This is a genomic window from Micromonospora sp. WMMC264 (assembly GCF_027497275.1).
Taxonomy (GTDB): Bacteria; Actinomycetota; Actinomycetes; order Mycobacteriales; family Micromonosporaceae; genus Micromonospora; species Micromonospora chalcea.
Genome location: NZ_CP114907.1, coordinates 6,462,799 through 6,574,136, shown reverse-complemented (window position 1 = coordinate 6,574,136; position 111,338 = coordinate 6,462,799). Strand labels below are relative to the sequence as shown.

Annotated in this window: 117 protein-coding genes, 4 tRNA genes and 2 pseudogenes (2 of these 123 only partly in view); 19 read left to right on the top strand and 104 right to left on the bottom strand. The window is 71.8% G+C overall.

Annotated features, from left to right (window positions below):
- Positions 1-543 carry the 5' portion of a methyltransferase gene (locus tag O7542_RS29490; protein ID WP_064446615.1) on the bottom strand. It extends 63 nt beyond the left edge of the window, so 543 of the gene's 606 nt are visible here — the first part of the coding sequence; the start codon lies at positions 541-543; its stop codon lies off the left edge, out of view.
- Between the two features lie 125 nt (positions 544-668).
- Between O7542_RS29490 and O7542_RS29485 the strand changes: the two genes are divergently transcribed.
- Positions 669-1,880 (top strand): hypothetical protein, encoded by a 1,212-nt coding sequence (locus tag O7542_RS29485; RefSeq protein WP_240925837.1) that lies wholly within the window; start codon positions 669-671, stop codon positions 1,878-1,880.
- 7 nt (positions 1,881-1,887) lie between these two features.
- Here O7542_RS29485 and truA read toward each other — a convergent pair whose 3' ends face one another.
- The 58 genes from truA to O7542_RS29195 all read right to left on the bottom strand — a co-directional run bounded on the left by truA (position 1,888) and on the right by O7542_RS29195 (position 47,239).
- Positions 1,888-2,721 carry a tRNA pseudouridine(38-40) synthase TruA gene (gene truA, locus O7542_RS29480; RefSeq protein ID WP_281605491.1) on the bottom strand — a complete coding sequence of 278 codons (834 nt, stop codon included), beginning with the start codon at positions 2,719-2,721 and terminating at the stop codon, positions 1,888-1,890.
- Positions 2,722-2,791: 70 nt separating this feature from the next.
- Positions 2,792-3,352 carry a 50S ribosomal protein L17 gene (rplQ, locus tag O7542_RS29475; RefSeq protein WP_281605490.1) on the bottom strand — a complete coding sequence of 187 codons (561 nt, stop codon included), beginning with the start codon at positions 3,350-3,352 and terminating at the stop codon, positions 2,792-2,794.
- 34 nt (positions 3,353-3,386) lie between these two features.
- On the bottom strand, positions 3,387-4,409 hold the full coding sequence (locus O7542_RS29470; RefSeq protein ID WP_007073009.1) for a DNA-directed RNA polymerase subunit alpha: 1,023 nt from the start codon (positions 4,407-4,409) through the stop codon (positions 3,387-3,389).
- A 95-nt stretch (positions 4,410-4,504) separates the two neighbouring features.
- Positions 4,505-5,131, bottom strand: coding sequence for a 30S ribosomal protein S4 (rpsD, locus tag O7542_RS29465; protein WP_018784565.1), 627 nt, complete (start codon positions 5,129-5,131; stop codon positions 4,505-4,507).
- A gap of 14 nt (positions 5,132-5,145) precedes the next feature.
- Positions 5,146-5,553, bottom strand: a complete 408-nt coding sequence (rpsK, locus tag O7542_RS29460) for a 30S ribosomal protein S11 (protein ID WP_013288613.1) — start codon at positions 5,551-5,553, stop codon at positions 5,146-5,148.
- 18 nt (positions 5,554-5,571) lie between these two features.
- Positions 5,572-5,952, bottom strand: coding sequence for a 30S ribosomal protein S13 (gene rpsM, locus O7542_RS29455; RefSeq protein ID WP_013288614.1), 381 nt, complete (start codon positions 5,950-5,952; stop codon positions 5,572-5,574).
- Between the two features lie 207 nt (positions 5,953-6,159).
- On the bottom strand, positions 6,160-6,273 hold the full coding sequence (gene rpmJ, locus O7542_RS29450; RefSeq protein ID WP_012184307.1) for a 50S ribosomal protein L36: 114 nt from the start codon (positions 6,271-6,273) through the stop codon (positions 6,160-6,162).
- Between the two features lie 92 nt (positions 6,274-6,365).
- Entirely contained in the window at positions 6,366-6,587 is a 222-nt protein-coding gene (gene infA / locus O7542_RS29445; RefSeq protein WP_007073013.1) for a translation initiation factor IF-1, read from the bottom strand.
- A gap of 232 nt (positions 6,588-6,819) precedes the next feature.
- Complete coding sequence (locus tag O7542_RS29440; RefSeq protein ID WP_043330929.1) at positions 6,820-7,338, bottom strand: DUF1707 domain-containing protein; 519 nt, start codon at positions 7,336-7,338, stop codon at positions 6,820-6,822.
- Between the two features lie 83 nt (positions 7,339-7,421).
- On the bottom strand, positions 7,422-8,276 hold the full coding sequence (gene map / locus O7542_RS29435) for a type I methionyl aminopeptidase (protein WP_030501602.1): 855 nt from the start codon (positions 8,274-8,276) through the stop codon (positions 7,422-7,424).
- Positions 8,277-8,373: 97 nt separating this feature from the next.
- A complete protein-coding gene (locus O7542_RS29430) occupies positions 8,374-9,027 on the bottom strand; it encodes an adenylate kinase (RefSeq protein WP_030501603.1) in 654 nt (217 codons plus the stop codon).
- Entirely contained in the window at positions 9,028-10,356 is a 1,329-nt protein-coding gene (gene secY / locus O7542_RS29425) for a preprotein translocase subunit SecY (RefSeq protein ID WP_043328244.1), read from the bottom strand. It lies immediately after the preceding gene.
- Between the two features lie 238 nt (positions 10,357-10,594).
- Positions 10,595-11,038 (bottom strand): 50S ribosomal protein L15, encoded by a 444-nt coding sequence (gene rplO / locus O7542_RS29420; RefSeq protein WP_018784561.1) that lies wholly within the window; start codon positions 11,036-11,038, stop codon positions 10,595-10,597.
- Positions 11,038-11,220: a 50S ribosomal protein L30 gene (gene rpmD, locus O7542_RS29415; protein WP_013473693.1), complete on the bottom strand. Its 183-nt coding sequence runs from the start codon at positions 11,218-11,220 to the stop codon at positions 11,038-11,040. Before rpmD ends, rplO begins: the two co-directional genes overlap by 1 nt.
- Positions 11,220-11,834: a 30S ribosomal protein S5 gene (gene rpsE / locus O7542_RS29410; protein ID WP_013288621.1), complete on the bottom strand. Its 615-nt coding sequence runs from the start codon at positions 11,832-11,834 to the stop codon at positions 11,220-11,222. The genes rpmD and rpsE overlap by 1 nt, the downstream gene beginning before the upstream one ends.
- A 33-nt stretch (positions 11,835-11,867) precedes the next feature.
- The gene (rplR, locus tag O7542_RS29405) at positions 11,868-12,257 is read right to left on the bottom strand and encodes a 50S ribosomal protein L18 (RefSeq protein WP_030501605.1); all 390 of its coding nucleotides are present in this window, start codon (positions 12,255-12,257) and stop codon (positions 11,868-11,870) included.
- Positions 12,258-12,324: 67 nt separating this feature from the next.
- Entirely contained in the window at positions 12,325-12,867 is a 543-nt protein-coding gene (rplF, locus tag O7542_RS29400; RefSeq protein WP_013288623.1) for a 50S ribosomal protein L6, read from the bottom strand.
- Positions 12,868-12,883: 16 nt separating this feature from the next.
- Positions 12,884-13,291 (bottom strand): 30S ribosomal protein S8, encoded by a 408-nt coding sequence (gene rpsH / locus O7542_RS29395; RefSeq protein ID WP_013288624.1) that lies wholly within the window; start codon positions 13,289-13,291, stop codon positions 12,884-12,886.
- A 98-nt stretch (positions 13,292-13,389) separates the two neighbouring features.
- Positions 13,390-13,575: a type Z 30S ribosomal protein S14 gene (locus O7542_RS29390; protein ID WP_007073023.1), complete on the bottom strand. Its 186-nt coding sequence runs from the start codon at positions 13,573-13,575 to the stop codon at positions 13,390-13,392.
- A gap of 1 nt (position 13,576) precedes the next feature.
- Positions 13,577-14,146: a 50S ribosomal protein L5 gene (gene rplE / locus O7542_RS29385; protein ID WP_018784556.1), complete on the bottom strand. Its 570-nt coding sequence runs from the start codon at positions 14,144-14,146 to the stop codon at positions 13,577-13,579.
- Complete coding sequence (gene rplX, locus O7542_RS29380) at positions 14,146-14,466, bottom strand: 50S ribosomal protein L24 (RefSeq protein WP_013288626.1); 321 nt, start codon at positions 14,464-14,466, stop codon at positions 14,146-14,148. Before rplX ends, rplE begins: the two co-directional genes overlap by 1 nt.
- The gene (gene rplN / locus O7542_RS29375; protein ID WP_007073026.1) at positions 14,463-14,831 is read right to left on the bottom strand and encodes a 50S ribosomal protein L14; all 369 of its coding nucleotides are present in this window, start codon (positions 14,829-14,831) and stop codon (positions 14,463-14,465) included. The genes rplX and rplN overlap by 4 nt, the downstream gene beginning before the upstream one ends.
- A 98-nt stretch (positions 14,832-14,929) precedes the next feature.
- Positions 14,930-15,205 (bottom strand): 30S ribosomal protein S17, encoded by a 276-nt coding sequence (gene rpsQ / locus O7542_RS29370; RefSeq protein ID WP_030501606.1) that lies wholly within the window; start codon positions 15,203-15,205, stop codon positions 14,930-14,932.
- On the bottom strand, positions 15,202-15,438 hold the full coding sequence (rpmC, locus tag O7542_RS29365; protein WP_013288628.1) for a 50S ribosomal protein L29: 237 nt from the start codon (positions 15,436-15,438) through the stop codon (positions 15,202-15,204). The genes rpsQ and rpmC overlap by 4 nt, the downstream gene beginning before the upstream one ends.
- The gene (gene rplP, locus O7542_RS29360) at positions 15,438-15,863 is read right to left on the bottom strand and encodes a 50S ribosomal protein L16 (protein ID WP_007465292.1); all 426 of its coding nucleotides are present in this window, start codon (positions 15,861-15,863) and stop codon (positions 15,438-15,440) included. Before rplP ends, rpmC begins: the two co-directional genes overlap by 1 nt.
- A 3-nt stretch (positions 15,864-15,866) precedes the next feature.
- Entirely contained in the window at positions 15,867-16,754 is an 888-nt protein-coding gene (rpsC, locus tag O7542_RS29355) for a 30S ribosomal protein S3 (RefSeq protein ID WP_013473694.1), read from the bottom strand.
- Positions 16,754-17,203, bottom strand: a complete 450-nt coding sequence (gene rplV, locus O7542_RS29350; protein ID WP_018784552.1) for a 50S ribosomal protein L22 — start codon at positions 17,201-17,203, stop codon at positions 16,754-16,756. Before rplV ends, rpsC begins: the two co-directional genes overlap by 1 nt.
- A gap of 40 nt (positions 17,204-17,243) precedes the next feature.
- Positions 17,244-17,525 (bottom strand): 30S ribosomal protein S19, encoded by a 282-nt coding sequence (rpsS, locus tag O7542_RS29345; protein ID WP_007073032.1) that lies wholly within the window; start codon positions 17,523-17,525, stop codon positions 17,244-17,246.
- Positions 17,526-17,537: 12 nt separating this feature from the next.
- Complete coding sequence (gene rplB / locus O7542_RS29340) at positions 17,538-18,377, bottom strand: 50S ribosomal protein L2 (protein WP_013288631.1); 840 nt, start codon at positions 18,375-18,377, stop codon at positions 17,538-17,540.
- 12 nt (positions 18,378-18,389) lie between these two features.
- Positions 18,390-18,692 carry a 50S ribosomal protein L23 gene (gene rplW / locus O7542_RS29335; RefSeq protein WP_013288632.1) on the bottom strand — a complete coding sequence of 101 codons (303 nt, stop codon included), beginning with the start codon at positions 18,690-18,692 and terminating at the stop codon, positions 18,390-18,392.
- Positions 18,689-19,354 (bottom strand): 50S ribosomal protein L4, encoded by a 666-nt coding sequence (gene rplD / locus O7542_RS29330; RefSeq protein WP_013288633.1) that lies wholly within the window; start codon positions 19,352-19,354, stop codon positions 18,689-18,691. Before rplD ends, rplW begins: the two co-directional genes overlap by 4 nt.
- Positions 19,351-20,016 carry a 50S ribosomal protein L3 gene (rplC, locus tag O7542_RS29325; RefSeq protein ID WP_030501609.1) on the bottom strand — a complete coding sequence of 222 codons (666 nt, stop codon included), beginning with the start codon at positions 20,014-20,016 and terminating at the stop codon, positions 19,351-19,353. The genes rplD and rplC overlap by 4 nt, the downstream gene beginning before the upstream one ends.
- An 11-nt stretch (positions 20,017-20,027) precedes the next feature.
- Positions 20,028-20,336, bottom strand: coding sequence for a 30S ribosomal protein S10 (gene rpsJ, locus O7542_RS29320; RefSeq protein ID WP_007073037.1), 309 nt, complete (start codon positions 20,334-20,336; stop codon positions 20,028-20,030).
- A gap of 355 nt (positions 20,337-20,691) precedes the next feature.
- The gene (tuf, locus tag O7542_RS29315) at positions 20,692-21,885 is read right to left on the bottom strand and encodes an elongation factor Tu (protein WP_013288635.1); all 1,194 of its coding nucleotides are present in this window, start codon (positions 21,883-21,885) and stop codon (positions 20,692-20,694) included.
- Positions 21,886-22,108: 223 nt separating this feature from the next.
- Positions 22,109-24,205, bottom strand: coding sequence for an elongation factor G (gene fusA / locus O7542_RS29310; protein WP_030501610.1), 2,097 nt, complete (start codon positions 24,203-24,205; stop codon positions 22,109-22,111).
- 75 nt (positions 24,206-24,280) lie between these two features.
- Positions 24,281-24,751, bottom strand: coding sequence for a 30S ribosomal protein S7 (gene rpsG / locus O7542_RS29305; RefSeq protein ID WP_013288637.1), 471 nt, complete (start codon positions 24,749-24,751; stop codon positions 24,281-24,283).
- Position 24,752: 1 nt separating this feature from the next.
- Positions 24,753-25,127, bottom strand: a complete 375-nt coding sequence (gene rpsL / locus O7542_RS29300; protein WP_007465318.1) for a 30S ribosomal protein S12 — start codon at positions 25,125-25,127, stop codon at positions 24,753-24,755.
- 502 nt (positions 25,128-25,629) lie between these two features.
- The gene (locus O7542_RS29295; protein WP_176722859.1) at positions 25,630-26,001 is read right to left on the bottom strand and encodes a hypothetical protein; all 372 of its coding nucleotides are present in this window, start codon (positions 25,999-26,001) and stop codon (positions 25,630-25,632) included.
- Between the two features lie 331 nt (positions 26,002-26,332).
- The gene (locus O7542_RS29290; RefSeq protein ID WP_281605489.1) at positions 26,333-26,701 is read right to left on the bottom strand and encodes a hypothetical protein; all 369 of its coding nucleotides are present in this window, start codon (positions 26,699-26,701) and stop codon (positions 26,333-26,335) included.
- A gap of 101 nt (positions 26,702-26,802) precedes the next feature.
- On the bottom strand, positions 26,803-30,690 hold the full coding sequence (locus O7542_RS29285; protein WP_043328234.1) for a DNA-directed RNA polymerase subunit beta': 3,888 nt from the start codon (positions 30,688-30,690) through the stop codon (positions 26,803-26,805).
- Between the two features lie 120 nt (positions 30,691-30,810).
- Entirely contained in the window at positions 30,811-34,242 is a 3,432-nt protein-coding gene (locus O7542_RS29280; RefSeq protein ID WP_030501613.1) for a DNA-directed RNA polymerase subunit beta, read from the bottom strand.
- 572 nt (positions 34,243-34,814) lie between these two features.
- Positions 34,815-35,204 (bottom strand): 50S ribosomal protein L7/L12, encoded by a 390-nt coding sequence (gene rplL / locus O7542_RS29275; protein WP_043328232.1) that lies wholly within the window; start codon positions 35,202-35,204, stop codon positions 34,815-34,817.
- Between the two features lie 54 nt (positions 35,205-35,258).
- The gene (rplJ, locus tag O7542_RS29270; RefSeq protein ID WP_013288643.1) at positions 35,259-35,807 is read right to left on the bottom strand and encodes a 50S ribosomal protein L10; all 549 of its coding nucleotides are present in this window, start codon (positions 35,805-35,807) and stop codon (positions 35,259-35,261) included.
- 316 nt (positions 35,808-36,123) lie between these two features.
- On the bottom strand, positions 36,124-36,813 hold the full coding sequence (locus O7542_RS29265; RefSeq protein WP_187692538.1) for a hypothetical protein: 690 nt from the start codon (positions 36,811-36,813) through the stop codon (positions 36,124-36,126).
- Positions 36,810-37,700 carry an ABC transporter ATP-binding protein gene (locus O7542_RS29260; RefSeq protein ID WP_281605488.1) on the bottom strand — a complete coding sequence of 297 codons (891 nt, stop codon included), beginning with the start codon at positions 37,698-37,700 and terminating at the stop codon, positions 36,810-36,812. Before O7542_RS29260 ends, O7542_RS29265 begins: the two co-directional genes overlap by 4 nt.
- Before the next feature lie 83 nt (positions 37,701-37,783).
- Complete coding sequence (gene rplA, locus O7542_RS29255; RefSeq protein ID WP_030501617.1) at positions 37,784-38,500, bottom strand: 50S ribosomal protein L1; 717 nt, start codon at positions 38,498-38,500, stop codon at positions 37,784-37,786.
- A gap of 88 nt (positions 38,501-38,588) precedes the next feature.
- On the bottom strand, positions 38,589-39,020 hold the full coding sequence (gene rplK / locus O7542_RS29250) for a 50S ribosomal protein L11 (RefSeq protein WP_013288647.1): 432 nt from the start codon (positions 39,018-39,020) through the stop codon (positions 38,589-38,591).
- A 187-nt stretch (positions 39,021-39,207) separates the two neighbouring features.
- Positions 39,208-39,930 carry a transcription termination/antitermination protein NusG gene (nusG, locus tag O7542_RS29245; protein WP_030501618.1) on the bottom strand — a complete coding sequence of 241 codons (723 nt, stop codon included), beginning with the start codon at positions 39,928-39,930 and terminating at the stop codon, positions 39,208-39,210.
- A gap of 35 nt (positions 39,931-39,965) precedes the next feature.
- The gene (gene secE, locus O7542_RS29240; RefSeq protein WP_030501619.1) at positions 39,966-40,373 is read right to left on the bottom strand and encodes a preprotein translocase subunit SecE; all 408 of its coding nucleotides are present in this window, start codon (positions 40,371-40,373) and stop codon (positions 39,966-39,968) included.
- Between the two features lie 214 nt (positions 40,374-40,587).
- A tRNA-Trp gene (locus tag O7542_RS29235) sits at positions 40,588-40,660 on the bottom strand.
- Positions 40,661-40,787: 127 nt separating this feature from the next.
- On the bottom strand, positions 40,788-41,180 hold the full coding sequence (locus tag O7542_RS29230) for a MaoC family dehydratase (protein WP_030501620.1): 393 nt from the start codon (positions 41,178-41,180) through the stop codon (positions 40,788-40,790).
- A gap of 4 nt (positions 41,181-41,184) precedes the next feature.
- Positions 41,185-41,631 (bottom strand): MaoC family dehydratase N-terminal domain-containing protein, encoded by a 447-nt coding sequence (locus O7542_RS29225; RefSeq protein ID WP_030501621.1) that lies wholly within the window; start codon positions 41,629-41,631, stop codon positions 41,185-41,187.
- Positions 41,632-41,750: 119 nt separating this feature from the next.
- Positions 41,751-41,918 (bottom strand): 50S ribosomal protein L33, encoded by a 168-nt coding sequence (gene rpmG, locus O7542_RS29220; RefSeq protein WP_013288652.1) that lies wholly within the window; start codon positions 41,916-41,918, stop codon positions 41,751-41,753.
- 129 nt (positions 41,919-42,047) lie between these two features.
- Positions 42,048-42,120, bottom strand: a tRNA-Met gene (locus O7542_RS29215).
- Positions 42,121-42,145: 25 nt separating this feature from the next.
- A tRNA-Thr gene (locus O7542_RS29210) sits at positions 42,146-42,218 on the bottom strand.
- A 96-nt stretch (positions 42,219-42,314) separates the two neighbouring features.
- Positions 42,315-44,843 (bottom strand): EAL domain-containing protein, encoded by a 2,529-nt coding sequence (locus O7542_RS29205; RefSeq protein ID WP_030501622.1) that lies wholly within the window; start codon positions 44,841-44,843, stop codon positions 42,315-42,317.
- Between the two features lie 672 nt (positions 44,844-45,515).
- Complete coding sequence (locus O7542_RS29200) at positions 45,516-46,760, bottom strand: DNA methyltransferase (RefSeq protein ID WP_281605487.1); 1,245 nt, start codon at positions 46,758-46,760, stop codon at positions 45,516-45,518.
- A 320-nt stretch (positions 46,761-47,080) separates the two neighbouring features.
- Positions 47,081-47,239, bottom strand: coding sequence for a hypothetical protein (locus O7542_RS29195; protein ID WP_166456966.1), 159 nt, complete (start codon positions 47,237-47,239; stop codon positions 47,081-47,083).
- Positions 47,240-47,436: 197 nt separating this feature from the next.
- On the opposite strand from O7542_RS29195, the gene O7542_RS29190 reads away from it, so the two are divergent.
- Positions 47,437-48,039: a hypothetical protein gene (locus tag O7542_RS29190; protein ID WP_281605486.1), complete on the top strand. Its 603-nt coding sequence runs from the start codon at positions 47,437-47,439 to the stop codon at positions 48,037-48,039.
- Positions 48,040-48,192: 153 nt separating this feature from the next.
- Here the strand turns inward: O7542_RS29190 and O7542_RS29185 are convergent.
- A tRNA-Tyr gene (locus tag O7542_RS29185) sits at positions 48,193-48,276 on the bottom strand.
- A gap of 147 nt (positions 48,277-48,423) precedes the next feature.
- On the opposite strand from O7542_RS29185, the gene O7542_RS29180 reads away from it, so the two are divergent.
- Entirely contained in the window at positions 48,424-48,918 is a 495-nt protein-coding gene (locus O7542_RS29180) for a YajQ family cyclic di-GMP-binding protein (RefSeq protein ID WP_064446624.1), read from the top strand.
- A gap of 285 nt (positions 48,919-49,203) precedes the next feature.
- On the opposite strand, the gene O7542_RS29175 is transcribed toward O7542_RS29180, so the two are convergent.
- Together O7542_RS29175 and O7542_RS29170 are read right to left on the bottom strand one after the other, a co-directional pair.
- Entirely contained in the window at positions 49,204-49,983 is a 780-nt protein-coding gene (locus O7542_RS29175; protein WP_210869511.1) for a hypothetical protein, read from the bottom strand.
- A gap of 16 nt (positions 49,984-49,999) precedes the next feature.
- Positions 50,000-50,524 carry an RNA polymerase sigma factor gene (locus tag O7542_RS29170; protein WP_043328223.1) on the bottom strand — a complete coding sequence of 175 codons (525 nt, stop codon included), beginning with the start codon at positions 50,522-50,524 and terminating at the stop codon, positions 50,000-50,002.
- Between the two features lie 125 nt (positions 50,525-50,649).
- Here O7542_RS29170 and O7542_RS29165 point away from each other — a divergent pair.
- Positions 50,650-51,909, top strand: a pseudogene (locus O7542_RS29165) (MFS transporter); the annotation flags it as partial.
- A gap of 53 nt (positions 51,910-51,962) precedes the next feature.
- Here the strand turns inward: O7542_RS29165 and O7542_RS29160 are convergent.
- The 9 genes from O7542_RS29160 to O7542_RS29120 form a co-directional block, all read right to left on the bottom strand.
- The gene (locus O7542_RS29160) at positions 51,963-53,222 is read right to left on the bottom strand and encodes an MFS transporter (RefSeq protein WP_069088041.1); all 1,260 of its coding nucleotides are present in this window, start codon (positions 53,220-53,222) and stop codon (positions 51,963-51,965) included.
- Positions 53,223-53,361: 139 nt separating this feature from the next.
- Positions 53,362-54,240, bottom strand: a complete 879-nt coding sequence (gene htpX / locus O7542_RS29155; RefSeq protein ID WP_064446626.1) for a zinc metalloprotease HtpX — start codon at positions 54,238-54,240, stop codon at positions 53,362-53,364.
- A 149-nt stretch (positions 54,241-54,389) separates the two neighbouring features.
- Entirely contained in the window at positions 54,390-55,856 is a 1,467-nt protein-coding gene (locus O7542_RS29150; RefSeq protein ID WP_281605485.1) for a proton-conducting transporter membrane subunit, read from the bottom strand.
- Positions 55,853-57,358, bottom strand: a complete 1,506-nt coding sequence (locus O7542_RS29145) for an NADH-quinone oxidoreductase subunit M (protein ID WP_210871702.1) — start codon at positions 57,356-57,358, stop codon at positions 55,853-55,855. Before O7542_RS29145 ends, O7542_RS29150 begins: the two co-directional genes overlap by 4 nt.
- The gene (locus O7542_RS29140) at positions 57,355-59,280 is read right to left on the bottom strand and encodes an NADH-quinone oxidoreductase subunit L (protein ID WP_166456990.1); all 1,926 of its coding nucleotides are present in this window, start codon (positions 59,278-59,280) and stop codon (positions 57,355-57,357) included. Before O7542_RS29140 ends, O7542_RS29145 begins: the two co-directional genes overlap by 4 nt.
- Positions 59,277-59,630 (bottom strand): NADH-quinone oxidoreductase subunit NuoK, encoded by a 354-nt coding sequence (nuoK, locus tag O7542_RS29135; RefSeq protein WP_166456991.1) that lies wholly within the window; start codon positions 59,628-59,630, stop codon positions 59,277-59,279. Before nuoK ends, O7542_RS29140 begins: the two co-directional genes overlap by 4 nt.
- Positions 59,627-60,151 (bottom strand): NADH-quinone oxidoreductase subunit J, encoded by a 525-nt coding sequence (locus O7542_RS29130; protein WP_064446630.1) that lies wholly within the window; start codon positions 60,149-60,151, stop codon positions 59,627-59,629. The genes nuoK and O7542_RS29130 overlap by 4 nt, the downstream gene beginning before the upstream one ends.
- Positions 60,148-60,738: an NADH-quinone oxidoreductase subunit I gene (locus tag O7542_RS29125; protein WP_051611348.1), complete on the bottom strand. Its 591-nt coding sequence runs from the start codon at positions 60,736-60,738 to the stop codon at positions 60,148-60,150. The genes O7542_RS29130 and O7542_RS29125 overlap by 4 nt, the downstream gene beginning before the upstream one ends.
- 73 nt (positions 60,739-60,811) lie before the next feature.
- Positions 60,812-61,234 (bottom strand): ester cyclase, encoded by a 423-nt coding sequence (locus tag O7542_RS29120; RefSeq protein ID WP_043328205.1) that lies wholly within the window; start codon positions 61,232-61,234, stop codon positions 60,812-60,814.
- Positions 61,235-61,329: 95 nt separating this feature from the next.
- On the opposite strand from O7542_RS29120, the gene O7542_RS29115 reads away from it, so the two are divergent.
- The gene (locus tag O7542_RS29115) at positions 61,330-62,376 is read left to right on the top strand and encodes a glutathione S-transferase C-terminal domain-containing protein (RefSeq protein WP_281605484.1); all 1,047 of its coding nucleotides are present in this window, start codon (positions 61,330-61,332) and stop codon (positions 62,374-62,376) included.
- Between the two features lie 153 nt (positions 62,377-62,529).
- Here O7542_RS29115 and nuoH read toward each other — a convergent pair whose 3' ends face one another.
- The gene (nuoH, locus tag O7542_RS29110) at positions 62,530-63,492 is read right to left on the bottom strand and encodes an NADH-quinone oxidoreductase subunit NuoH (protein WP_064446633.1); all 963 of its coding nucleotides are present in this window, start codon (positions 63,490-63,492) and stop codon (positions 62,530-62,532) included.
- Positions 63,492-64,301, bottom strand: coding sequence for an NADH-quinone oxidoreductase subunit C (locus O7542_RS29105; RefSeq protein WP_064446634.1), 810 nt, complete (start codon positions 64,299-64,301; stop codon positions 63,492-63,494). Before O7542_RS29105 ends, nuoH begins: the two co-directional genes overlap by 1 nt.
- A 102-nt stretch (positions 64,302-64,403) precedes the next feature.
- Between O7542_RS29105 and O7542_RS29100 the strand changes: the two genes are divergently transcribed.
- A complete protein-coding gene (locus O7542_RS29100; protein WP_281605483.1) occupies positions 64,404-65,450 on the top strand; it encodes a glucose 1-dehydrogenase in 1,047 nt (348 codons plus the stop codon).
- Positions 65,451-65,481: 31 nt separating this feature from the next.
- On the opposite strand, the gene O7542_RS29095 is transcribed toward O7542_RS29100, so the two are convergent.
- Both O7542_RS29095 and O7542_RS29090 read right to left on the bottom strand, forming a co-directional pair.
- The gene (locus tag O7542_RS29095; protein WP_043328199.1) at positions 65,482-66,798 is read right to left on the bottom strand and encodes a DUF2252 domain-containing protein; all 1,317 of its coding nucleotides are present in this window, start codon (positions 66,796-66,798) and stop codon (positions 65,482-65,484) included.
- 36 nt (positions 66,799-66,834) lie between these two features.
- Positions 66,835-67,395, bottom strand: coding sequence for an NADH-quinone oxidoreductase subunit B (locus tag O7542_RS29090; protein ID WP_043328197.1), 561 nt, complete (start codon positions 67,393-67,395; stop codon positions 66,835-66,837).
- 169 nt (positions 67,396-67,564) lie between these two features.
- Between O7542_RS29090 and O7542_RS29085 the strand changes: the two genes are divergently transcribed.
- Positions 67,565-68,494 carry a hypothetical protein gene (locus O7542_RS29085; RefSeq protein ID WP_281605482.1) on the top strand — a complete coding sequence of 310 codons (930 nt, stop codon included), beginning with the start codon at positions 67,565-67,567 and terminating at the stop codon, positions 68,492-68,494.
- A 48-nt stretch (positions 68,495-68,542) separates the two neighbouring features.
- On the opposite strand, the gene O7542_RS29080 is transcribed toward O7542_RS29085, so the two are convergent.
- Both O7542_RS29080 and O7542_RS29075 read right to left on the bottom strand, forming a co-directional pair.
- Positions 68,543-70,021 carry an aminotransferase class V-fold PLP-dependent enzyme gene (locus O7542_RS29080; protein WP_209963335.1) on the bottom strand — a complete coding sequence of 493 codons (1,479 nt, stop codon included), beginning with the start codon at positions 70,019-70,021 and terminating at the stop codon, positions 68,543-68,545.
- Positions 70,022-70,049: 28 nt separating this feature from the next.
- Positions 70,050-71,417 carry an MFS transporter gene (locus O7542_RS29075; RefSeq protein ID WP_064446637.1) on the bottom strand — a complete coding sequence of 456 codons (1,368 nt, stop codon included), beginning with the start codon at positions 71,415-71,417 and terminating at the stop codon, positions 70,050-70,052.
- Between the two features lie 123 nt (positions 71,418-71,540).
- On the opposite strand from O7542_RS29075, the gene O7542_RS29070 reads away from it, so the two are divergent.
- Positions 71,541-71,897: a hypothetical protein gene (locus O7542_RS29070; protein WP_043328193.1), complete on the top strand. Its 357-nt coding sequence runs from the start codon at positions 71,541-71,543 to the stop codon at positions 71,895-71,897.
- A complete protein-coding gene (locus O7542_RS29065) occupies positions 71,897-72,553 on the top strand; it encodes a nucleotidyl transferase AbiEii/AbiGii toxin family protein (protein ID WP_043328191.1) in 657 nt (218 codons plus the stop codon). The genes O7542_RS29070 and O7542_RS29065 overlap by 1 nt, the downstream gene beginning before the upstream one ends.
- A gap of 58 nt (positions 72,554-72,611) precedes the next feature.
- Here the strand turns inward: O7542_RS29065 and O7542_RS29060 are convergent, their stop codons facing one another.
- On the bottom strand, positions 72,612-72,923 hold the full coding sequence (locus O7542_RS29060) for an MGMT family protein (RefSeq protein WP_043328189.1): 312 nt from the start codon (positions 72,921-72,923) through the stop codon (positions 72,612-72,614).
- 13 nt (positions 72,924-72,936) lie between these two features.
- On the opposite strand from O7542_RS29060, the gene proB reads away from it, so the two are divergent.
- Positions 72,937-74,094 carry a glutamate 5-kinase gene (gene proB / locus O7542_RS29055; protein ID WP_051611346.1) on the top strand — a complete coding sequence of 386 codons (1,158 nt, stop codon included), beginning with the start codon at positions 72,937-72,939 and terminating at the stop codon, positions 74,092-74,094.
- A gap of 74 nt (positions 74,095-74,168) precedes the next feature.
- Positions 74,169-75,410, top strand: a complete 1,242-nt coding sequence (locus tag O7542_RS29050) for a glutamate-5-semialdehyde dehydrogenase (RefSeq protein ID WP_064446638.1) — start codon at positions 74,169-74,171, stop codon at positions 75,408-75,410.
- Between the two features lie 921 nt (positions 75,411-76,331).
- On the opposite strand, the pseudogene O7542_RS30565 reads toward O7542_RS29050, so the two are convergent.
- From O7542_RS30565 to O7542_RS30560, 6 genes and pseudogenes are all read right to left on the bottom strand, one after another.
- Positions 76,332-77,162: pseudogene (locus O7542_RS30565) on the bottom strand (hypothetical protein); the annotation flags it as partial.
- Between the two features lie 169 nt (positions 77,163-77,331).
- Positions 77,332-78,579: an adenylyltransferase/sulfurtransferase MoeZ gene (moeZ, locus tag O7542_RS29040; protein ID WP_176722780.1), complete on the bottom strand. Its 1,248-nt coding sequence runs from the start codon at positions 78,577-78,579 to the stop codon at positions 77,332-77,334.
- Between the two features lie 41 nt (positions 78,580-78,620).
- Positions 78,621-79,466 (bottom strand): DUF3152 domain-containing protein, encoded by an 846-nt coding sequence (locus tag O7542_RS29035; protein ID WP_104115501.1) that lies wholly within the window; start codon positions 79,464-79,466, stop codon positions 78,621-78,623.
- Positions 79,467-79,544: 78 nt separating this feature from the next.
- On the bottom strand, positions 79,545-80,402 hold the full coding sequence (locus tag O7542_RS29030; RefSeq protein ID WP_281605480.1) for a DUF3152 domain-containing protein: 858 nt from the start codon (positions 80,400-80,402) through the stop codon (positions 79,545-79,547).
- A gap of 5 nt (positions 80,403-80,407) precedes the next feature.
- Positions 80,408-81,403: an alpha/beta hydrolase gene (locus O7542_RS29025; RefSeq protein ID WP_281605479.1), complete on the bottom strand. Its 996-nt coding sequence runs from the start codon at positions 81,401-81,403 to the stop codon at positions 80,408-80,410.
- A gap of 39 nt (positions 81,404-81,442) precedes the next feature.
- Entirely contained in the window at positions 81,443-84,535 is a 3,093-nt protein-coding gene (locus O7542_RS30560) for a hypothetical protein (RefSeq protein WP_348651585.1), read from the bottom strand.
- 149 nt (positions 84,536-84,684) lie between these two features.
- On the opposite strand from O7542_RS30560, the gene O7542_RS29015 reads away from it, so the two are divergent.
- Both O7542_RS29015 and O7542_RS29010 read left to right on the top strand, forming a co-directional pair.
- Positions 84,685-85,323, top strand: coding sequence for a TetR/AcrR family transcriptional regulator (locus O7542_RS29015; RefSeq protein ID WP_030502929.1), 639 nt, complete (start codon positions 84,685-84,687; stop codon positions 85,321-85,323).
- Between the two features lie 65 nt (positions 85,324-85,388).
- The gene (locus O7542_RS29010; RefSeq protein ID WP_030502928.1) at positions 85,389-85,616 is read left to right on the top strand and encodes a DUF3107 domain-containing protein; all 228 of its coding nucleotides are present in this window, start codon (positions 85,389-85,391) and stop codon (positions 85,614-85,616) included.
- A gap of 45 nt (positions 85,617-85,661) precedes the next feature.
- Here the strand turns inward: O7542_RS29010 and O7542_RS29005 are convergent, their stop codons facing one another.
- Positions 85,662-86,348, bottom strand: coding sequence for a ferritin-like fold-containing protein (locus O7542_RS29005; RefSeq protein WP_274476850.1), 687 nt, complete (start codon positions 86,346-86,348; stop codon positions 85,662-85,664).
- Positions 86,349-86,633: 285 nt separating this feature from the next.
- On the opposite strand from O7542_RS29005, the gene O7542_RS29000 reads away from it, so the two are divergent.
- Positions 86,634-88,292: a DEAD/DEAH box helicase gene (locus O7542_RS29000; RefSeq protein ID WP_043328172.1), complete on the top strand. Its 1,659-nt coding sequence runs from the start codon at positions 86,634-86,636 to the stop codon at positions 88,290-88,292.
- Between the two features lie 179 nt (positions 88,293-88,471).
- Complete coding sequence (locus O7542_RS28995) at positions 88,472-89,620, top strand: SAM-dependent methyltransferase (protein WP_043328170.1); 1,149 nt, start codon at positions 88,472-88,474, stop codon at positions 89,618-89,620.
- Positions 89,621-89,628: 8 nt separating this feature from the next.
- On the opposite strand, the gene O7542_RS28990 is transcribed toward O7542_RS28995, so the two are convergent.
- Positions 89,629-90,057 (bottom strand): hypothetical protein, encoded by a 429-nt coding sequence (locus tag O7542_RS28990; protein WP_113973475.1) that lies wholly within the window; start codon positions 90,055-90,057, stop codon positions 89,629-89,631.
- A 192-nt stretch (positions 90,058-90,249) separates the two neighbouring features.
- Here O7542_RS28990 and O7542_RS28985 point away from each other — a divergent pair, with 192 nt between their 5' ends.
- Positions 90,250-90,669 carry a helix-turn-helix transcriptional regulator gene (locus O7542_RS28985; RefSeq protein ID WP_043328166.1) on the top strand — a complete coding sequence of 140 codons (420 nt, stop codon included), beginning with the start codon at positions 90,250-90,252 and terminating at the stop codon, positions 90,667-90,669.
- A gap of 8 nt (positions 90,670-90,677) precedes the next feature.
- Here the strand turns inward: O7542_RS28985 and O7542_RS28980 are convergent, their stop codons facing one another.
- From O7542_RS28980 to O7542_RS28930, 11 genes are all read right to left on the bottom strand, one after another.
- Positions 90,678-91,712, bottom strand: a complete 1,035-nt coding sequence (locus O7542_RS28980) for a hypothetical protein (RefSeq protein WP_281605478.1) — start codon at positions 91,710-91,712, stop codon at positions 90,678-90,680.
- Positions 91,705-91,935: a heavy metal-associated domain-containing protein gene (locus O7542_RS28975; protein ID WP_043328162.1), complete on the bottom strand. Its 231-nt coding sequence runs from the start codon at positions 91,933-91,935 to the stop codon at positions 91,705-91,707. The genes O7542_RS28980 and O7542_RS28975 overlap by 8 nt, the downstream gene beginning before the upstream one ends.
- A gap of 123 nt (positions 91,936-92,058) precedes the next feature.
- A complete protein-coding gene (locus O7542_RS28970; RefSeq protein ID WP_281605477.1) occupies positions 92,059-94,179 on the bottom strand; it encodes a RecQ family ATP-dependent DNA helicase in 2,121 nt (706 codons plus the stop codon).
- Positions 94,180-94,226: 47 nt separating this feature from the next.
- A complete protein-coding gene (locus O7542_RS28965; protein ID WP_281605476.1) occupies positions 94,227-94,976 on the bottom strand; it encodes an SDR family oxidoreductase in 750 nt (249 codons plus the stop codon).
- 118 nt (positions 94,977-95,094) lie between these two features.
- Positions 95,095-96,204 carry a branched-chain amino acid ABC transporter permease gene (locus O7542_RS28960; RefSeq protein ID WP_281605475.1) on the bottom strand — a complete coding sequence of 370 codons (1,110 nt, stop codon included), beginning with the start codon at positions 96,202-96,204 and terminating at the stop codon, positions 95,095-95,097.
- Positions 96,201-97,091 carry a branched-chain amino acid ABC transporter permease gene (locus tag O7542_RS28955; protein WP_043328154.1) on the bottom strand — a complete coding sequence of 297 codons (891 nt, stop codon included), beginning with the start codon at positions 97,089-97,091 and terminating at the stop codon, positions 96,201-96,203. The genes O7542_RS28960 and O7542_RS28955 overlap by 4 nt, the downstream gene beginning before the upstream one ends.
- A complete protein-coding gene (locus O7542_RS28950) occupies positions 97,088-97,822 on the bottom strand; it encodes an ABC transporter ATP-binding protein (protein ID WP_281605474.1) in 735 nt (244 codons plus the stop codon). Before O7542_RS28950 ends, O7542_RS28955 begins: the two co-directional genes overlap by 4 nt.
- Complete coding sequence (locus O7542_RS28945; protein WP_043328151.1) at positions 97,822-98,565, bottom strand: ABC transporter ATP-binding protein; 744 nt, start codon at positions 98,563-98,565, stop codon at positions 97,822-97,824. Before O7542_RS28945 ends, O7542_RS28950 begins: the two co-directional genes overlap by 1 nt.
- Before the next feature lie 3 nt (positions 98,566-98,568).
- Complete coding sequence (locus O7542_RS28940) at positions 98,569-99,774, bottom strand: substrate-binding domain-containing protein (protein WP_043328150.1); 1,206 nt, start codon at positions 99,772-99,774, stop codon at positions 98,569-98,571.
- A 214-nt stretch (positions 99,775-99,988) separates the two neighbouring features.
- Complete coding sequence (locus O7542_RS28935) at positions 99,989-100,234, bottom strand: hypothetical protein (protein ID WP_069088016.1); 246 nt, start codon at positions 100,232-100,234, stop codon at positions 99,989-99,991.
- The gene (locus O7542_RS28930; RefSeq protein ID WP_064446650.1) at positions 100,231-100,533 is read right to left on the bottom strand and encodes a DivIVA domain-containing protein; all 303 of its coding nucleotides are present in this window, start codon (positions 100,531-100,533) and stop codon (positions 100,231-100,233) included. The genes O7542_RS28935 and O7542_RS28930 overlap by 4 nt, the downstream gene beginning before the upstream one ends.
- A gap of 283 nt (positions 100,534-100,816) precedes the next feature.
- Here O7542_RS28930 and O7542_RS28925 point away from each other — a divergent pair, with 283 nt between their 5' ends.
- A complete protein-coding gene (locus O7542_RS28925; protein ID WP_069088015.1) occupies positions 100,817-101,044 on the top strand; it encodes a winged helix-turn-helix domain-containing protein in 228 nt (75 codons plus the stop codon).
- Between the two features lie 265 nt (positions 101,045-101,309).
- Here O7542_RS28925 and O7542_RS28920 read toward each other — a convergent pair whose 3' ends face one another.
- A complete protein-coding gene (locus O7542_RS28920) occupies positions 101,310-102,428 on the bottom strand; it encodes a glycerophosphodiester phosphodiesterase (protein WP_064446651.1) in 1,119 nt (372 codons plus the stop codon).
- Between the two features lie 106 nt (positions 102,429-102,534).
- On the opposite strand from O7542_RS28920, the gene O7542_RS28915 reads away from it, so the two are divergent.
- Positions 102,535-103,869: a potassium transporter TrkG gene (locus O7542_RS28915; RefSeq protein ID WP_210871012.1), complete on the top strand. Its 1,335-nt coding sequence runs from the start codon at positions 102,535-102,537 to the stop codon at positions 103,867-103,869.
- Positions 103,859-104,527 carry a TrkA family potassium uptake protein gene (locus tag O7542_RS28910; RefSeq protein WP_064446653.1) on the top strand — a complete coding sequence of 223 codons (669 nt, stop codon included), beginning with the start codon at positions 103,859-103,861 and terminating at the stop codon, positions 104,525-104,527. Before O7542_RS28915 ends, O7542_RS28910 begins: the two co-directional genes overlap by 11 nt.
- Before the next feature lie 62 nt (positions 104,528-104,589).
- Here O7542_RS28910 and O7542_RS28905 read toward each other — a convergent pair whose 3' ends face one another.
- The 6 genes from O7542_RS28905 to O7542_RS28880 form a co-directional block, all read right to left on the bottom strand.
- Positions 104,590-106,212, bottom strand: coding sequence for a serine/threonine-protein kinase (locus O7542_RS28905; RefSeq protein ID WP_281605473.1), 1,623 nt, complete (start codon positions 106,210-106,212; stop codon positions 104,590-104,592).
- A gap of 71 nt (positions 106,213-106,283) precedes the next feature.
- Positions 106,284-107,816 (bottom strand): fused MFS/spermidine synthase, encoded by a 1,533-nt coding sequence (locus O7542_RS28900; RefSeq protein ID WP_176722783.1) that lies wholly within the window; start codon positions 107,814-107,816, stop codon positions 106,284-106,286.
- Between the two features lie 60 nt (positions 107,817-107,876).
- Positions 107,877-108,914, bottom strand: coding sequence for a hypothetical protein (locus tag O7542_RS28895; RefSeq protein ID WP_281605472.1), 1,038 nt, complete (start codon positions 108,912-108,914; stop codon positions 107,877-107,879).
- Between the two features lie 184 nt (positions 108,915-109,098).
- A complete protein-coding gene (locus O7542_RS28890) occupies positions 109,099-109,908 on the bottom strand; it encodes an inositol monophosphatase family protein (protein ID WP_064446657.1) in 810 nt (269 codons plus the stop codon).
- Positions 109,901-110,353, bottom strand: coding sequence for a response regulator (locus O7542_RS28885; protein ID WP_043328130.1), 453 nt, complete (start codon positions 110,351-110,353; stop codon positions 109,901-109,903). Before O7542_RS28885 ends, O7542_RS28890 begins: the two co-directional genes overlap by 8 nt.
- Positions 110,350-111,338, bottom strand: the 3' portion of a protein-coding gene (locus O7542_RS28880) for a sensor histidine kinase (protein WP_064446848.1). The gene runs 739 nt beyond the window's last position; 989 of the gene's 1,728 nt are visible here — the last part of the coding sequence; its start codon lies off the right edge, out of view; its stop codon occupies positions 110,350-110,352. The genes O7542_RS28885 and O7542_RS28880 overlap by 4 nt, the downstream gene beginning before the upstream one ends.

Here is a 111,338-nt window from a genome sequence, read left to right as displayed (position 1 = left end):
CTGCTCGACCAGCCAGCGGTGCAGCGAGTCGCCGCCGAGGTGCCGGGCGACGACGAGCCAGGCCACGCCGTCCGGGGCGAGCCGGGGCAGCCAGCGCAGCAGCAGGCCGTGCAGTTCCGGTTTGCCGATGTGGATGGGCGGGTTGGACCAGATCTGGGTGAAGGTGACATCGTCCGGCAGCTCGTCGGGCGCGACGGCGCGTACCCGGTCGGCGGCGCCGACCCTTGCCGCGTTGGCGGTGGTGAGGGCGCGGGCCCGCTCGTTGACGTCCACGGCCCAGACGGTGGCCTCCGGCGCGACAGTGGCGAGGACGCAGGTGATCGGGCCGAAGCCGCAGCCGATGTCGAGCAGCGCGCCGGTGACGTCGGCGGCCGGCAGGTCGGCCTTGCGCAGCAGCACGGCGGTGCCGGGGTCGAGCCGGTCGGCGGAGAAGACGCCACCGGCCGAGCCGAGCGTGTAGTCGCGCCCGGCGACTGTGAACTCGACCTCGCGCGGGCGGGCCGGGCCCGAGGGCTCAGCGGTGAAGTAGTGGTCGCCGGTCACGCAGGCATTCTCGCACCGGGCCGGGGCGGTTCCGGCAACGGTGTCAGAGGCGGAGCCGGACGCCACTCCGCCAGATTTTCCCGATATTACCCCTGAAAGGGACAATCAGTCCTACTCTATGCCACATGGTGTACCGGTACGAGTCCGATGAGGACGCCTTCCTGGAGTACCCGAAGCCCGGGTCGGCCCCGCACGGGCCCGCAGCCACGACGCCGCCGCCCGCGGGTCCGTCACGCTCCCGGTTCCCCACGCCGTCGCTGCCCCCGCCGCCGCGCCCGCAACCGGCGCTACCGCCGGCCGGCGCGGCCGGGCAGGACGACCCCGACGGGCAGGCGGTGGCGGACGACACCCGCGCACCCGTTCCGGCGCCACCGGCCCCGGCGCCGACACCGGGACGGCCCGCGCCACCACGGGAGCCGTCCCCGGTGCCGCAGCCCGCGCCACCCATGCCCGCGCCCGTACCGGCGGCGACGAACCGGCCGACAGTGCCGATCCCCGCCAACCCGACCGCCCGCGCCGGCGACGTCTCCGAACTGCCCCGGGCCCGGCGCGCCGACCGCCGCAACGGCGGCAGCCGGTTCTGGCAGGCGCTCGTCGGTGGCGCCGCCGTACTGCTGCTGCTCTCGCTCACCGGGCTCGCCGTCGCGGCGCTGCTGGACGAGCGGACGGCCACGCCGTCCGCCGGCCAGCCGACCCCGCAGCCGAGCGAGTCGAGCACCCCGGCCGGCGGCACCGACCTGGACTCCCGGGACACCGACCAGGCGACGCTCACCGCCAAGGAGGTCTTCCCGACCAAGGACCTGGTGCTCACCGACGGGAAGCCGGCGTACCGGGTGCTCAAGACCCAGGCCAGTACGAAGTGTCAGGTCGCGGCCACCGGCGAGATCGCCGACCTGCTGGTCCGGCTCGGCTGCAACCAGGTCGTGCGGGGCACGCTCCGCTCCCCCGACGGCGACCACCTGATCACCGCCGGTCTGTTCAACCTCACCGACGTGGCCACCGCCCAGCGGGTACGCGACCGCATCCGGCCGCTGCTCGACGCGCGCCAGGGACGGTTCCGTGGCATGGCGGCGGGCGACGACACCGAGGTGGTGGAGAAGGCCGCGGCCCGGGTCGCCTGGCAGGTACGCGGACACTACGTCGCCTACTGCCTGGTCACGCGCGCCGACGGGGAACGCATCCCCAGCGACGACGCAGCCGCCCGCGAGATCATGTACGACATGGTCGAGCTGCACCTCAACCGGGCTGTGCTGGACCGTCGTGCGGCGGCCGGAACGGCCGGGCAGCCCGACGCGGAGTCGGCCGGGGACAGCGCCGGTCAGCGGGGCACCGACTGACCTCCGGTCAGCCCTCGGCCACCGGCACCCGCAACCGGCGGGTCAGATCGGCGCGGCGGGCGTACTCGGCCGGGTCGGCCGGGTAGCCCACAGCGACCAGGGCGAGGCCGTGCGCGGGCGCCACAGTCACCTCGCTGGAGCGCTCACGCCGGGTCAGCAGGCCGGCCGGCCACTGCACCGACCGCCGCCCGTCCCCGGCCACCAGCATCGCCCCGACCAGGCTGCGCACCATGTTCTGGCAGAACGCGTCGGCCTGCACGGTGGCGACCAGGATCCCGTCCGGGTCGCGCCGCCAGTCCAGCCGGGTCACCTCGCGCAGCGTGGTGGCGTTCTCCTTGCGCCGGCAGTACGCGGCGAAGTCGTGCTCGCCCACCAGCCCGGCCGCGGCGGCGTTCAGCGCCGCCAGGTCCAGCGGCTTCGGCCAGGCCAGGGTGTCCCGGCGGCGCAGCGGCTCGGCGCCCCACGGGGCGTCGGTGACCCGGTACTCGTACCGCCGGAACGTGGCCGAGAAGCGGGCGTCGAAGTCGGCCGGCACCTCGGTCATGGCGCGTACCCGCACATCCGGCGGGAGGAGCCGGGCCAGCCGGCGCAGCAGCCGCCCCTCGTGCTCCCGCCACACCGCGGCGGGCAGGTCGAGGTGGCAGACCTGCCCGGTGGCGTGCACCCCGGCGTCGGTACGCCCGGCCACCGTCAGGCCGGTCGCCGTGCCCGCGCCGAGCACCAGGTCCAGCGTCTGCATGAGCACGCCGGCCACGGTGCGCCGGGTCGGCTGGGGCGCCCAGCCGGAGAAGTCCGTGCCGTCGTACGAGACGTCCAGCCGCAGCCGGATCCGCTCGTCCACCTCGTACCTCCTGTCGACGGCGACGGGCCCGGCACCCCCGAGGGGATGCCGGGCCCGGTCGAGCCTGATCTCAGGCCTTGTCGTTCTCGGTGGCCTCGTCGCTGTCCTCACGGGCGGCGGCGGTGTCACCCGACGCGGAGACCGGGGCCTCGGCGTCCTGGTCGCCCTCGCTGGAGCGCGGCTTCTCCTCGGCCGGGGCCAGGGCCTCGACCTTGTCCTGCTGCGCGGCCTTGCGGGCGGAGGTCTTCTTGTTCGCCTTCGGCTCGGCGACCTGAAGCTCCTCCACCAGCTCGATGATCGCCATCGGAGCGGCGTCACCCTTGCGCGGACCGGTCTTCACGATCCGGGTGTAGCCACCGTTGCGGTTGGCGTACCGGGGCGCGATCTGGTCGAACAGGGCGTAGACCACGTCCTTGTCCTTGACGACGCCCAGCACCCGGCGACGCGAGGCGAGGTCGCCGCGCTTGGCCTTGGTGATGAGCTGCTCGGCCAGCGGACGCAGCCGCCGGGCCTTCGTCTCGGTGGTCTGGATCTTGCCGTGCTGGAACAGCGCGGTGGCCAGGTTGGCCAGCATCAGCCGCTCGTGCGCGGGGCTGCCGCCGAGGCGGGGGCCCTTGGTGGGCGTGGGCATGCTTGGTGCTCCTCAGGTGTGGCGGCAGCGCGGACTAGAGCTGCTCGGTCTCGCGGTAGTCGTCGGTGTCGTAGTCCGCCTCACCGAAGGCGTCCACGACGTGCGCCGGGTCGAAGTTCGGAGCCGAGTCCTTCAGCCCCAGGCCCATCCCGGCGAGCTTCATCTTGACCTCGTCGATCGACTTCTGGCCGAAGTTGCGGATGTCGAGAAGGTCGGCCTCGGTACGCCCGATGAGCTCACCAACGGAGTTGATGCCCTCGCGCTTGAGGCAGTTGTAGGAGCGGACGGTCAGGTCCAGCTCCTCGATCGGCAGGGCCAGGTCGGCCGCCAACTGGGCGTCCTGCGGGGACGGCCCGATGTCGATGCCCTCAGCGGTCTCATCCAGCTCACGGGCGAGCCCGAACAGCTCCACCAGCGTCGAGCCGGCCGAGGCCAGCGCGGTACGCGGGCCCATCGACGGCTTGGTCTCGACGTCGATGATCAGCCGGTCGAAGTCGGTCCGCTGCTCGACACGGGTCGCCTCGACCCGGTACGTCACCTTGAGCACCGGCGAGTAGATCGAGTCGACCGGGATCCGGCCGATCTCGGCGCCCGCCTGCTTGTTCTGCGCCGCGGTGACGTAGCCGCGACCCCGCTCGACGGTCAGCTCCATGTCGAGCCGGCCCTTGCCGTTGAGGGTGGCGAGCTTCAGGTCCGGGTTGTGCACCGAGACACCGGCCGGGGGCTGGATGTCACCGGCGGTCACGTCGCCCGGGCCCTGCTTGCGCAGGTACATGCTGACCGGCTCGTCGTGCTCGGAGCTGACGCACAGCTCCTTGATGTTCATGACGAGCTCGACCACGTCCTCCTTGACCCCGGGGATCGTGGTGAACTCGTGCAGCACACCGTCGATCTTGATCGAGGTGACCGCCGCACCGGGGATGGAGGACAGCAGCGTACGCCGCAGCGAGTTGCCCAGCGTGTAGCCGAAGCCGGGCTCCAGCGGCTCGATGGTGAACCGGGAGCGGGTCTCGTTGATCGACTCTTCGGAGAGAGACGGTCGCTGGCTGATGAGCATCTTTTCTCTTCTCTTCCGGGGCGCCCGCTATTTGACGCCCACGACACAACTGTTCCGGTGGCCCGCCCCGGAGGACGGGCCACCGCAACGAGCCCTTACTTGGAGTAGAGCTCGACGATCAGCTGCTCCTGGACCTGGGTGTCGATCACCTGGCGGGCCGGGAGCGAGTGCACGAGGATCTTCAGCTGGCTCGGGATCGCCTCCAGCCACGCCGGAACGGTCCGCGAGCCGGCCTCACCCTGCGCCACGAGGAACGGGGTGAGCTCCTTGCTCTTGGCACGCACCTCGACGATGTCGTGCTCCTTGACGCGGTACGACGGGATGTCGACCTTCTTGCCGTTCACCGTGAAGTGGCCGTGCTTGACCAGCTGGCGGGCCATGTCCCGGGACTTGGCGTAGCCGGCCCGGTAGACCACGTTGTCCAGCCGCGACTCGAGGATCTGCAGCAGGACCTCGCCGGTCTTGGCCTCCTTGCTCACGGCCTCTTCGTAGTAGCCGCGGAACTGCTTCTCCAGCACGCCGTAGACACGACGGGCCTTCTGCTTCTCACGAAGCTGGAGCAGGTACTCCGTCTCCTTCGTGCGGCCGCGGCCGTGCTGCCCGGGCGGGAACGGCCGGGACTCGAACGGGCACTTCGGGCCATCGCACTTGCTGCCCTTGAGGAACAGCTTCATCTTCTCCCGCCGGCAACGGCGGCAGTCAGCACCGGTGTAACGAGCCATCTCTCTCTAACCTCTCAGACCCGGCGACGCTTCGGCGGACGGCACCCGTTGTGCGGCTGCGGCGTGACGTCGGAGATCTGCCCGACCTCGAGGCCCACTGCCTGCAGCGAACGGATGGCGGTCTCCCGGCCGGAGCCGGGGCCCTTGACGAACACGTCGACCTTGCGCATGCCGTGCTCCATCGCGCGGCGCGCGGCGGCCTCGGCGGCAAGCTGCGCGGCGAACGGAGTCGACTTGCGGGAGCCCTTGAAGCCGACCTGGCCGGAGGAGGCCCAGGAGATGACCGCACCGGTCGGGTCCGTGATGGACACGATGGTGTTGTTGAAGGTGCTCTTGATGTGCGCCTGCCCGTGGGCGACGTTCTTGCGTTCCTTGCGCCGGACCTTCTTGACGGCGGCTCCGGCACGAGCCTTCGGTGGCATAAGTCTGTGCGCTCCTAGTTACTTCTTGCCGGGCTTCTTCTTGCCGGCCACGGTCCGCTTCGGGCCCTTCCGGGTCCGCGCGTTGGTCTTGGTGCGCTGGCCACGCACGGGCAGACCGCGGCGGTGCCGGATACCGGCGTAGCAGCCGATCTCGACCTTGCGGCGGATGTCAGCGGCGACCTCGCGGCGCAGGTCGCCTTCAACCTTGTAGTTGCCCTCGATGTGGTTCCGGAGCTCGACGAGCTCCTCGTCCGTGAGGTCCCGAACGCGCTTGTCCGGCGAGATGCCGGTCGCGGCGAGCGTCTCCAGGGCGCGGGTGCGACCGACCCCGAAGATGTAGGTGAGCGCGATCTCCATCCGCTTCTCGCGGGGGAGATCCACGCCGACTAGACGTGCCATGTGCGGGCGTACTCCTCGTGATGTTGTGGCGGAGGTGTGGACCCGTCCCACCCCGCTACCCGACCGTCCCTGTCCTTCCGGCGAACGCCGGCGACCGGGACGGGTCGCTGCCCGAGCGGGCCCCGGCCTCCGACCGGGGGTCAACCACGAGGGGGTACGCGCTGCGCGCCCGACCGCGGCTGGGACGAGTTGGTGATGTGTGGGGCGTCAGCCCTGGCGCTGCTTGTGGCGCGGGTCGGTGCAGATGACCATGACCCGGCCGTGCCGGCGGATCACCCGGCACTTGTTGCAGATCCTCTTGACGCTCGGCTTGACCTTCACGGTTGCCTTACTTCCCATCTGGCCCGGAGGCGCGACGCAGCGCGACCCGGACGTCGAAGACGGACACGGGAACGTCCCGGCCGCCGTCAGGCTTACTTGTAGCGGTAGACGATGCGCCCGCGGGTCAGGTCGTACGGCGAGAGTTCGACGACGACCCGGTCCTCCGGCAGGATGCGGATGTAGTGCTGCCGCATCTTGCCGCTGATGTGAGCCAGCACCTTGTGACCGTTCGCGAGCTCCACCCGGAACATGGCGTTCGGCAGGGGCTCGATGACCCGACCCTCGATCTCGATGGCTCCGTCTTTTTTCGGCATGTCCTCCGCTGTCCTGACGTCGGTTACTCCGGACGGCCCACAACGTCTTACACGGGAGAACTGACCAAGATCAGGAAACCCGCGCCAGCCGCGGCTCCGACTCCCACCGAAGCGCAGGGTGGGCATGGCGGAGTGGACGCTGTGCGCCGATCTGAAAGTGTACGCCGACCCGCGCGCGCTCGCCAAACCGACCGGCGGGACCGTCACCCGCAGGGCGTGAATATGACGCAGCTCACGTCTCCGGCAGCTCCCGCTTCGCCCGGCGGCGCGCCTCCCGCTCGACCTGCTTGCGCCGCCGGCGCTCCGCGTCCTTCTCCGGCGCGCCGTGCGCCAGCCCCTGGATCGTCTGGTAGAGCACCACGGCGCCCCACGGGCCGAGCACCCAGATCGGCCAGTAGTCGTCGAACTCGCCCTCACCCAGCTGGGAGACGAACCAGATCGCGGTGAGGATCAGGGCCACCTTCAGCCAGGGCCCCCACACCCCCAGCAGCCAGACGCTGCGCGTGCTCACGGCCGCCTGGTCCCGATCAACCGCCGGGCTCTTCCCGGCCGTGCGCGGAGCCGGCAGCGAAGTCTCCGCCGGCCGGGAACCGGGCAGGTCGGTCAGCAGCTCGTCCAGCTCGCCGTAGGTCTTCGCCCCGTACGCCCGGCGCAGCCGCTCGTCGTACTCGTTCAGGTCGAGCCGGCCCTCGTTCAGCGCCGCCCGGAGACGATCCGCGGTGGCCTCCCGGTCCGCGTCGGCCGCCCGCATCCGGTTGCGCTCATCCATGGGAGCAAGCATGTCATCCGGCCGCCAGGCCCGCAGCACGGCGCCCGGGACGGGCGTGCGCCCGCTCAGACCGCCGGAGAGTCGACAGACGTCTGCCGGGCGGTCACCAGGTCGCCCAGGCGACCCCGTCCGCCGTCCTCGGCGGTCAGCACCCACACGCCGTCGTCCAGCAGCGCCATCGAGTGCTCCACGTGCACCGCCATGGAGCCGTCCCGGGTCACCACGGTCCAGCCGTCGGCCAGCTCGACCGTACGCGGCGAACCCATGGTGATCATCGGCTCGATGGCGAGCGCCAGGCCCGGCACCAGACGCGGCCCCTTGCCGGGGCGCCCGTGGTTGAGCACGTGCGGGTCCTGGTGCATCTCGGTGCCGATGCCGTGACCGCCGTAGCCGTCGACGATGCCGTACCGGCCGCCCTTGCGGACCGCGCTCTCGACCGCGTGGGAGATGTCGGTGAGCCGGCCCTTGCCCGAGGCCGCCCCGCGCGCCGCCGCCGCGATCCCGGCCCACATCGCGTCCTCGGCCACCGCCGTCATCCTCAGCAGCGCCGGGTCGACCTCGCCGACCGGCACCGTGACGGCCGCGTCGCCGTGCCAGCCGTCCAGCACCGCGCCGCAGTCGATCGAGATCAGGTCACCCTCGCGCAGCACCTGCTGCGGCGACGGGATGGCGTGCACCACCTGCTGGTTGACCGAGGAGCAGATCGACGCCGGGAAGCCGTGGTAGCCCTTGAAGGACGGCACCGCGCCGGCCTCGCGGATCGTCGACTCGGCGATCGCGTCCAGGTCTGCCGTCGACACGCCCGGCGCCACCGCTTCCCGCATCCGGCGCAGGGCACGGGCGACGACCAGACCGGCGGCCCGCATCAGCTCGATCTGCTCGGGGGTCTTCAGCTGGATGTCCAGCTGGTGACGGCGCATGGTGGTGGTTACCTTTCGTCGCGCGTACGCGGAGCAGCGGGGCACGTCGCACGTACCCCGCTGTTCGCACTCTATCCGCCGGGTGGCGGGTGGGACCTCAGCCGCCGTACGAGCGCAGCGCGTCGATGGCGCGGACGGTGACGTCCTCCACCGGACCGGTCGCGTCGATGCCGACCAGCTTGCCCTGGGCGCCGTAGTAGTCGACCAGCGGCGCGGTCTTCTCGGCGTACTCGCGCAGCCGGGCGGCGATGGTCTCCGGCTTGTCGTCGTCCCGCTGGAACAGCTCCGCGCCGCAGCGGTCGCAGATGCCCTCCCGGCTGGTCGCGTCGAACTCGACGTGCCAGATCTTGCCGCAGCCCCGGCAGGTGCGCCGGCCGGACAGCCGCCGGATCACCTCGTCGTCGTCGACGACCAGTTCCAGGACCAGGTCCAGCGCGGTGCCGAGGTCGGCGAGGAGCTTGTCCAGCGCGGCGGCCTGCGGCGTGGTCCGCGGGAAGCCGTCGAGCAGGAAGCCCTCGCTCGCGTCCGGCTCGGCGAGCCGGTCACGCACCATGTTGATGGTGACCTCGTCCGGGACCAGCTTGCCGGCGTCCATGTACCGCTTGGCCTCGACTCCCAGGGGCGTGCCCTGGGAGACGTTCGCCCGGAAGATGTCACCGGTCGAGATCTTCGGCACCGAGAGGTGAGCGGCGATGAACTCCGCCTGTGTGCCTTTGCCCGCGCCCGGCGGGCCAACCAGAACGAGTCGCATCTACCGCAGGAACCCTTCGTAGTTCCGCTGCATGAGTTGGCTTTCGATCTGCTTCACGGTCTCCAGACCGACGCCAACCATGATCAGCACAGCGGTGCCGCCGAACGGGAAGTTCTGGAACTGCTGGTTGTCCAGCCAGATGAAGAAGAAGTTCGGCAGGATCGCGACGATGCCCAGGTAGAGCGCGCCCGGCAGGGTGATCCGGCTGAGGATGAAGTCGAGGTACTCGGCGGTCGGCTTGCCGGGGCGGATACCCGGCACGAAGCCGCCGTACTTCTTCATGTTGTCCGCGACCTCGGTCGGGTTGAACGTGATCGACACGTAGAAGTACGTGAAGAAGATGATCAGCAGGAAGTAGATCGCGATGTGCTCCGGCGCGCTCGCCTTCACGATGTGGTTCTGGATCCACGCCTGGACCTTGCCCGGGTCGTTCTGATCGAAGAACTGGAGCGCGAGCTGCGGCAGGTAGAGCAGCGACGAGGCGAAGATGACCGGGATGACGCCGGCCTGGTTCACCTTCAGCGGGATGTAGGTCGAGGTGCCGCCGTACATCCGCCGGCCGATCATGCGCTTGGCGTACTGCACCGGGATGCGGCGCTGCGCCTGCTCGATGAACGTGACAGCGGTGATGACCACCAGCACCAGGGCGATGACGAGGAGGAACATCCCCCAGCCCTTGGTGGTCTTGATCTTCCAGCCCTCACTGGGGAGCCGGGCCGCGATCGAGGTGAAGATCAGCACGGACATGCCGTTGCCGACGCCCCGGTCGGTGATCAGCTCGCCGAGCCACATCACCACGCCGGTGCCGGCGGTCATGGTCATGACCAGGATCGTCAGCGTCAGCCAGTCCGGGATGCCGGTGCCGCGGGGCACGATCGGGAACTGGTCGCACTGGTTGTTGAACAGCTGCCCGGAGCGGGCCAGCGCCACGAACGCCGAGGCCTGCAGAACGCCCAGACCCAGCGTCAGGTAGCGGGTGTACTGCGTGATCTTGGCCTGCCCGGCCTGGCCCTCCTTGCGGAGCTGCTCCAGGCGCGGGATCACCACCGTCAGCAGCTGCAGGATGATCGACGCGGTGATGTAGGGCATGATGCCCAGCGCGAAGACCGAGAGCTGGAGCAGCGCGCCACCGGAGAAGAGATCCAGCAGGTTGAGCACGCCGGTGCTGCCACCCTGGATGGTGTCGAGACACTTCTGCACGTTGCCGTACGAGACGCCTGGGCTGGGCATCGTGGCGCCCAGCCGGTAGACCGCGATGATGCCTACTGTGAACAGCAGCTTCTTGCGCAGGTCAGGCGTACGGAACGCACTGAGAAAGGCGGACAGCAACTTCTTCCTCCTGCGCGACGCGGGCCGCCGGTGACGAATCCTGGCGGGGCGGGGTGGTGTGGCCGGGCGGCGTGCCCGGATTCCATGGCTGGGAACGGACTCTAACAGTCCGATCCCCCTCCGGGCAGATGTGCCCGGCTACATAAAACGAATCCGATGTTACCCGGCGCACACGTGGCCGGTAGACCATGGCGCCCGCCCAGTTGCGAACAACTGAGCGGGCGCCATGAACATCGCCTTACAGCTCGGTGACCGAGCCACCGGCGGCGGTGATCTTCTCCTTGGCCGACGCGCTGAACGCGTGCGCCGAGACCTGGAGAGACACGCCACCGAGGTCGCCGGTGCCGAGCACCTTGACCGGGTGACCCTTGCGGACCGCGCCGGCCTCGACCAGCTCGACCGGGCCGACCTGGCCGCCGTTCGGGAACAGCTCGGCCAGCCGGTCCAGGTTGACCACCTGGAACACGACCTTGAACTTGTTCTTGAAGCCCTTCATCTTCGGCAGGCGCATGTGGATGGGCATCTGCCCACCCTCGAACGCCGGCGAGATGTTCTTCCGGGCCTTCGAACCCTTGGTACCGCGACCGGCGGTCTTGCCCTTCGAGCCCTCACCGCGACCCACGCGGGTCTTGTCGGTCTTGGCACCCGGAGCCGGACGCAGGTGGTGCACCTTGATCGTCATTACTCGACCTCCTCGACCTTCACGAGGTGGTTGACCGTGAAGATCATGCCGCGGATCTCCGGCCGGTCCTCCTTGACCACCACGTCGTTGATCCGCTTGAGACCGAGCGAACGCAGCGAGTCACGCTGGTTCTTCTTGGTCCCGATCTCGGACCGGACCTGGGTGACCTTCAGGCGTGCCATCAGGACGCCACCCCCGCCCGCGACGCCAGCATGGCGGCCGGCGCGACGTCCTCGACCGGCAGACCACGACGGGCCGCGACCTGCTCCGGGGACTCGAGCCCCTTCAGGGCCGCCACCGTGGCGTGCACGATGTTGATCGGGTTGGACGAGCCGAGGCTCTTGGAGAGCACGTCGTGGATGCCCGCGCACTCCAGCACGGCACGCACCGGACCACCGGCGATGACACCCGTACCGGCGGAGGCCGGCTTGAGCAGCACCACACCGGCCGCGTCCTCGCCCGTGACCGGGTGCGGGATCGACTGACCGATCCGCGGCACCTTGAAGAAGTGCTTCTTGGCCTCCTCGACACCCTTGGCGATCGCCGCGGGCACCTCCTTGGCCTTTCCGTAGCCCACACCGACGGTGCCGTCGCCGTCGCCCACGATCACCAGGGCGGTGAAGCTGAAGCGACGACCACCCTTCACGACCTTGGCGACGCGGTTGATCGCGACGACCCGCTCGAGGTGCGGGGTCTTCTCGACGGGCGCGTTTCCGCGGCCGCCCTCACGGCGGTTGTCGCGGCGACCACCCTCGTTGCCACCGGACCCGCCGCCACGGCGCTGTTGACCTGGCATCAGCAGCCTTCCTTCTCTCTCGTGACGGGGTTTCTAGAACTCGAGCCCGGCTTCGCGGGCGGCGTCGGCAAGCGCGGCGACACGCCCCGCGTACCGGTTGCCACCGCGGTCGAAGACGACCTTCGAGACGCCGGCGGCCTTGGCGCGCTCGGCGAGCAGGGCGCCGACCTTGCCGGCCAGGGCGCTCTTGTCGCCCTCGGCGCCGCGCAGCGAGGCGTCCATGGTCGAGGCCGACGCCAGGGTGTGACCCTTGGTGTCGTCCACGACCTGGGCCACCATGTGCCGCAGGGAGCGGGTGACGACGAGGCGGGGACGCTCGGCGGTGCCGCTGACGTTCTTGCGGACCCGGAAGTGCCGACGCGCACGCCCGACGGCACGCTTGGCGGCGACGCCGCGGCGGCGCTTGAGCAGCGTGGCGCTCACTTCTTACCTGCCTTTCTCACGGCCTCACGGCCGGCGGACGACCTCGCCCGGGTGTTGATGGCCGCGGTCACTTCTTGCCCGCCTTACCAGCCTTGCGGCGGATGACCTCGCCCTGGTACTTCACGCCCTTGCCCTTGTAGGGCTCCGGCGGGCGGATCTTCCGGATGTTGGCGGCGACCTCACCGACCTGCTGCTTGTCGATGCCGGCCACGTGGAACAGCGTCGGCTTCTCGACCGTGAAGGTGATGCCCTCCGGCGCCGGCACGAGGACCGGGTGCGAGAACCCGAGCGCGAACTCCAGGTCCTTGCCCTTGGCGGTCACGCGGTAACCGGTGCCGGCGATCTCCAGGCTCTTGCGGTAGCCCTCGGTCACGCCGACGATCATGTTGGCCACCAGCGTCCGGCTCAGGCCGTGCAGCTCCTTGGCCTTGCGCTCGTCGTTGGGCCGGTTGACGTGCAGCTCGCCGTCCTCGCCCCGCTCCGCCGTGATCGGCTCGGCCAGCACGTGGCTCAGTTCGCCCTTGGGGCCCTTGACCTTGACGGTCCGGCCGTCGATCGTGATGTCGACGCCGGCAGGCACCGGGATCGACTTACGTCCAATACGCGACATTTCTACCTGTCTCCCGTTACCAGACGAAGGCGAGGACTTCCCCGCCAACGCTCCGCTTGCGGGCCTGCCGGTCGGTGAGCAGCCCCTGGGACGTCGAAATGATCGCCACGCCCAGCCCGCCGAGCACCCGCGGGAGCCCGTCCGACTTGGCGTACACCCGGAGACCGGGCTTGGACACGCGCTTGATGCCGGCCAGGCTCCGCTCGCGGTTCTGGCCGTACTTCAGCTCGACGACCAGTCGCTTGCCGACGGCGCCCTCCTCGGGCTCCTCGACCGACCAGGTGGCGATGTAACCCTCGGCCTTGAGGACCTCGGCGATGTTCGCCTTGATCTTCGAGTAGGGCATCGTCACCCGGTCGTGGTACGCCTGGTTGGCGTTACGCAGACGCGTGAGCATGTCTGCGATCGGGTCGGTCATCGTCATGAAAACTCGTCAACCTTTCTCGCCGGGGTTCCCCGGGCCAGGCCCGGGGCCTACGGCGAAGAGACAGTTCAGCTGACGCGCCGGAGCGCGCCGGGCTATTACCAGGAAGCCTTGGACACGCCGGGCAGCTCACCGCGGTGGGCCATCTCCCGGATGCACACCCGGCAGAGACCGAACTTGCGGTAGACCGCCTTCGGACGCCCGCACCGCTGGCAGCGGGTGTACGCGCGAACCGAGAACTTCGGCTTCGCGGCCGCCTTGAGGATCAGCGCCTTCTTGGCCATCTCAGTTCTCCTTGAACGGGAAGCCCAGGAGCTTGAGCAGCGCCCGGCCCTCGTCGTCGGTCGTGGCGGTCGTGACCACCGTGATGTCCATGCCCCGCTGGCGATCGATCTTGTCCTGATCGATCTCGTGGAACACCGACTGCTCGGTCAGGCCGAACGTGTAGTTGCCGTGCCCGTCGAGCTTGCGCCCGTCCAGGCCGCGGAAGTCGCGGATACGCGGCAGCGCGATCGAGAGCAGCCGGTCCAGGAACTCCCACATCCGGTCGCCGCGGAGGGTGACCTTCGCGCCGATCGGCATGCCCTCGCGGAGCTTGAACTGCGCGATGGACTTGGTGGCCCGCCGGACCTGCGGCTTCTGGCCGGTGATGGTGGCCAGGTCGCGAACGGCCCCGTCGATCAGCTTGGCGTCGCGAGCAGCCTCGCCGACACCCATGTTGACGACGATCTTGACCAGCCGCGGCACCTGCATCGGGTTGGCGAACTCGAACTGCTTCTGCAGCTCGGCCACCACCTCGTTGCGGTACCGCTCCTTGAGGCGCGGCAGGGTCTTGGTTTCGGTAGCCGTGGTCATCAGAGGTCCTTACCGGTGCTACGCGCGATGCGGACCTTCTGGCCGTTGTCGTCGATCCGGTAGCCGACGCGGGTCGGCTTGCCGTCGGAGTCCAGGACCATCACGTTCGAGACGTGGATCGGGGCCTCCTGGGTGACGATGCCACCGGTCTTGGCGCCACGCTGGGTGGTGCTGATACGGGTGTGCTTCTTGACCCGGTTCACGCCCTCGACCAGGACCTTGTCCTGCCGCGGGTAGGCCGCGATGACCTTGCCCTTGGCACCCTTGTCCTTGCCGGCGATGACGACGACCGTGTCGCCCTTCTTGACCTTCACGGTCACAACACCTCCGGCGCGAGAGAGATGATCTTCATGAACCGCTTGTCCCGCAGCTCCCGGCCGACCGGGCCGAAGATACGGGTACCGCGCGGGTCCCCACCGTCCTTGATGATGACGGCGGCGTTCTCGTCGAAGCGGATGTACGACCCGTCCGGCCGCCGCTTCTCCTTGGCGGTCCGAACGACGACAGCCTTGACGACGTCGCCCTTCTTCACACCGGCACCGGGGATCGCGTCCTTGACGGTCGCCACGATGACGTCGCCGATGCTCGCGTAGCGCCGACCGGAGCCGCCGAGCACCCGGATGCACAGGATCTCCCGGGCACCCGTGTTGTCGGCGACGCGCAGTCGCGACTCCTGCTGAATCACGTCTATCTCCTATGTCTGCCGGTTCTCCGGCCGCTCGGGGCGGCCGGAGCCTGGCGGAACCTGCGCCCGACCGAGACCCGGCCGAGCTCGAGCCTTCGCTACTTGGCCTTCTCGAGGATCTCCACGAGCCGCCAGCGCTTGGTGGCGGACAGCGGCCGGGTCTCCATGATCAGGACCCGGTCGCCGATGCCGGCCGAGTTCTGCTCGTCGTGCACCTTCAGCTTGCTCGTACGGCGCATGATCTTGCCGTACAGCGCGTGCTTGACGCGGTCCTCGACCTCGACCACGACGGTCTTGTCCATCTTGTCGCTGACCACGAGGCCCTCGCGAACCTTGCGGCGGGCCCGCGCGGGGGCGGTGGTGTTCTCACTCATGATGCAGTCACCTCAGTCGGCGCGGCCGAGAGACCCAGCTCACGCTCACGCATGATCGTGTAGATCCGGGCGATCTCCCGACGGATGACCTGCAGCCGCCGGTTGTTGTCCAGCTGCCCGGTTGCGGCCTGCACGCGGAGGTTGAACAGCTCCGCCTTAGCCTCGCGCAACTTCGTGACCAGCTCCTCCTCGGAGAGCTCACGCAGCTCGGAGGGCTTGACGCCCGCTGCCATCAGGATTCACCCACTTCGCGCGTAACAATGCGGCACTTCATCGGGAGCTTGTGGATCGCGCGACGCATCGCCTCTCGCGCGATCTGCTCGTTGGGGAAGGACATCTCGAAGAGGACCCGCCCCGGCTTCACGTTGGCGACCCACCACTCGGGCGAACCCTTACCGGAACCCATCCGGGTCTCGGCCGGCTTCTTGGTGAGGGCCTGGTCCGGGAAGATCGTGATCCAGACCTTGCCGCCACGCTTGATGTGACGGGTCATCGCGATACGCGCCGACTCGATCTGGCGGTTGGTCACGTACGCCGGCTCGAGAGCCTGGATCCCGAACTCGCCGAACACCACCCGGTTACCACCCTTGGACGCGCCGCTGCGGTCCGGGTGGTGCGGCTTGCGGAAGCCCTTCGGGGGCTTGCGCGGCATCAGCATCTGTCAGCCCTCCTGCTGCGTTTCTGCCGGCTGGTTACCGACCGGAGCCGAGGCGGCTGCGGCGACAGCACTGCTGTCGACCGGCTCACCGGCCGGCGTCTCCGCCTGCTGCGCGATGGTGGTCGCGGCAGCCCGGCCGGCCTCGGTGCCACCGGCGGTCGTACCGGACGAGCCCGAGCGGCCACGGCGCGGCCGGTCCGGCCGGTCGCCACGGTCGCGGCGCGGGCCGCGCGACGGGGCGGCCTCGGCCGGGGCCTCGCGGCCCGGGACGGCGTCGCCCTTGTAGATCCAGACCTTCACGCCGATCCGGCCGAAGGTGGTACGGGCCTCGAAGAAGCCGTACTCGATGTTGGCCCGCAGCGTGTGCAGCGGAACCCGGCCCTCGCGGTAGAACTCGGTCCGGCTCATCTCGGCGCCGCCGAGACGGCCCGAGACCTGAACCCGGATGCCCTTGCAGGCGGGGTTCTTCATCGCGGACTGCATCGCCTTGCGCATGGCCCGACGGAAGCTGACCCGGCTGGACAGCTGCTCGGCAACGCCCTGGGCGACCAGCTGCGCGTCCGACTCGGGGTTCTTGACCTCGATGATGTTCAGCTGGACCTGCTTGCCGGTGAGCTTCTCCAGCTCGCCGCGGATCCGGTCGGCCTCCGCACCCTTACGGCCGATGACGATGCCCGGCCGGGCGGTGTGGATGTCGACGCGGACCCGGTCCCGGGTGCGCTCGATGTCGACCTTGGAGATGCCGGCGCGCTCGAGGCCCTTGGACATCATGCGGCGGATCTTGACGTCCTCGCCGATGTAGTCCTTGTAGAGCTTGTCCGCGAACCAGCGGGACTTCCAGTCGGTCGAGATGCCGAGCCGGAACCCGGTCGGGTGAACCTTCTGACCCATTACTCGGCACCCTCCGTCGTGCTCTGCTCCTCGGCGGCCGGCTTGGCCGGAGCGGCCTTCTTCGCCGACTTCTTCGGCGCGGCCGGCGCGACCGCCTCGACCGCCACGGTGATGTGGCAGGTGCGCTTGCGGATCCGGTACGCCCGGCCCTGCGCACGCGGCCGGAACCGCTTCATGGTCGGGCCCTCGTCGACGAACGCCTCACTGACGAGCAGCGCGTCGGGGTCCAGCCGCTCGTTGTTCTCCGCGTTGGCGATCGCGCTCGCGAGCACCTTGTACACCTGCTCGCTCGCAGCCTGCGGCGCGAACTGCAGCACCGTGAGCGCCTCCTTCGCGGGCAGGCCGCGGACGAGGTTGACCACCCGGCGCGCCTTCATCGGCGAGATGCGCACGTGCCGCGCAACCGCCCGCGCGCCCGGAAGCACCGGAGCGTCGCCCTTTCCTGGCATCGCTGTAACCCCTTGTTCCTCTATCCGTATGCCCGCGGCGTCAGCGCCGGCGGCTCTTCCGGTCGTCCTTCTCGTGACCCTTGAACGTGCGGGTCAGCGCGAACTCGCCGAGCTTGTGCCCGACCATGGCCTCGGTCACGAAGACCGGGACGTGCTTGCGTCCGTCGTGCACGGCGATCGTGTGACCCAGCATCTCCGGGATGATCGTCGAGCGGCGCGACCAGGTCTTGATCACGTTCTTCGAGCCCTTGTCGTTCTGCGTCTCCACCTTCTTGAGCAGGTGGTCGTCGACGAACGGGCCCTTCTTCAGGCTGCGAGGCATGTCTTATCTCCCTCAGCCGCGCTTACGCGTGGCGTAGCGGCGGCGGACGATCAGCCGGTCGCTCGGCTGGCCCTTACGACGGGTGCGGCCCTCGGGCTTACCCTGCGGGTTGACCGGGTGGCGACCACCGGAGGTCTTACCCTCACCACCACCGTGCGGGTGGTCGACCGGGTTCATCGCGACACCACGGACGGTCGGGCGCTTGCCCTTCCACCGCATACGGCCGGCCTTACCCCAGTTGATGTTCGACTGGTCGGCGTTGCCGATCTCGCCGATGCTGGCGCGGCAGCGCACGTCCACACGCCGGATCTCACCGGACGGCATACGCAGGGTCGCGTACGCGCCCTCACGGCCGAGCAGCTGGATGCCGACGCCGGCCGAGCGGGCCAGCTTGGCGCCGCCGCCCGGACGCAGCTCCACGTTGTGGATGGTGGTACCGACCGGGATGTTGCGCAGCGGCAGGTTGTTGCCCGGCTTGATGTCGGCGCCCGGACCGGACTCGACGCGGTCGCCCTGCTTCAGGTCCTTCGGCGCGATGATGTAGCGCTTCTCGCCGTCGGCGTAGTGCAGCAGCGCGATGCGCGCGGTGCGGTTCGGGTCGTACTCGATGTGGGCGACCTTCGCCGGCACGCCGTCCTTGTCGACCCGCTTGAAGTCGATCAGACGGTACTGGCGCTTGTGACCGCCGCCGTGGTGCCGCGTGGTGATCCGGCCGTGGGCGTTGCGTCCGCCCTTCTTCGGCAGCGGAGCCAGCAGCGACTTCTCGGGCGTCGACCGGGTGATCTCGGCGAAGTCGGCAACGCTCGAGCCACGCCGGCCCGGCGTCGTCGGCTTGTACTTACGGATAGCCATTGTCTACACCCCTCAGCTGACCGGGCCGCCGAAGGCCTCGATACGGTCACCGTCAGCCAGCTTCACCATCGCGCGCTTGGTGTCCTTGCGCTTGCCGAACCCGGTACGGGTCCGCTTGCGCTTGCCCTCGCGGTTGAGCGTGTTGACCGTCAGGACGCGGACGTTGAAGATCTGCTGGATAGCGATCTTGATCTCGGTCTTGTTGGCGTCCGGGTGCACCAGGAAGGTGTACCAGTTGCGGTTCAGCTCGCTGTAGCTCTTCTCCGAGACGACCGGCGCGACGATGACGTCACGCGGATCGGCGATCGTGCTCACTTGCCATCCTCCTCGGTGGTCTCGGCGGGAACGCCCAGGAACTCGTCCAGGGCCTCCTTGGTGAAGACCACGTCGTCGGCCACCAGCACGTCGTAGGTGTTGAGCTGGCCGGCCTCGATCAGGTGCACCCGGCTGTCCCGCGCGTTGCGCAGGTTCCGCAGCGACACCCAGTTCAGCTCGTCGGTGCTGCTCAGCACGACCAGGACCCGACGGGCCTGGGTCAGCTTGGTCAGCGTGGCCAGGGCCGCCTTGGTGGACGGCTTCTCGCCCGAGACGAACGCCTCGACGACGTGCACCTGGCCGGCGCGGGCCCGGTCGGAGAGGGCGCCACGCAGGGCGGCGGCCTTCATCTTCTTCGGGGTGCGCTGGCTGTAGTCGCGCGGCACCGGGCCGTGGACCACGCCACCGCCGGCGAACTGCGGCGCGCGGGTCGAGCCCTGGCGGGCACGACCGGTGCCCTTCTGCTTGTACGGCTTCTTGCCTCCACCGGAGACCTCGCCGCGGGTCTTCGTCTTGTGCGTGCCCTGGCGGGCCGCCGCGAGCTGGGCCACCACGACCTGGTGCATCAGGGCGATGTTGGCCTGCGCGTCGAAGATGTCGGCCGGCAGCTCCACGGAGCCGCTCTTGGCGCCTTCGACGTTGATCACGTCAACGGTGGTCACTTGGCCGCACCGCCCTTCTTCACCTTCGCCTTGGCCGCGGTGCGGACCAGGACCAGCGCGCCCTTCGGGCCAGGGATGGCGCCGCGGACGAGCAGGAGGTTGTTCTCGGTGTCGACCGCCTGGACGGTCAGGTTCTGGACGGTGTAGCGCACGCCACCCATCCGGCCCGCCATCCGGGTGCCCTTGAAGACGCGACCCGGGGTCGCGCAGGCGCCGATCGAGCCGGGCGAGCGGTGCTTGCGCTCGACACCGTGGCTCGCGCGCAGACCGTGGAAGCCGTGCCGCTTCATCGGGCCGGCGTAGCCCTTGCCCTTGGTCTTGCCGGTCACGTCGATCACGGCGCCGGCCGGGAACTCCTCGACCGTGACCTCCTGGCCGGGCGCGTAGTCCGCGGCGTCGGAGGTGCGCAGCTCGACGATGTGCCGGCGCGGCGCGACGTCCGCCTTGGCGTAGTGCCCGGCGATCGGCTTCTTGACCTTGCGCGGGTCGATGACCCCGTACGCCAGCTGGACCGCGGAGTAGCCGTCCTTGTCGGCGCTACGAACCTGGCTCACGACGCACGGGCCGGCCTGAACCACGGTCACGGGCACAACCTTGTTGTTGTCCCAGACCTGGGTCATGCCGAGCTTGGCGCCCAGGATCCCCTTGACTTGCCTGTCCATTTGTCCGGTCCCTACAGCTTGATCTCGATGTCGACGCCAGCCGGCAGGTCGAGGCGCATGAGCGAGTCGACCGTCTTCGGGGTCGGGTCGATGATGTCGATCAGACGCTTGTGCGTACGCATCTCGAAGTGCTCGCGCGAGTCCTTGTACTTGTGCGGCGAGCGGATGACGCAGAAACGGTTGATCTCCGTGGGCAGCGGCACCGGGCCAGCGACCTGCGCCCCGGTACGCGTCACCGTCTCGACGATCTTCCGAGCCGAGGAGTCGACGACCTCGTGGTCATAGGCCTTGAGCCGGATGCGGATCTTCTGTCCCGCCATGGTGGCTTCTGTTCCTTCTCTCGATGCCGCTGTGTTGCGGGCGCCTGTACCGGCTGGCACAGGCCCACTTCCGCCGACCCCCGCGGTCGGGCGTGTCGCGCCCGTGGGCCAGGCTCCGCCCCGGGACTCCGGAGCGATTCTCTGACCACGCGGTGGGTCATGGCGCCGATCGCGGGGGCCGCGACCTGGACGCCGCGCGAGGGTGGTTGACCGCCGATGGCGATCAACCACCCTACGCGAGACAGTCTGACTCCCGGAGGTCCAGCGTTAACCGGACGCAGGCGACCGACTGTCGTTACGCAACCTGACTAGTATGCCGCACGACCGGCGGCGACGCTAATCGGGGTTACCCAGCTCACTTGATGATCTTGGTGACGCGACCCGCGCCGACCGTACGACCACCCTCGCGGATCGCGAACTTCAGGTTCTCCTCCATGGCGATGGGCTGGATCAGCTTCACCGTCATCGAGGTGTTGTCGCCCGGCATGACCATCTCGGTGCCCTCGGGCAGCGTGACGACGCCGGTGACGTCCGTGGTCCGGAAGTAGAACTGCGGGCGGTAGTTCTGGAAGAACGGGGTGTGCCGGCCGCCCTCCTCCTTGGAGAGGATGTAGACCGTCGCCTCGAACTCCGTGTGCGGGGTCGTGGTGCCCGGCTTGATGACGACCATGCCGCGCTCGACGTCCTCGCGCTTGATGCCGCGCAGCAGCAGACCGACGTTCTCACCCGCGCGGGCCTCGTCGAGCAGCTTGCGGAACATCTCGATGCCGGTGCAGGTGGTCTTCATCGACTTCTCACGGATGCCGACGATCTCCACCTCCTCGTTCGGCTTGAGGATGCCGCGCTCGGCGCGACCGGTCACCACGGTGCCGCGACCGGTGATCGTGAAGACGTCCTCGATGGGCATGAGGAACGGCTTCTCGGTCTCGCGCTCCGGCTGCGGGATCGCGGTGTCCACGGCGTTCATCAGGTCCAGGAGCTTCCCGGTCCACTCCGGGTCACCCTCCAGGGCCTTCAGCGCCGAGACCCGGACGACCGGCAGGTCGTCACCCGGGTACTCCTGCGAGGAGAGCAGCTCACGGACCTCGAGCTCGACGAGCTCCAGGAGCTCCTCGTCGTCGACCATGTCGCTCTTGTTGAGCGCCACGACGATGTACGGCACACCGACCTGACGGGCCAGCAGCACGTGCTCGCGGGTCTGCGGCATCGGGCCGTCGGTCGCCGCCACCACCAGGATCGCGCCGTCCATCTGCGCGGCACCGGTGATCATGTTCTTGATGTAGTCGGCGTGACCGGGGCAGTCGACGTGCGCGTAGTGACGCGCCTCGGTCTGGTACTCGACGTGCGCGATGGAGATCGTGATGCCGCGGGCCTTCTCCTCCGGCGCCTTGTCGATCTCGTCGAACGGCGTGTACGGGTTCAGGTCCGGGTACTGGTCGTGCAGGACCTTGGTGATGGCCGCCGTCAGCGTCGTCTTACCGTGGTCGATGTGACCAATGGTGCCGATGTTGACGTGCGGCTTAGTCCGCTCGAACTTCGCCTTCGCCACTGGTGTCCTCCTGTGGACTTTCTTGGTTCGTTCGCCCCGGCGCGCCGTTCGGCGCTTAGGACTCTGTCGACAGCCTTTCCGGCCGGAAGGCCGGAGAGCTTTTGTGGGTTCTGCGGCGATGAAGCCTACAGGCCCGGTCTCACGCAATCCGATCGAGGTGGCCGCGGGCGGGAGAACCCTCCCGCGACCGCCCTCGTGTCATCGGATCAGCCGAGGGTGAGTGTCACTCACCCGTCGCCTTGGCGATGATCTCCTTGGCCACCGAGTTCGGAACCTCGGCGTAGGAGTCGAACTGCATGCTGTAGCTAGCCCGGCCCTGGGTCTTCGACCGCAGGTCGCCGACGTAGCCGAACATCTCCGACAGCGGCACCAGGGCCCGGACGACGCGAGCGCCGCTGCGCTCCTCCATCGCCTGGATGATGCCACGCCGGGAGTTGAGGTCGCCGATGACGTCACCCATGTTCTCCTCAGGAGTGGTGACTTCAACGGCCATCATCGGCTCGAGGAGAGCGGGGTCGGCCTTGCGAGCCGCCTCCTTCATCGCCATCGAGCCGGCGATCTTGAACGCCATTTCCGACGAGTCGACCTCGTGGTACTGGCCGTCCACCAGGGTGAGCTTGACGCCCACCAGGGGGAAGCCGGCGAGGATGCCGTACTGCATGGCGTCCTGCGCGCCCGCGTCCACCGAGGGGATGAACTCCCGGGGGATGCGGCCACCGGTCACGGCGTTGGCGAACTCGTAGGTCGGGGCCTCGTTGCCGAGCGGCAGCGGCTCCACGCTGATGATCACGCGGGCGTACTGGCCGGAGCCACCGGTCTGCTTCTTGTGGGTGTACTCGACCTTCTCCACCGCGCGGCGGATGGTCTCGCGGTACGCCACCTGCGGCTTACCGATGTTCGCCTCGACGTTGAACTCGCGGCGCATCCGGTCGACCAGGATGTCCAGGTGCAGCTCGCCCATGCCGGAGATGACCGTCTGACCGGTCTGGTCGTCCAGCTTGACGCGGAAGGTCGGGTCCTCCTCGGCCAGCCGCTGGATGGCGGTGCTGAGCTTCTCCTGGTCGGCCTTGGTCTTCGGCTCGATGGCCACCTCGATGACCGGCTCCGGGAAGGTCATCGACTCCAGGATGACCGGGTTCGCCGGGTCGCACAGGGTGTCACCGGTGGTGGTCTGCTTCAGACCCTGCACCGCGATGATGTCGCCGGCCTGGGCGGAGCTGCGCTCCTCCCGCTTGTTGGCGTGCATCTGGTAGATCTTGCCGATCCGCTCCTTGCGGTCCTTGGTGGAGTTGATCACCTGAGAACCGGACTCGAGCGTGCCGGAGTAGATCCGGACGTACGTCAGCTTGCCGAGGTGCTTGTCGGTCTGGATCTTGAAGGCCAGGCCGGAGAACGGCTCGGAGACCGAGGGCTTCCGCTGCAGCGGGGTCTCGCCGTCGGTGGCCGTACCCTCGATCGCCGGGATGTCCAGCGGCGAGGGCAGGTACGCGACGACCGCGTCCAGCATCGGCTGGATGCCCTTGTTCTTGAAGGCGGTGCCGGTGAGGACCGGGTTGGCCTTGCCGGCGATGGTGGCCCGGCGGATGGCGGCCTTGATCTCGTCGGCCGAGATCTCCTCGCCCTCGAGGTACTTCTCCATCACCGAGTCGTCGACGTCGGCGAGGGTCTCCATCAGCTTCTCGCGCCACTCCGCGGCGGAGTCGGCGAGGTCGGCCGGGATCTCCTCGACCGCGTAGTCCTCACCCTTCTGGGTCTCGCCGCGCCAGGTGAGCGCACGCATCTCGACCAGGTCGACCACGCCGATGAAGTCGGACTCGGCGCCGATCGGGATCTGGAGCACCAGCGGGGTGGCGTTGAGCCGGTCGATCATCATCTGCACGCAGCGGAAGAAGTCGGCGCCGGTCCGGTCGAGCTTGTTGACGAAGCACATCCGGGGGACGTTGTACTTGTCCGCCTGCCGCCAGACGTTCTCCGTCTGGGGCTCCACGCCGGCCACGCCGTCGTAGACCGCGACCGCACCGTCCAGAACCCGCAGCGACCGCTCGACCTCGACCGTGAAGTCGACGTGGCCGGGCGTGTCGATGATCTGGATCGTGTGGCCCTTCCACTCGCACTTGGTGGCGGCGGAAGTGATGGTGATACCGCGCTCCTGCTCCTGCTCCATCCAGTCCATGACGGCGGCGCCCTCGTGGACCTCACCGATCTTGTACGTGATGCCGGTGTAGAACAGGATTCGCTCGGTGGTAGTGGTCTTACCGGCATCGATGTGGGCCATGATGCCGATGTTGCGTACGTTGGCGAGCGCGTCTGCGGCGGCCACTTCAATCCCTACTTATCGTCGTCTCGACACAACTGGTGGCGGTTCCGGCGCCTGCCGGCGCCGGAACCTCAGGTGTTACCAGCGGTAGTGCGCGAAGGCCTTGTTGGACTCGGCCATCTTGTGCGTGTCCTCACGCCGCTTGACGGCGGCGCCGAGGCCGTTGCTCGCGTCCAGCAGCTCGTTCATCAGCCGCTCGACCATGGTCTTCTCGCGCCGGGCCCGGGAGTAGGTCACCAGCCAGCGCAGACCGAGCGTGGTCGCGCGGGACGGCCGGACCTCGACCGGAACCTGGTAGGTGGCGCCACCGACACGGCGGCTGCGCACCTCGAGGGTCGGCTTGACGTTGTCCATCGCGCGCTTGAGCGTGACGACGGGGTCGGTGCCGGACTTCTCGCGGCAGCCCTCCAGGGCGGCGTACACGATGCGCTCGGCGAGCTGACGCTTGCCGCGCAGCAGGATCTTGTTCACCAGCTGGGTGACCAGGGGCGAGTTGTACACCGGGTCAGCGACCAGCGGCTTCCGCGGAGCGGGTCCCTTACGCGGCATGTCAGCTCTTCTCCTTCTTCGCGCCGTAGCGGCTGCGAGCCTGCTTGCGGTTGCGGACACCCTGGGTGTCCAGCGAGCCGCGCACGATCTTGTACCGCACGCCGGGGAGGTCCTTCACACGACCGCCGCGCACGAGCACGATCGAGTGCTCCTGAAGGTTGTGGCCGACGCCCGGGATGTAGGCGGTCACCTCGATCTGGCTGCTGAGCTTGACACGAGCGACCTTGCGCAGCGCCGAGTTCGGCTTCTTCGGGGTGGTGGTGTACACGCGGGTGCACACGCCGCGCCGCTGGGGAGACCCCTTGAGCGCCGGGGTCTTGGTCTTGGTCGTCTTGGCCTGACGGCCCTTTCGGACCAACTGCTGAATGGTGGGCACCGGGTTTCTCCGCTCCCTTCGGCCGCTGCGAGGCGACCGCGCCGTCTGCTCCAGCCGTCCGGATGGGCGGCTCTCCTACATTCCAACCGGGGCCGCCTGACGGCGTCCCAGCACCCGCGGTCGGGCGTGTCGCCCAAGTCACGGTCCCGGTGCCGGCCGCTGGCGCGTCGTACCGGGTTGTTTGGTCTTGATGGTGCGACCGCGCGATTCACCGGCTGACCGGTTCCAGCGCACGCACGCATTGCCCGGGCGAGCCCGGGCACAAGGGGAAAGAGTACCTACCACAGCCGCGCCGGTCAAAACGGATGGGTCGGGAGGACCGCTGCCGCGGTCCGCCGGGCCGGTCTCCGGATCGCCGACGCGCCCATGATGGGCACCTACAGTGACAAGTGTACCGGCTCGTCCGCCGCGCGGCCCGGCGGCCCCGACACAGCCCACCCCCCGGGCACCCGGACATACCGGTCGCGGCAGGTCACCGGCCGCACCGGCCCCACCGGGGACCTCACGTGATCTGCACCACGAGGGCCAGCCCGAGCCCGACCAGGCTGAACAGCAGCCCCACCCCGCCGCAGGAGAGCCCGGCCACGGCCAGGCCGGCGCCGGTGAACCGCACCGCCGGCGGCGGCGCCGGCCGCCGGATCTGCCGCCGGGCCAGCAGCCCGGCGACCACCGCGCCGACCCCGATCAGCGCGCCGAGCACGGTGAACGCGCCGGCCGCCCAGGCGCCACCGTAGTCCGGCCCGGCGATACCGAAGCAGAAGACCAGAAGAGAAACCAGAATCGCGGCGATCCCCGCGATCAACGAGCCGATGGCGAGCCCCGAGGTGACCGGCGGCACGTCCAGGTGGACCACCCCGAACGGCGTACCCGGCACCGCGTCGACCCGCTTCGGCGGCCGCGGCGCCTCGGCCGGCGGCGGCGGGAACGCCGGCCCCCAGCCCCCGTGGCCGGGCGCGCTTCCCGGCGCCGGCCACCCGCCGCCGTGACCCGGCGCGTTCCCCGGGTACGCCCCGTGCGGGTGATGCGCCGGCGCGGACGCGGAACCCGGCGGATACGGCCCCGGGCGGTTCGGGTCGCCTCCCGGCGCGGCCGGTTCCGTCACGGTTCCTCCTGTCCACACCCGCCCGCCACCCGGCGGACACCGGCCAGGCTACCGTCGCCGGTCACGGCCGGGTGGGCGGGCGCGGCTCCGCTCCCCCGCCCGGTCAGTCGAAGTTCGGCGCGAAGTCGTGGCCGAACGAGCCGTCGGCGTACCGGACCACGCCGATCACCACCGCCGCCACCACCGCCGCCGCGGTCAGCACCAGCCCGGTCCGCGCCATCCGCTCGCCGCGCCGCAGCCAGTCGCCGCCGGTGAGATAACCACCAGATGTGTACGCCTCGCGGCGCGCCTGCCGGGCCAGCGTGAGCGCGATCGTGGCCGGCACCGCGCCGCCGACGAACAGACCGGTGAGCGCGCCGATCAGGCCGAGCGCGAAGACCGCCCGCGCCTTGGTGGAGCGGACCGGCTCCGGGTCGTGCGGATGGCGGTGCGCCTGCGGCACGACGGGCGCCGGCCCGGGCACTGTCGTCATGCCTTCCATCATGCCCGGAACCGGTTCCCCGGTCCCGGCAAGCCGGCCCGGACGCGACGAGGCCCCCGGCAGCTGCCGGGGGCCTCGTCGTTTCCTGGTGCTTAGCGGTACGACCCGAAGTCGAAGTCGTCCAGCGGAACCGCCTGGCCGCTGGCCGGCCCGAAGCCGTAGTCGGTCTCCGGGTAGCCGGTCATCGAGTAGACCTTGGCCTTCGCCTCCTCGGTCGGCTCGACCCGGACGTTGCGGTACTTGCTGATGCCCGTACCGGCCGGGATGAGCTTACCGATGATCACGTTCTCCTTGAGGCCGATCAGCGAGTCGCTGCGGGCGTGGATCGCCGCGTCCGTCAGCACCCGGGTGGTCTCCTGGAAGGAGGCCGCCGACAGCCAGGAGTCGGTGGCCAGCGAGGCCTTGGTGATACCCATCAGCACCGGGCGACCGGCGGCGGGCTCGCCACCCTCGCCGACGAGCCGGCGGTTCTCCGACTCGAACAGCGCCCGGTCGACCAGCACACCCGGCAGGAACTCGGTCGAGCCGGAGTCGATCACCGTCACCCGCTTGAGCATCTGGCGGATGATGATCTCGATGTGCTTGTCGTGGATGAGCACACCCTGCGAGCGGTAGACCTCCTGGACCTCCTGGGTCAGGTGGACCTGGACCGCGCGCGGGCCGAGGATGCGCAGCAGCTCGTGCGGGTCGATGGTGCCCTCGGTGAGCTTCTCGCCGACCTCGACGTGGTCGCCGTCGTGCGCCCGGAGCCGGACCCGCTTCGAGATCTTGTCGTAGACGATCTCGTCGCTGCCGTCGTCCGGGATGACCACGATCTTGCGGGACCGCTCGCCGTCCTCGATCCGGATGCGACCCGGGGTGTCGGCGATGGGCGCCTTACCCTTCGGCACCCGGGCCTCGAAGATCTCCTGGACACGGGGCAGACCCTGGGTGATGTCCTCACCCGCGACACCACCGGTGTGGAAGGTACGCATCGTCAGCTGCGTACCCGGCTCACCGATCGACTGGGCGGCGATGATGCCGACCGCCTCGCCGACGTCCACGGTCTTGCCGGTCGGCAGCGAGCGGCCGTAGCACGCACCGCAGACGCCCAGCTTCGACTCGCAGGTGAGCACGCTGCGCACCCGCACCGTCTCGGTACCGGCGGCGACGATCGCGTCCACCAGGATCGAGTTGATGTCCTGGCCGCGGTGGGCCACCACGGTGCCGTCCGGCCCCTTGATGTCGTCGGCCAGCGTCCGGGCGTGCACGCTGGTCTCGGCGTGCTCGTGCACGACCAGCTTGCCGTCGATGCGCTCGCCGACCTGCATCGGGATGGCGCGGTCGGTGCCGCAGTCCTCCTCGCGGATGATGACGTCCTGCGAGACGTCCACCAGACGCCGGGTCAGGTAACCCGAGTCGGCGGTACGCAGGGCGGTGTCCGCGAGACCCTTACGGGCACCGTGCGTGGAGATGAAGTACTCCAGCACGGACAGACCCTCCCGGTAGCTGGCCTTGATCGGCCGCGGGATGATCTCACCCTTCGGGTTGGCCACCAGACCACGGATCGCCGCGATCTGCCGGAGCTGGAGCAGGTTACCGCGGGCGCCCGAGTTGATCATCTTCCACAGCGGGTTCTCCTGCGGCAGCGCGGTGTCCATCTCCTTGGCGACCTCGTTGGTCGCCTTGGTCCAGATCTCGATGAGCTCGCCGCGACGCTCCTCGGCGGTCATCAGACCACGCTGGTACTGCTTGTCGATCCGGTCGGCTTCCTTCTCGTACCGCTCCAGGATCTCCCGCTTGCGCGGCGGAGCGATGACGTCCTCCATGCCGATGGTGACGCCGGACCAGGTGGCCCAGTGGAAACCGGCCTCCTTGAGCCCGTCCAGGGTGGCCGCCAGGGCCACCTTCGGGAAGCGCTCGGCGAGGTCGTTGACGATCGCGGAGAGCTGGCCCTTGCGGATCTCGTAGTTCACGAAGCGGTAGCCCGGGGGCAGCGTCTCGTTGAACAGGACCCGGCCCAGCGTGGTCTCCACGGTCACCGGCTCGCCCTCGGTCCAGCCCTCGGGGGCGGTCCACGGCTCGGCGCCGGCGCCGTTGTCCACACCGACGACGTCGCGCAGCCGGATCCGGACCGGCGCCTGCAGGTGCAGCTCGCCGTTGTCGTACGCCATCCGCGCCTCGGCGTCCGAGCTGAACGCCCGGCCCTCGCCCTTGCCACCCGGAGTGAGGTGGGTGAGGTGGTAGAGACCGATGACCATGTCCTGGGTGGGCATGGTGACCGGCTTGCCGTCGGCCGGCTTGAGGATGTTGTTCGACGACAGCATCAGGATCCGCGCCTCGGCCTGGGCCTCGGCGGACAGCGGCACGTGGACCGCCATCTGGTCACCGTCGAAGTCGGCGTTGAACGCGGTGCAGACCAGCGGGTGGATCTGGATGGCCTTGCCCTCGACCAGCTGCGGCTCGAAGGCCTGGATGCCCAGACGGTGCAGGGTCGGCGCGCGGTTCAGCAGCACCGGGTGCTCGCCGATGACCTCTTCCAGCACGTCCCACACGACCGGCCGCTGCCGCTCGACCATCCGCTTGGCGGACTTGATGTTCTGCGCGTGGTTGAGGTCGACCAGCCGCTTCATCACGAACGGCTTGAACAGCTCCAGCGCCATCTGCTTGGGCAGGCCGCACTGGTGCAGCTTGAGCTTCGGGCCGACCACGATGACCGAACGGCCGGAGTAGTCGACGCGCTTGCCGAGCAGGTTCTGGCGGAACCGGCCCTGCTTGCCCTTGAGCATGTCGGACAGCGACTTCAGGGGCCGGTTACCGGGGCCGGTGACCGGACGACCACGACGGCCGTTGTCGAACAGCGCGTCGACGGCCTCCTGGAGCATCCGCTTCTCGTTGTTGACGATGATCTCGGGCGCGCCGAGGTCGATCAGCCGCTTGAGGCGGTTGTTCCGGTTGATCACACGCCGGTACAGGTCGTTCAGGTCGGAGGTCGCGAAACGGCCACCGTCGAGCTGCACCATCGGGCGCAGGTCCGGCGGGATGACCGGGACGCAGTCCAGCACCATGCCGAGCGGCGAGTTCCGGGTGTTCTGGAACGCCGCGACGACCTTGAGCCGCTTGAGCGCCCGGATCTTCCGCTGGCCCTTGCCGGAGCGGATGGTCTCGCGCAGGTTCTCCGCCTCGGCCTCCAGGTCCATGTTCTGGACCAGGGCCTTGATCGCCTCGGCGCCCATGCTGCCGGTGAAGTACTCACCGAAGCGGTCGCGCAGCTCGCGGTAGAGCAGCTCGTCGGTGACCAGCTGCTTCGGCTCCAGCTTGCGGAAGGTGTCGAGGACCTCGTCGAGGCGGTCGATCTCGCGCTGGGCCCGGTCGCGGATCTGGCGCATCTCGCGCTCTCCGCCCTCCTTGACCTTGCGCCGGACGTCCGCCTTCGCGCCCTCGGCCTCCAGCTCGGCCAGGTCGGCCTCCAGCTTGGCGGCCCGCTTCTCGATCTCCGAGTCGCGGCTGTTCTCCGCCTGCCGCTTCTCGGCCAGGATCTCGTTCTCGATGGTCGAGAGGTCGCGGTGACGCGCTTCGGCGTCCACGCTCGTCACGACGTACGAGGCGAAGTAGATGATCTTTTCGAGGTCCTTCGGGGCGAGGTCCAGCAGGTAGCCCAGCCGGCTCGGCACGCCCTTGAAGTACCAGATGTGGGTCACCGGAGCGGCCAGCTCGATGTGACCCATCCGCTCCCGGCGAACCTTGGAGCGGGTCACCTCGACGCCGCAGCGCTCGCAGATGATGCCCTTGAAGCGGACCCGCTTGTACTTACCGCAGTAGCACTCCCAGTCCCGCTGAGGACCGAAGATCTTCTCGCAGAAGAGCCCGTCCTTCTCCGGCTTGAGGGTGCGGTAGTTGATGGTCTCGGGCTTCTTGACCTCGCCGTGGGACCACTGACGGATGTCGTCAGCGGTGGCGAGGCCGATGCGCAGCTCGTCGAAGAAGTTGACGTCGAGCACTATGTCCCCTATGTCGTCGTCTTTACAGCTAGATCATGGGCGGGGTCGGGGGCCGGCCGGCCCGCGTCGGGATCAAGCCTGACCGCCCAGAGCGGGCCGGTCGGCCCCCGACCTCACCACTTACACCTCTTCGACCGAGCTCGGCTCGCGCCGGGACAGGTCGATGCCCAGCTCCTCCGCCGCCCGGAACACCTCGTCGTCGGTCTCGCGCATCTCCAGGGCCACACCGTCGCTGGAGAGCACCTCGACGTTGAGGCACAGCGACTGCAGCTCCTTGAGCAGCACCTTGAACGACTCCGGGATGCCCGGCTCGGGGATGTTCTCGCCCTTGACGATCGCCTCGTAGACCTTGACCCGGCCCAGGACGTCGTCGGACTTGATGGTCAGCAGCTCCTGCAGGGCGTAGGCGGCGCCGTACGCCTGCATGGCCCAGCACTCCATCTCACCGAAGCGCTGGCCACCGAACTGCGCCTTACCACCCAGCGGCTGCTGCGTGATCATCGAGTACGGACCGGTCGACCGGGCGTGGATCTTGTCGTCGACCAGGTGGTTGAGCTTCAGGATGTAGACGTAGCCGACCGCGATCGGGTCGGGCAGCGGCTCGCCGGAACGACCGTCGAACAGCTGCGCCTTGCCGCTGCCCCCGATGAGCTGGTTGCCGTCCCGGTTGGGCAGGGTCGACGCCAGCAGACCGGAGATCTCCTCCTCGCGGGCACCGTCGAAGACCGGCGTGGCCACGTTGGTGTCCGGCTCGGACTCGTGCGCGTTGATCGAGCGGAGCTGGCGCTTCCACTCCTCGTCGTCGCCGTCCACGCTCCAGCCGGTCTTGGCCACCCACCCGAGGTGGGTCTCCAGGACCTGGCCGATGTTCATCCGGGACGGCACACCGAGCGGGTTCAGCACGATGTCGACCGGGGTCCCGTCCTCCAGGAACGGCATGTCCTCGATCGGCAGGATCTTGGAGATGACGCCCTTGTTGCCGTGGCGGCCCGCGAGCTTGTCACCGTCCTGGATCTTGCGCTTCTGGGCCACGTAGACCCGGACCAGCTCGTTCACGCCCGGGGGCAGCTCGTCGCCGTCCTCGCGGGAGAAGGTACGCACACCGATGACCGTGCCGGTCTCGCCGTGCGGCACCTTCAGCGAGGTGTCCCGGACCTCGCGCGCCTTCTCGCCGAAGATCGCGCGGAGCAGCCGCTCCTCGGGGGTCAGCTCGGTCTCACCCTTCGGGGTGACCTTGCCGACCAGGATGTCGCCGGGGACGACCTCGGCGCCGATCCGGATGATGCCGCGCTCGTCGAGGTCGGCGAGCATCTCCTCGCTGACGTTCGGGATGTCGCGGGTGATCTCCTCCGGGCCGAGCTTGGTGTCCCGGGCGTCGACCTCGTGCTCCTCGATGTGGATCGAGGTGAGCACGTCCTGCTGCACGAGGCGCTGCGACAGGATGATCGCGTCCTCGTAGTTGTGGCCCTCCCAGCACATGAACGCCACCAGCAGGTTGCGTCCGAGCGCCATCTCGCCCTCGTCGGTGCACGGACCGTCGGCGATGACCTGACCGGCCTCGACGCGGTCGCCCTCGAAGACGACCGGCTTCTGGTTGACGCAGGAGCCGGCGTTGGAGCGGCGGAACTTGTGCAGCAGGTACGTCCGGCGGTGGCCGTCGTCCTGGTGGACCGTGATGTAGTCCGCGCAGAGGTCCTCGACCACACCGCCGACCTCGGCGACGACCACGTCACCGGCGTCGACCGCGGCACGGTACTCCATGCCCGTACCGACGAGCGGGGCCTCGGCCTTGACCAGCGGCACCGCCTGACGCTGCATGTTCGCGCCCATGAGCGCGCGGTTGGCGTCGTCGTGCTCCAGGAACGGGATCATCGCGGTGGCGACCGAGGTCATCTGCCGCGGCGACACGTCCATGTAGTCCACGGCGCCCGGCGCGACGTCCTCGGTCTCGCCGCCCTTACGACGGACCAGGACGCGGTCCTCGGCGAAGGTGCCGTCCGACTTCAGCGGGGCGTTGGCCTGCGCCTTGACGAACCGGTCCTCCTCGTCCGCGGTCAGGTAGTCGATCTGGTCGGTGACCCGGCCGTCGATGACCTTCCGGTACGGCGTCTCGATGAAGCCGAACGGGTTGACCCGGGCGAACGTGGAGAGCGCGCCGATCAGGCCGATGTTCGGGCCTTCCGGCGTCTCGATCGGGCACATCCGGCCGTAGTGGGACGGGTGCACGTCCCGGACCTCGAAGCCGGCCCGCTCACGGGACAGACCACCAGGGCCGAGCGCGCTCAGCCGGCGCCGGTGGGTCAGGCCCGCCAGCGGGTTGGTCTGGTCCATGAACTGGGACAGCTGCGACGTGCCGAAGAACTCCTTGATCGCCGCCACCACCGGGCGGATGTTGATCAGGGTCTGCGGCGTGATCGCCTCGACGTCCTGGGTGGTCATCCGCTCGCGGACGACCCGCTCCATCCGGGAGAGACCCACCCGGACCTGGTTCTGGATCAGCTCGCCCACGGTACGCAGGCGACGGTTGCCGAAGTGGTCGATGTCGTCGGCCTCGTAGCCCTCCTCACCGGCGTGCAGCCGGCAGAGGTATTCCACGGTGGCGACGATGTCGTCCTCGGTGAGCGTGCCGGTGGTGATCGGCACGTCCAGCTCGAGCTTCTTGTTGAACTTGTAGCGCCCGACCTTGGCGACGTCGTACCGCTTCGGGTTGAAGAAGAGGTTGTCGAGCAGGGTCTGGGCGTTCTCACGGGTCGGCGGCTCGCCGGGGCGGAGCTTCCGGTAGATGTCGAGCAGGGCCTCGTCCTGGCCGGCGATGTGGTCCTTCTCGAGCGTGGTCATCATGAGCTCGGACCAGCCGAACTTCTCACGGATGCGCTCGGCGGACCACCCGATGGCCTTGAGCAGGACGGTGACGGCCTGGCGGCGCTTGCGGTCGATGCGAACGCCGACCGTGTCGCGCTTGTCGATGTCGAACTCCAGCCAGGCACCCCGGCTCGGGATGACCTTGACGCTGGAGAGGTCGCGGTCGGAGGTCTTGTCCGGCTGCTTGTCGAAGTACACGCCCGGCGAGCGGACGAGCTGGCTGACCACGACGCGCTCGGTGCCGTTGATGATGAAGGTGCCCTTCGGCGTCATCATCGGGAAGTCACCCATGAACACGGTCTGGCTCTTGATCTCGCCAGTGGTGTTGTTGGTGAACTCCGCGGTCACGAACAGCGGCGCGCAGTAGGTGAGGTCCTTCTCCTTGCACTCCTCGATCGAGGCCTTGACCTCGTCGAAGCGCGGAGCCGAGAAGGAGAGCGACATGGTGCCGGAGAAGTCCTCAATGGGACTGATCTCGTCGAGGATCTCCGCGAGACCCGAGCGTGCGTGCGGGTCGTCCGCCGACCGGCCCTGCCAAGCCTCGTTGCCGACGAGCCAGTCGAAGGACTCGTTCTGGATGGCGAGGAGGTTGGGGACCTCGAGGTGTTCGGTGATCCGACCGAAAGAAACTCGGCGGGGCGCGAATGCGCTCGACGTACGACTGGTCTTCGCAGGGCGGGAAGCTGCCAAGATGCGTCCTTCCGAGGACCGGTGCTGCAGAACGGCTGGTACGCGTGCACTCCAATGACCCCACCAGAATTATCCGTAAACGGACATTTCCGAGCAGGGGTCAAGTCGGAAGGCAGCGCAAACTAGCAGTGTAGCCGAGAGGCTAACCGCTGTCCAGCCCACCCCGCAGGTCGTCGCGGAACAAGCCCTGGGACCTCGGAAAACCGGGTCGTCCGGGCCGCTCGGAACGCGACGCTCCTGCCGGTCCGCTCGGGTGCCGCGGCGGCGGTGCTGCCGTTGCCATTACCCGAGTGGCGGCCGTTGCAAGCGCGGAAAGTCTTGCTGATGTCAGCGTGCCTGGCAGGCCGGTGCCGCGTCAAGGGCCGGTTACCGGTCGGGGTGTCTTTCCCACCGACGGGCTACCGACAGACGCCACTGACCAGCCGGCACACGGGCCGTCGTACGCCCTGCTCACACCGCTGCCGTCCGGGACCACCAACACGGCGGGCGGCGATCCGATTCCGGATCACCGCCCGCCGCGACGCGGTGTGCCCCGGCTCACGTGAGCCGGACGCGCGTCAGGTGGAGCAAGGTCACTTCATGGTGACCTTGGCGCCCTCGCCCTCGAGCTTGGCCTTGGCCTTCTCGGCGGTCTCCTTGTTGACCTTCTCCAGGACGGCCTTCGGCGCGGCCTCGACCAGGTCCTTGGCCTCCTTGAGGCCCAGGCCGGTCAGCTCACGCACGACCTTGATGACCTGGATCTTCTTGCCACCGTCGGCGTCGAGGATGACGTCGAACTCGTCCTTCTCCTCCTCGGCCGGGGCGGCAGCGCCGCCGGCGGCCGGGGCGCCCGCGGCCACGGCGACCGGAGCGGCGGCGGTGACCTCGAAGGTCTCCTCGAACTGCTTCACGAACTCGGAGAGCTCGATCAGCGTCATCTCCTTGAACGCGTCGAGCAGCTCGTCGGTGCTGAGCTTCGCCATGTCTGGCGTCCTTTCTCGCAATGAAAACTAAGAACGTGGTGCGCCGGGAGGGCCTCAGGCCGCCTCGGCGCCCTCCTGCTCGCGCTTCTTGTCCGCCAGGGCGGCCGCCGCGCGGGCGGCCTTGGAGAGCGGCGCCTGGAACAGGGCCGCGGCCTTGCTCAGGTTGCCCTTCATCGCGCCGGCCAGCTTGGCCAGCAGCACCTCGCGGGACTCCAGGTCGGCGAGCTTCGTGACCTCGGCCGCGGAAATGGCCTTGCCCTCGAAGACACCGCCCTTGATGACGAGCTTCGGGTTGGCCTTCGCGAAGTCGCGAAGCCCCTTCGCCGCCTCGACGACGTCGCCCGAAACGAAAGTCAGCGCGGTAGGACCGGAGAACAGCTCGTCGAGGCCGGAGATGCCCGCATCGGCCGCGGCACGCTTGGCAAGCGTGTTCTTCGCGACCGTGTAGCTGGTCTCCTTGCCGAGCGAGCGCCGCAGCTGGGTGAGCTGCGAAACCGTGAGCCCGCGGTACTCGGTGAGCACGGTCGCCCCCGCGTTGCGGAAGCTCTCGGTCAGCTCGGCGACGGCCGTGGCCTTGTCGGCCCGGATCGGCTTGTCCGCCATGTCCCTCCTCTCTCGTTGCTCGGAGCTGGTACGCCGGCGACGAGCCAAGGCTCGACGGCGGCGGCGGAGGCATCACGACAACGAAAAAGCCCCGGCGCAGGGCGCACGGGGCGAGGGCCGGCGGCACGGGCACAGTCGGCGGACCATGCATGACACCGATTTCGCTTACCGCCCTGCGCGGGTCGCCCGTCGTCGCGGGACCTTCGACCGTGCCGGGGCACGGTGACCAGCGGTCTTTGGGTGGAACTACCGCACCAGGTTACGCGACCGGGACCGCAGCGCCAAATCGCGCCCCGGTGCTCCCGGTCACCGCGCCTCAGGCCCGGGTGCGGCGGGCCCAGGCGTAGCCGGTGAGCGCCACCGCCGCCCAGAGCGCCGCCCAGCCGGTGAGCAGCAGGCCGGCACCGGTGGCGACCGGCCCGGTGACCTCCCGCGCGGTCGCCATGACCGGTGGGGCCAGCCACGGCGCGACCGAGCCGGAGAGCCCCAGCACCACCACCCCGACCGCGCCGGTCACCAGCACCGCCACCCCGTAGCCGGCGCTGCGGGTCACGGCCCGGCTGGCCAGCGCGCCGAGCGCCACCGCCGCGGGCAGGGCGAGCAGGTGCGCCCAGAGCCCGAGCGCCACCCCCACGAGCACCGGCCGCTCCCCCGGCGCGACGGCCGCGGTCACCCCGCCGAGCGGCCACGGCAGCGCCAGCGCGACCACCACCACGGCGAGCCCGGCCACCAGCGCGGCGAGCAGCCCGGCCGCCCACTCCCGGCCCGGCCCGACCACCACCCGGGCCAGCCGGCGCTGCACGTCGGGCTCGACGTCCAGCAGGATCTTGGTCTGCCAGGCCAGCACCGGGAACAGGACCACGGCGGAGACGCCGTAGGCCTCCGCCGGGCGGGCCCGGCCGCCGCCGTGGAGGACGGCCAGGACGAGCAGGCCGGCCAGCACCGGCGCCAGCGCCCGTCCGGTACGCAGGAAGCCGGCCAGCCGCAGCCGGACCAGCGCGATCACCGGGCCACCTCCGGCGCCGGCCCGGGGCGGCCCGAGTCCCCGGCCCCGGCGTCAACGTGGCCCCCCGGGCCGGATAGCGCGTCCGCATCCGGGCAGTCGTCATCGGCGGACGGGCCGACGGAGGCCGGCACCGGGTGCGTGGCCGGAGGCGGGACGGCGTGGTCGCGTACCCGAAGGATCTGGTGGCCGTCGGCGCGCAGGCGGGCGACGGCGGCGGCCAGCCCGGCGGCCGGCACCGCCAGCTCGACCACGGCGACGGCAGCGCCGCCCGACGGCGCCTGCTCGGTCACCGTGCCGTCGGTGACCGACCAGTGCCGGGCACCGGGCAGCCGGACGGTCTCGCCCCGGTGGTCGCTCACGAGTACGGCGCCACCGGCGGCCAGCACCTCGCCGATGATCTCGGGGACCGCCTCGCGGGCGGCGGCGTCCAGCCCCTCCCAGGGCTCGTCGAGCACCAGCAGGCCGGGCGGGCGCAGCAGCGCCTGCGCCAGGCCGACCTTCTGCGCGGTGCCCTTGGACAGCCGGGGCAGACGGACGTCGTGGAACCGGGCCAGGCCGAGGCGCTCGACCCAGTGGCGCACCGCCCGGTCGGCGGCGGGACCGGACAGGCCGGCGACGCGGCCCATGGCGGTCAGGTAGGCCCCGACGGTGAACGGCTGGTCGGCGGGGAAGCGCTCCGGCACCCAGCCGACCACCCGCGGCCGGTCGGCGACGCGGCCCCGGGACGGACGCAGCACCCCGGCGGTGAGCTGCAGCAACGTGGACTTTCCGGCCCCGTTGCGGCCGAGCACCACGGCGACCTCACCCGGGCCGACGGCGACGTCGACCTGCCGCAGGACCCAGGGGCCGTGCCGGTGGTAGCGGAACCACAGGCCGTCGAGCCGCATGCGCCGAGACTGCCACACCGGACAGACGAACGGGGCCCCGCCACGACCTGGTGGCGGAGCCCCGTCCGGGACGTGCTGGTTGCTCAGGCCTCGGTCGAGGCCTCCTGCAGGTTCTTCACGACCTTCGGGTCGACCGGGACGCCCGGGCCCATGGTGGTGGTGAGGGTGATCTTCTTGAGGTACGTGCCCTTGGCCGCGGACGGCTTGGCGCGCAGCACCTCGTCCAGCACCGCGGCGTAGTTGTCGACCAGCTGGGCCTCGGAGAAGGAGGCCTTGCCGATGATCAGGTGCAGGTTGGAGTGCTTGTCCACCCGGAAGGTGATCTTACCGCCCTTGATGTCCGAGACGGCCTTGGTGACGTCCATGGTCACGGTGCCGGTCTTCGGGTTCGGCATCAGACCGCGCGGGCCCAGGATCCGCGCGATCCGGCCGATCTTGGCCATCTGGTCGGGCGTGGCGATCGCCGCGTCGAAGTCCAGCCAACCGCCCTGGATGCGGGCGACCAGCTCGTCGGTGCCCACCTCGTCAGCACCCGCGGCGACGGCCTCCTCGGCCTTCGCGCCGGCGGCGAAGACGATCACGCGGGCGGTCTTACCGGTGCCGTGCGGCAGGTTGACCGTGCCGCGGACCATCTGGTCCGCCTTGCGGGGGTCGACGCCGAGGCGCATCGCGACCTCGACCGTGGCGTCGAACTTGGTGTTGGTGGTGTCCTTGGCCAGCTTGACGGCCTCGACCGGGGTGTAGAGCTTCGACCGGTCGATGACCTCGGCGGCCTTGCGGTAGCTCTTGCTGCGCTGCATTTCTGGTGACTCCTGTGGTCTCTGGCGGGCGCGCGGCGTGCGCGGCCCTCCCACGAACAGAAAGATCGGGTGGAGCGGTGGAGCGAGATCAGTCGGCGACGGTCAGGCCCATCGACCGGGCGGTGCCGGCGATGATCTTCTCGGCCTGGTCGATGTCGTTGGCGTTGAGGTCCGCCATCTTCTTCTCGGCGATCTCGCGCAGCTGGGCGCGGGTGACCGAGCCGACCTTCTCCTTGTGCGGGACGCCCGAGCCCTTCTGCACACCGGCGGCCTTGATCAGCAGCCGGGCGGCGGGCGGGGTCTTCAGCACGAAGGTGAACGTGCGGTCCTCGTAGACGCTGATCTCGGCGGGGACGATGTCGCCCCGCTGGGACTCGGTCTGCGCGTTGTAGGACTTGCAGAACTCCATGATGTTCACGCCGTGCTGGCCGAGCGCGGGGCCGACCGGCGGCGCCGGGGTGGCCTGGCCCGCCGGCAGCTGAAGCGTGAACGTCTTGACGAGCTTCTTCTTCGGAGGCATGTCTCTTCCTGGGGCTTGAAACTGGGATTCTCGCCGGTCCGCGGGCGCGCACGGTCAGCGCGGTGCGGACAGCCGACGTTCTAGGGTAGCGCAGCCGTCGGCCACCCTCCGCGCCGAGGTCGGTGGGTGGCGAAACGGCGCACCGGCGGCCACCCCGGAAGGGGCGGGCCGCCGGTGCCGACGTACGTCAGATCTTGGCGACCTGGTTGAAGTTCAGCTCGACCGGCGTCTCCCGGCCGAAGATCGACACCAGCACCTTGAGCTTCTGCTGGTCGGCGTTGATCTCGCTGATCGTCGCCGGCAGCGACGCGAACGCGCCGTCGGTGACGGTGACCGAGTCGCCGACCTCGAAGTCGAGGACCTTGACCTCGGGCTTGGCCTTCTTCTGCTCGGTCTCGACCGCCGGGGCCAGCCACTTGAGCACCTCGTCGAGGCTCAGCGGCGCCGGCCGGTCGGCCCGGTCGGTCGCGCCGACGAAGCCGGTGACCCCCGGGGTGTTCCGGACGCAGGAGTAGGACTCGGCGGTCAGCTCCATCCGGACCAGGATGTAGCCCGGGAAGACCTTCGCCTGGACCTGCGACCGCTTGCCGTTCTTGACCTCGACCTCTTCCCGGGTCGGCACCTCGACCTGGTAGATGAAGTCCTCCATGTCGAGGGAGGTGATCCGGGTCTCGAGGTTGGTCTTGACCTTGTTCTCGTAGCCGGCGTACGAGTGCACCACGTACCAGTCGCCGGGCGCGTAGCGCAGCTTCTGGCGCAGCTCGGCGACCGGGTCGAAGTCCTCGTCCGGGGCCGGCTCGGTGGTCGGGAACTCCGGCTCGCTGGCGGCCTCGACCGACTCGTTGTTGGCCGCCGTCGCCACCGTGGACTGGTCGTCCGGGGTTCCGGCGGTCTCGTCGTACTCAGGCACGCTCGCTCACTTCCGTCAGTATCGCTGTCCGCAGGTCAGCTCGGCTCGCCGAAGACCCACAGCACCGCCTTGGCGAAGCCGTAGTCCAGGCCGGCCACGATCGCCAGCATCACCGCGACGAAGGTGACCACCACGGCCGTGTAGGTCAGCAGCTCCTTGCGGGTCGGCCAGATGACCTTACGCAGCTCTGCCACGACCTCGCGGAAGAACCGCGCGATGCGGGCGAACAGCCCGATCCGCTCGGTGTCCTTGCGGGTCTTCCGGCCCTCGGCCGGCTCGGCCTGCGCCCGCTTACGGGTCGCGGTGCCGCCCCGGGAGACCGGCTCGTCCGCGTCGGTGGCGTCGTCGTCGGCCACGTCGTCGTCGGCCACGCCGTCGACGGTCGCGTCGTCGTTCAGACGCTCGTCGCCGTCGTCCTCGCCGCGGCGCTTGCTCTTGGCCACTTCGCCCTCCGTGCGGGATATGGGGTCGCACGCCGGGCGGCGTGCGCGGCGTGTTGGTCACGCCGGCCGGACCAACCGTCCCGCGACGGGCCGCGGCCGGCGGACCGGCCGGGAGGGCCCGAGCGCCTCGGAACCACCCCACCGGTGCCACCACCACGGGCCGGACGCCGCCGGTGAGGGCGACGCGACCCACGGAACGGTCAGGCCTGAGGCGCAGGGGTGACAGGACTTGAACCTGCAGCCTGCGGTTTTGGAGACCGCTGCTCTGCCAATTGAGCTACACCCCTGTGCGGCAACTCACCTCCACCCGGACACACTGTGCCGAGCGGGGGTCACTTGCCCCACGGCGGACCAGTGTACGGGTAGTCGTGCGACTTTCCCAACCGGTCTGCCCCTCGCGCGTCGGGCGGACCCTCAGCGCGTCGTGCGGATCAGTGCCCGGGCCTGCGACAGCACCTTCTCGCCCTGGCAGGTGGCGGTGATGTCGAGCCTGGTCAGACCGTCTTCGGTGACCTCCTTGACCACCGCCGACACCTCGATCTCGGTGCCCTCGTCGGTGTCCGGGACGACCACCGGCCGGGTGAACCGGACGCCGAAGTCGACCACCGCGTCCGGCGCGCCGGCCCAGCCGGTCACCGCGCGGCCGACCAGGGCCATGGTGAACATGCCGTGGGCGATGACGCCCGGCAGCCCCACGTCGGTGGCGACGCGGTCGCTCCAGTGGATCCGGTTGAAGTCGCCCGAGGCGCCCGCGTAGCGGACCAGGTCCGCGCGGGTCACCCGGTACGTCTGGGTGGGCAGCTCCATGTCCTCAGGCCTCCCCGCGTACGACGATCTTGGACCAGACGGCGACCACCGGCTCACCGTCCACAGTGCTCACATCGGTGCGGGTGGTCAGGAAGCCGTGCCCGCCCCGGGTGGTGACCTCCTCGATGGTGCTCACGCACACCAGCTCGTCGCCGGCCACCACCGGCCGGGTGTACGCGAACCGCTGGTCGCCGTGCACCACGCGGCTGTAGTCGACGCCGAGCGCCGGATCCTCGACGATCTGCCGGCTCGCCGCCATCGTGACGAGCACCGGGAACGTCGGCGGGGCCACCACGTCGGCGTGGCCGAGCGAGCGGGCCGCCTCCGGATCGTGGTGGGCCGGGTCGGTCGCGCCGATGGCGGTGGCGAACTCGCGGATCTTTTCTCGGCCCACCTGGTAGGGGGCGGTCGGCGGGTACGTCCGGCCGACGAAGGACGGGTCCAGGGACATGCCGCCGAACCTACACGGAAAACACGAACGCCGATCCACCCGGTCAGGCGGCCCGGAGGCCACCCGTCAGGTGGATCGGCGTACGCGAAGCTGGTGCCGACCGGCTGCGCCGGTAGCGATCAGCGGGTCTCGCGGTGAACGGTGTGCTTGCCGTCCCGGGGGCAGAACTTCTTCAGCTCGATGCGGTCCGGGTCGTTACGGCGGTTCTTGCGCGTGATGTAGTTGCGCTCCTTGCACTCCACACACGCCAAAGTGATCTTCGGCCGAACATCGGTCGCCTTCGCCACGGCGGAGTGCCTTCCTCGCTCACGGAACAACTACGGCGTGTCAGCCTACGCGCTGACAACGCGGACATGCAAAGTGGGCGCCTGTGGCGCCCGTCCCACCGACCACCGGGTGTACCCGGAGGACGAGAGTAGCGGTGGCCGGACTTGAACCGGCGACACAGCGATTATGAGCCGCTTGCTCTGCCATCTGAGCTACACCGCCGTGGCGGGTCCAGCCGGACCCTCTGAGCCCCCTTACGGAATCGAACCGTAGACCTTCTCCTTACCATGGAGACGCTCTGCCGACTGAGCTAAGGGGGCCTGCCCGATCACCCCGGGGGGTGTCGCGCAGGGGAAACAGTACACGACCGCGTCGCCGAGGTGAAATCGGATCCCCCAGGTACGTGTCGGCCCTGCTCAGGGCACCACACGCAGCCGCGGCAGCTCCCCCGTGGCCACCGTCTCCGGGTCGACCTGGGCACCGAACCAGGCCTCCAGACGCTCGTACGGCAGGGGGCGGCTGAACAGGAAGCCCTGGCCGATCTCGCAGCCGATGTCCTGCAGGAGCTCCAGCATCAGCTCGCTCTCCACGCCCTCGGCCACCACCGCCAGGCCGAACTGCTGGGAGAGCGTCACCACCGCGTTCACGATCGCCAGATCACCCGGATCGGTCGCCATGCCCTGCACGAACGACCGGTCCACCTTCACCTCGTGCACCGGCAGCCGGCGCAGCTGGGCCAGGGAGGAGTTGCCGGTGCCGAAGTCGTCCACCGAGAGTCGGACACCGAGGTCACGGAGGCTGCGCAGGGTCGGGATGGGACGTTCCGCGCCGTCCAGCACACCGGCCTCGGTGACCTCCAGGGTCAGCCGCTGCGGTGGCACGCCGTACTCGGCCAGCAGATCGCGTACCAGCGCCGGGAAGTGCTGGTCGGTGAGCGTACGCGCGGCGAGGTTGACCGCGACGGAGAGCGGCTGCTCGCCGTGGCTCCAGTCGCGGCTGCGCCGCAGGCTCTCCCGGAGCACGAACTCGGTGAGCCGGCCGAGCTGGCCGGTGTGCTCGGCCACCGCCACGAAGTCGTCCGGCGAGACCGTGCCGTGCGCCGGGTGCTCCCACCGGGCCAGGCACTCCACGCCCACCAGGCGGCGGTCCCGCAGCGTGACCTTGGGCTGGAAGTAGACCTCCAGCTTGCCCTCGTCCAGCGCCCGTTGCAGGTCGCCGGCGAGGCCGAGCCGGCGCAGCGACCGCGACTCCAGCGCCGGGCTGTAGAGCTGCACACTGCCCGGGACCGACTTGGCGGCGCTGGCCGCCAGGTCGACGCGCTGCAACAGCGCCACCGCGTCGCTGCCGTGGTCGGGGTGGACCGCCACGCCGACCACCGTGTCCACGTCCACGGTGAGCGCGTCGAAAACCATCTCGTCGCGGATCTGCTCCCGGAGCTGGGCCGCCAGTTCCAGGGCCGCCTCGGTGCTCTCCAGCCGGAGCGTCACCAGGAACTCGTCCCCACCGGCGCGGCCGACCAGCGCCGAGGAGGGCGCGCAGGCGCGCAGCCGCTCGGCCACCTCGACGAGCACCTTGTCCCCGGCGGCGTGGCCGAGCGACTCGTTGACCTGGCGGAGCCGGTCGACGTCGAAGAGGAGCAACGCGACCACCTCGCCCGGCGCGCCGATCTTCACCGCCTCGGCCACCGCCGCGGTCAGCCGGCGCCGGTTGGGCAGCTTGGTGAGCGTGTCGTGGTCGGCGTCGTGCCGCAGCCGGTCGACCAGGCGAGAGTTCTCCAGGGCGACAGCGGCGTGCGCCGCCACCGTCTCCAGGACCGCGACGTCGCGCGCGGTGAAGTGCGAGGGGTCGACCAGCCGGTTGGTCACCTCGAGCGTCCCGATCACCACCCGGCCCGAGCGCAACGGGACGATGATCGTGTCCTTGACGCCCTGTTCGGCCAGGCTGGCCCGGAACTCCGGATCGCTGCACACGCCCCGGCCGACGGTGACCGGGCGGGCCTTCTGCATCGCCCGCTGGCGCAGCTCCACCCCGGTCGGGGCGGTGTCCAGCAGGCCGGGGTCATCGACCCGCGCGGTGAGCAGGGTCTCCGGGTGCCGGCCCTGGGCGGGCAGCCACAACGTCGCGTACTCCGCCTGCATCAGACCCCGGACGCGGCCCAGCAGGGCGTCCGCGAGCGTGCCGTCCTGGCCGCTGGCCGAGATCGCCCGGCTCAGCTCGTACATGCCGCTGAGCGTGCGGTGCTGCTGGAAGAACTCGGTGTACGACCGGTAGACCGCCACCAGCCCCGCGGCCAGCGCGGCCAACGGCACCAGGGACCACCAGGACTGCTCCAGCAGCATCAGGACGATCAGGCCGGCCGACACGTTGATGCCGTTGGTCAGCACGCCCGAACGCAGCGCCCGGAACGTCTCCCGGCCGGCGTGCCACCCGATGAGCAGGGTCTGGACCGCGGCGATCGAGGTGAGGCTCACCAGGATCACCATCGCCACCGCGAGGCAGAGGCCCAGCCACGTGGCGGGGCCCACGCCTTCGGTCGGCGGCAGGATGGTCAGCACCAGGGCGCCGACCGAGGTGCCCGCCGCCGCACGCGCGACGTTGAACCAGAGCTTCGGCGCCGACAACCGGTGACGCAGGTGCGTCACGAGCGAGGACAGCGTGTAGATCAGGACGACGGTGAGCGGCGGCAGGAAGTAGAAGGCGAGCACCAGCGGCAGCTCGGTGAGCGTCATACCGAGTGACTGCCGGCGGATGACCACGCCGACGACCGGCCCGCTGGCGACGATCATCAGCGCCAGGAGCAGCACCGCCGGAAGCCACCCGCCGATGGGTGGCTTCGCGATCAATCCGGTGACCGTCGAACAAGCCACCGCTACCAGGGCGAGCGGCGCGGTGATTATCCAGGCGTCCTCGGAGGGTCTGCGCCTCGGGTTGTCTCGCCCGCTCATCCCACTCCCTGTCCGGTGGGTCCCACTCCCGGTCCGGCGGGCAGGACCCACCGGCTTCCGCCCCCGTGGAGGTCAGCCCGGGTCGCTGTCAGACCCAGACGTAGTCGAGGAGGCGGAGGTCGCCCAGGCCGGACTTTGCACTGATTACCGAAACGCCCAAGGCGGCGGAAACGAGGAGGAGCGAGCCAAACAGCCGGCCCAGCCTACGACCAGACATGATTGCTCCTGTCGGGAGAGTTACAACCATCGTGAAGGTTCCACGATCGTGCCACACCCCGCTCACGGGCAAAAGCTGCGCGAGCCCTCGCGCAGGGGCAGTGGCAGGGAAATCATCCGTTCGACAGGCGCGGCTCACCCTCCGGCCCAGCATACCGTCACGATCAGCCCCGCAGCCGCTACGGAAGGCGCGCACAACGACTTCGCGCGTAAACCACGCTTAGCGCCTGATTCACCCGTCAGCCGGCCGGCACCCGGCCGCGGCCACAGTAGATGGCGTCGGCGCTCCCGTCGGCCGCCCTCGGACAGCCTCTACCATCATCGATGCCTGAGGCAAGGTTTCACGCCAGGAGAACCGAGTGAATCATCAGCCGGCCGGTGAGGACGCCCCAGCCCTGGCCGATCGCGAGCCGGTGACAGCACCCTGACTGCCGGCCGGCTACCGCCGCTGCCGGTTCACGCCGGCTTCGTGCCGGTGACGTCGTACTCGAACAGCGCCTTGTTGGAGTTCCGCTTGCGGATGGTCTCCACCTTGACGTCCGAATAGCCGAGTTCGCGCAGCATCACGGCATACCAGGTGTGCGCGGGCACCTCGTGCTTGTAGAAGGTGGAGTTTCCGACGATGTAGGAGACGCTGCCGCCCGGCTTCAGGTGCTTCGTGACGCTCTGGAAGTGCAGCCACATGTCGTGGTGGTACTTGTGAACGTAGCTGGCAAGCAGCGGACCGTTCTTGCCGCCGTCGGCCGCGATCTTCTCGCAGACCACCTTCATCGCCTCGTCGACAGGCGTCCCGACGTCCGGCTTCCACGTGTTGAGCTTGCTCGTGGCGGTGCCCCACGTGCCACCGATGGCGCGCCAGTCGAGCTCGCCGGCGTCGCCGGCCACGTCCAGGTAGCGGAGCCAGTACATGTACGGGCGAAGCTCGCGGATGTAGCTCATCCGATTCACGTACGGCGGTGAGGTCAGTACGAAGTCCGCAGGCTCCAGGCCGTCCAGACCCGTCCGCGAATCCCCCTGCCGGACAACCGCCGTGCCGGCGAGGTCGAAACGGGCGGACTCGATGATCGTCGCCATTTCCGTGGCGTACGTGTCGAGCGCCTTGTCGAGGTCGTCGACCACGAAGAGCGCCTGCTCGGCCGGCGCTTCCTTGAAGGACATCGACTGATGGTTGAACGCCGCGTTGGAGCAGGAGATCAGCGACCGGCAGAGACCGATCTCCAGCAGGTCGCGGATCTGCCCGTCGAAACGGTCGATCTCGTTCCGAAGCGCCTTGAGGGCGTGGAGCGCGCCCGGCGACCACCACTTCTCGATCCTGAACAGGCTCGGCTGCCAGAGATCGGCGTCCTCGTCGTGCGCCCGCGCCCCGTCGAGCACACTCGTCACGGCGTCAGCGAGCGCGAGGAGCGTGTCCTCCGGGTAGTTCGTCGTCTTGACCGTGCCGAGCCAGACCAGGAACGGGTTGATGTCCACCGACTGCCCCCGGTGGCCGAGCTCGGCAGCCGCGAGAGGCGTCGTGCCCGTGCCCGAGAAGGGGTCGGTGACGATGCTGCCGGCCGGCATGTGCGACATGCGATCGCGGACGAGGCGTACGCCGTAGGCGGGCGTGAGGCGCAACCAGCCGTGCCTACCCACACCCATGTTGGCGCGGAACGTCATGTGCTCGTTGCGGCTGTGCGCCGCGCGCTCGACGAGCTCCGTCATGCCGCCTCCAGGAGTCGCCGCAGGACGTGCTCCACGCTGGCGCGCAGGTCGGTGGTGTCCCGCCGGAGGTAGCCGCCAACGTCCCGCAGGAAGCCGAAAGTACTGGACAGGGGGTCATGCCCGCCCACGGCTGGGAAGACACTCCAGTTGCCGGTCAGGTATCGCGAGCAGACCATGTGACCTGGTTCTCGGACAGTCCGAACTCCGCCTTGAGGACCTGGCGGAAGATGCGCTCGCAGCCGACGCCGAACTGCCTGTGGATCGACGTCATGCCGCCCGCGGCTCTGCGCGGCGAACATCAGGGGCGAGGCGACGCCCATTCAGTGAAAGAGCGGGTCAGCGCCGTACAGCGCGGTGAAGCCGGCAAGGTCGACCTCGTCGGCCCCTCCCATCTCGGGAAGGCAATCCGCCGACGTGCGGAGCGGCGCGAGCAGGATCTCGCGGTAGAGCCGGTCCCGCTCCTCAGTGCTCGACGCCATGGGACGGCAGCTTACGGCAAAGCTCAGACACCCCCTCGCACCCACACCAATCAAGCAGTTCCGTCCCATTTGGCGCAGATCCGGCGCTCTGCTCGTCACGAGCGCACTTCAGCAGCGGGGTGGGCCGAGTGAGCTGCTGACTTCTTGCCGGCCGGCCAGGGCTTGCCGGTCCACGGCCCACCATTTGCCCAACGCCCATGGATCCACCCCTGCCACCGTTCCCGGCGCCCAATAACTTCCGCGACACCACCAGCTTGCCGACCGATCATGTGTCGATGACCAGGGAAGAGGCTCTTGCCAACCTTCACGACACCGTCGCCTTCTGGAGCATCGGCTCCGCCACCTCGGTTGACGTGGTCAGGGCCGCCTGCGACTGCCTGGTGGCAGGCGTCGACAGTCCGACCCTCCGGATCCTGGCCGGCGTCTCCCCCGTGAAGGGCAGCGAGGACGACGAGCTGCGCCGCTGGCTGGCTGATGCGTTCGCGGAACTCTCCCTGACCTACTACGGGGAAGAGAGCCGGAAGGCCGAAGAGGAAGTCCTCCGCATCATGGCGCGACGACTGCTCGCCAGGAAGATCGCGCCTCGCGAGCTCACGTCCTGGGTCTCACAGTTCATCACCTACGCCGGGACTCCCCTGGCAGGCGAACTGATCAACCTGGAGAGCGCCTACGAGTACGTCGAGGCCGCCAACGAGGTACACATGCTGGTCAGCACCAAGCCCGAGGATCTCGATGCGGAGGTCATCGCCGAAGCTCGACGACTGGTCGGCGACAGCGGTGCCGGCAGGGACCAGGGTTGAGCCACCACGGATCATCCCCGATCTTGTCGTGGACGTCCTTTCCGTGGCCCGCCCGCAATCAGTCGCAGACGGCTGAACTCAGCCGGACTCGGCCAGACGAACGAGAACGGCCCCCGATCAGCATCTCTGCTGGTCAGGGGCCGTATCTGCACCTGGTGGCGGGTAGAGGATTCGAACCTCTGTAGCTTTCGCGACGGATTTACAGTCCGCTCCCATTGGCCGCTCGGGCAACCCGCCAGGGCACACCACCGCGTCGCAACGCGGCAGCGGAAGCAAGGATAGCGGTTGCCCCCGGCACTGCCGCAACCGGGTACCGTCAGGAGGTCCCACGCTGGTCAGCGCGGGACGGACCAGGACAGACCGCCGGACAGCAGGAGCATGAGCATGGCAGCGAACCCCTCGTTCGACATTGTGAGCAAGGTCGACCGGCAGGAGGTCGACAACGCTCTCCGTCAGTCGGAGAAGGAGCTCTCGACGCGGTTCGACTTCCGGGGCACGGGTGCCGAGATCTCCTGGTCGGGCGAGGAGGCGATCAGCATCCAGGCGGAGACCGAGGAGCGCGTACGGGCCGCGCTGGAGGTCTTCAAGGAGAAGCTGATCAAGCGGAACATCTCGCTGAAGTCACTCGATGCCGGCGAGCCCAAGCAGTCGGGCAAGATCTTCAAGATCGATGCCAAGGTGGTGCAGGGCATCGACTCGGACAAGGCCAAGGCGATCAGCAAGAAGATCCGCGACGAGGGCCCGAAGGGCGTGCAGGCGCAGATCCAGGGCGACCAGCTCCGCGTCACCGGCAAGAAGAAGGACGACCTCCAGGCCGTCATCACGCTGCTCAAGGGCGAGGACTTCGGTCTGGCTCTTCAGTTCACCAACTACCGGTAAGGGGGACTCTGGCCGGCCTGGTCATCGGGCCGGCCTGGCCTTGCCATCCGCGCGGATGTCGGTCGGCCTCTCCTCGACCCGGCGCGCGCTCCGACCCCTCGCGGGCAAGGACCGCTGATGGGACAGGCCCTTCGGCCGGACGCATGATCGGAACGTGTTGCAGACTCCTCGAACACCCACGGCGGCCTACCGCAACCACCATGGACCGTGAGCCGTCGGCGGGCCTCCGTCATGCCGAAGGCGGGTGCGACCGGCCGGCCGGTCGCACCCGCGAAGGGATATCTCCTAGTCCGTCGCCTCGACACCAGGCGTGGCGGACGTCGCGGGGCCGAGGACCAGGTGCGGATCGAGCACCACGCCGATTGCCTGGTCCGGTGTCAGTGGCAGAGATCCGTTCCTCGCGGTGAGGCGGAGGGACGCTGCGGACCCGTCGGGCCGGAGCAGGTCCACGCTGAGCGTCTCGTACCGCACGACCTCGGCGCCGCGCTCCGCCGGAAGCCGGTGCTCCCGGAGCGAGGTTCGTACTTTGATCTTCTCGCCCGCGGGGCCCACCTGCTGCACACAGGTGCCGCTCGCCGTGCGGGAGGGGCAGGCAGTGGTGATCATCGACGCGAGGGAGGCACCGGCGTTTCGCGTGAGCTGGACCGACAGGTGAGCGTTGCCGTTCCCGGCGCCGAGGGTGCCCTGACCCCAGTAGCCGGTGAGAGTCGTCTCTCCCTCCGTCCCGCCTTGCTTGTTCCAGTTGCTGAGCAGGTCGTGCCGGGTCGGCCCGCTCAGCTCGGGCGCCTGTCGAAGCAGCGCCGGGATGACGGCCGCGTCGATCCGGGCCCAGTCTGCGGATGTGCCGGCGGCGGTGGTTACGGTCGGGGTGGGCGACGGCCCAGCCGGTGGCACCGGGTCGGTTTGGCGGGGTGCGCGAACGAGCGCGGTGGCCCCGATGGCCACCACGAGGACCGCCACAGCGGCCAACGCCATCCCGCTTCTGCGGTGCCGACGACGCGAGTCGACGGCGGCCCGGAGATCGTCGAGCGGTGGCTGACGGACGGCGTCGGTGATGGTGTCCACGTCGAACCCGCTGAACTCACGATCGGACATCGGCCCTCCTACGACTGGCTACGGCATCGACGGTGTCGGCTGGGGAGAGCAGCAGGGCGAGCGCCTGACGCCCCCGGGACAGCCGGGACTTGACTGTGCCGACGGAGACGCCCAGGGTTCGCGCCACCTCCTCGACCGGCAGGTCCACGAGGTAGTGCAGGGCCAGCGCGTGCCTCTGCCCGTCCGGCAGGCGCCGCAGCGCGGCCAGCAGCGCCAGATGCTCCGGCGCGCTGTCGGCGACCACCGGCGGCGACCACGTCCGTCGCAGCAGCCCGTCGAGCACCCGCCGACGCCGATGCCGGCTGCGGGCGACATTGACCGCCACCCGGCGCAGCCACGCCTCCGGGTTGTCGAGGCCGGCGAACCGGCGGGGCGCGGCGAGCGCCCGGGTGAACGCCTCCTGTACCGCCTCCTGCGCCTCGCTCAGGTCACCGGTCACCGCGTAGAGCTGAACGACCAGCCGCCGGAAACACCCGGCATAGACATCCGCGATCACGTCGTCGTCGGACACCCTCACCTCCCTGCTCAGCTTGTTCCACTCACGGCGGGGCGGAAAGGTTCCGTCGTTTCCGGCCGGCTTCTGCCCACAGGCAACTTCGTTGTTCCGGAGGGCGGGCGTGGGGTCGGGTGGTAGCCATGACCTCCGCGCTGCTCCTCCCCTACCGTCCGGTGCTCGGCCATCCCGTGCTGCGCCGGCTGCTGCCGGGCCTCGCCACGTCCGCGCTCGGTGACGGGCTGGCCCTGGTCGCGGTGACGTGGCTGGCGCTGCAACTCGCCCCGGAGGGGCAGCGCGGCACCTGGACCGCGTTGGCGGTGGCGGCGTACACGCTGCCGGGCGCGGCCGGTGCGGTGCTGCTCGGTCGCTGGCTGGGTAGGCGGAGCGGGGCTCAGCTCGCGGGCTGGGACGCCACGGTACGGGCGGCCGCGCTGGGCGCGATCCCGGCCGCACACCTCGTCGGGGTGCTGGACGCCGGTCTCTACGTCGCCCTGCTGGCGGTGTCCTCGCTGTTGCACCCGTGGGGGTCGGCCGGTCGGTTCACGCTCGTGGCCGAGCTGCTGCCGCAGCGGCACCACCTGGCCGCGAACGCGCTGCTCGGGACCCTCGGCCAGGCGGCGACGATCGTGGGGCCGCCGCTGGCCGGTCTGCTCATCGCCGGGGTGGGCCCGGTGTGGGTGATCGCGATCGACGCGGTCAGCTTCGCCGTGCTGGCCGTCAGCTACCGCCTTGTCGTCCCGACCACCCGCCACGCGGGAACAGCCCGCCACACAGGCAGCGCGGGCACAGACCGCCACGCGAGCAACGCGGGCACGGGCAACCGCGCAGAACGACCGGCCTCCGGATTCCGGATCATCGCGCGGGACCGGTCGCTGCTCGGTCTGCTGTCGCTGTCCTTCGCGTTCTTCTTCCTCTTCGGCCCGTTCTACGTGGCCATGCCGGTGCACGTCACCGACGACCTGCACGCCTCCGCCGGAACGCTCGCGGCCTACTACACCGCGTTCGGCGTCGGCTCGCTGCTCGGCGGGCTGCTCACCGGGCACCTGCGCGGCTGGCCGCCGCGGACCACGCTCGCCGGCATCGTGGCGTTGTTCGGCACCGCGCTGCTGCCGCTCGGCCTGGGCGCACCTGTGGTGCTGTCACTGTCCGCGTTCGCGCTCGCCGGGCTGGTCTGGGCCCCCTACCAGCCGACCGTGACGGTGTTGTTCCAGCGCCGGGCCGGGGCCGCTGACCTGCCTCGCGTACTGGCGGCGAACGGGGCTCTCCTGGTGCTGTCGGTGCCGCTGGGCACCATGCTCGGCGGTCCGGCGACCGCGTTGCTCGGGGCGCGGCCCACCCTGCTGGCGTGCGCGGTGGCGATCCTCGTGCTGGGCCTGCTCGTGGCCGGGCGCCCCGGCCGGGGAGGCGCCGGGAGGGGACCGGGCCGCCGGCCGGCGCACCCGGACGCCACCGGTCAGGCGGCCAGTGACTGCTCGGCGCGTACCGCTGTGGCCTCGGCCCGGGAGATCGGGCCGGCGGGCAGCGCGGCGACCGCGGCCCCGACGGCGACCGCCACCCCGGCGAAGACGAACGCCCAGGACACGCCGCCGGCGTGGTCGATGATCAGGCCGGCGATCGAGCCGCCGGCGGCGCTCGCCGCGACCGACATGGTCACCACCCAGGTGTACGCCTCGTTCAGCATGCCGGCCGGGGCGATCCGCCCGACCAGTGTGTTCTCCAGAGTGAGCGCGGGGGCGATGGCCGCGCCGCCGAGCACCAGCGCGACGCCGAGCGCGGCCGGGCCGGGCATCACCGCGAAGACGGCGAAGCTGGCCGCGACGGTGCCGAGCAGCCAGGCGAACTGGCGGGTCATGTTGGCGGCGGGCTTGCGTACGCCGAACCAGAAACCACCGATGGCGCTGCCGATGCCCCAGACGGCGAGCAGCACGCCGGCCAGGCTTTCCGGGTCGTCGGCGCCGGAGTTCCCGGCGAAGGCCGGGACGATGACGCCGGAGGCGCCGAACGCGATGCCGAGGCTGGCCACGCAGAGCAGCAGCGCGGGGAAGCCGCCGATCCGCAGCGGGCCGAGGCCCCGGGCGTGGTGCTCGCGCGGGTGCGGGCGCCAGCCGCGCATGACCCGGCCGAACGCGACGGCGCCGGTGCCGACCAGGGTGACCACGGCGGCGCCGACGAGCGCGGCGGAGGCGTCGGCGAACAGCACGAACCCGGCCACCAGCAGCGGGCCGATCACGAAGACGACCTCGAAGAGGGTGGTCTCGGCGGCGAGCGCGGTGTTGCGCAGGTGCGCCCGGCCGGTGGCGGGGGCGGTGAGGTCGTTCCAGGCGCCCCGGATCGCCGCGGTGAGCGGCGGGTACGTGGCGCCGGCCAGGCCCGCCGCCAGGTAGATCAGCGGGAGGTTGCCGGTGCCGGAGCGGGTGGCGACGAGCAGCCCGATCAGGGCGAGCGGGTGGGCCAACGCGGTGGCCACCAGGACGGGGGTGGGGCCGACCCGGTCGGCGATGCGTCCGGCGACCGGGCTGAGCGCGGCGCCGGAGAGCGCGTAGATGCCGCCGGCGACGGCGGCCAGGGAGTAGCGGCCGGTGACCTGCTCGACGACGAGCAGCAGCGCCAGCGGGGTCATGCCGATCCCGAGCCGCCCGATGATGCCGAGGATCAGCAGCATCGGCGCGCCGGGGATCCGCCAGACGCCCTGGTACTGGCGCAGTGCGGCCACGGTCGACCTCCGAGGGAGTAATGGGTGGGAGACGTTTCGACCCTAACGGCGCGGCCTGATCGGGGGAAACGCATTGTGCCCGGACACACCACCGCGCCCGCGTCCTGGGGACGCGGGCGCGGTGCGGGCGTACGGCGGGTCAGCGCTGGAACTGCACCGGCCCGGAGTTGCGGGCCATCTGCTCCAGGCGGGCCACCCGCTGCTCCATCGGCGGGTGGGTGGCGAACATCGCGGCGATGCCGCCGCCCCGCTTGAACGGGTTGTCGATCATCAGGTGCGCGGTGCTGGCGAGCTGGCCCTGCGGCGCGAGCGGGCGCGCCTGCGTACCCATGTGGATCTTGCGGAGGGCACTGGCCAGGGCCAGCGGGTCGCGGCTCAGCTCGGCGCCGGACTGGTCGGCCTGGAACTCCCGGCTCCGGCTGATCGCGAGCTGGATCACCGTGGCGGCGATCGGGCCGAGGATCAGCGTGAGCAGCAGCACGGCCGGGTTCGGGCCGTCCTCGTCGTCGGACGAGCCCAGCGGGATGAACCAGGCGAGGTTCGCCAGCATGGTGATGATGCCGGCCAGGCCGGCCGCCACGCTGGAGATCAGGATGTCCCGGTTGTAGACGTGCGACAGCTCGTGGCCGATCACGCCACGCAGCTCCCGGTAGTCCAGGATCTCCACGATCCCCTGGGTCACGCAGACCGCCGCGTTCTCCGGGTTACGGCCGGTGGCGAACGCGTTGGGCTGCGAGGTCGGGCTCACGTAGAGCCGGGGCATCGGCTTGCCGGCGAGCGTCGACAGCTCCCGCACCATCTGGTAGAGCTCGGGGAACTGTGCCTCGCTGACCGGTTGCGCCTTCATCGAGCGCAGTGCGAGCTTGTCGGAGAAGAAGTAGGTGACGCCGTTCATCAGCAACGAGACGACGACGGCGATGACGAGACCGCCGCTACCGCCGAACCAGTAGCCGATCGCGAGGATCAGCGAGGTCAACAGGCCGAGCAGCGCTGCGGTCTTGAGACGGTTGTGATGCACGATCTCTCCTTCGGTGCGCGGGCCCTTGCGGGAGGCCCGCTGACCGGTTCAACACACCGGTACCCGTCAACCATCCGGCTCATGGCTGAAAGTTGGCTGGATGTTGCTGTGCACACGCTGAAGCGATCGCCCACCAGGGCACGAACCGGTCAGCGCGCCGCCACGTCCAGCACCAGCTGCGGTGCGAAACCGATCACCACCGCCGCCACGGTGGCCACGCCGAGCGCCAGCGCCACCGTCCGCGCCGGCCGGACCGCCGCCGCGCCCGTGGGCGTCGCGTAAAGCGAGGCGGTGACCCGCAGGTAGTAGGCCAGGCCGATCACCGCGTTCAACGCCACCACCAGCGCCAGCCAGCCCGCGTGCCCGGCCAGCAGCGCGCGTACCACTGTCACCTTGGCGAACAGCCCGGCCAGGCCCGGCGGCAGGCCGGCCAGCCCGATCAGCGCCAGCGCGAACGCGCCGCCCACCCACGGGTGCCGCCGCGCCGCGCCGCGCAGGTCGGCCAGCGTGCCGCCGTCGCCGTCCGCCGGGCGCAACGCCACCACCGCCGCGAACGCGGCAAGCTCCAGCAGCACGAAGAAGATCGCGTACGCGATGGCTGCCGCGTACGCGGCCGTGCGCGCGTCGCCGGTGCGGCCCGCGGCCAGCGCGAGCGCGCCCAGCGGGGCGAGGATGTACCCCGCCTGGGCCACCGACGACCAGGCGAGCAACCGCACGGTACGCCGCTGACGCAGCGCCACCAGGTTGCCGACGGTCATGGTCAGCACCGCCAGCGCCGCCAGCACCGGGCCGGTCATGTCTCCCGGCAGCGCGCGCTGCACCACCGCCAGCAGCGCCACCACGCCACCGAGCTTGGAGGCGGTCGACAGGTACGCGGCCACCGGCAGCGGCGCGCCGTCGTACGTGGCGGGGGCCCAGGCGTGGAACGGCACGGCGGCGACCTTGAACGCCAGCCCGGCCACCACGAGCGCCGCCGCGACGCCGGTCAGCGGCAGGTCGGTCAGGTCGGCGCGGTCGGCCAGCGTGGCGCCGAGCCGGTCCAGGTGCAGCGTGCCGGCGACGGCGTAGAGCAGCGCCGCGCCGAGCAGCGTCACAGTGGTGGCGACCACGCTGACCACGAAGAACGTCACCGCCGCCTCGGCGCCCCCGAGGCTGCCCCGGCGCAGGCCGACCAGCACGTACAGCGGGAGCGTCAGCGTCTCCAGCGCCACGATCAGCGTGATCAGGTCACCGGCGGCGCCGAGCACCACGCCGCCGGTCATCGCGCAGGCGAGCAGGAAGCAGTACTCGCCGACGGGGGTACGCCCGGCGCGCAGCAGCGGGCCGGACAGCGCCAGCACGCCGAGCGTGAGCAGGGCGATCACGGCCCCGACAAGCGCCGCTCGCCCGCCCCACACCCAGGAGCAGTCGTCGCCGACGCAGAACGTGCGCCGGGTCCCGGACGTGCCGACGAGCGTCGCGCCGACAGCCGTGCCGGTCGCGCCGAGCGCCGCCGCGGCGACCGTGACGGCGGGCCGCGCCACCAGCAGGTCGACCAGCAGCACCAGCACTGCGGTGCCGGCGGCCAGGTATGCGGGCAGCATCGCCACGTTGTCGACGCTCTGCACCAGGCTCATGGGACGACCCCCAGCAGCGCCTCCACCGGGCCGGAGGCGTAGGACAGGACCAGCGCCGGGGCCAGGCCGACCGCGAGCGCGAGCAGCACCAGCGGCGCCCAGGCGGTCAGTTCCGCACCGGCCAGCCCGGGTGCGAGCCCCGCCACCGCCGGGCTGGGCCGCCCGTGCGAAACCCGGCGCAGCAGCCGCAGGAAGTACGCGGCGGTGAGCGCCCCGCCCAGGGCGGCCAGCACGGCGAGGGTCAGCCAGAGCGGGCCGCCCCGCTGCACGGCGGCGACCACGGCGAACGCCTCGCCCCAGAACCCGGCCAGGCCGGGCAGCCCCAGCGAGGCGACAGCCGCGAAGCCGAGCAGCCCGGCCAGCCGGGGCGCGGTCTCCCGCAGCCCGGACAGGTCGGCCAGCGAGCCGGTGTGCGCGCGGTCCTTGACCGCGCCGGCCAGGAAGAACAGCAGGGCGGTGATGACGCCGTGGGCGATGTTGCCGATCAGCGCGGCCTGGAGCCCGGTGGCGGTGAGCGTGGCGATCCCGAGCAGCACGAAGCCCATGTGGCCGACACTGGAGTACGCGATCAGCCGCTTCAGGTCGTCCTGGGCCAGGCAGACCAGGCCACCGATCAGAATGGCGGCGACGGCGAGCACGCCGAGTACCGGCGCGGCCCAGCGGGCGCCCTCCGGGGCCACCCCCACGGCGACCCGGATCATGCCGTACGTGCCCATCTTGAGCAGCACCCCGGCGAGGATCACGCTGCCGACCGTCGGCGCCTGGGTGTGCGCGTCGGGCAGCCACGAGTGCAGCGGCCAGAGCGGGCTCTTCACCGCGAACGCGAGCGCCAGCAGCGTGAACGCGGCGAGCTGGGTGCCCCGGGACAGCCCGGCGCCGCCGGTGAGCGCGACCAGGTCGGCGGTGCCCGCGGCGGCCACCACCACGTAGACGCCGACCAGCAGCAGCACCGAGCCGAACAGCGTGTAGAGCGCGAACTTGCGGGCCGCGCGACGACGGTCCGCGCCGCCCCAGCCGGCGATCACCGCGTACATCGGCAGCAGGACGACCTCGAAGAACAGGAAGAACAACACCAGGTCGAGCGCGAGGAACGTGCCGAGGATGCCGACCTCGACCACCAGCAGCAACGCCACCAGCGCCCGTCCGCTGCCGCTGCCGGACGGCACCCGCCACAGCGTGTACGCGCAGCACAGCAGCGTCAGCAGCGCGGTCAGCACCACCAGCGGCCAGGAGATGCCGTCCACGCCCAGGTGGAAGCGCAGGTCGAGCCCGGGCACCCACGGCAGGTCGACCTGGTGCCAGGGCTGCACCGCCGGGCGGGGCCCGTACCCGAACCAACCGTGGTCACCGCCGACCAGCGGCAGCGTCGCCAGCAGCGTCAACGCGGCGGCGACGGTGCCGACCACCCGGCCGGCCCGGTCACCGGGCACGACCGCTGTGGCCAGCGCGCCGAGCGCCGGGACCGCCACCACGGCGACCAGCAGGACCTGCCCGAACGTCATGACGTGACTCCGATCAGGGCGACCGCGAGGCCGATCAGCAGCGCGCCCGCCAGCACCCCGGCCGCCGCCCGCGGCAGCGCCGCCCGGTGCAGCGCGGCCAGGCCACCGCCCACCTCGACCGCCGTCCGGCCACTGCCCTCGACCAGCCCGTCCACGCCCAGTTCGTCACCGGTACGCACGACCCGCGCGAGCGCACCCACCGGGCGTACGACGACTGTGTGCTGGACGTCGTCGAGCCGGAACGCCCGGGCGAACACCGGCCGCAGCGGACCCAGGAAGCGGGCCGGATCGGCGGCCGGGTCGCGGCGCCAGCCCGCCCAGGCGACGCTCGCGCCGACGAGCAGCAGCAGGAACGGCAGGACCAGGTTCGGCGCGAGGTGCACCAGCTCGACCGCCTCGCCGGTGTCGTCGCCCGGCACGCGCAGCCGGTCGGCGAACCACGGCGCGAACGCGGCCAGGCCGAGCAACGCGGCCGGGACCGTGAGCAGCAGCACCGGCCAGCGCAGCAGCGCGGGCGGGTCGTGCGGGCGCAGCAGCGGCGTGCGCGTGGTGCCGAGGAACGTGCGCAGCAGCAGCCGGGTCGCGTACCAGGCGGTCACCGCCACGCCGACCAGCCCGGCCAGCCAGACCAGCCAGCCGACCCAGGCCGCGCTCGGCCCGGCGCCGTCGAGCGCGGCCGCCTCGGCGGCGGCGAGCACGCCGTCCTTGCTCCAGAAACCCGAGAGCGGGGGTACGCCGGCGAGCGCGCCCAGGCCGACCACAGTGCACCAGAACGTCACCGGCATGGCGGTACGCAGGCCGCCCATCCGGGACATCAGCGTGGTGCCGACGGCGTGGATCACCGCACCGGCGGCGAGGAACAGCAGCGCCTTGAACGCGGCGTGGGTGAGCAGGTGGAACAGCGCGGCAGCCGGTGCGCCGACCGCCAGCGCGCCGGTCATGTAGCCGATCTGCGACACGGTCGACCAGGCGAGCACGCGCTTGATGTCGTCCTGCGCGGTGGCGGCGAACGCGCCCAGCAGCATCGTGATCGCGGCCATCACGCCCAGCACGGCGAGCGCGGCCGGGGCGCGCTCGAACAGCGGGAACAGGCGGGCCACCGCGTACACCCCGGCGGCGACCATCGTCGCGGCGTGGATCAGCGCGGACACCGGCGTCGGGCCGGCCATCGCGTCCGGCAGCCAGGTGTGCAGCGGGAACTGGGCGCTCTTGCCCGCCACCCCGGCGAGCAGCAGCAGGCAGGCGGCGGTGAGCGTACCGGTGCCGTAGTCGTGCGCCAGCACGTCGGCGATCCGGAAGCTGCCCGCGCCCACGCCGAGCAGCGCGATGCCGAGCAGGAAACCGACGTCACCCACGCGGGTGACAAGGAACGCCTTCACCGCCGCGCCGGGCGCCTCGGGCAGCCGCCGGTCGTGGGCGATGAGCAGGTACGAGCAGACGCCCATCACCTCCCAGCCGACCAGCAGCATGATCAGGTCGCCGGACACCACCACGGTGAGCATGGCGGCGGTGAAGAGGCTCAACTGCGCCGCGTACGGCGGGTAGCGGTGGTCGACGTCCACGTCGTCGTGCGGGCCCCGGCGCAGGTAGCCGATCGAGTAGACCTGCACGGCCAGCGCGACAGCGGCCACGGCCGTCGCGACGAGCACTGCCACGCCGTCCAGCCGCAGGCCGAGCGTGACCCGCAGTCCGCCCAGGTCGATCCAGGTGGTGGACGCCTCGACCGGCGCGTCCACGCGGACCAGCAGCGCCAGCGCGGCCAGCAGCGACACCGCCGCACCCGTCACGCCCAGTGCGACCGCCAGCCGCCGGGCCGACGCGCGGTCGTGGCTCGGGGCGGGCGGCAGCAGCAGGCCGAGCAGCCCGGCGACGAGCGGGGCGCCCGGCAGCACCGCCGCGAGCCACAGCGTCGGCGTGCTCACCGGACCGCTCCTTCCGGGCGCTCGGCCGGGGTCACCGCGGGCGCCGGCTCGGCCAGCGGGACGTCGTCGACCGTGACGCTGGCGCGCAGCCGGTAGAGCTGGAGCACGATGGCCAGCCCGACACCGATCTCGGCGGCGGCGAGCACGATCACGAACAGCGCGAACACCTGACCGGAGTGCGGCAGCACGGCCTTGACTGTGGTGTCGGCGGTGACCAGCACCAGGTTCACCGCGTTGAGCATCAACTCCACCGCCATCAGCACCAGGACGGCGTTGCGGCGGCGCAGCACGCCGTACACGCCGAGGCCGAACAGCAGCGCGGCGGTGACGTACGGGATGACCGGCCTCACGGGCGCCCGCCCTCGTCGGCGGACCGGCGGCCGATGTCGGGGCGGGACAGCACGATCGCGCCGACCAGCGCGGCCAGCAGCAGCACCGACAGCACCTCGAACGGCAGCACCCAGGAGCGGAAGATCTGCTCGCCGAGGCGCTCGGCGGTGCCGGCGGCCGGCAGGTCCACCCGGGACCAGCGGAACGCGTCGATCAGCAGCACCGCCAGGCCGAGGCCGCTACCGCCGCCGACCAGCGCGGCGGCCCAGCCGGGCCGGTCCAGGTCGTCCGACGGGCCGATCGGCGCGCGGGTCAGCATCACCGCGAACAACAGCAGCACCACCACCGCGCCCACATAGATGAGCACCTGCACCCAGGCCACCAGCTCGGCGGTCAGCACCAGGTAGTCACCGGCGAGCGCGCCCAGGCACACCACCAGCCACAACCCGGCCCGGACCAGGTGCCGGGTCGCGACCACCAGCGCGCCCGCGCCCACCGCCACCGCGCCCAGCGCGAGCAGCAGCACGTCCGCACCGGTCATGAGGCGGTGCCTCCGCCCGGATCGGTGGCGGCGTCGGGGCGTACCCGGGAAGGAGCCGGACGGGCCGACGGACCCGCCGCCTTCCGGGCGGCGGTGGTCTCCTCCTTGGAGGGGTCGCCGAGCGGGTCGTGCGCCGGCGGCGGCGGGACGGTGGCCATCCACTCGCCCAGGTGGTCCTTGTCGTGCAGCAGGTCCTTGATGTCGTACTCGGCGTACTCGAACTCGGGCGACCAGTAGAGCGCGTCGAACGGGCAGACCTCGACGCAGATGCCGCAGTACATGCAGAGCGAGAAGTCGATGTCGAACTTGTCGAGCACGTTGCGCTGGCGGGGGCGGGCAGCGCCGGGCACCGCCACCTCCTCCTTGTGCGAGTCGATGTAGATGCACCAGTCCGGGCACTCGCGCGCGCAGAGCATGCAGACCGTGCAGTTCTCCTCCAGCAGCGCGATCACGCCACGGGAGCGCGGCGGCAGCTCGGGCGCCACATCCGGGTACTGCTGGGTGGTCGAGCGGCGGGTCATCGTCTTCAACGTGACCGCCAGGCCCTTCACCAGACCGCCGCCGGGCACTCCACCGTGCTCGCTCATGCCGCCCATCCTGCCCTGTGACCCGGGCGCGCGCGACCACCACCCGGCGCTTTGGCCCGGGCGTGCGGCCGAATCACGCCTCGCCGGGTGTGAGTGGGGGCAGCATCTCCACGCCGAGCTGCTGGAGCACCTGGAACAGCTCGTTGACGCTCCACACGTCCACGATCCGCCCGTCGTCGTCGAAGCGCAGGAACGTCGCGCCCGAATAGCTGACCACCCGGCCGGTCGGCGGCACCGGACCGAACTGGCCCGCCTGGGTGCCGGCGGCCCGCCAGCGGACCGCCACCCGCGTACCGGCCGCCACCACGTCGACGATCTTGTAGCGCAGGTCGGGGAACGACGCCCGCCGGTCCCGGTGCCACGCCAGCATCGCCGCCGGGCCGGCGCCGCCCAGGCCCGGGCACTCCGCCGCCACCAGCTCGTACGCGCTCTCCTCGCGCCCGGCGTTCCACACGTCGGCGACGAAACGCCGGGCCGCCGTCTCCACATCGGTCACGGCGGGCAGCCTATGCCTCTTTGTGACGCGCTCGACCTGCCGGGAGCCGCCCGAGCGACCATGATGGGAGCGAAAAGCGAACTCGGAGGTAGAGCGTGGGCGGCAGCGACGACGAGGTCCTGGAACGAACCGGCGGCAAGTACGTGGAGCCGGGTGGCGAGTTCACCCGCGACCAGCGCTACATCGCCACCCGGATCACCGCCGACGGGCGGGACGGCTGGCCGGTGGAGCCGGGGCGCTACCGGCTGGCGGTCAGCCGGGCCTGCCCCTGGGCCAACCGGCTGATCATCGTCCGGCGCCTGCTCGGGCTGGAGGACGCCATCTCGATGGCAGTGGCCGGGCCCACCCACGACAAGCGGAGCTGGACGTTCGACCTGGACCCGGACGGCAAGGACCCGGTACTCGGCATCGAGCGGCTCGCCGACGCCTACTTCGCCCGCTTCCCCGGCTACGAGCGCGGCATCACCGTCCCGGCGCTCGTCGACGTGCCCACCGGCCAGGTCGTGACGAACGACTACGCCCAGATGAGCCTGGACCTCACGACCGAGTGGACGGCGCACCACCGTCCCGGCGCGCCGGACCTCTACCCGGAGCCGCTGCGCGCCGAGATCGACGAGGTGAACGCGGTCGTCTTCGCCGACGTCAACAACGGCGTCTACCGGTGCGGCTTCGCCGGCAGCCAGGAAGCGTACGACAAGGCGTACCACCGGCTGTTCGACCGGCTGGACTGGCTGAGCGAACGGCTGGCCGGGCAGCGGTACCTGGTCGGCGACACGATCACCGAGGCGGACGTACGGCTGTTCACCACGCTCGTCCGCTTCGACCCGGTCTACCACGGGCACTTCAAGTGCAACCGGCAGAAGCTCAGCGAGATGCCGGTGCTGTGGGCGTACGCCCGGGACCTGTTCACCACGCCCGGGTTCGGCGACACCATCGACTTCGACCACATCAAGCGGCACTACTACGAGGTCCACCGGGACATCAACCCGACCGGGATCGTGCCGCTCGGCCCCGACCTGAGCAACTGGCTCACCCCGCACGGCCGGGAGGAGCTGGGCGGCCGCCCCTTCGGCGACGGCACCCCACCCCCGCCCCCACCCCCGTCCGAGCAGGTGGACCCCGCCCACACGCCGTTGCGCTGACGCGCTCTCTTCCGCCCCGCCCCGCCCGCCCCGCCCGCCCCTGCCTCGTCGATCTTGCACATTGAGCCCGCAACCTGCGAGCTTTGCCCCTTTCGCCGGGGCAGAATGTGCAAGATCGCCGAGGAGGGTGGGGAGGGAGGGAGGGTGGGTGGGTTACAGGGCCAGGCGGACTGCGGCGGTGAGGACGAGCTGGGCCAGGGCCAGGGGGACCAGGACCAGCCAGCAGAGGCGCTGGAGCTGGTCCTCGCGCAGCCTCGGGTAGCTCACCCGCAACCAGATGATCACGAAGGCGACGGCGAACACCTTCAGCAGCGTCCACAGCCAGCCGAGCTGCGCGTCGGCGAACGGGCCCTGCCAGCCGCCGAGGAACAACACAGTCGTCAGCGCCGCGATCACCACGATGCCGACGTACTCGGCGAGCAGGAAGAACGCGAACCGCAGACCGGTGTACTCGGTCATGTAGCCGAAGACCAGCTCGGAGTCGGCCACCGGCATGTCGAACGGCGGGCGGCGGATCTCGGCCAGCCCCGCCACGAAGAAGATCACCATGGCCGGCGCCTGCCACAGCAGCCACCACGGCTGCCACGCCTCCACGATGCCGGAGAGGCTGAGCGTGCCGGCCGCCATCGCCACCGAAGCGGCGGCCAGCACCAGCGGCAGCTCGTACCCGAGCAGCTGGGCCGCGCCGCGCAGCCCACCGAGCAGGCTGTACTTGTTGGCCGACGCCCACGCGGACATGAGCACGGCCAGCACCCCGACGCCCACCACGGCGAGCACGAAGAACAGGCCGATGTCCAACGGCTGGGCCACCAGGTCACCCGGCCCGAGCGGGATGACGAGCAGCACCAGCAGGTAGGGCACCAGCGCCACCGCGGGCGCCAGCCGGAACACCTGCCGGTCCGCGTCGCGCGGGGTGACGTCCTCCTTCTGCACGAACTTGATGCCGTCGGCCACCAGTTGCGCCCAGCCGTGGAAGCCGCCCGCGTACATCGGGCCCAGCCGGCCCTGCATGTGCGCCATCACCTTGTGCTCGGCCTGGCCCACGATCAGCGGCAGCGTGAGGAACGCGACGAGCACGCCCGCCACGCGCAGGACCAGCTCCAACCAGTCCGGCATCAGCTCTCCCCCGCCGCGTCGGGGTCCGGCTGCTGCCGGGGCGGACCGGTCGGCGGTTCCCCGGGCAGCGGCCGCCCGAGCGGACCCGCCTCATCGGCCGCCGGAGCAGCGCCGGACCGCGCTTGCCCCGCGCCGGTGGAGGGACGGGCAGCACGCGCCGGACGCTCCCGGGCCGGGCGGGCCGGCGTACCCCCGCGGGGGCCCTCACCGGCGCCCGCCGCACCCGCCGGCGTGGGCGTCGTGCCCCACTCACCCGGCGCGGGCACGCCCGGCGGCCGGACCGGCCGGCGGCCGCCGCCCGCCTCCGACTCGCCCGGCTCCTTCGCGCCGGGCCACGGCTTGGCGACCCGGGAGGCGAGGACGAACTCCTTGCGCAGCGGGTGCCCCTCGAACTCCGGCGGCAGCAGCAGCGGCCGCAGCTCGCCGTGGCCGGCGAAGTCGATGCCGAACATCTCGTGGGTCTCCCGCTCGTGCCAGGCCGCGCCGGGGAACAGGTCGACCACCGAGGCGACGACGGGCGCGTCGCGGGGCACCCGGGTGCGCAGCAGCAGCCCGTGCCGGTGCGCGACCGACCAGAGGTGCAGCACCACGTCGAAGCCGTCGGCCAGCTCGTCCACCGCCGACAGCCAGTCGAGGAAGTCGAGACCCAGCTCGGCGTCGTCGCGCGCCGCACGCACCGCGTCCGCCCAGCTCGCCGGGGGTACGTCAACGGTGGCGCGGGCGTACCCCTGACCGCCGGAGACCGACGCGGTGGCCTCCACGGGCGCGAGCAGCTCGACCACCCGCCGGCCGACCTCTTCCGGAGTCATGCGCTGATCCTATGGCCGACGGCTGCGGACCGGGTCGGGCCGCCCGTGCCGGATCGTCGCTTTGCCGGGCGGACGGCGGGAGCGCGCGGGAGGATGAGGGACGTGCGCGCTGTGACTGTGACCCCCGGTGTCCCGGACTCGCTACGGCTGGTCGAGGACTGGCCCGAGCCGGCGCCCGAGGAGGGTGCGATCCTGGTGGAGGCGCTGGCGGTGGGCGTCTGCGGCACCGACCACGAGATCGTCGCCGGCGAGTACGGCGAGGCGCCGCCGGGCCAGGAGCGGCTGGTGCTCGGGCACGAGTCGCTGGGCCGGGTGCTGGAGGATCCGACCGGCACGTTGCAGCCCGGCGACCTGGTGGCGGGCGTGGTCCGCCACCCCGATCCGGTGCCCTGCGCGAACTGCGCGGTGGACGAGTGGGACATGTGCCGCAACGGGCTGTACACCGAGCACGGCATCAAGGGGCTGCCCGGTTTCGCCCGGGAACGCTGGCGGCTGCAGCCCAAGTTCGCGGTCGGCCTGGACCCGGCCCTCGCGTCGGTGGGCATGCTGCTGGAGCCGGCCAGCGTGGTGGCGAAGGCGTGGGACCACATCGAGCGGATCGGGCGCCGGGCCGAGTGGACGCCGAAGAGCGTGCTGATCACCGGGGCCGGGCCGATCGGCCTGCTGGCGGCGCTGCTCGGCAGCCAGCGTGAGCTGTCGGTGCACGTGCTGGACCGCAACACCACCGGCCCGAAGCCGGACCTGGTCCGGGCGCTGGGCGCCACGTACCACACGTCGTCGGTGACCGAGCTGGACGTGAAACCCGACGTGGTGATCGAGTGCACCGGCGCGCCGGCGGTGGTGCTGGACGCCATGTGCAAGGCCGCGCCCACCGGGATCGTCTGCCTGACCGGTGTGTCCAGCGGCGGGCGGACCATCAACTTCGACGCCGGGGCGCTCAACCGGGAGCTGGTGCTGGAGAACAACGTGGTGTTCGGCTCGGTGAACGCCGGCCGGCGTCACTGGGACCTGGCCGCCGAGGCGCTCGCCCAGGCGGACCAGTCCTGGCTGACGTCGCTGATCACCCGCCGCGTACCGGTCTCGAACTACCGGGAGGCGTACGCCCGCACCGGCGAGGACATCAAGGCGGTGCTGGACTTCACGCAGTGAGGCGGGGCGCCGCGGTCGGCGCCCCGCGCCCTCAGATGCCGGGCAGCCGGCCGTTGCGGAACAGGTCCACGAAGAGCTGGTGGTCCTCGCGGGCCCGGATCCCGTACCGGTGCGCGAAGTCGACCAGGTAGTCGACGAACCCGTCCGGGTCGGAGTCGACGGCAGCGACGATCGCCTCCTCGGTGGAGTAGTCGACCAGGTCGTGGCTGGACTCGTCGTCGGCCACCGAGTGCATCCGGGCCACCGCGCGGCCCAGGTCGGCGAGCACCCCGGCCAGTTCCTCCGGCTCGTTCACGTCGGCCCAGTCGAGGTCCGCCGCGTACGGGGAGACCTCCGCGACGAGCTGGCCGACGCCGTCCAGCTCGGTGAAGCCCAGCCACGGGTCGGCGTGCGCCTGCAACGCGCGCTGCGACTCGGCGGTGCGGTGCCCCTGGTGCCGGAAGTACGACCGGACCCGCTCGTCGTCGACGTACCGCGCCACGGCCGGCACCTGCGCCTGCTTCATGTAGATGACGACGTCGTTCTCCAGCGCCTGGGTGTGCCCCTCCAGCAGCAGGTTGTACGACGGCAGCCCGGCCGACCCGATGCCGACGCCCTTGCGCAGCACCACGTCCTTGATGCCGGTGGCCACCGGGCGCAGCCGGGCGGCCGAGTCCGGCAGCGTGTGCAGGTAGTCGGCGAACGCGGCGCAGACCTTCTCCCGGGTCGCGTCGTCGATCTCGTGCACGCCGTCGCCGAGGGAGAACCGGCGCTCGTAGTTGTCGACGGTGGTCTGCGCGGCGAGCAGGTCCACCCGGGTGTTCAGCCGCGCCTGCTGGAGCACCCGGCGCAGCACGCCGTCGGCGTTGTCCAGCGTGATCGAGCCGATCGCGTCGTCCCCGCCGGCCGCGATGGCCCGCAGCTCGGCCAGGTACGACCGGGCGAAGCCGGTGACCAGTTCGCCGATCACCCGGTCGGAGAGGGCCTTCGCGTAGCCGATCAGCGCCACGCTCGCCGCGAGGCGCTTCAGGTCCCAGGTGAACGGCCCGACGTACGCCTCGTCGAAGTCGTTGACGTTGAACACGAGCTGCCCGGAGGCGTTCATGTAGGTGCCGAAGTTCTCGGCGTGCAGGTCGCCGTGGATCCACACCCGGCTGGTCCGTCCGTCGAGGAACCGGTCGCTGCCGAAGTCGCCGCGCTGGTCGGCGTAGAACAGCGCCGCGCTGCCCCGGTAGAACGCGAACGGTGACGCGGCCATCTTGCGGAACTTACGGCGGAACGCCGCCGGGTCGATCGCCATGGACGCGCCGAACTCCTCGGTCAGCACGTCGATGATGAATGCGGAGCGCTTCTCCGCGAAGTCGGTCATGAGCCGCAGGCTAGACCGGCGGCGCCACCCGACGGCTCAGCCGAGCGGCGGACGGACCGGCGGCGCGGTCAGCGCCTCGACCGGCCGCGCCACAGCGTCCGCCGGAGAGGCGAGCGCGTCGGGGCGGGCCACGCCGCCGACGCCGGACTGCTCGGCGGCGATCTTCTCCTGGAGGCGCAGGATGCCGTGCAGCAGCGCCTCCGGGCGCGGCGGGCAGCCGGGCACGTACACGTCGACCGGGATGAGCTGGTCGACGCCCTTGGTGACCGAGTAGGAGTCCCAGTACGGGCCGCCGCAGTTGGAGCACGCGCCGAACGAGATCACGTACTTCGGTTCGGGCATCTGGTCGTAGAGCCGCTTGACCGCCGGGGCCATCTTGTCGGTGACGGTGCCGCTGACCACCATCAGGTCGGCCTGCCGGGGGCCGTGGGCGAACGGGATCACGCCGAGCCGCATGAAGTCGTGCCGGCCCATGCTGGTCGCGATGAACTCGATGGCGCAGCAGGCCAGGCCGAAGTTGAACACCCAGAGCGAGTAGCGGCGGCCCCAGTTCAGCACGAACCGGATCGGCTCGCCGAGCACGCCCGGCAGCTGCATCTCCGACCTCCCGCTGTCCGTGAACCCCGAGCAGACAGTCAACCACAGCGGTCCGGTGTCGTACCCACGACAGGGAACCCGGGCAACTGTCCCCGGGGCCGGCGGGTGTCTTCACTGTCGGGCGGACGGAACCACCGCCGCCCACCACGGGGATCACGGAGGACCTGTCATGACCACACGTACGGCACGAGTCGCCACCGCGCTGCTGGCCGGGGCGGCAGCGCTGTTCGCGCTGGCCACGCCCGCCGCCGCCACGAGCGGCACCGCTGCGGCACGGCTGACCGTCGACACCGGGCCGCTGGTGCTGACGCCCACCGACCGGGGGTACGTCGGCACGCTGACCGCGACGATCAGCAACCGGGGCCGGGCCGACGGCGTCGCCGACCTGCGCATCACCGAGCCGGCCGGCGCCTCGTTCATCGGCCTCGACGACGGCACGCCGTGGTTCACCGAGGACCTGGTGGACAACCGCCGGGTCATCGGCAGCTTCGGCGGCCGGGTCGCGGCGGGCGACAGCCGGGCCCTGAGGCTCAACTTCCAGGTCTGGACGACCGCGCGCGCCTACCCGATGGTCGCGCCGGGCGGCTCGATCGCGGTGGTGCCGGGCGGCGGCGCCCGGGTCGCGGATCGCGACTCCTTCCCGACCGTGTTCCGGTCGACCTCGGGCAGCGTCCGCGCGCCGCGCGTCTACCGGCAGGCCACCGAGACGGACCTGACCGTAAACGGTCGTGACGTGACGCTGACCCGCCAGGCCGACGGAAGCCTGCTGGGCCGCATGCCGGTGACGGTGCGCTACGGCAACGACGCGCCGTCGTTCCGGCTCGCCGCGCGGGCGGCCCTGCCCGCCGGGGTCGAGGTCTGGAGCACCGACCCGCAGGACCTGCCCAGCTTCCCGGACTCGTTCGACGTCCCGGGCGGCCGGTTCATGCCCGGCGAGGAGCGCAGGTTCGACGTCGTCCTGCGGGCACCGGCCGGAACGCCGGCCGGCGTGCTGGGCAGCGGCACGTTCACCGTCGAGGCCCGCTACGTGAACGAGCCGGTCGCAGACGTCGACCCGGCGGACGACACCACCACGTTCAGCGTCGGCGCGGCCGGCTGAGACACCGCACGACGCGGCCCGCCCGAATCCGGGCGGGCCGCGTCCGCGTCACCAGGCCGGGCGCTGGAGCAACCCGACGAACTCGGCGAGCAGCCGCTCCCGCAGCCGGGCCGGCGCGGCGTCGAGCAGTGTGTTGACCACCGCCATCCGCTCCGGCGCACCGGCGTCGGCCGCCAGGCCGAGCCCGCCCGCCAGCCCGGCCACCAGATCGGGGGTGAGCGCCTCCGGGGTGAGGCTGCCGGCCAGCGCCAGCAGCTCCGGCGGCAGCACCACCGGCCCGGCGGCGCGGGCCGCCGCGACCGCCTCGGCCAGCGCCGGGCCGAACTCGGCCACCCGGGGCGCCACCGCCGCGGTCACCGTCAGGTGCACGCTGGCCGGCAGATCGGCGTACGTGAGCTGGGGCTGGGTGTGCCAGCCGCGCGCGGTCAGCTCGTCGACCAGCACGAACAGGTCGAGCCCCGGATCGTCGCTGGTGAAGCAGACGACAGTGGTCTCCGGTTCGGCCATCAGCCGCAGCCCGTCGGTGGCCCGGATCGCGTCGGCGAGCCCGGCGACCGCGTCCCGGGTGGCGGCGGCAAGCCGCAGGTACCCGTCCTCGCCGAGGTGCCGCAGCGTGGCGTACGCGGCGGCGATCGGCCCGCCGGAGCGGGTGGAGGCGATCACCGGGTTGACCATCGTGTACCCGGGCCAGTCCGCGTACGCGAAGAACTGCGGGGCGCGCAGCGCCGGATCGCGGTGCAGCAGCACCGAGACGCCCTTCGGCGCGTACGCGTACTTGTGCAGGTCCACCGAGATCGAGGTGACCCCCGGCACGGCGAAGTCGAACGGCGGCACCGGCGCGCCGAGCCGCCGCAGCCAGGGCAGCGCCCAGCCGCCGAAGCAGGCGTCCACGTGGCAGCGCACCCCGGCCGCCTCCGCGACGGCGGCGATCTCCGCGACCGGGTCGACCACCCCGTGCGCGTACGACGGCGCGGACGCCACCACCAGCACGGTCTCCGGGCGGATCGCGGCGGCCACCGCTGCCACGTCCGGGCGCAGCGTCACCGGGTCGACGGGCACCGTGTCCAGCGCGACCCGCAGGTAGTGCGCCGCCTTGGCGAACGCCGCGTGCGCGCTCGCCGGCGCCACGATCCGCGGCTCGGTCAGGTCGGGGCGGGCGTCCCGGGCCGCCTTGACGGCGAGCAGCAGCGACTCGGTGCCGCCACTGGTGACGCTGCCCACCACGTCCGGCGCGCCGGTGCCGGGGCCGCCGCCGAGCAGCCGGGCGGCGGCGCCGACGAGCGCGTTCTCCATCGCCAGCAGCGACGGGAACGCGGTCGGGTCGAGGCCGTTGACGTGGGCGCTCTGCGCGTACGCGGCGTGCGCCAGCTCGTCCAGACCGGCCACGCCGGGGTCGTAGACGTACGCGAACAGCCGCCCGCCGTGCGTGGGCCGGTCGGCGTCCCGCAGCGCGCGGATCTCGCCGAGTACGTCCGCCGCGGGCATCCCCTGGGCGGGCAGCGCACCGGCGCCTGCCGTGTCGGTCATCGGGTGGTTCCTCTCGTGGACGGGGTGCTCACGCCCGCGCGGCCGGCGCGGCGTCATCGGCCTCGGGTGCGGCGGCGGTCAGCTGGGCCGGGGTCAGGGTGTAGCCGCGCAGCAGCACCAGCGGGATCGCCACCAGCAGGGCGGGCAGCACGGTGAAGCCGAGCAGCACACCGAGCCGGGCCGTGTCGGACTGGGCGGCGGCGGTACCGGTGGACGAGGAGACATAGCCGGACAGCTGGAGCACCAGCCCGTAGATGCCCGGCCCCAGCGCCAGCCCGAACGTCTCCCCGGCGGTCCACAGCCCGGTGAACACCCCGGCCTGCCGCCGCCCGGTGCGCGCCGTGTCGTACGCGATGCAGTCCGGCAGCATGGCCAGCGCGAACACCTGCTGGCCCGCGTACCCGACGCCGATCACCGCGACCACCGCGTAGGCCGCGGCGGCGGGCAGCGCGGGCGCGGCGACCAGGGCCAGCGCGCCCACCGCGAAGATCAGCGACGCGGCGACCAGCGACGCCCGCTTGCCCAGCCGGGCGCCGGCCCGCGACCACAGCGGCATGACCAGCAGCGCGGGTGCCACGAAGCAGGCGAACAGCAGCGTCGGGCCGCTGTCCGGCTCGCGCAGCACCTGGCCGGCGAAGTACTTCACCCCGGCCAGCACGGTGGCCACCCCGGCGGACTGGATCACGAAGCAGATCAGCAGCACCCGGAACGGCCGGTTGCCGGTGGCGACAGCGAGCTGGGCGCGCAGGCTCGGCTCGCTCTCCCCCACCGTGCCGGTCGGCGCGGACCGGGTGCCCAGGAACACGCCGACGGTGCCGGCGACGATCAGCGCGGCGACGAACAGGCCCATCCACCGGTGACCGGGCACGCCGTCGCCGCCCGCGCTCACCACGGCCGGGGCCACCGCGCCGGAGACCAGGATGGCCAGCGCCAGCACCGCGATCCGCCAGGTCATCAGCCGGGTACGCTCCGCCGGGTCGGCGGTCAGCTCGGCCGGCATGGCCACGTACGGCACCTGGAAGAACGCGAACGCGGTAGCTGTCGCCAGGAACGCCAGCGCCACGTACGCGGCGGCGGCCGGACCGTTCGCGAACGGCGCCGCGAAGATCGAGGCGAACAGCACGGCGAGCGCCAGCCCGCCGACCAGCAGGTACGGACGGCGGGCGCCCCAGCGGGAGCGGGTCCGGTCGGAGATCCGCCCGGCGACCGGGTTGACCAGCACGTCCCACGCCTTCGGCAGGAGCACCAGCAGCGCGGCCAGCCCGGCGGCGACGCCGAGCGTGTCGGTGAGGTACGGCAGCAGGAGCAGCCCGGGCACGGTGCCGAACGCGCCGGTGACCAGGGAACCGAGCGCGTATCCGAGGTGCACCCGGCGGGGCAGGCCCGAAGCTGTCATGGAGCCGAATGCTACTCACGTTATGGCTCGCGTCACATCCCCTCCCGGACGCTGCTTGTTCGATGCCGCCAAGCGCTCGCGAGTCGCAACAAGCCGCAGGTCGGCACCGTTACCCTGTAGGGCATGGACCCGGCCCGATCCGTTCGCAGCTCGCGGGCACCGTACGAGGCCCGCCCCGGCCGCCGTGCGGTCGTGGTCCCCGCCCTGAGCGAATTGCAGGGCCCGGTCACCGGCATCGTCGAGTTGCCCCACCGGCTGTTCTGGCAACCCGACCGGCACGTCGACCTCGACGTTCCGGGGCTGCTCGCCTGGATGTACGAGACGGTGCTCACCGAAGCCGTTCATCCCGACGAGCTGCGCACCTGGCTGCACGGACCCACCCTCGTCCGGCTGTGGCCCGAGCTTTACGTGCCCCGCGGTGTCCGCCGCGCCTGGGAAGAGAGCCACCCGGTGCTGCGCGCCCGGGACGTCGCCGCCTGATGTCACCCGCGCCGGACCCGTTCCAGCACGAGGTCGCCCGTATCGCGCTCGCCGTGGCCGGCCGACACGGCTTCGCCCTCGCCGGCGGCCAGGCCCTCATCGCCCACGGCATCGGCGCCCGTCCCACCGAGGACGTGGACCTGTTCACCGATCTCGACGGCGGGGTCACCGCAGCCGCCGAGCTGGTGCACGCCACCCTGCTCGATGCCGGGTTCCAGGTCGAGACCATCGCCGAGCCCACCGAGCTGGACGATGTCTTCTACGGCTTCGAACACGACATGACCGAGTTCGAGGTTCGCCGCGACGACCGGACCGTACGACTGCAACTCGTGCGCTTCGCGCGCAGCGCCAGCCCGATCGTGCTCGACGTCGGGCCGGTGCTGCACCTGGACGACGTGATCGGCACCAAAGTCGCCGCCATGGTGACCCGTGCTCAACCCCGCGACTACATCGACGTAGCCGCCGCGCTCCGCCGGTACAGCAGGAACGACCTGGTGGACCTCGCACGGCGTGCCGACCCGGCGCTCACCGACGAAGAGTTCCAGGACGCGCTGCAGCGCCTCGACCGCCTCCCCGACACCGTCTTCGCGCTCTACCGCCTCACCCCGGCTGAGATCCACGACCTCCGGCACGCGTTCTCCGAGTGGCCGCGATGACTCGGCCCCGTTGAGCGGAGTCGCGATCGATCGACCGGCCGCCTCCGACGCGGTCGGGTCACCCCTCGTCCGGCGACCAGGACGCCGCCGCCAGGTCCACCCGGTCGCCGCGCAGCGGGCACCCCTCGGCGAGCAGCCGTTCCCGCGCCTTGCGCTCGTGCCCCGGCGGCAGCCGGCCGGCCGAGTTCACCACCCGGTGCCACGGCACGCCGCCCCCGTGCCGCGCCATGATCGAGCCGACCAGCCGCGGCGACGCCCGCCCGGAGCGGTCGGCGAGCGCGTCGGCCACCGCCCCGTACGACATCACGCGGCCCGGCGGGATCCGCTCGACAAGTGCCAGCACCGCCTCGACGTACTCGTCAGGTGTCACGAGCTGCCACGATATGGGAACGCGCCGCGGCGTCACAGACCGCAGCGCGCAGAATGGTCGGGTGCGCGAAGCAGTCACCTCGGCCCGCCGGATCGTCGTCAAGATCGGTTCGTCCTCGCTGACCACCGCGACCGGCGGCCTGGACGACGCCCGGGTCGACGCGCTCGTCGACACGCTCGGCGGGCTGGCCGCCGCCGGACGCGAGGTGGTGCTGGTCTCCTCCGGCGCGATCGCCGCCGGCCTCGCCCCGCTGCGGCTGCCCCGGCGCCCGCGCGACCTGGCCACCCAGCAGGCCGCCGCCAGCGTCGGGCAGGGCCTGCTGATCGGCCGGTACGCTGCCGCGTTCGCCCGGCACGGCCGCACCGTCGGGCAGGTGCTGCTCACCGTGGACGACGTGACCCGGCGCGCGCACTACCGCAACGCGTACCGGACGCTGCGGAAACTGCTCGACCTGCGGGCCGTGCCGATCGTCAACGAGAACGACACGGTGGCCACCGAGGAGATCCGGTTCGGCGACAACGACCGCCTCGCCGCGCTCGTCGCCGCGCTCGTCGACGCCGACCTGCTGGTGCTGCTCTCCGACGTCGACGCGCTCTGGACCGGCAACCCGGCCCGCCCGGGCAGCACCCGCATCACCGAGGTGCACGGCGAGGGTGACCTCGCGGGCGTGGACATCGGCGGGGCCGGCCGGGCCGGGGTGGGCACCGGGGGCATGGTGACGAAGGTGGAGGCGGCCCGCATCGCGACCGGCTTCGGCATCCCGGTGGTGCTGACCGCCGCGCCGCTGGCCGCGCCGGCGCTGGCCGGGGAGCCCGTCGGCACGTACTTCCACCCGAGCAGCCGCCGTCCCGCCGCGCGCCTGTTCTGGCTGGCGCACGCGACCGCGCCCCGGGGCCGCCTGCACCTCGACCCGGGCGCGGTGCAGGCGGTGGTGGGCCGCCGCAAGTCGCTGCTGCCCGCCGGCATCACCGCCGTCGACGGCGCGTTCACCGCCGGGGACCCGGTCGACCTGGTCGACACCGCCGGCGCGCCGGTGGCCCGCGGGCTGGTCAACTACGACGCGGTGGAACTGCCCGGCCTGCTCGGCCGTTCCACCTCCGAACTCGCCGCGGCGCTCGGCCCGGCGTACGAACGTGAGGTCGTCCACCGCGACGACCTCGTCCTGCTGTAAGCAAGGGCCCCTTATTAACAGACGTCTGTTAATAAGGGGCCCCTCCTTAAAACACCTCCGAAGGAGTACGCACGATGAGCGTCGTCGAGCAGGCCCGGCGAGCCCGGGACGCGGCGGAAGCCCTGGCCACGGCCACCCGTACCGTCAAGGACGCCGCGCTGCACGCGATGGCCGACGCGCTCGTGGCGCGTACCCCCGAGGTGTTGGCGGCGAACGCCGCGGACCTGGCGGCCGGGCGCGAGGCCGGGCTGTCCGCGGCCGTGCTGGACCGGCTCGCGCTCGACGAGGGCCGGGTGGCGGCGATCGCCGACGCGCTGCGCCAGATGGCCGCGCTGCCCGATCCGGTCGGTGAGGTGGTACGCGGCTCGACGCTGCCGAACGGCCTGGAGCTGCGCCAGATCCGGGTGCCGTTCGGGGTCGTCGGCATCGTCTACGAGGGCCGGCCGAACGTGACAGTCGACGCGGCCGGGATCTGCCTGAAGTCCGGCAACGCGGCGCTGCTGCGCGGCTCCTCGTCGGCCGCGCACTCGAACGCGGCGCTGGTCGAGGTGCTGCGCGACGCGGTCGCCGGCGCCGGACTGCCGGCCGACGCGGTGCAGCTGCTCGACTCCAGCACCCGTGACTCGGTCAAGGAGCTGATGCGCGCCCGCGGCCTGGTCGACGTGCTGATCCCGCGCGGCGGCGCGTCGCTGATCCGCGCCGTGGTCGAGGAGTCGACGGTGCCGGTGATCGAGACCGGCGTGGGCAACTGCCACGTGTACGTCGATGCCGCCGCCGACCTCGGCAAGGCGCTGGCGGTCACGTTGAACGCCAAGACCCAGCGCCTGTCCACCTGCAACACCGCCGAGTCGCTGCTGGTGCACCGCGACGTCGCGGACGCGTTCCTGCCGGCGGTGCTCGCCGCGTTCGCCGAGGCCGGGGTGACCGTGCACGGCACGCCCGAGGTGGCCGCCCACTCCGACGCCGTGGTGCCGGCCACCGAGGAGGACTTCGGCACCGAGTACCTCTCCGCCGACATCTCGGTCGCCGTGGTCGACTCACTCGACGCGGCGGTCGCGCACATCCGCCGGTACGGCACCGGCCACACCGAGGCGATCGTCACCGACTCGCAGCGGGCGGCCCGGGAGTTCGTGGCCCGGGTGGACTCGGCCGCGGTCATGGTCAACGCGTCCACCCGGTTCACCGACGGCGGCGAGTTCGGATTCGGCGCGGAGATCGGCATCTCGACGCAGAAGCTGCACGCGCGCGGCCCGATGGGCCTGCCGGAGCTGACCAGCACCAAGTACGTGGTGACCGGCGACGGTCACCTACGCTGACCGACCTTGCCCGTTGTGGCGCGCCGGCGCCACCCCCGCACTTTGATGCCGCCACTTCCCCGAACTGGTGTTGATCATCAGCTGGCCGGGCTAGGCGATCTGGAGTGGATCTCCGTCGGCCGGTGCGGCGGGGTCGACCGGCGGAACTGTGCCGGGCTGCGGCGGTGCGGCGATCACCTGGGCGGTGGGCTCCGATGGCGGCGTAACCAGCGGAGGCAAACCCGGGGACACGGGGGCGGCCGGTGGCACCGCAACCGCCGGAGGCAGAGCGGGCGGCACCGGGCCGGGCAGCAGCTCCGACACCAGCTGCGCGGCAGGCCCGGCGCTCTCGTCGGGAAGCAGATCGGGCGTGACGATCCAGGCGGACCACGGCCCCGGCCCGCTGTCCGCACCGGCCGACACCTCAGCACCGGCCGACGGATCAGGCCCTGCTCCCGATCCGGGCGTCGCATCCGGCCCGATGTCCGGACGGAACCAGGTATCCGGCCCGAGACCCCGGGCCGGAAACAGCTCCGGCGCGCCGTCCGACAGCGCGGGCGCGATCCCGGCCGACGGGTCGGTGCCGAAACTGGACGACAGGTCGGAGCCGAAGCCCGCCGAAGGGTCGGAAGCGGGACCCGCCGATGCGACCGATGCCCCGGCCGGGCCGGTCAACGGGCGAGCCGGGCCGGTCAACGGGCGAGCCGGGGCGGTCAACGGGCGAGCCGGGGCGGGCTGCGGAGACACGGGCGCAGGCGACACGGGCGTGGAGGCGGGCGGCCCAGAGTCGGGCGCGGGCGGCCCAGAGTCGGGCGCGGGCGGAGACGTCGAAGCGGGGAGCCGGCGCGGGCGCGGGGCCGGCATCGCGGGCGGCGGGGGCAGCTCGGCGGGGCGCGGCGCCACGAACGGCGCGCCGGCTACCGGGGCCTCGGGCGTGTTCGGACGGCACGCCCGGATCGCCCGCAGCGTGGTGTGCACGTCGAACTGGTGGCCGTCGTCGCTGTCCCAGCCGCCGTCGCTGCGCTGGGTCTCGGCGAGCCGCCTGCGCGCGGACACCAGCAGCCACTGCTCCTCGCCGACGTCGACCCGGCGCAGCGTGGCGGCGAGCCAGGCCACGTCGGCCGGGGACATCCGGGGGATCCGGTCGGCCAGCACCGCCTGGATGCGCGCCGACTCGTAGTACATCTGCTGGCGGTGCAGTACCGCGGCGGCGAGCCAGCCGGCGGGCAGGAAGGACGGCCAGCTTCCGTCCGGGGCGAGCTGGGCGGCGAGCGCCTGGGCCGCCGCCTGCACCACACCGGCGTACGCGCCGCCGACCCGGTGGTCCAGCGGCCCGGCGGCCCGGGCGTCCAGCCCGGCCACCGTGAGCCAGAATCCGGCGTTGGCGGTCTGGTAGAGCCGGGCCTCCGGATCGCCGGGGGTGGCCCATTCGGGGGCGAGCCCGGCCAGCGACGGATCCTCGTCCCAGCCGCCGTCTGGTAGCTGCCGGGCGGCCAGCCAGTCCAGCGCGTGCCGGGCCGCCGGGCGGCCGAGCGCGCCGAGGTCGTCCAGCTCGGCCAGGCGGAAGCAGGTCGCGTCGATCGAGGCGACTTCGCCGTCGAGTACGGCGGGCCAGCCGCCGCCCGGCGCCGGCCCGGACTCGGCGGCGTCGAGCACGTCGGACGGCGCCGGAGCGCCGGTGCGCAGCCGGGAGAGACGGGCGCGGTCCACCGCGTCTCCGTGAGCGACGACGAATCCGATCGCCGCGTCCAAGTCCACCACGGCCCTGACGGTACTGGCGCGGCCGGGGTTACGCCTCGGTAGCTCGGTCAGGGCCGGTACCGCCCACCGGTCGCCGAACGCATCCACCTGCGGGTCGGGCGACCAGGCGTTTGTCCACGCCACGGGGTACGGAGAGCACGACGGGCCCGCCCGGGGAACCGGGCGGGCCCATCGACGCGACTCAGTACGACGGCAGGGACGGGTCGATCTGCTTGACCCAGGAGAGCACACCGCCCTGGACGTGCACGGCGTCGTTGAAGCCGGCCGCCTTCAGCGCGGCGAGCGCCTCGGCCGAGCGGACGCCGGACTTGCAGTGCAGCACGATCTGCCGGTCCTGCGGGAACTTCGCCAGCGCCTCGCCGGAGAGGATCTCGCCCTTGGGGATGAGCGTCGAGCCGGGGATGCGGACGATCTCGTACTCGGCGGGCTCGCGCACGTCGACCAGGAAGATGTCCTTGCCGGAGTCCTGCCAGTCCTTCAGCTCCAGCGCGGTGATGGTCGAGTCGACCACCGCCTCCTGCGCCTCGTCGGAGACCGCGCCGCAGAAGTCCTCGTAGTCCTCCATGAGGTCGGTGAGGGTCGGGTTCTCACCGCAGAGCACGCAGTTCGGGTCCTTGCGGACCTTGATCTTGCGGTAGCTCATCTCCAGGGCGTCGTAGACCATCAGCCGGCCGACGAGCGGCTCACCGATGCCGGCGAGCAGCTTGATCGCCTCGTTGACCTGGATCGACCCGATGGACGCGCAGAGCACGCCGAGCACGCCGCCCTCGGCGCAGGAGGGGACCATGCCGGGCGGCGGCGGCTCCGGGTAGAGGCAGCGGTAGCAGGGCCCGTGCTCGGCCCAGAACACCGACGCCTGGCCGTCGAAGCGGTAGATCGAACCCCAGACGTACGGCTTGCCGAGCAGCACCGCGGCGTCGTTGACCATGTACCGGGTGGCGAAGTTGTCGGTGCCGTCCACGATCAGGTCGTACCGGGAGAAGATGTCCCGGACGTTCTCCCGGTCCAGCGCGGTGTTGTGGATCTCCACGTTGACCAGCGGGTTGATCTCGCGGATCGACGCGGCGGCGGACTCGGCCTTGGAGCGGCCCACGTCGGAGACGCCGTGGATGACCTGGCGCTGCAGGTTCGACTCGTCGACGGTGTCGAAGTCGATGATGCCGAGCGTGCCGACACCGGCCGCGGCCAGGTAGAGCAGGGCCGGCGAGCCGAGGCCGCCGGCGCCGACACAGAGCACCCGGGCGTTCTTCAGCCGCTTCTGCCCCTCGACCCCGACGTCCGGGATGATCAGGTGGCGCGAGTATCGGCGGATCTCGTCTACGGTCAGCTCGGCGGCGGGTTCGACGAGCGGGGGCAACGACACGGTGGACTCCCCGGGATCGGCGGTGTGACCGCGCCATTGTCGCTCGCCCGGACGGGGATCGGCCATGATGAGGGACACTCGGCCCGAACTGCGGGACCGGGAATAACTCAGACCCCGTCGGTGGGCTCGCCGGAGTATCGGGCCCCGTCGACGTACGGCCAGGCGTTCGGCAGGCAGCCGTCCAGCCCGTACGTCTGCTGCTGCATCACCGGGGCGGGCGCGCCGGGCGCCGGGCACGCCTGGTGCAGCTCGCCGAACTCGTGCCCGACCTCGTGGTTGATCACGTAGGTCCGGTAGACGTCCAGCGGGGCGCCGTAGTCGGGCACCGCCGTCATCCAGCGGGCCAGGTTGAGCACGACCCGGCCGGGCAGCCGGCAGGAGGTGTACCGGTCGGTGCGCAGTCCGCCCTCGGCGCACATCCGCTCGGAGGTGACGGGGGTGGCGAGGTAGACGGTGAAGTCGGCGGCGGCCGCCTCGGGCACCCGCTGCACCCGCAGTTCCCCCGACGCGATCCAGCTGCGCGGGTCGCCGAGCACCGCGTCCACGGTGGCGGCGAAACCGTCGGCGTCCTGCCCCGTACCGTGCTCGACCTCGACCCGGTAGCGGCGCAGCGGCCCGGCGTGTCCGCGTACCGGGGATCGGCCCTGGGCCACGGCGAACGTGCCGGGGCCGGCGGTGGGGTAGCCGGTCGGCGGCGCGGCCGGGACGTCGGCCTCGGCGGCCCCGCGGGCGAGCGACGGCTCGGCCGCGAGCGACGTCCCGCCGGGCCCGGGGGCGTTCAGCCGGGTGACGCCGACCGCTCCGCTGCCGGCGGCCAGCAGCATCGCCAGCAGCAGCACCGAGCGGCGGCGACGACGGCGCATGCGGCGCACCGTGGGACGCTCGGCCGGGTGACGGGGCGGCGGTCGGCGGCGCGGCTCGGCGTGCATGTCGTAAGGGGACGACGAGGTCATGACATCAGCGTGCCATGCAATTCGGGCATTTAGCTGCTTTTGCCGCCTATGCCGCGAATGTTCTTCACGAACCGGCGGTCACAGGCTCGGCCCGGCGTACCGCTTCCCGCCCACGTAGGGCCACGGGTTCGGGCGGCAGCCGTTGAGGAAGAGCGTCTGCTGCTGCATCACCGGCGCGGCCCGCCCCGCCCGCGGACACCCCTCGTGCCGGTGCCCGAGCTGGTGGCCCACCTCATGATTGATCACGTAGAGCCGGTAGTCGTCGAGCGTCATCCCGGCGGCGACCAGGTGCGGCGCGGAGGTCCGCCACCGGTCCAGGTTGATCACTACCTTGCCCGGAACCCGGCAGGACGTGTACGGCACCCCGCCCACGCGGATGTCGATCCCGCCCGCGCCACACAACCGCCGCGCCGTCTCCCGGGTGGCCAGGTAGATCGTGAAGTCGTACCCGCTGCCCGGCCCGACCCGCTGCAACCGCAACCGGCCGCCGTCCACCCAGCTCCCCGGGCCGGCCAGCGCCCGCTGCACCGCATCGCCGAAGTCGCGGACCTGCTCGCCCGAGCCGTTCTCGACCGCCACCCGGTACCGCTGCAGCGGCCCGGATCGGCCCAGCACCCCGCCGGGCCGGTCGTCGTAGCCGAAGCTGCCCCGCCCCTTCGCCGGCCCCGGGTCGAACAGCGTCAGCACCGGCGGCGGCGAGGAGCTGGGCGTCACCACCGGCGACGGGGACACGCTCGGCGGCGTCCGCGTCGGCGCCGGAGGCTGGGCCACGAACCCGTCGGTGACCCGCATCCCCGCCCCCGCCGACGGAAGTTGCAGCGCCGCGCCGACGCCGACCGCGGCGACGGCGAGGAAGGCGCACACCACGAGGGCGGAGCGCCAGGGACGAGCGGAGGCCCGGGACCGGGCGGTGCGGGGAGGGCGTGAGCTGGGCATCCGGCTCAGCCTGCCATGTCGCGCCCCGTTCCGCTCTCCCCCGCACCGGCGTCCGGCGACGACGGCTCGCCGAGTAGCCCCAGCACCGCCCGCGCCACCGTCCGCGGGACCTCCAACTGCGCCACGTGCCCGACGCCGTCGAGCATCAGCAGCCGGCTGTCCGGGATCACGCGGGCCGCCTGCGGCGCCACCCGGACGTCGACCAGGCGGTCCTGCCTTCCGCCCACCACCAGCGTCGGCGCCCGCACCGCCGCCGCCTGCCGCCACAGCGCGCCCTCCCCCGGCAGGTACGAGCGCAGGAAACTGCCGACCAGTCCCCGGAAGGTACGCACGTACGCGGCGGCGTGGTGCGCTGCCTCGTACCGGACCCGGATCTCGTCGATCGCCTCCTGCCGGCGCTGCTCGCTGATCCGGGTCAGATCCGCGACGCACGCCTCCATCACCTGCTGCGCCGCCACCTCGGGCGTGAACTGGGCCAGCCGCCAGGCGGCCAGCCGCTCACCACGGGGGATCGCCAGCAGCGGAAGCATCCGCCCCTGCAACGAACGCCGGAAGTCCAGGAACGGCAGGGCCGGCGAGATCAGGGTGAGCGTGCGGACCAGGTCCGGCCGCAGCGCCGCCACCCGGACCGAGATCGCGCCGCCGAGCGAGTTGCCGAACAGGTGCACCGGCCCCCGGTCGGTGTGCTCGATCCAGCGGATCACCCGGTCGGCGAAGGCCGGGATGGTGTAGCGCGGTCCGGGCTCGCTGCGCCCGAAGCCGGGCAGGTCGATCGCCTGGCCGTCGAGCCGGCCGGCGAGCAGGCCGGCCAGGTCGGTCCAGTTCTGCGCGGACCCGCCGAGGCCGTGCACGTACAGCGCCGGTTCCGCGCCGGGCCCGGTCGCCGGGGTGTCCCGGACGTGCACGAGCGTGCCGTCGAGCCGGACGTGCCGGCCGGGCCAGGGCGGCGGGACCTCGTGCGCGGGGAGGCTGTGCTCCGGCCAGAGTGCGGCGCGTTTCATGTCTCCAGTCTTCCCCGCGCGCGCCGTACCGCACACCGTTCAGGCGAGCAGCGCCTCCAGCCGCCGGTTCACCGCCGCCAGCGTGGCCCGCACGACCGCCTGCCGGGGATCCCCGGCGACCAGGGCCGACCCGGCCAGTTGCTCCACCCAGCCGTCGCAGACCAGCAGCACGACAACGGTCGCCACCTCGCAGTTGCCGAACGGCACCACCGCGGCGTGCTCCACGAAGCACCGGCCGTGCTCACCGGCCGGGACGCCCCGGCCGAGCAACTCGTCCACCGCCGCGGCCGCCGCCACCGCGCACAGCCGCAGCACGTACCCGTCGACGGCCGGCCCGGTCGCGTGGCCCTCGGCGGTCCGGTCGCCCGCGATCAGGCGGACCTCAGTGGTGGCGTCCAGGCCGAACGTGCTCACCAGGACGTGCTCGATGACCACCCGGGGCCCGGGCGCGCCGCCGGTGTCGAGCGGTCGCGACGGCGCGGTCTCCGTCGTGGTCATCTGCCCACCGGAGTACGAGGTGCCGAGCGTCACCGGGCTGCCGGTGGACATGCCGGTCGGCGCGGCGGCCAGCGACGTCTCGTCGACAGCGGCCCGGCCCCGGTGGGTGGCCTGCCGGCGGCGGCGCGGCGGCTCGTCGCCCTCGGCCGGGGCGTCGGCCGGACGCGCCGCGCGGTCCGTGCCGCCGAACCGTCCCTCACCGGAGCGGTTCGCGGCCGGGCGCACCACACCGGTACGCGTCGGCGTCTCGTCCCCGGCCGGTCCGGGCTCGTCACCGTTGCGGGGCGCGGGCGCCGCCGTCCGCGTCTCGTCCGGCAGGGCGCGGGCGTGGATCGGCCCGGGCGAACGGCCCTCGCCCGCCCGTGCCTCACCGGCCCGGTCCAGCCGGGCCGATCGGCGGCGCAGTGGGGCCGGCGGTGGCACGACCGGCGCGCCGGGCAGGTTCTGCGGCGCCGCCGCCAGGCCCATCCGTTCCTGGAGCAGCCGGGCCACCAGGCGGCTGACCTCTGCCGGGTCCGCGCCGTCGGCCAGGTCGAGCCGGAGGCTGTGTGCGCCGGCCGGGGTACGGCGCAGCGCCGCGTCGCGTACGCCGGCCACCTCGCGGACCGCGTCCAGGATCGCGTTGACGTCGAAGCCCTCCGGGCGCTCACGCAGCGGCGCGGGTTCGTCGTCCCGGCGCAGGTGGGTGGCGATGCGGGCGAGTTCGGGGGTCTCGGCGGACGGTTCCACTGCGGGCGGCTCCGGCACGACTGGCACGTCCGGCTCGGCGGGGACGCGCTGCGGCAGCACCACTGGGGCCGGTTCCTCCGGTCGGGGCTCGGTGGCCGCGTCGGCGGCCGGCACGGGTTCCGGCGCGGACCGGCGGGCGGCGTAGGGGGGCGCGCTCGCCGGCTGGGGCGCGGAGGTGCGGTCGGTGTGCGCCGCACCACTCGTGGCGGGGACACCGGAGATCGGCCCGGCCGGCACACCGGAGATCGGCCCGGCCGGGACGCCGGACGTCGGCCGGGCCGGCACGCCCGAGATCGGCTGTGCCGGGAGGCCGGAGGCCGGCTGCGCCGGGACTCCGGAGATCGGCCGGGCAGGGGCGGCCGGCGGCTGCCGGGGATCGTCGGCGGTCTCACCGGTGGCCCGGGTCGCGGGGTTGGCGACGGGCGCGGCGGCAGGCGGCGGCCCGGCGGGCGCGGCGGGGTAGCCGGGGAACGTCGGCGTGTACCCGCCGGCCGGGGCGGGTGGGGCGCTCGCCGGCTCGGGACCGGTGGCCGGGTTCACCGGCGGGACCGGCACCGGCGGCCCGGCCCACGAGGGTCGCTCGTACCCGTGCGGCGGCTCGCCGTCGCCCCGGGCCAGCCGGAACGGCCGGGTCGCCTCACGCGCCGGCTCCGGACCGGTGCCCGGCTCGGACTCGTACTGACGCGGCGGTTCCGGCTCGTACGGCCGGATCGGTTCCGGTCCGGCGGCCGGCTCGGCGCGCAGCGGCTCGTACGGCCGTACCGGCTCGGGCCGGGGCGGCTCGTAGCCGGACGGCGGCTCGACGCGGGCCGGCATGTACGGCCGCACCGGCTCGGGCGCCCACTCGGCCGCGCGCTCGTCGCGGGCCGGCCGGTCGTCCCAGCCCGCCCGGTCGTCCCAGCCCGCGCGGTCGTCATGGCCGGCACGGTCGTCGTGGGCCGCGCGGTCGTCGTGGCTGGCAAGGTCGTCATGGGCCGAGCGGTCGTCGCGGGCGGCGCGGCGGCCGGCGGTGTCGTCCTCCCGCTCGCGCCGGTCGGCGGGCTCGGCGGCGCGGCGCGCCGCCGGCTCGTCGGTGCGGGCCCACGGCGGGGCCCAGCCGTCGCCCCAGCTCGGGCGGTTCCAGGACGGTCCGGACCAGTCGGGTTCACCGGCGCCCGGGTCGTCCGCGGCGGGCTCCCGGGAGTCGGCGGCGGCCCGGGGCCCGGCGGCGCCCGCCGGTCCGTCCGGCGGGCGGACGTCGCCCACGGGCTGCGCGGAACGGCCGGCCGGGTCGGCGGACGGCTCGCCGGCCGCCCGGTCGGCCCAGCCACGGGAGAGCGACGGGGTGGACTCGGTGTTCGGCGCGTGGAAGCCCGGTGGCACCTCGAAGCCGGAGGCGGCGGCGCCGACCGGCGGCACCTGCAGGGCCGGGGGCGCGGAGGCGGGGCCGCTCTCGGCCCAGCGGGGCGCGGCGGCCGGGTCGTCGGCGGCGTGCCGGGAGCCGGCGGCGTCGGCCGGGTTCACCTGCTGCTCGGCCGGGGGCGCCGGTCGCGGGGCCGGTACGGCCAGCCGCTCGCCGTCGCTCTGCCGGGGCGGTTCGTCCGCCGGCGGGGCACTGACCGGCGCCTGGCGGGTCACGCGCGACTCCTCCCCGGCGTGGTGCACGCCGTTGACGTGGCGGCCGTTCACCGGTCCCGGCTCCGGTCGGCCGGGTAGCGGAGCCGGCAGGTCACCGTGCCGGGGCGAGGAGGCGGCCCAGCCGCCGAGATCGCCGTAGGGCCAGCCGCCGGGCGCCGGAGCACCACGGGACCAGCCGTTCGGCGGGGGCGCCCAACCGCCGCCGGTGCGGGCTGGTTCGTCCTGCCGGCCCGTCCCGTCGCCGTGCTCTCCCGGGGTGGCGGCTCCGGGTTGCCCTGTTTCACTCACCGCGCGCTCCTTGGTCGCCCCCGCTGAGGCTACCGTGTGGTGACAGTGGCGATAAGTTACAGCGGCGGGCCAATTCCGCGACGGGTTCACGAACCCGCACCGGTTCGGGTGATACGTGCCGGCTCGTACGCAGATACTCGGAGGTTCCCATGACCGCAGTGGGGAACGGTGCACAGACCGCCGGTCGGCCCACCCGCCTGCCCCGCTCGGCACGCCGTAAGCAGCTGCTCGCCGCTGCTCAGGAGGTGTTCGTCGCGCAGGGCTACCACGCCGCCGCGATGGACGACATCGCCGAGCGGGCCGGGGTCTCCAAGCCGGTGCTCTACCAACACTTCCCCGGGAAGATGGAGCTCTACCTGGCGCTGCTGGACACGCACTGTGACGCGATAGTGGCAAACGTGCAGGGCGCCATGAGCAGCACCAGCGACAACAAGGAACGGGTCAGCGCCGCGGTCCGCGCGTACTTCGACTTCGTCGACCACGAGAGCGAGGCGTTCCGGCTGGTCTTCGAGTCCGACCTGCGCAACGACCCGGCGGTGCGGCAGCGGGTGGAGCGGGTCGAGCAGGGCTGCATCGCGGCCATCACCGACACGATCATCTCGGACACCGGCGTCAGCCGGTCGCACGCCGAGCTGCTCGCATCGGGCCTGGTCGGCGCCGCCGAGACGGCCGCCCAGTTCTGGCTCGCCGGCGGCCGGCAGGTGCCCAAGGCGGAGGCCGAGGCGCTGGTCGCGGCCCTGTCCTGGCGGGGCATCGCCAGCTTCCCGCTGCAAGGTGAGTCAGCCTGAACATCGGGCCGCCGGATCGGATAGCCTTCCCACGGTGGCTTTTTCGCCCCAGTTGAGGAGGCACAGTGGAGGTCAAGATCGGCGTGCAGTACGCGCCGCGGGAGCTGGTCCTGGAAAGCGCGCAGTCGCCGGCCGAGATCGAGCAGATCGTGACCGACGCCTTCGCCAGGAGCGAGGGCACGCTCTCCCTGACCGACGAGAAGGGCCGGCGCGTGATCGTGCCGGTCGGCAAGGTCGCCTACGTCGAGATCGCCGAGGCGTCGCCTCGCGCGGTCGGGTTCACCGTTCGCTGATTCCCGCGGCGCCGGCCGCCGTGGCGGGCCTCCCGCCACGGCGGCTCAGTTGTTCAGCCCGACCGCCGTCATCCGCGCGGTGTGCGCCTCGGTCAGCCGGCGCAGCAGCCCCGGCACGTCCCCGCCGGTCCGGCCGATCAACGCGCTGAGCGCGCCCCGGTCGGCGGCGGCGACCCGGCCGGCCTGGGACAGCGCCTCCCCGAGCAGCCGCCGGGCCCACATGGAGAGCCGGCCCGCGGCCCGGGGATCGGCCTCGATCGCGGCCCGGATCTCGGCCGCGGCGAACTCGGCGTACCGGGAGTCGTGCAGCACGTCGAGCAGCAGCGTCCGCTCCGGCCCGTCCAGGCCGCCGGCGATCCCGCGCAGGAAGTCGTCGGTGATCGCGTCGCCCACGTACGCCTTCGTCACCGCCTCCGCCCAGTCCCGCGGCTCGGTCGAGTCGTGGTACGCCCGCAGCGCCTCGACGTAGGGGACCATCGCCTCCTCCGGGGTGACGCCCCACGCGGCGAGGCGGTCGGTCAGCCAGCGATAGTGGGCGATCTCCGCGGCGGCCATCTCGCTGAGCGCGGCGCGGCGGCCCAGGTCGGGCGCGAGGCGGGCGTCGGCGGCGAGGCGGTCGAAGGCGAGCAGTTCGCCGTACGCGACGAGCCCGAACAGGTCGATCGCGGCGGGATCGGGGGCGGTGGGACCGGCGGCGGCAGAGCCGGTCGCGGCGGGGTCGGGGGCGGCCACGAGCGCAGGCTACCGGCGCCAACGCTGTGACTCAAGTCACATCGAGCCGCCCCGCGCGCACGGCCACCACCTGGGAATCGGGACGACTCAGGGGCCGTTCAGGTAGGATGAGACAGTTGCCGTGGGCACCGATTCGGTCAGCTTCGCTGATCAAGACCGGTCCCCGACGCGCGTGCGGCCCGGTCCGGCTCGGCGATTCGCCCCCGACCGCGTGGCCCGCGCCACACACCGAACGCGCCCTGAGGACATGAGGGGCGCACCACGAGAGGGCACCCCCACATCCACATGAGCGACCAGATTTCCGGCCAGCCACTGGCCCCCACCGCTCCGGTCCCGCCGGAGGCACCCACGTTCGCCGCGCTCGGCGCGCGGCAGGAAACCGTCGAGGCGCTGGCCGCCGCCGGCATCACCCGCGCCTTCGCCATCCAGGAGTACGCGCTGCCGATCGCGCTGCGCGGCGTCGACCTGATCGGGCAGGCCCCGACCGGCACCGGCAAGACGCTCGGCTTCGGCATCCCGCTGCTGGAGCGCGTGTTCGCCCCGTCCGAGGGCAGCGACGGCGTCCCGCAGGCGCTCGTCGTCGTACCCACCCGTGAGCTGGGCATCCAGGTCGCCAAGGACCTCGACGCCGCCGGTCGCACCCGGGGCGTCCGGGTGCTGCCGATCTACGGCGGCGTGGCGTACGAGCCGCAGATCGAGGCGCTGCGCAGGGGCGTCGAGATCCTGGTCGGCACCCCCGGCCGCCTGCTGGACCTGCAGAAGCAGAAGCACCTGCGGCTCGACCGGGTCCGCGCGCTCGTCCTCGACGAGGCCGACCGCATGCTCGACCTGGGCTTCCTGGACGACGTCGAGAAGATCCTGGCGATGCTGCCGGAGGACCGGCAGACCATGCTGTTCTCGGCCACCATGCCGGACCCGATCGTCGCGCTGTCGCGGCGGTTCCTGCGCCGGCCGGTGACGATCCACGCCGGGCACACCGCCGAGACCGGCCCGTCGCCGCAGACCACGCAGCTCGCGTACCGCACGCACTCGCTGAACAAGGTCGAGATCGTGGCGCGCATCCTCCAGGCGGAGGGCCGTGGCCTGACCATGATCTTCACCCGTACGAAGCGGGCCGCCGACCGGGTCGCCGAGGATCTCGACTTCCGTGGTTTCGCCGTGGCCGCCGTACACGGCGATCTCGGCCAGGGCGCGCGGGAGCGGGCGCTGCGGGCGTTCCGCGCCGGCAAGATCGACACGCTGGTCGCGACCGACGTGGCGGCCCGGGGCATCGACGTCACCGGCGTCACGCACGTGATCAACTACGACTGCCCCGAGGACCAGGACACCTACACCCACCGCATCGGCCGTACCGGCCGGGCCGGGGCCACGGGTGTCGCGGTGACGTTCGTCGACTGGGACGACATGCCCCGCTGGCGGATCATCGACAAGACGCTCGGGCTGGACATGCCCGAGCCGCCGGAGACGTACCACACCTCCGCGCACCTCTACACCGACCTGGCCATCCCCACCGACGTCAGCGGCACGCTGCCGACCGCCGAGCGCACCCGCGCCGGGCTGTCCGCCGAGGTCGAGGAGGACCTGGGTGGCGGCGGCCGGGCACGCCGGGGCGCGCGTCGGGGTGACAGCCGGGGCCGCGAGCGCGGCGACCGTGACCGTGGTGACCGCGGTCGGGGCCGTACGAGCGACGGCGGGGACGCGCCCGCCGGGCAGGCCGAGGCCGGGGACGGCGAGGCGACCCGTACGCCGCGTCGGCGGCGTCGTCGCCGGGCCGGCGAGACGGTGGCCGGCGAGCCGACCGCGGTGATCAGCACCGAGGGCTCGACCGAGGCCCCCGCCGCACCGCAGGCCGCGGAGGGTGAGACGGCGAGCAAGCCGCGTCGCCGTCGTCGCCGCCGCAGCGGCAGCACCGGCGCGCCCGCCGAAGCCAGCAACGCCGACTGACGAACACCAACGGAAACGGCCTCCCGGACCCCGGTCCCGGAGGCCGTCCCCGTCCCACGACCGCCGGACCCACGCGGTGATCATGAAGTTGACGGCGCGACACGCCGTGCTCACGTACGGCCAACCTCATGATCGACCAGGTCGGCGGGGTGGGTGGAGAACTGGAGAGGTAGGTAGGGATGCCGGAAGCGCTGGAATCGGCGCTCGCCGAGGTACGGACGCTGCTGCTCGCGCCGGGGCTGACCCGGGCGGTGGCCGCCGGGCGGCGTCGTGGGCAGCGTCCCTCGGTGGTACGCGCGGAACTGCGCCCGGTCGCGCTCAAGAGCGGCCCCCGGTTGCAGATCGCCACTTCCGACGGGTCACGGCCGCACACCCGCAACGTGGCGCCGGGAGCCGAGGCCGACGCCGCGGTGGACGAACTGCTCGCCGAGCCGTTCGGCAACTGGCACGTCGAGACCGCCGACGCCACGATCCAGCTCCGGGTGACGAAGTCCGGTGAGGCGCAGGTGCACCGCGCGGCGGCCAGCCGTACCGCCGGCGAGCCGGAGCGGCACGACCGGGCCAAGGAGTGGCTGCTCGACCCGGGTGATCCCCTCTTCAAGGAGATCGGCGGCTCGGCGGCCAAACGCCGGCAGGTCGACGCGTTCCTGCGCGCGCTGGCCGCGACGCTGCCCGACGACCTCACCGGCGCGCTGCGGGTGGTGGACCTGGGCTGCGGCAACGCGTACCTGACCTTCGCCGCCTACCGCTACCTGCTGCGGCGCGGCCTGGACGTGACACTCGTCGGCGTGGACGTACGCGAGGACCAGCGCCGCCGCAACACCGAGCTGGCCGAGCGGCTGGGCTGGGCCGACCGGGTCAGCTTCGTGGCCGGCACCATCGCCGAGGCGCCCGTCGAACCGGCGCCGGACCTGGTGCTCGCGCTGCACGCCTGCGACACCGCCACCGACGAGGCGCTGGCCCGGGCGGTGCGCTGGGACGCCCGCTGGGTGCTCGCCGCGCCCTGCTGCCACCACGACCTGGCCGCCCAGCTCCGGGCCCGCCCGGCGCCGGGCCCGTACGAGCTGCTGACCCGGCAGGGCATCCTCCGGGAGCGGTTCGCCGACGTGCTGACCGACGCGCTGCGGGCCGGTCTGCTGCGCCTGCACGGGTACCGCGCCGAGGTGGTGGAGTTCGTCGACTCCCAGCACACGCCGCGCAACCTGCTCATCCGGGCACGCCGGACGGCCGGAGCGCCGACCGACGGGCAGCGCGCCGAGTATCGCGAGCTGGTCGGCCAGTGGGGCGTGACGCCCCGGCTGGAGACGCTGCTGGCGGAGCGGGCCTGAGGGGCGCGCTACCGCCCCCGGTCGCCCCGGTTGCGATCGCCCCGGTCCAGCACAGACACGCGCTCACCACGGTTGGCGGGCCGCTCGCCGTCCTCGGCCGCGGTCGGGAACGGCACCACCTTCCCGCCGAACTGCTCGGCGTTGCCGGCGGCGGCGAAGGCGTTCCACGAGATGTCCACGAGCATCCGCTTCAGCTCGGCATGCCGGAGGGCGGCGTTGCGCTGCAACGCCATCCGCGCTCCCAACACCACCGAGGCCAGCGTGGTGCAGATCGCGCCGGTCGCGGCGATCAGGTGTACGCCGGTCGCCTCGCCACCGCGTACCGCCAGCACCAGCAGCCAGATCCAGAAGCCGAGAGCGAACAACGCGGCCTTGGCCACGAAGAAGAGGCTCACCGCGCCGGGGCGATGCGGTACGGGACGGTCCGGCTCGGCCATGCTTCTCCTCCATCGATTCTCAGGGTTCACTCAGCCTATTACCCGAAGCGCATTACCCGAAGCAAGCTTCCGCATTCACCGAGTCCCGCCGACGAGATCTCCGGACCGATCAGTCAGTTACTTCTGCGCCCCGGCGTACTAGGCTCGATCGGCAGAGCCGGGCCACCGGCGGGAGGGGCAGATCCGACAGGGATGGGTTCGGCAGACGTTTCGCCGCAGATGGCCTTCGCGCGCTTCGTACGCCGGGCCATCGACGACGCGCGCGAGGAACGCGGCTGGACGGTCACCGATCTGGCCACCCACACCGGAGTCGGCCGCTCGACGGTGTTCCGCTGGCTGGCCGGCGACTGGCAGGACTACCCCGAACTCGCCAAGGTGCGCGGCTTCTGCGCCGCTCTCGACCTGCCCGTGGCGGCCGCGTTCCGCGCGCTGGGCCTGCCTGACGCCGGTCCGGTGCCGCGCCGCCGAGGTGCCGAGGAGGGTCCGGTGGAGGCCGACGTGCGGGTGATCCTGGACCGGCTGGCCGACCCGAGCGTGCCCGCCGAGGAGAAGCACCACATCCGCGATCTGCTCCGCTACCTGGCCCGCCGCCCGGTCCGCCGCGCCGGCTGACCGAGGGCTCAGGCCACTGTCAGCGTGAACTCGGCGGTCCGCACCACGCCGCCGACCTGGAAGTCCAGGAACATCCGGTAGTTGCCCGGCCCCGGCGCGGTCAGCCAGAACGTCACCTCGTCGCCGTCGCGCACCGGCTCCGGGTGTACGTGCAGGTAACCGAGGTCGCCCTCGCGCAGCGCGACCAGGTGCCCGAACGCGCCGAGGTACGGCTGAAGCGGCGCTGCCGCGCCGTCCGCGCCGGTGATCCGGAACCGCAGCGGCACCGAGCGTCCCACCTCCGGGGTGCCCGTGTACGCGGCGGTGAACCCGTCGACGGTGGCCGACGTCGCGGCGGCGGGCAACGGCCGGGGCCGGTACGCGCCGGGCGCGGCCAGGTCGGCGCCGAGCACCACGGCGACCTGTCCACCGTCGTCGGCGACGGCGGTGAAGTCCGCGTACATCCGCCAGGAGCCCGCCTCGATCGGCCCGAGCGGCACCGACCAGGTGCCGTCGGCGGCCATCGTGGGGTGCAGGTGCAGGTAACCGCTCAGGTCACGGCGCACCACGATCACATGCATCGGCTTGTCGTGCACCACGGCGAACCGGGTGACCGCGCGGCGCTTGTCGTCGCGGATCTGGAAGCGCAGCTCACCGGCGCGGCCGGCGGTCAGCTCGGCGTTCGACGGGACCAGCGTGTAACCGGCCGAGGTGATCGACAGCCCGGCCGCGCCGTCGCCGCCGCCCTGGGTGACGGTGGCGCCGTCGTGGGAGTGCGCGCCGGTGCCGGGCGCGTGGGCGTGCATGCCGCCGGCGCCCGTGGTGGCCCCGCTCGCCGTGGCTGCGGGCCGCGCCGGGTCGGCGGGCGCGTTCATCCGGCCGAGCCCGAACCCGAGCAGCACGGCGAGCACGAGCCCGCCCACCACCAGGGCCAACCGCAGCGTCTCCCGATCCACCGCGACCGGGCCGCCCGCGGCCACCCCGGCGCGGGGCGGTGTCGCGCCGGCCACGGCGTCGTCGGGGACGACGCCGGTGCCGGACGTGCCGGACGACGACTCAGGCACCGCCGCCGACCAGCTCGTAACCCGCCTCGTCCACGGCGGCACGGACCGACTCGACCGCCAGCGGGGCGTCACTGGTGACGGTGGCGGTGCCACCGGCCAGATCGATCCGGACCTCCTCGACGCCGGGCAGCGCGGACAGCTCCTCGGTCACCGCCCGGACGCAGTGTTCGCAGGTCATCCCGGTCACGGCGTACGTCTGGACGACGGGTAGCTGCTCGGTCATGACCCCACGGTACCGCCGGTCACCTGCGGCTCCGCCGACGGTCCGCCGACGGTGGCGACGCTCGCATTCCGGCCGCGCCGGGAACTTTTCGACGGCCGGGACCTGTCACGCGGACGCGACGGATCAGGCGGCCACCGCGAGCGCCAGCGGCAGCACGTCCGGCGCGCCGGCCCGGCGCAGCAGCCGCGCCACCATGGCCATGGTCCAGCCCGAGTCGACCAGGTCGTCCACCAGCAGCACCGGCCCGTCCAGCCCCGGCAGCGCGTCGGCCAGCTCGTCCGGCAGGCGGAAGGCGTCGTGCAGCGCGCGTACCCGCTGGGCGCTGTTGCCGCGCGGCCCGCCGCCGCCGGACGGACCGGCCGGGACGACGTGGCCGAGCAGCGGCAGCCGGCCCACGGCGGCGATCCGCTCGGCCAGCGAGCCCACCAGCAGCGGTCGCGTCCGCGAGCCGACCGCGACCACGCCCACCGGCCGCCGGGGCCACGGGTCGTCGCCGTGCGCCCACGCCTTCAGCACCTCGACCACGGCCGCCACCACGTCGTCGGGCACCGGGCCGTCGGGCGCCTCCGGCCCGACCAGCCCGCGCAGCCGCCCGCCCCACCCCAGGTCGGAGAGGCGTCCCACGGCCCGGCCGGGCAGCGCCTGCTCCGCCGGGGCGATGCGGCCCTTCAGGGGTACGCCGACCGCCTCCAACCCGGTCGGCCAGAGCTTCTTGGGCGGGATCGCGACGCCGGGGCGCCCGAGGAACGTCTGCGCGGCGGTCAGCGCCTCGTCGGAGACGGCTGCCTCGAACAGCGGGCCGGCGCAGTTGTCGCACCGCCCGCAGTCGGCCGCCCCGGTGTCGTCCAGCCCTTCCCGCAGGTAGCGCATGCGGCAGCCGGACGTCGACGCGTACTCCCGCATGGCCCGCTGCTCGGCGGCGCGCGCGTCGGCGACGCGCCGCAACCGGGCCTCGTCGTAGACCCACGGCTCGCCGGTGGCGAGCCAGCCGCCGCGCACCCGGCGGACCGCGCCGTCCACGTCGAGCACCTTGAGCATCAGCTCCAGCCGGGCCCGGCGCAGGTCGACCACCGGTTCGAGGGCCTGGGTGGAGATCGGCCGCTCGGTGTCCAGCGCGGCGAGCACGGCGCGGACCTGTTCCTCGGGCGGGAAGGCGAGCGAGGCGAAGTACCGCCAGATGGCCGCGTCCTCCACGCCGGGCAGGAGCAGCACCTCGGCGTGCTCGACGGCCCGGCCCGCGCGGCCGACCTGCTGGTAGTAGGCGATCGGCGACGGCGGCGCGCCCAGGTGCACCACGAAGCCGAGGTCGGGCTTGTCGAAGCCCATGCCGAGCGCGCTGGTGGCGACCAGCGCCTTGATCTTGTTGTCCAGCAGGTCCTGTTCGGCGGCCCGCCGGTCGGCGTCCTCGGCCTGCCCGGTGTAGGAGGCGACCGACCAGCCCCGGCCACGCAGGAAGTCGGCCGTCTCGGTGGCCGCCGCGACAGTGAGCGTGTAAATGATCCCCGAGCCGGGGAGCCGGTCCAGGTGGTCGGCCAGCCAGGCCAGGCGGTGGGCCGGGCTCGGCAGATCGAGTACGCCCAGGCGCAGCGACTCCCGGTCGAGCGTGCCCCGCAGCACCAGCGCGTCACCGAGTTGCTCGGCCACGTCCTGCGTGACCCGGGCGTTGGCGGTGGCGGTGGTGGCCAGCACCGGCGTGCGCTCGGGCAGGTTGGCCAGGAACGTGCGCAGCCGCCGGTAGTCGGGGCGGAAGTCGTGCCCCCAGTCGGAGACGCAGTGCGCCTCGTCCACCACCAGCAGCCCGGTGGTGGCGGCGAGCTTCGGCAGTACGCCGTCGCGGAAATCCGGGTTGTTCAGCCGCTCCGGGCTGATCAACAGCACGTCGACCGCCCCGGCGTGGATCTCGGCGGTGATCTCGTCCCACTCGTCCAGGTTCGCCGAGTTGATGGTGCGGGCCCGGATGCCGGCGCGGGCCGCCGACTCGACCTGGTTGCGCATCAGCGCCAGCAGCGGCGAGACGATCACCGTCGGCCCGTGCCGGTTGCCCTCGCGCAGCAGCGCGGTCGCCACGAAGTAGACGGCCGACTTGCCCCAGCCGGTGCGCTGCACGCAGAGCACCCGCCGCCGGTCGACCACCAGGGCCTCGATGGCCCGCCACTGGTCCTCGCGCAGCCGGGCGTGGTCACCCGCCAGCCGCCGCAGCACCGCTTCGGCGCGTTCCCGTACGGCCGTCCGATCCTGGCTCATCCGGCATTTCTACCAGGGGTGGCGGGGGCCGCCGTCCCTTCCGCGTGTCAGCGGCCGAGTACGGAACCGCCGTTGACGCCGAGCACCTGCCCGGTGACGTACCCGGCGGACGGGCCGACCAGGTAGCTGACCGCCGCCGCGATGTCGTCCGGCACACCGGCTCGGCCGACGAGCGTGGCGGCGACGCGCTTGGCGTGCCCCTCGGGCGTCATCCGGTCGCCGAAGAACTCGGTCTCGGCCACGTAGCCAGGGCTGACCACGTTCACGGTGATCTGGTCCGGGCCGAGTTGGGCGGCCAGGTCGTACGCCCAGCCGTGCAGCGCGGCCTTCGCGGCCGAGTACGGCCCGCCGCCGCCGCGCTGCGCGGCGATCGAGCCGAGCAGGACAACCCGGCCGCCGGGGCGGCGCAGGGCGGGCAGCAGCGCCTCGGTGAGCAGTACGGCGGTGAGCACGTTGGCGTCCAGGTTGGCCCGCCACCAGTCCGCCACCCCGCCGAGCGAATCGGTGGACCCGCCCAGGAATCCACCGGCGTTGTTGACGACGGCGTCCACGGCGCGCTCACCCACGGCGTCCACGACCGCGCCGACCTGCCCCGGATCGGTCAGGTCGGCGACGACGGCCGTGACCGCCCCGTCCCGCCCGCTCTCGGCACCGATCCGGCGTGCGGCGGCGTCGAGCACGTCCCCCCGCCGCCCCACCACGAGAACGTCGAACCCGTCCCCGACGAGCCCCCGTGCCACGGCAGCCCCGATCCCGGTCCCACCCCCACTGACCACAGCCAGCCGCCGCTCCCCCATGACCGCTCCCCTTCCCCGCTCCCCGCTCTCCCCGTTGATCAAGGAGTTTGCGTCATCCTAACCGCGAAATCAGGACACAAACTCCTTGATCAACGGGGTGGAGGGAGGGGGCCGGAGGTCAGCGGGGGCGGTGGAGGGCCTTCAGGAGGGGGGTCACGCGGGAGCGCAGGCTGGCCAGGCCGCCGGGGAAGAAGTAGACGGCCAGGATGAACACGGTGCCCAGGACGAACAGGGGCTGGCTCAGCGGGTGACTGAGGAACGCGGGCAGGCTGTTCACCGCGTCGCTGCTGCCGAACGCGGTGAGCCGGTGGTCCAGGTACATGTAGAGGACGCCGCCCAGCACCGGCCCCCACCGCGTACCGGGACCGCCGAGCACCACCATGACCAGCAGCGACAGCGTCAGCTCCGACGAGGTGATGTGCGGGCTGGCGCCGCCGACGATCAGCACGTAGACCACCCCACCGGCCGACGCGAGCCCACCGGCGAGCGTGAACGCGACGAGCTTGAACCGGTACGGGTCGAGCCCGAGCACGCCGATCCGCCGCTCGTCGTCGCGCAGACCAGCCAGCACCCGCCCGGTCGGCGAGGCGCCGACCCGGTGCACGACCAGGACCACTATGGCCAGGTACGCCAGCGCCAGCCAGTACAGGTTCACCGTGTTGGTGACGCCCACGAGCGCCGACGGCAGCCCGGACACGTCGAGCGGCAGGCCCTCCTCGCCGCCGGTGAGGCCGCCGAAGTCGCGGGCCACCAGGATCGCCCCGACCTGCGCGAACGCCAGCGTCACCATGGCGAACGCGATGCCGACGGTGCGCAGCGCCACCGCGCCGAGCAGCGCGGCGAGCGTGGTTCCGCCGATCACCGTGAGCACGGCGGCCTGCCACAGCGGCAGCCCGGCCTTGGTGACCAGGATGTCGGTGCCGTACACGCCGGCGGCGAAGTAGAGGGCGTGGCCGAAGGAGAGCATTCCGGTCCGCCCGAACAGCAGGTCGTATCCGGCCGCGAGCCCGCCGAAGACCAGGCAGATGGCGAGCAGTTGCAGCGTGCCCGGCGAGTTCAGCGGCCCCTCGAAGATCCCGGGCAGGTTCAGCGTCGAGTACGGCAGGATCGCCGCCACCACCAGGGCCACCAACGGCAGGTACGGACGCAGGCCGTGCCAGCGGGAACGCCCGGGGGTCAGTTCGTCGGGCACCTGCGCCGGAGGCGCGTCGACCACCGAGTTGGTCATGCGTGAGCCACCTTTCCGGCCAGGCCCTGCGGACGCAGCAGCAGCACCACGGCGAGCAGACCGACCACGCACAGGTCGCCCAGCCCGGACGTGCCGTAGTAGTTGACGAACTGTTGCAGCAGCCCCACCGCGACCGCCGCGTACGCGGACCCGACCACCGAGCCCATCCCGCCGATCACCACCACGATGAACGCGAAGATCAGCAGCGAGCCGCCCTGCCCCGGCGAGACGGTGCCGAAGTAGACGCCGCCGAGCGCGCCGGCCAGCGCGGCGGCGGCCCCGCCGATCGCGAAGACCAGCGTGAACGCCTTGCGCACGTCGATGCCGAGCGCCGTCACCATCTCCCGGTTCTCCACGCCGGCCCGGATGATCAGGCCGTACCGGGTCCAGCGCAGGAACGCCAGCAACGCGCCGAGCACCACAGCGGCGGCGACGATCAGCAGCAGCCCGGCGTTCGGCACCTGCGCGCCGAGCACCGACGTCACGTTCCGGCTCCACTCCGGGCGCGGGAACGGTCGCGGGTCGGCGCCCCAGGTGGCCTGGAGCAGCGCCACCCCGGCGAGCGACAGGCCGACGGTGACGAGCACCTGCTCGATGGTGCGGGAGTAGAGCGGCCGGATCAGCACCAGCTCCACCAGCACGGCGACGAGCGAACCGGCCAGCACGCCGAAGACGACGGCGAGCACGAAGCCGAACCCGTCCGGTCCGGCGCCGGGCAGGTTGCCCGAGGCCCACCACGTCGCGTACGCGCCCACGCCGAGGAACAGCCCGTGCGCGAAGTTGAGCACGTCGGCGAGGCCGAACACCAGCGACAGGCCGGAGGCGACGAGGAAGTAGAGCGCCGCCAGGCCCAGCCCGGTCAGCGTCAGCAGGACCACGGTGTTCACGCGTGCACCTCCCCGGAGCCAGAACCCACACCGAGCAACGACTTCGTCAACGCGGTCTCCAGCAGCAACTCCTGGGCGTCACCGGTCCAGGCGACCTTGCCGGCGGAGAGCACCACCGCGTCGGTCGCCAGCCGCCGTACCACCGCCAGGTTCTGCTCGACCAGCAGCACCGGCACGGATTCCGCGACCCGTTCCAGCACCTCGGCCACTTCGGTCACCACCTTCGGCGCCAGCCCTTTCGTCGGCTCGTCGACGAGCAGCAGCCGGTTGTCGTTGAGCAGCACCCGGCCGATCGCGAGCATCTGCTGCTGCCCGCCGGACAGCGAGCCGGCCCGTTGCCGTCCGCGCCGCTCCAGCTCCGGAAAGAGCGCGAAGACCTTGTCGTACGCGGGCGCGACACCGCGCCGTTCCGCGAGCCGCAGGTTCTCCGCGACGGTGAGCCCGGCGAAGACGCAGCGGTCCTCCGGCACGTAGCCGAGGCCGTCGCGGACCAGCCGGTGGGTGGGGCGGGCGAGCAGGCTGCGCGCCCCCATGCGTACGCTGCCGCGCACCTCGCCGCCGCGCGGCGTCAGCCCGACGATCGCGCGCAGCGTGGTGGTCTTGCCGACGCCGTTGCGCCCGAGCAGCACCGTCACGCCGGTCGGCGCGACCTCGAACGACACGCCCTGGAGGATGTGCAGTCCGGCGATCCGCACGGACAGGTCCGCCACGGACAGGACAGGTTCCGCCATCAGAGCGCCTCCCCCAGGTACGCCTCCTGCACTGTGGCGTTCGCCATCACCGTCTCCGGGGTGTCGCACGCCAGCAGCGCGCCGTGGTGCATCACGGCGATCCGGTCGGCCAGTTCCAGGATCACGTCCATGTGGTGTTCCACCATGAGCACCGCCCGGCCGCTGTCCCCGGTCAGCGACTTGATCACGCTGACCAGCTCGGGCACGTCCTCGGCGCTCACCCCGGCCATCGGCTCGTCCAGCAGCATCACCCGGGGTTCACCGGCGAGCAGCAGCGCGATCTCCAGCTTGCGCTTCTCGCCGTGGGCCAGGGTGCCGGCGAGCGCCGTACCCCTGTGGTGCAGGCCGACCCGGTCGAGCGCCGCGTCGGCGGCGGCGGCCACCTCCCGGTCGGCCGCCGCCCGCCGCCACAGCTTCATCGAGCCACCCCGGTGTGCCTGTACGGCGAGCCGGACGTTCTCCCGCACGCTCAGCGAGCCGAAGACCGAGGACGCCTGGAAGGTACGCCCCAGTCCGAGCCGGGCACGCCGGTGCGGCGCAAGCGCGGTGATGTCCGCGCCGTCCAGCAGGACCGTGCCCTCGGTGGGCCGGCGCAGGCCGGTGATCAGGTTGAACAGGGAGGTCTTGCCGGCGCCGTTGGGCCCGATCACGCCGAGGAACTCCCCCGGCGCCAGATCGAGGTAGACGGAGTCGACGATGGCGACCTCACCGATCCGCCAGGTCAGACCGCGGGTGGCGAGCATCGGTCAGCCCTTCATCTGCGCGACCGGCGGCGCGCTCTCGTCACCGGTGAGCGACTTCTGCGCGGTCGCCGTGAAGGTGGTGCCGCTGCCGGAGAGCTTCGCCTGGTACATCGGCTGGAGCAGGGCGTGGTCCTCGGCGCGGATCTTCATGGTGCCCTTGACGCCCTCGAACTCCCAGCCCTCCAGCGCCTTCACCATCTTCTCCACGTCGTCGCCGCCCTCCTGCACGGCCCGGACGACCATCTGCGCGGCGGCGAACCCGTCCGGGTGGAACAGGTCGAGCGTGCCGCCCGGCACCTTCGCCTTCGCGGCCTTGGCGGCCTCGGTGTCGCTCGCGCCGTCGAAGTAGTGCGACAGGAACGAGATCTTGCTGCCGGCCGCGCCGAACGTCGGCCACGAGGCGCGGATGTCCAGACCGGTGACGACGGTGGTGGAGGCGAGGACGCCCTGCTGGTCGAGCGTCTGCCACATGGCGCCCGCGGTGGTGCCGGCCCAGGCGACGAAGAGCAGGTCCGGCTTGGCGGCCTTGATCTGGCTGGCGAACGGCGTGAACTCGGTGGCGCTGGCCGGGGCCCGGACGCTGCTCACGTTCGCGCCCGCGCCGCCGATGACGGCCTTGACGGCGGCCTCGTTGGCGTCGCCGAACGCGCCGTCCTGCGCGAACACCACGACCTTCTTGCCGCCCGCGTCGCCGATGAACGAACGGGCGGTCACCACGTCCTGCCACGACTGCCGGCCGGAACGGAACGTGTACTTGTTCGCGCCGGTCACCGCGTCGGTGGCGGCCGGGCCGGAGATGAACAGCACCTTGTTCTGCGCGGCGATCGGCGCGACCTGGAGCGCCACCCCGGAGGAGGTGGACCCGGCGATGATCTTCGTACCCTTGCCGATCAGGTCCTTCGCGGCGGACACGGCCTTGGCCGGGTCGCCCGCGTCGTCGGCCTCGGTCACCTCGATCGTGCGGTCACCGACCTTGCCGGTGCCCTTGGTGGCGAAGTCGAGGCCGGCCTTGAAGCCCTCGATGTACTGCTTGCCGTAGCTGGCGAGCGGCCCGGACTGGGAGTAGACCAGACCGACCTTGACCGGGGCGGCGGCGTCGCCGCCGCCGGATGCGGTGTCCTGCGGGCTGCCACAGGCCGTGGCAGCCAGAACGACCGCCACCGAGGTGGCGGCGGTAAGGAACACCCGTCGCGTGTGCCGGATCGTCATTGCGACTCCAGGTGAGGACAGGGGGAATGTCAGTTGTCGGCTCACGCTAGAAGTGACGTCACCCACGGGCTATGTGGTCGGCGCACACAAGTGCCCGGGACAGGATGGCCGCTCGTTACAACGCCGGACATCGGCACGTAACCGCGCCGACCCGGGATGGCCGCACCCACCACGCGCACCTCGCCGGGAATGTCGGCCCACGCCATCGCGCCGGTCACCGCCCGCCGCATTCCCCGTCATGGTCGGCCGCCCGTGCGCATCGCCGGCCACCGTCACGCGGCCGGTCGCACCAGACCCAGTGGCGTACCGACTGATCGTCCTCCCGCGACACGGTCGTCCCGGCGCGCTCCACGTCGGCCAGGAACCCGAGCGCCCGGCAGATGGCCCGCGCGAACCCGCGCGCGCCGTCGAGGTCGGCCGCGAGAACCGGCAGGTGTACGACGAACCGCTCCCGGCTCACCGCTGCGCGCCCGGCGTGAACCGGGACTGCCAGCTCTTGAGCGCCGCCTTGATGCGGGTGTTCTCCTCGGCGTACCGGGACGCGTCGCGCCGGGCCAGCGCCAGGTCACCGGCCACCCGGTAGAGGAAGGCGTGCACCTCCGCCGGGTCGAGTCCGTGCCGCACGGTGCGGAACTTCCGCTCGCGGATCTGCCCGACGCTCAGCGGCCGGCACGACTCCGAGCGGTACCAGCCCTGGTTCGGCGGCCTCCGGGTCCGGTTACGCCGCGCCGACTTGAACAGGTTGAGCACGTTTCGCACGCCGATCCTCCTCACCGAGCCGTGGAGGCGGCCCGCCCGCAGACAGGGGACGCGGGCGGGCCGCCGACCCCGAGACCGCAGCCCGTTCGGCGGTACGACCCCGGAGCCCAATCCGGGTCCGACTCCCGAGGTTTGCCGAACCAACCGGAGCCGGACGCGACTCAACCTACACCAGTATCTGGTTGTGCGCGAGCCTCCACTCTCGACGCGCTGGGCAACTTGTTGCAGTTACTTGTGCAGGTAGGGCAGGATCGGATTCGCCGAACCAACCGGAGTCCCCACCATGCCCACAGCAGAAGCACCGTTCCGCCGTATCGCCAACGACATCGCCGCGAAGATCAAGAGTGGCGAGCTGAAGCCGGGCGACCGGCTGCCCTCGACCCGCGAGTTGGCCGAGTCCTACGGCGTCCACATGAACACGGCCTACCGTGCGATGTCGTTGCTGCACGATCGCGAGCTGATCACCGGCCAGCCCGGCCGAGGCACCTACGTAGCCGAACCCCCGGCCTGATCAACTCCACTACGCCGAGGTGGCGGCATCGCCCCGCCCCGCCCCGCCGATCTTGGAGTTGTGGCGCCTCAGATGCCCGGTTCGCGGCTTACGCGAGGCACCACAAGTCCAAGATCGATGGAGCGGCCCGAGATCTTGGTACGGGATGGCCCCTCGGGGGGCCGTTTCGTACCAAGATCTCGGGAGCGGGCGAGCGCGACGGACCCCGGGCACGCTAACGGGGTGCCCGCCGGAACGGCGAGCACCCCGTGAACAGGAGCAACGGTCAGCGGCCGGCTCGGGCGGCGACCGCCGTGTCGGGGTGGTCGCTGAACACGCCGTCCAGGCCCAGGTCGAAGAACAGCTCGTACTCGGATGTGATGTCGCCACGCGCGTTCGGGTCGGCGCCGATGCGGAAGTCCACCGGCAGGAACTGGTTCTCGGCCCGGAACGTCCACGCGTGCACCACCAGCTTCTGCCGGTGCGCGTCACGGATCACCGAGGTCGGCGCGAGCAGCCGTCCGGCGGAGTCGCGGGGAACGATCAGGTTCTTGTTCAGGCCGACGCCGTCGGCGTACCGGGAGATCCAGGCCAGTCCGGCGGGCGTGGCCAGGTCCGCGTAGGTCCGCTTGTCGCCGCCCGCGACGAAGTCGTAGGGCGCGCCGCTGGCGTCCATGAGCTGCACCAGCCGTACGTCGATCATCTTGTCGAGTTTGCGCAGGTTGGCGGTCTCGAAGCTCTGCACGAACACCGGGTCGGCGCGGTGGGTGAGCCGGTTGCGGCGCAGCACCGCCACCAGCGGCTCCTCCAGCGGGCGGCCGATCGAGGCGAAGTAGGTGGGGTGCTTGGTCTCCGGGTAGACGCCGATGGTCCGGCCGCGGGCCTTCGACTCGGCCCGCGCCAGGTCGATGACCTCCTGGAACGTCGGGATCTCGAACCTGCCGTCGAACGCCGTGTTCGCGACGCGCACCTGCGGCAGCCGCTCCTTGGCCCGCAGCGTCTTCAGCTCGGCCAGCGTGAAGTCCTCCGTGAACCAGCCGGTGACTGTCACCCCGTCGATGGTCTTCGTGGCCTTGCGAGCGGCGAACTCGGGGCGGGCGGCCACGTCTGTCGTACCGGAGATCTCGTTCTCGTGCCGCGCGACCAGGACGCCGTCCCTGGTCGCGACCAGGTCCGGTTCGATGAAGTCGGCGCCCTGCCGGATGGCGAGCCGGTAGGCCTCCAGGGTGTGCTCCGGGCGGTAGCCGCTCGCGCCGCGGTGGCCGATCACGATCGGCCGCTGGGTCGCGCGGGCCTGCTCGGCGGCGCGGTGGTCCGGGCCGGCCTGGGCGGCCACGGCCGGCACCACCACAGCCGCCGCGAGCAGCGCGCCGGCCACGCCGAGGGCGGAAAGGGTACGTCGCAACGCCGTCTCCTGTCGTCGATGGGTACGCACAGCAGACCGGGCGCGGTTGACCGCCAGTTGGTCGGTTCCTGACCTGCCGGTGAATCTCCGGACGGAAGATGACGGGATGCGCCGCCTGCTCCGGAAGCCCGTACGGCTGGTGCCGTTGGGGTTCCTGGCGGTGATCCTGGTCGGCACCGGTCTGCTCATGCTGCCCTGGGCCACCAGCGAGGAGCGGTACACCCCGTTCGTCACCGCGCTGTTCACGTCCACGTCGGCGGTGTCGGTGACCGGGATGGCGGTGACCGACACGCCGAACTACTGGAACGGCTTCGGGCTCGTGATGATCACCGTGCTGACGCAGCTCGGCGGCCTGGGCATCCTGACCGGGGCGTCGCTGGTGATCCTGGCGGTCTCCCGCCAGCTCGGCCTGCGCAACCGGCTGCTCGTGCAGGCGGAGACCGCCGAGTTCGGCCTCGGCGACGTACGCCGGCTGCTGTTGCGCATCGCGGCGACCGTCTTCGTCACCGAGGCCCTGATGACTGCGGTGGTCGCCGCGCGCCTGTTCCTGGCCTACGACTACCGGCCGGGCCGGGCGCTCTGGTCGGCGGTGTTCCACTCGGTGCAGGCGTTCAACAACGGCGGGTTCGCGCTCTACTCGGACGGTCTGATCGCGTTCTCCCGCGACGGCTGGGTGGCGCTGCCGCTCAGCATCGGCGCGATCATCGGCGGGCTCGGTTTTCCGGCGCTGTTCGAGGCGGTACGCGAGTGGCGGCAGCCGGCGCGCTGGGCGGTCGCCACGAAGCTGACCGTCTGGGGCAGCGTGGTGCTGACCGTCTTCGGCGTCGCCTACCTGCTGATGGCCGAGTGGGGCAACCCGTTCACGATCGGCACCTTCGACGTGCCGGGCAAGCTGCTGGCGTCGTTCACCCAGATCGCGTTGAGCCGTACCGGCGGCTTCGACGTCATAAACGTCGGGCGGCTCACCGACGAGAGCTACCCCATGCTGATCGGCCTGATGTTCATCGGCGGCGGCAGCGCCAGCACCGCCGGCGGCATCAAGGTCTCCACGTTCTTCCTGCTCGGCTTCGCCATCTGGGCCGAGTTGCGGGGCGAGCCGGACACCACTGTCGGGCACCGCCGGGTGGCGGCGGCCAGCCAGCGGCAGGCGCTGACCGTGGCGCTGCTGAGCGTGGCGCTCGTGGCGGGCGGGACGGTCGGCCTGATCGGTTTGACCTCGCACGTGTCGTTCTCGGCCGCGTTGTTCGAGGTCACCTCCGCGTTCAGCACCACCGGCCTGACCGTCGGGGTGTCCGGGCAGCTCTCCCCACCCGGTCAGTACGTGCTGATCGCGCTCATGTACATCGGCCGGGTCGGGCCGCTCACGCTCGGCTCGGCCATCGCGTTGAACACCCGTCGACGGCTGTACCGCTACCCGGAGGAGCAACCCATTGTCGGCTAGACGCCCGGAGGAGACCGGCATCGCGGTGATCGGCCTGGGCCGGTTCGGCTCGCGCCTCGCGGACTCGCTGTCCCGGCTCGGTTACGAGGTGCTGGCGATCGACCACGACCCGGCGCGGGTCCAGCACTGGTCGGCCGACCTCGACCGGGTGGTGCAGGCGGACACCACCGAGGAGGTGGTGCTGCGCCAGCTCGGGCTGGCGGACTTCCGCCGGGTGGTGGTCGCGATCGGGGCGTCGCTGGAGGCGAGCGTGCTCACCGTACTGGCCCTGGCCGAGCTGGGGATCGAGCAGATCTGGGCGCGGGCCACCTCGGAGAAGCACGCCAAGATCCTGCACTCGGTCGGCGCGCACCACGTGGTCTTCCCCGAGGCGGAGACCGGTGAGCGGGTGGCGCATCTGATCGTCAGCCGGATGCTCGACTTCATCGAGTTCGACGACGACTTCGCCATCGCCAAGGTCAAGGTCCCGGCGCCGCTGGTCGGGCGGTCGCTGCGCGACATCGCGCCGCAGGACCGGTACGGCGTGATGGTGGTGGGTGAGAAGCAGGCCGGGGAACGGTTCCGGTACGTCGGACCGGACACGGTGCTGGAGGCGGACAGCGTGCTCATCGTGGAGGGCGGCATCACCCAGGTGCAACGCTTCTCCGCGCTGGCCTGACCGTCAGTCCTTCTTCGGGCCCTTGCCCTTGCCCTTGCCGGGCCCACCCCCCTTCGACTGGTCTACTGTGCTTTTCCCTTGGGGCCCTCCTTGCCCTTGCCGGGCTTCGGTGCGGCCTTGGGCTTCGCCGGTTTGGGCTTCGCCGGCCCGCTCTTGGTGGTGGTCTTCGCGGTGGTCTTGGTGGGCGACTTGACCGGCGTCTTCACCGGCGGCGCGGTGGTGGGCGCCGACCCGGCGATCCCGGACACCTGCACGCCGCAGCTCTTGCCGCCGACGGTGAACTCCACCGGCAGCGTGTTGCTCCCGGTGTAGCGGCCGGCCAGCGTGAGCTTCGCCGAGGCGCCGGGCGCCAGCGCCGGGGTCGCGGTGGGCGCGGGAATCGACACGGTACGCCCCTCCTGCCGGGCCGGCGGCTGGGCCGTGGTGACCGTCTGCTTGCCGGGGAACGTGAAGTTCATGGTCCAGCCGCGCAGTTCCCGGTCACCGGTGTTGGTGAGCGTCAACTCGGCGGCGAAGTCCTTGCCGGTGTCGCGGCGCAGCGAGTAGTCGACGGCGCAGGGCGTCGGCTCGGGCAGGCTCATCCGCGCCTCGGTCGGCTCGACGCCGCCGCTGGCCGGGCTCCGCGACGTCAGTCCCCACATGGTGGCGGTCACCGCGACCAGTCCGACGGCGGCCACACCGGCCTCGACCTTGCGTCGCCGCGCCACCGCCCGCCGCGTGCGGGTACGCACCGCCGAGAACGGCAGCGCGTCGGTCTCCGCCGACCACGGCAGGATCGTGGTGCCCGCGTTCTCGGCGAGCGCCGGGTCCATCCGGCCGAACGCCGGTGACACCGGCACGATCGCCGCGATCCCCGCGGCCTCGGCGAGCGTACGGGCCACCTCGGCGGTCGCCGGGCGGTCCTCGGGGCGCTTGGCCAGGCACCGCTGCACCAGCGCGGCGACCGGCTCGGGCAGGCCCGGCACCGGCGGCATCGGGTCCGGGTCGCGGTACATGTGCGCGCGCAGCATCTCGGTGGTGGTGCTGGCCTGCCACGGCAGACGGCCGGTCAGCATCCGGTAGAGCAGCAGCCCGACCGCGTACACGTCGGTGGCGGGCGAGACGTGCCCGTTGTCCAGCCGCTCCGGCGCCAGGTAGGCCGGCGTGCCGAGCAGCGCGCCGTCCGGCCCCTTGTCGCTCTCCCCCACCAGCGCCGAGATGCCGAAGTCGACGACCTTCACGCCGGTCGGGGTCAGCATGACGTTGCCCGGGGTCACGTCCCGGTGCACCACGCCACGGGCGTGCGCGGCGGCGAGCGCCGAGGCGACCTCCGCGCCGATGGTCATGGCCTCCCGCCACGGAAGCTGCCCGTCGCGGCCGAGCCGCCCGCTGAGCGGACCGCCGTCGACAAGCTCCATGACCACGTACGGCACGGTCAGGCCGACCTGGACCGACTCGCCGTAGTCGTACACGTTTGTGATGTTGGGGTGGCACAGCCGCGCGGCGGCCTGCGCCTCCACCCGGATCCGGTGCCGGAACGCCTTGTCGCTGGCCAGCCGTGAGGCCAGCACCTTGACCGCCACCTGGCGGCCCAGCACCTCGTCGTAGCCGCGCCAGACGACCGACATGCCGCCCGCACCCAACTGCTCGACGAGCCGATAGCGCTCGCCGAGCAGTTGCACGCCGTTCCTGACCGGTCCACCCATGGTCGGTCCTGTTGCCCGAAGTGGGCCCCGGTACACCTCAGCGGTCGGAATCGGTCAGGAAAGTCACCCGTTCAGGCGGTCGCGAGGAGTTGGTCCACCGGCGCGTAGTCGTCGGTGAGCACCATCGCGTCGCCCACCCATTCGGTCACCGCCGCCTCGTCCATCAGCTCGGCCCGCTCCGGCAGCAGCTTCAGACCGGGCGGGATCGCGGCCAGCGGCAGCGGCGCGTCCGAGGCGACGATCACGAAGTTGGCGCCCTGCTCCCCGTCGATCGCGCCGGGCGGCGCGATCAGCGCGACGTGCGCGAACTCGGCCTTCACCGTGGCCAGCTCGGCCCGGATGAACCGGCCCGGCGGGTAGTCGATGACGTTCTGCACGTAGATCCCGTCCGGGCGCAGCACCCGCCGGATGTCGGCGGCCATCTCCCGGGTCGCCAGGTGCCACGGCACCACCAGGTGCCCGAACGCGTCGCCGACGATGAAGTCGCGGCTGTCGGTCGGCTCGCCGCGCAGCAGCACCCGCGCGTCGCCCACCTCGGCGCGCATCTTCGGGCCGGTGCGCAGGCCCAGCTCCCGCCGGTCCAGCTCGACCAGCCCGCCGTCCAGCTCGAACACCAGGTTGTCGGTGCCGGGCCGGGTCGCGGCCAGGTAGTTCGGCACGGTGAAGCCGCCGCCGCCCAGGTGCAGCGCGTCCATCGGCTGCTTCGCCGGCCGCGCCACGTCCGCGACCAGGCCGATCCACTGCGTGTACGCGTACTTCAGGTGGTTCGGCTCGTTCAGGTCGACGTAGGAGTGCTCGGCCGAGTTGAGGTAGAGCGTGCGTCCCTGCGGCCACGACGGGTCCACCTCGACCCGGGCGCAGTGGTACGCGGTCTCCACGTCGCACGGGTTCGGCGCGGCAGCGGTGAGCCCCGCCGCGGCGAGACCGAGCAACGCCAGCGCGGCCTTGACCCGGCCCGGCGTGGACGGCCCGCCGGCCCCGGCCTGCCGTCGCAGCCACACGCCGAGCCCCAGCCCGGTCACCCCGAGCGCGGCAGCGAGTCCCAGCACGATGACGGAGCTGGACAGCGCGGCCACCAGCACGAAGCCGGTGCCCAGCGTGGCGGTGATGCCGCCGAGCGTGCCGATGCTGGACAACTTGCCCACCACCTGGCCGGTGCGGCGCAGGTCGGCGAGCTGAAGCTTCACCACGAGCGGGGTGATCCCGGCCAGCAGCGCCGCCGGCAGCACCACGGTCAGCGCGGTCAGCAGGAGCACCGCGCTCGCCGCGCCACCGCGCAGCACCTCACCGGCGTACCTGACGATCGGCAGCGTGACGGCGGTGGCGATGCCCGCCAGCACCAGCGCCGGGGCGAGCAGGGTACGCGGGTCACGCCGGTCGGCGAGCCACCCGCCGAACCACGCCCCGTACGCGATCGCGGCCAGCGCCATGCCGATGACCGAGCTGGTCACCTGGAGCGTCACCCCGACGTACGGGCCGACCAGGCGCAACGAGACGGTCTCCAGCACCAGCACCGCGCCGCTGGAGAAGAAGACGAGGAACGCGGCGAGCCCGTTCGGGAGGGCCCGCGGCGGAACCGGGGCGTCGGCCGCCGGTTCCGCCATGACGTCGGACGATGTGCTGCTCACCGTGGCGATGGTACGCAGCGCCGCCGGCGGGCCGCGTCAATACATCGAGATGTGAACATGGTTTGTGTGGTCGGCAGCCGGGCTGCCGCCACCGCTGTACGCGCGCCAGCCGGTGTTCGGCATCCAGATCTGCCGATACCAGATGACGTACATGATGCCGAGCCGGTTCGCGTTGTTCTTCGCCCAGGCGGCGAGGCTGTCGCCGTACGCCTTGTCGCCGCCGGTGGCCGTCTTGTCCTCGAACCCGCCGCTGGCGGCGGAGAAGTCGCAGGCCCGGCCCTTGGGGTGCTCGCCGCCGCCACCGCTGCGGTGACACGAGGCGTAGCGCTTGTAACCGGCCGCCTTGGCCTGCTGGAGCATGTGCAGCGTGCGCGGCGTGATGCAGCCGGACGCGGGCGTCGGGTCGTCCACCGAGCACGACTCCGACGGCCACGAGCCGTCCGAGTTGCGCGGCGCGGGCTTCGCCGACGAGGAGGTGCCGTTGAACCCGGACCCGGCGCCGGAGCTGACCTTCGCCAGCGCCACCTCGGCGTCCTTCTTCTTGCGGGCCTGCACCGCGACCTGCTTGGCCTGCTCGCGCACCTCGGCGTCGATGGCGAGCTTCGCCTCGGCCGCCTGCGCCTTCGCGTCGGCCAGCTCCCGCAGCCGTTTGCTGTCCCGCTGGGCCATCACGTCCAGCTCGGCGGCGCGCTTGAGGAAGTCGTTCGGGTCGGCGCTGGCCAGCAGCATCGACGTCGCGGTCAGCCGGCCCATCCGGTACGACTGCGCGGCCACCTCACCGGCCTGCGCGCTGAGCCCGACGAGGCGTACCTCGATGTCCTTGAGCTGGGTGTCGAGCGCCTTCTGCCGGCGCTTGGAGTTCTCCAGCTTGTTCTGGGCCTCGATGTGGCCCTTCGCCGCCGCCTCCAGCGCCGCCCGCAGCTGCTTGCTGCCGCCCTCGTTCGGGGCGTTCGGGCTGGGTACGGCGGCGGCCGGCCCGGCGGCCACGCCGGAGCCGAGAAGCACGGCCAGCGCGGCGAGCGCGGCGAGCAGCGACCGCCGGGCGCGCCGGCCGGTAGAGCTGGTCCTGGGCACGTGTTGGTCCTTCCGTCGACCGCCGGCCCCCGTACACCGAGCGGCGTCTCCGCCGGCGCCGGTCGGCGGCCTGCTGGCGGAGACCGCCGGTCACGATACCGGAACACGCGCGACACGCCAGGCCGGAGACGGCGTACGGCGGCTGGCGTCGACGCAGCGTGCCGTGGCCGTCGCGCAGCGCCGCTCAACCACCCAGCAGGGCGGCGCTCACCTCGTCCCAGACGTCCGGGCTGGCCGCCACGAGCAGTCCCGTGCCGTCGTCGGCCGGGTGGTAGTCGGCGCCGTCGAAGCGGCGGGCCACACCGCCGGCCTCGCGCACCAGCAGGGTGCCCGGCGTGTGATCCCACGGCAGGGTGCGCCAGAACAACACGAACTGCTGCGCGCCGGTGAGGATGTCCAGGTACTCCCGGCCGGCGCAGTGCTGGCCGGGCAGCAACTCACCGATGCGGCGCCCGCCCTCCTCCACCTGGCGGCGGAAGTCCGGCGGCAGGAACTTCGTCGCCGCGGTGCCCCGCAGCGCGCCCACCCGCGGCTCCGCCGGCGGCGTCCGCAGCGTCGCTCCGTCCAGCCGGGTGCCCGCGCCGAGCCGGCCCGCCGCCATCGTGCCGTCCAGCGGGTCGTACACCCAGGAAGCCACCGGTACGCCGTCCGTGAGCAGCGCCGCCATCAGCGCGAACGGCCGCCGCCCGGCGGCGAAGTTGGAGGTGCCGTCGACCGGGTCGACGAGCCATACGTCACCGCTGCCGCGCAGGTGCCGCAGCAGGTCCGGGTCCTCGGCGACGGCCTCCTCGCCGACCACCACCGAACCGGGCAGCAACTGACGCAGACCCTCGGAGATCAGCGCCTCGGCCTCCCGGTCGGCGACAGTCACCACCTCGCCGGGCGCCTTCTCGGAGATGTCTGCCTCGTCGAGCCGGCGGAACAACGGCACGACGACCTTCGCCGCCGCCTCCCGCAGCAGCGCGCCGACGTCGTCCAGCAGCGGGTCAGCCACGCGGAGGCAGCTTGACCACGCTGACGAAGAACTCGTCGATCTGGCGGACCACCGAGATGAAGCGTTCGAAGTCCACCGGCTTGGTCACGTAGGCGTTGGCGTGCAACTGGTAGCTGCGCAGGATGTCCTCGTCGGCCTGCGAGGTGGTGAGCACCACGACCGGGATGCGGCGCAGTTCCCCGTCCTTCTTGATCTCTTCCAGCACCTCCCGGCCGTCGCGCCGGGGCAGGTTCAGGTCGAGCAGGATCAGGTCGGGCGTCACCGCGTCCGCGTACTGGCCCTCACGGCGCAGGTACGCGAGCGCCTCGGCGCCGTCGGAGACGACGGTGAGGCGGTTGCGGAGCTTGTGCTCCTCGAACGCCTCCTGGGTCATCAGCACGTCGCCCGGATCGTCCTCGACGAGCAGGACCTCGATCGGGCTCTTGCCGTCCGCGGGCGCGGTCATCCCACCGTCTCCTTCATGCCACCGTTTGTACCGTGTCCGTCCGCCTCCGCGGGCGGCTCTTCGCGTGCTTCGCCGTCCGGCTGACGCCCGACGGCCGCCGGGTCACCCTCGGCGGCCTCGGCCTGCTCCCCGGCCTCGGCCACCTCCGCCGCCTCCGCCGCCTTGGCGGCCTCGATGTCGGCCTCCAGCGCGGGCAGCGTGAACCGGATCGTGGTGCCCTCGTCGGCGTCGGTGTCCACCCAGACCCGGCCGCCGTGATACTCCACGATCTTCTTGACGATCGCCAGCCCGATGCCGGTGCCCGGGTACGCGTCCTTCGAGTGCAGCCGCTGGAAGATCACGAAGATCTTGTCGGCGAACTCCGGCTCGATCCCGATGCCGTTGTCCCGGCAGCTGATCTCCCACTCGCCGTCGACCAGCCGCGCCGACACGTGCACCTTCGGCGGCACATCCGGGCGGCGGAACTTCACCGAGTTGCTGACCAGGTTGACCAGCAGGTTGGTCAACAGCGGCTCCTCGCCGCGGATGGTCGGCATCTCGCCCCAGGTCAGCTCCGCGTCGGCGTACTGCACGGCCGCCTCGGTCTGCCCCGCCACGTCGCCCATCACCTTGTTCAGGTCGACCTCGGTGAAACCGGTGGTCAGCCGGCCGATCCGGGAGAACGCCAGCAGGTCGTTGATCAGCCGCTGCATGCGCTGCGCGCCGTCCACCGCGAACGCGATGTACTGGTCGGCGCGCTCGTCGAGCTGCCCGGCGTACCGCCGCTGCAGGAGCTGGCAGAAGCTGGCCACCTTGCGCAGCGGCTCCTGCAGGTCGTGCGACGCGACGTAGGCGAACTGCTCCAGGTCACGGTTGGAGCGGGTCAGCTCCTCGGCCTGCTTCTGCAACTGGCTGTTGACCCACTCGATGCGCTCCCGCGCCTCGCGTACCTCGTCCAGCTCGCGGGCGATCTTCATCCGCATCTGGTCGATGTCCTCGGCGAGGC

Excerpts from the sequence above, each read along its gene's own strand:
- O7542_RS29485 (WP_240925837.1), top strand. The coding sequence starts at position 669 with ATGGTGTACCGGTACGAGTCCGATGAGGACGCCTTCCTGGAGTACCCG.
- rplQ (WP_281605490.1), bottom strand. The coding sequence starts at position 3,352 with ATGCCCACGCCCACCAAGGGCCCCCGCCTCGGCGGCAGCCCCGCGCAC.
- O7542_RS29470 (WP_007073009.1), bottom strand. The coding sequence starts at position 4,409 with ATGCTCATCAGCCAGCGACCGTCTCTCTCCGAAGAGTCGATCAACGAG.
- rpsD (WP_018784565.1), bottom strand. The coding sequence starts at position 5,131 with ATGGCTCGTTACACCGGTGCTGACTGCCGCCGTTGCCGGCGGGAGAAG.
- rpsK (WP_013288613.1), bottom strand. The coding sequence starts at position 5,553 with ATGCCACCGAAGGCTCGTGCCGGAGCCGCCGTCAAGAAGGTCCGGCGC.
- rpsM (WP_013288614.1), bottom strand. The coding sequence starts at position 5,952 with ATGGCACGTCTAGTCGGCGTGGATCTCCCCCGCGAGAAGCGGATGGAG.
- infA (WP_007073013.1), bottom strand. The coding sequence starts at position 6,587 with ATGCCGAAAAAAGACGGAGCCATCGAGATCGAGGGTCGGGTCATCGAG.
- O7542_RS29440 (WP_043330929.1), bottom strand. The coding sequence starts at position 7,338 with ATGCGGGCGGCCGACGCGGACCGGGAGGCCACCGCGGATCGTCTCCGG.
- map (WP_030501602.1), bottom strand. The coding sequence starts at position 8,276 with ATGCGCCGTCACCAGCTGGACATCCAGCTGAAGACCCCCGAGCAGATC.
- O7542_RS29430 (WP_030501603.1), bottom strand. The coding sequence starts at position 9,027 with ATGCGACTCGTTCTGGTTGGCCCGCCGGGCGCGGGCAAAGGCACACAG.
- rplO (WP_018784561.1), bottom strand. The coding sequence starts at position 11,038 with ATGACGATCAAGGTGCACCACCTGCGTCCGGCTCCGGGTGCCAAGACC.
- rpmD (WP_013473693.1), bottom strand. The coding sequence starts at position 11,220 with ATGGCACGCCTGAAGGTCACCCAGGTCCGGTCCGAGATCGGGACCAAG.
- rpsE (WP_013288621.1), bottom strand. The coding sequence starts at position 11,834 with ATGCCAGGTCAACAGCGCCGTGGCGGCGGGTCCGGTGGCAACGAGGGT.
- rplF (WP_013288623.1), bottom strand. The coding sequence starts at position 12,867 with ATGTCGCGTATTGGACGTAAGTCGATCCCGGTGCCTGCCGGCGTCGAC.
- rpsH (WP_013288624.1), bottom strand. The coding sequence starts at position 13,291 with ATGACGATGACCGACCCGATCGCAGACATGCTCACGCGTCTGCGTAAC.
- O7542_RS29390 (WP_007073023.1), bottom strand. The coding sequence starts at position 13,575 with ATGGCCAAGAAGGCGCTGATCCTCAAGGCGGCCGCGAAGCCGAAGTTC.
- rplE (WP_018784556.1), bottom strand. The coding sequence starts at position 14,146 with ATGACCACGGCTACCGAAACCAAGACCCTGCCGCGCCTCAAGGAGCGG.
- rpsQ (WP_030501606.1), bottom strand. The coding sequence starts at position 15,205 with ATGAGTGAGAACACCACCGCCCCCGCGCGGGCCCGCCGCAAGGTTCGC.
- rpmC (WP_013288628.1), bottom strand. The coding sequence starts at position 15,438 with ATGGCAGCGGGCGTCAAGCCCTCCGAGCTGCGTGAGCTCTCCGAGGAG.
- rplP (WP_007465292.1), bottom strand. The coding sequence starts at position 15,863 with ATGCTGATGCCGCGCAAGCCCCCGAAGGGCTTCCGCAAGCCGCACCAC.
- rpsC (WP_013473694.1), bottom strand. The coding sequence starts at position 16,754 with ATGGGTCAGAAGGTTCACCCGACCGGGTTCCGGCTCGGCATCTCGACC.
- rplV (WP_018784552.1), bottom strand. The coding sequence starts at position 17,203 with ATGCCAGGAAAGGGCGACGCTCCGGTGCTTCCGGGCGCGCGGGCGGTT.
- rpsS (WP_007073032.1), bottom strand. The coding sequence starts at position 17,525 with ATGCCTCGCAGCCTGAAGAAGGGCCCGTTCGTCGACGACCACCTGCTC.
- rplB (WP_013288631.1), bottom strand. The coding sequence starts at position 18,377 with ATGGCTATCCGTAAGTACAAGCCGACGACGCCGGGCCGGCGTGGCTCG.
- rplC (WP_030501609.1), bottom strand. The coding sequence starts at position 20,016 with ATGGACAGGCAAGTCAAGGGGATCCTGGGCGCCAAGCTCGGCATGACC.
- rpsJ (WP_007073037.1), bottom strand. The coding sequence starts at position 20,336 with ATGGCGGGACAGAAGATCCGCATCCGGCTCAAGGCCTATGACCACGAG.
- rpsG (WP_013288637.1), bottom strand. The coding sequence starts at position 24,751 with ATGCCGCGTAAGGGACCCGCTCCGCGGAAGCCGCTGGTCGCTGACCCG.
- O7542_RS29290 (WP_281605489.1), bottom strand. The coding sequence starts at position 26,701 with ATGACGACAGTGCCCGGGCCGGCGCCCGTCGTGCCGCAGGCGCACCGC.
- rplL (WP_043328232.1), bottom strand. The coding sequence starts at position 35,204 with ATGGCGAAGCTCAGCACCGACGAGCTGCTCGACGCGTTCAAGGAGATG.
- rplJ (WP_013288643.1), bottom strand. The coding sequence starts at position 35,807 with ATGGCGGACAAGCCGATCCGGGCCGACAAGGCCACGGCCGTCGCCGAG.
- O7542_RS29260 (WP_281605488.1), bottom strand. The coding sequence starts at position 37,700 with ATGCGGCTCGACGGCCTGTGGTTCCGCTACCACCGGCACGGCCCCTGG.
- rplA (WP_030501617.1), bottom strand. The coding sequence starts at position 38,500 with ATGCAGCGCAGCAAGAGCTACCGCAAGGCCGCCGAGGTCATCGACCGG.
- rplK (WP_013288647.1), bottom strand. The coding sequence starts at position 39,020 with ATGCCTCCGAAGAAGAAGCTCGTCAAGACGTTCACGCTTCAGCTGCCG.
- O7542_RS29230 (WP_030501620.1), bottom strand. The coding sequence starts at position 41,180 with ATGGAGCTGCCCACCCAGACGTACCGGGTGACCCGCGCGGACCTGGTC.
- O7542_RS29225 (WP_030501621.1), bottom strand. The coding sequence starts at position 41,631 with ATGTCCCTGGACCCGTCCTTCGTCGGCCGGACGTACCCGCCGACCGCC.
- O7542_RS29205 (WP_030501622.1), bottom strand. The coding sequence starts at position 44,843 with ATGAGCGGGCGAGACAACCCGAGGCGCAGACCCTCCGAGGACGCCTGG.
- O7542_RS29200 (WP_281605487.1), bottom strand. The coding sequence starts at position 46,760 with ATGACGGAGCTCGTCGAGCGCGCGGCGCACAGCCGCAACGAGCACATG.
- O7542_RS29195 (WP_166456966.1), bottom strand. The coding sequence starts at position 47,239 with ATGGCGTCGAGCACTGAGGAGCGGGACCGGCTCTACCGCGAGATCCTG.
- O7542_RS29190 (WP_281605486.1), top strand. The coding sequence starts at position 47,437 with ATGGATCCACCCCTGCCACCGTTCCCGGCGCCCAATAACTTCCGCGAC.
- O7542_RS29180 (WP_064446624.1), top strand. The coding sequence starts at position 48,424 with ATGGCAGCGAACCCCTCGTTCGACATTGTGAGCAAGGTCGACCGGCAG.
- O7542_RS29150 (WP_281605485.1), bottom strand. The coding sequence starts at position 55,856 with ATGAGCCTGGTGCAGAGCGTCGACAACGTGGCGATGCTGCCCGCATAC.
- O7542_RS29145 (WP_210871702.1), bottom strand. The coding sequence starts at position 57,358 with ATGACGTTCGGGCAGGTCCTGCTGGTCGCCGTGGTGGCGGTCCCGGCG.
- O7542_RS29130 (WP_064446630.1), bottom strand. The coding sequence starts at position 60,151 with ATGACCGGTGCGGACGTGCTGCTGCTCGCGCTGGGCGCGGTGGCGGTG.
- O7542_RS29125 (WP_051611348.1), bottom strand. The coding sequence starts at position 60,738 with ATGAGCGAGCACGGTGGAGTGCCCGGCGGCGGTCTGGTGAAGGGCCTG.
- nuoH (WP_064446633.1), bottom strand. The coding sequence starts at position 63,492 with ATGCCGGACTGGTTGGAGCTGGTCCTGCGCGTGGCGGGCGTGCTCGTC.
- O7542_RS29105 (WP_064446634.1), bottom strand. The coding sequence starts at position 64,301 with ATGACTCCGGAAGAGGTCGGCCGGCGGGTGGTCGAGCTGCTCGCGCCC.
- O7542_RS29095 (WP_043328199.1), bottom strand. The coding sequence starts at position 66,798 with ATGACCGACTTCGCGGAGAAGCGCTCCGCATTCATCATCGACGTGCTG.
- O7542_RS29090 (WP_043328197.1), bottom strand. The coding sequence starts at position 67,395 with ATGCAGCTGCCGGGCGTGCTCGGCGAGCCGATCCGGTTCGTGCTGAAC.
- O7542_RS29085 (WP_281605482.1), top strand. The coding sequence starts at position 67,565 with ATGACCACACGTACGGCACGAGTCGCCACCGCGCTGCTGGCCGGGGCG.
- O7542_RS29080 (WP_209963335.1), bottom strand. The coding sequence starts at position 70,021 with ATGACCGACACGGCAGGCGCCGGTGCGCTGCCCGCCCAGGGGATGCCC.
- O7542_RS29075 (WP_064446637.1), bottom strand. The coding sequence starts at position 71,417 with ATGACAGCTTCGGGCCTGCCCCGCCGGGTGCACCTCGGATACGCGCTC.
- O7542_RS29070 (WP_043328193.1), top strand. The coding sequence starts at position 71,541 with ATGGACCCGGCCCGATCCGTTCGCAGCTCGCGGGCACCGTACGAGGCC.
- O7542_RS29065 (WP_043328191.1), top strand. The coding sequence starts at position 71,897 with ATGTCACCCGCGCCGGACCCGTTCCAGCACGAGGTCGCCCGTATCGCG.
- proB (WP_051611346.1), top strand. The coding sequence starts at position 72,937 with ATGGGAACGCGCCGCGGCGTCACAGACCGCAGCGCGCAGAATGGTCGG.
- O7542_RS29050 (WP_064446638.1), top strand. The coding sequence starts at position 74,169 with ATGAGCGTCGTCGAGCAGGCCCGGCGAGCCCGGGACGCGGCGGAAGCC.
- moeZ (WP_176722780.1), bottom strand. The coding sequence starts at position 78,579 with ATGGCCGATCCCCGTCCGGGCGAGCGACAATGGCGCGGTCACACCGCC.
- O7542_RS29035 (WP_104115501.1), bottom strand. The coding sequence starts at position 79,466 with ATGACCTCGTCGTCCCCTTACGACATGCACGCCGAGCCGCGCCGCCGA.
- O7542_RS29030 (WP_281605480.1), bottom strand. The coding sequence starts at position 80,402 with ATGCCCAGCTCACGCCCTCCCCGCACCGCCCGGTCCCGGGCCTCCGCT.
- O7542_RS29025 (WP_281605479.1), bottom strand. The coding sequence starts at position 81,403 with ATGAAACGCGCCGCACTCTGGCCGGAGCACAGCCTCCCCGCGCACGAG.
- O7542_RS29015 (WP_030502929.1), top strand. The coding sequence starts at position 84,685 with ATGACCGCAGTGGGGAACGGTGCACAGACCGCCGGTCGGCCCACCCGC.
- O7542_RS29000 (WP_043328172.1), top strand. The coding sequence starts at position 86,634 with ATGAGCGACCAGATTTCCGGCCAGCCACTGGCCCCCACCGCTCCGGTC.
- O7542_RS28995 (WP_043328170.1), top strand. The coding sequence starts at position 88,472 with ATGCCGGAAGCGCTGGAATCGGCGCTCGCCGAGGTACGGACGCTGCTG.
- O7542_RS28990 (WP_113973475.1), bottom strand. The coding sequence starts at position 90,057 with ATGGCCGAGCCGGACCGTCCCGTACCGCATCGCCCCGGCGCGGTGAGC.
- O7542_RS28985 (WP_043328166.1), top strand. The coding sequence starts at position 90,250 with ATGGGTTCGGCAGACGTTTCGCCGCAGATGGCCTTCGCGCGCTTCGTA.
- O7542_RS28975 (WP_043328162.1), bottom strand. The coding sequence starts at position 91,935 with ATGACCGAGCAGCTACCCGTCGTCCAGACGTACGCCGTGACCGGGATG.
- O7542_RS28970 (WP_281605477.1), bottom strand. The coding sequence starts at position 94,179 with ATGAGCCAGGATCGGACGGCCGTACGGGAACGCGCCGAAGCGGTGCTG.
- O7542_RS28965 (WP_281605476.1), bottom strand. The coding sequence starts at position 94,976 with ATGGGGGAGCGGCGGCTGGCTGTGGTCAGTGGGGGTGGGACCGGGATC.
- O7542_RS28960 (WP_281605475.1), bottom strand. The coding sequence starts at position 96,204 with ATGACCAACTCGGTGGTCGACGCGCCTCCGGCGCAGGTGCCCGACGAA.
- O7542_RS28950 (WP_281605474.1), bottom strand. The coding sequence starts at position 97,822 with ATGGCGGAACCTGTCCTGTCCGTGGCGGACCTGTCCGTGCGGATCGCC.
- O7542_RS28945 (WP_043328151.1), bottom strand. The coding sequence starts at position 98,565 with ATGCTCGCCACCCGCGGTCTGACCTGGCGGATCGGTGAGGTCGCCATC.
- O7542_RS28940 (WP_043328150.1), bottom strand. The coding sequence starts at position 99,774 with ATGACGATCCGGCACACGCGACGGGTGTTCCTTACCGCCGCCACCTCG.
- O7542_RS28925 (WP_069088015.1), top strand. The coding sequence starts at position 100,817 with ATGCCCACAGCAGAAGCACCGTTCCGCCGTATCGCCAACGACATCGCC.
- O7542_RS28915 (WP_210871012.1), top strand. The coding sequence starts at position 102,535 with ATGCGCCGCCTGCTCCGGAAGCCCGTACGGCTGGTGCCGTTGGGGTTC.
- O7542_RS28905 (WP_281605473.1), bottom strand. The coding sequence starts at position 106,212 with ATGGGTGGACCGGTCAGGAACGGCGTGCAACTGCTCGGCGAGCGCTAT.
- O7542_RS28900 (WP_176722783.1), bottom strand. The coding sequence starts at position 107,816 with ATGGCGGAACCGGCGGCCGACGCCCCGGTTCCGCCGCGGGCCCTCCCG.
- O7542_RS28885 (WP_043328130.1), bottom strand. The coding sequence starts at position 110,353 with ATGACCGCGCCCGCGGACGGCAAGAGCCCGATCGAGGTCCTGCTCGTC.